This is a genomic window from Paenibacillus sp. cl123, from assembly GCF_900101595.1.
GTDB lineage: Bacteria > Bacillota > Bacilli > Paenibacillales > NBRC-103111 > Paenibacillus_G.
Genome location: NZ_FMYY01000004.1, coordinates 230,686 through 346,028, shown reverse-complemented (window position 1 = coordinate 346,028; position 115,343 = coordinate 230,686). Strand labels below are relative to the sequence as shown.

Annotated in this window: 84 protein-coding genes and 1 pseudogene (2 of these 85 only partly in view); 21 read left to right on the top strand and 64 right to left on the bottom strand. The window is 55.8% G+C overall.

Features of this window, described 5'->3' with window-relative positions; all coding sequences use genetic code 11:
- Positions 1-13: 13 nt before the first annotated feature.
- The 6 genes from BLR08_RS10630 to BLR08_RS10605 form a co-directional block, all read right to left on the bottom strand.
- On the bottom strand, positions 14-2,272 hold the full coding sequence (locus tag BLR08_RS10630) for an ATP-binding cassette domain-containing protein (protein ID WP_072329160.1): 2,259 nt from the start codon (positions 2,270-2,272) through the stop codon (positions 14-16).
- A 468-nt stretch (positions 2,273-2,740) separates the two neighbouring features.
- The gene (locus BLR08_RS10625; RefSeq protein ID WP_143014357.1) at positions 2,741-6,421 is read right to left on the bottom strand and encodes a cohesin domain-containing protein; all 3,681 of its coding nucleotides are present in this window, start codon (positions 6,419-6,421) and stop codon (positions 2,741-2,743) included.
- 75 nt (positions 6,422-6,496) lie between these two features.
- Positions 6,497-7,627, bottom strand: coding sequence for a glycoside hydrolase family 88 protein (locus BLR08_RS10620; RefSeq protein ID WP_072329158.1), 1,131 nt, complete (start codon positions 7,625-7,627; stop codon positions 6,497-6,499).
- 87 nt (positions 7,628-7,714) lie between these two features.
- On the bottom strand, positions 7,715-9,313 hold the full coding sequence (locus BLR08_RS10615) for an extracellular solute-binding protein (RefSeq protein ID WP_176835476.1): 1,599 nt from the start codon (positions 9,311-9,313) through the stop codon (positions 7,715-7,717).
- An 80-nt stretch (positions 9,314-9,393) separates the two neighbouring features.
- Positions 9,394-10,305: a carbohydrate ABC transporter permease gene (locus BLR08_RS10610; protein ID WP_072329156.1), complete on the bottom strand. Its 912-nt coding sequence runs from the start codon at positions 10,303-10,305 to the stop codon at positions 9,394-9,396.
- A gap of 14 nt (positions 10,306-10,319) precedes the next feature.
- Positions 10,320-11,258, bottom strand: coding sequence for an ABC transporter permease (locus tag BLR08_RS10605; protein ID WP_072329155.1), 939 nt, complete (start codon positions 11,256-11,258; stop codon positions 10,320-10,322).
- 266 nt (positions 11,259-11,524) lie between these two features.
- On the opposite strand from BLR08_RS10605, the gene BLR08_RS10600 reads away from it, so the two are divergent.
- Positions 11,525-13,063 carry a response regulator transcription factor gene (locus BLR08_RS10600; protein WP_072329154.1) on the top strand — a complete coding sequence of 513 codons (1,539 nt, stop codon included), beginning with the start codon at positions 11,525-11,527 and terminating at the stop codon, positions 13,061-13,063.
- Positions 13,056-14,849: a sensor histidine kinase gene (locus tag BLR08_RS10595; RefSeq protein ID WP_072329153.1), complete on the top strand. Its 1,794-nt coding sequence runs from the start codon at positions 13,056-13,058 to the stop codon at positions 14,847-14,849. Before BLR08_RS10600 ends, BLR08_RS10595 begins: the two co-directional genes overlap by 8 nt.
- 89 nt (positions 14,850-14,938) lie before the next feature.
- Here BLR08_RS10595 and ptsP read toward each other — a convergent pair whose 3' ends face one another.
- The 10 genes from ptsP to BLR08_RS10545 are packed head-to-tail and all read right to left on the bottom strand — an operon-like array spanning position 14,939 to position 24,273.
- On the bottom strand, positions 14,939-16,690 hold the full coding sequence (gene ptsP, locus BLR08_RS10590) for a phosphoenolpyruvate--protein phosphotransferase (protein WP_072329152.1): 1,752 nt from the start codon (positions 16,688-16,690) through the stop codon (positions 14,939-14,941).
- Positions 16,691-16,718: 28 nt separating this feature from the next.
- Positions 16,719-16,982: an HPr family phosphocarrier protein gene (locus BLR08_RS10585; protein WP_072329151.1), complete on the bottom strand. Its 264-nt coding sequence runs from the start codon at positions 16,980-16,982 to the stop codon at positions 16,719-16,721.
- Positions 16,983-17,000: 18 nt separating this feature from the next.
- Positions 17,001-18,434, bottom strand: a complete 1,434-nt coding sequence (locus tag BLR08_RS10580) for an NADP-dependent glyceraldehyde-3-phosphate dehydrogenase (protein WP_072329245.1) — start codon at positions 18,432-18,434, stop codon at positions 17,001-17,003.
- Between the two features lie 48 nt (positions 18,435-18,482).
- Positions 18,483-19,523, bottom strand: coding sequence for a zinc-dependent alcohol dehydrogenase (locus BLR08_RS10575; RefSeq protein ID WP_072329150.1), 1,041 nt, complete (start codon positions 19,521-19,523; stop codon positions 18,483-18,485).
- Positions 19,524-19,554: 31 nt separating this feature from the next.
- Complete coding sequence (locus BLR08_RS10570; RefSeq protein WP_072329149.1) at positions 19,555-20,721, bottom strand: iron-containing alcohol dehydrogenase; 1,167 nt, start codon at positions 20,719-20,721, stop codon at positions 19,555-19,557.
- Positions 20,722-20,743: 22 nt separating this feature from the next.
- Positions 20,744-21,643 carry a class II fructose-bisphosphate aldolase gene (locus tag BLR08_RS10565; protein ID WP_083536855.1) on the bottom strand — a complete coding sequence of 300 codons (900 nt, stop codon included), beginning with the start codon at positions 21,641-21,643 and terminating at the stop codon, positions 20,744-20,746.
- Positions 21,644-21,683: 40 nt separating this feature from the next.
- Positions 21,684-22,562: a PTS system mannose/fructose/sorbose family transporter subunit IID gene (locus BLR08_RS10560; protein ID WP_083536851.1), complete on the bottom strand. Its 879-nt coding sequence runs from the start codon at positions 22,560-22,562 to the stop codon at positions 21,684-21,686.
- Entirely contained in the window at positions 22,559-23,305 is a 747-nt protein-coding gene (locus tag BLR08_RS10555) for a PTS mannose/fructose/sorbose/N-acetylgalactosamine transporter subunit IIC (protein WP_090586015.1), read from the bottom strand. Before BLR08_RS10555 ends, BLR08_RS10560 begins: the two co-directional genes overlap by 4 nt.
- A 15-nt stretch (positions 23,306-23,320) precedes the next feature.
- A complete protein-coding gene (locus tag BLR08_RS10550; protein ID WP_072329147.1) occupies positions 23,321-23,806 on the bottom strand; it encodes a PTS sugar transporter subunit IIB in 486 nt (161 codons plus the stop codon).
- Between the two features lie 44 nt (positions 23,807-23,850).
- A complete protein-coding gene (locus tag BLR08_RS10545) occupies positions 23,851-24,273 on the bottom strand; it encodes a PTS sugar transporter subunit IIA (RefSeq protein ID WP_256257495.1) in 423 nt (140 codons plus the stop codon).
- Between the two features lie 276 nt (positions 24,274-24,549).
- On the opposite strand from BLR08_RS10545, the gene BLR08_RS31990 reads away from it, so the two are divergent.
- From BLR08_RS31990 to BLR08_RS10515, 6 genes are all read left to right on the top strand, one after another.
- Positions 24,550-25,362 (top strand): GntR family transcriptional regulator, encoded by an 813-nt coding sequence (locus BLR08_RS31990; RefSeq protein WP_072329146.1) that lies wholly within the window; start codon positions 24,550-24,552, stop codon positions 25,360-25,362.
- 28 nt (positions 25,363-25,390) lie between these two features.
- Entirely contained in the window at positions 25,391-25,936 is a 546-nt protein-coding gene (locus tag BLR08_RS10535; protein WP_072329145.1) for a 5' nucleotidase, NT5C type, read from the top strand.
- 602 nt (positions 25,937-26,538) lie between these two features.
- Complete coding sequence (locus BLR08_RS10530; protein ID WP_072329144.1) at positions 26,539-27,108, top strand: sigma-70 family RNA polymerase sigma factor; 570 nt, start codon at positions 26,539-26,541, stop codon at positions 27,106-27,108.
- The gene (locus BLR08_RS10525) at positions 27,065-28,237 is read left to right on the top strand and encodes a hypothetical protein (protein WP_072329143.1); all 1,173 of its coding nucleotides are present in this window, start codon (positions 27,065-27,067) and stop codon (positions 28,235-28,237) included. The genes BLR08_RS10530 and BLR08_RS10525 overlap by 44 nt, the downstream gene beginning before the upstream one ends.
- Positions 28,234-29,226 carry an ABC transporter ATP-binding protein gene (locus BLR08_RS10520; protein ID WP_072329142.1) on the top strand — a complete coding sequence of 331 codons (993 nt, stop codon included), beginning with the start codon at positions 28,234-28,236 and terminating at the stop codon, positions 29,224-29,226. The genes BLR08_RS10525 and BLR08_RS10520 overlap by 4 nt, the downstream gene beginning before the upstream one ends.
- Positions 29,223-30,068 (top strand): ABC transporter permease subunit, encoded by an 846-nt coding sequence (locus BLR08_RS10515; RefSeq protein ID WP_072329141.1) that lies wholly within the window; start codon positions 29,223-29,225, stop codon positions 30,066-30,068. Before BLR08_RS10520 ends, BLR08_RS10515 begins: the two co-directional genes overlap by 4 nt.
- Positions 30,069-30,249: 181 nt before the next feature.
- Here the strand turns inward: BLR08_RS10515 and BLR08_RS10510 are convergent, their stop codons facing one another.
- The 4 genes and pseudogenes from BLR08_RS10510 to BLR08_RS10490 all read right to left on the bottom strand — a co-directional run bounded on the left by BLR08_RS10510 (position 30,250) and on the right by BLR08_RS10490 (position 34,470).
- Positions 30,250-31,962 carry a proline--tRNA ligase gene (locus tag BLR08_RS10510; RefSeq protein ID WP_072329140.1) on the bottom strand — a complete coding sequence of 571 codons (1,713 nt, stop codon included), beginning with the start codon at positions 31,960-31,962 and terminating at the stop codon, positions 30,250-30,252.
- A 482-nt stretch (positions 31,963-32,444) separates the two neighbouring features.
- Positions 32,445-33,061: pseudogene (locus BLR08_RS10505) on the bottom strand (Tn3 family transposase).
- 50 nt (positions 33,062-33,111) lie between these two features.
- Positions 33,112-33,651: a hypothetical protein gene (locus BLR08_RS10495; protein WP_072329137.1), complete on the bottom strand. Its 540-nt coding sequence runs from the start codon at positions 33,649-33,651 to the stop codon at positions 33,112-33,114.
- A gap of 189 nt (positions 33,652-33,840) precedes the next feature.
- Positions 33,841-34,470 (bottom strand): hypothetical protein, encoded by a 630-nt coding sequence (locus BLR08_RS10490; protein WP_072329136.1) that lies wholly within the window; start codon positions 34,468-34,470, stop codon positions 33,841-33,843.
- 599 nt (positions 34,471-35,069) lie between these two features.
- On the opposite strand from BLR08_RS10490, the gene BLR08_RS10485 reads away from it, so the two are divergent.
- Positions 35,070-35,639, top strand: coding sequence for an RNA polymerase sigma factor (locus BLR08_RS10485; RefSeq protein ID WP_072329135.1), 570 nt, complete (start codon positions 35,070-35,072; stop codon positions 35,637-35,639).
- Complete coding sequence (locus BLR08_RS10480) at positions 35,617-36,978, top strand: DUF4179 domain-containing protein (protein WP_072329134.1); 1,362 nt, start codon at positions 35,617-35,619, stop codon at positions 36,976-36,978. The genes BLR08_RS10485 and BLR08_RS10480 overlap by 23 nt, the downstream gene beginning before the upstream one ends.
- A 518-nt stretch (positions 36,979-37,496) precedes the next feature.
- Here the strand turns inward: BLR08_RS10480 and spoIIP are convergent.
- From spoIIP to cyoE, 4 genes are all read right to left on the bottom strand, one after another.
- On the bottom strand, positions 37,497-38,762 hold the full coding sequence (gene spoIIP / locus BLR08_RS10475) for a stage II sporulation protein P (RefSeq protein ID WP_072329133.1): 1,266 nt from the start codon (positions 38,760-38,762) through the stop codon (positions 37,497-37,499).
- A gap of 146 nt (positions 38,763-38,908) precedes the next feature.
- On the bottom strand, positions 38,909-39,985 hold the full coding sequence (locus BLR08_RS10470; RefSeq protein WP_083536846.1) for a glycosyltransferase family 4 protein: 1,077 nt from the start codon (positions 39,983-39,985) through the stop codon (positions 38,909-38,911).
- Between the two features lie 14 nt (positions 39,986-39,999).
- The gene (locus tag BLR08_RS10465) at positions 40,000-41,202 is read right to left on the bottom strand and encodes a glycosyltransferase family 2 protein (protein WP_072329132.1); all 1,203 of its coding nucleotides are present in this window, start codon (positions 41,200-41,202) and stop codon (positions 40,000-40,002) included.
- A 212-nt stretch (positions 41,203-41,414) separates the two neighbouring features.
- The gene (gene cyoE, locus BLR08_RS10460) at positions 41,415-42,338 is read right to left on the bottom strand and encodes a heme o synthase (protein WP_072329131.1); all 924 of its coding nucleotides are present in this window, start codon (positions 42,336-42,338) and stop codon (positions 41,415-41,417) included.
- 298 nt (positions 42,339-42,636) lie between these two features.
- Between cyoE and BLR08_RS10455 the strand changes: the two genes are divergently transcribed.
- Entirely contained in the window at positions 42,637-43,107 is a 471-nt protein-coding gene (locus BLR08_RS10455) for a CBO0543 family protein (RefSeq protein ID WP_072329130.1), read from the top strand.
- A 97-nt stretch (positions 43,108-43,204) separates the two neighbouring features.
- On the opposite strand, the gene BLR08_RS10450 is transcribed toward BLR08_RS10455, so the two are convergent.
- Positions 43,205-43,858, bottom strand: coding sequence for a TetR/AcrR family transcriptional regulator (locus BLR08_RS10450; protein ID WP_072329129.1), 654 nt, complete (start codon positions 43,856-43,858; stop codon positions 43,205-43,207).
- Positions 43,859-44,194: 336 nt separating this feature from the next.
- Here BLR08_RS10450 and BLR08_RS10445 point away from each other — a divergent pair, with 336 nt between their 5' ends.
- Both BLR08_RS10445 and BLR08_RS10440 read left to right on the top strand, forming a co-directional pair.
- Positions 44,195-44,959 carry a phytanoyl-CoA dioxygenase family protein gene (locus BLR08_RS10445; protein WP_072329128.1) on the top strand — a complete coding sequence of 255 codons (765 nt, stop codon included), beginning with the start codon at positions 44,195-44,197 and terminating at the stop codon, positions 44,957-44,959.
- 48 nt (positions 44,960-45,007) lie between these two features.
- Entirely contained in the window at positions 45,008-45,838 is an 831-nt protein-coding gene (locus BLR08_RS10440) for a helix-turn-helix domain-containing protein (protein WP_072329127.1), read from the top strand.
- A 673-nt stretch (positions 45,839-46,511) separates the two neighbouring features.
- Here BLR08_RS10440 and BLR08_RS31640 read toward each other — a convergent pair.
- The 3 genes from BLR08_RS31640 to BLR08_RS10405 form a co-directional block, all read right to left on the bottom strand.
- Positions 46,512-53,237: an S-layer homology domain-containing protein gene (locus BLR08_RS31640; protein WP_256257493.1), complete on the bottom strand. Its 6,726-nt coding sequence runs from the start codon at positions 53,235-53,237 to the stop codon at positions 46,512-46,514.
- A 522-nt stretch (positions 53,238-53,759) separates the two neighbouring features.
- A complete protein-coding gene (locus BLR08_RS10410) occupies positions 53,760-54,542 on the bottom strand; it encodes an SDR family NAD(P)-dependent oxidoreductase (protein ID WP_072329240.1) in 783 nt (260 codons plus the stop codon).
- A 136-nt stretch (positions 54,543-54,678) separates the two neighbouring features.
- Positions 54,679-56,424: a hypothetical protein gene (locus tag BLR08_RS10405; protein ID WP_072329125.1), complete on the bottom strand. Its 1,746-nt coding sequence runs from the start codon at positions 56,422-56,424 to the stop codon at positions 54,679-54,681.
- 144 nt (positions 56,425-56,568) lie between these two features.
- Between BLR08_RS10405 and BLR08_RS10400 the strand changes: the two genes are divergently transcribed.
- A complete protein-coding gene (locus tag BLR08_RS10400) occupies positions 56,569-58,011 on the top strand; it encodes a DUF5050 domain-containing protein (RefSeq protein ID WP_072329124.1) in 1,443 nt (480 codons plus the stop codon).
- A 149-nt stretch (positions 58,012-58,160) separates the two neighbouring features.
- Here the strand turns inward: BLR08_RS10400 and thpR are convergent, their stop codons facing one another.
- Positions 58,161-58,715: an RNA 2',3'-cyclic phosphodiesterase gene (gene thpR / locus BLR08_RS10395; RefSeq protein ID WP_176835474.1), complete on the bottom strand. Its 555-nt coding sequence runs from the start codon at positions 58,713-58,715 to the stop codon at positions 58,161-58,163.
- Between the two features lie 256 nt (positions 58,716-58,971).
- On the opposite strand from thpR, the gene BLR08_RS10390 reads away from it, so the two are divergent.
- From BLR08_RS10390 to BLR08_RS10380, 3 genes are all read left to right on the top strand, one after another.
- Positions 58,972-59,541 (top strand): CBO0543 family protein, encoded by a 570-nt coding sequence (locus BLR08_RS10390; protein ID WP_072329122.1) that lies wholly within the window; start codon positions 58,972-58,974, stop codon positions 59,539-59,541.
- A gap of 121 nt (positions 59,542-59,662) precedes the next feature.
- On the top strand, positions 59,663-60,460 hold the full coding sequence (locus BLR08_RS10385) for a hypothetical protein (RefSeq protein ID WP_072329239.1): 798 nt from the start codon (positions 59,663-59,665) through the stop codon (positions 60,458-60,460).
- On the top strand, positions 60,457-60,954 hold the full coding sequence (locus BLR08_RS10380; RefSeq protein WP_083536884.1) for a hypothetical protein: 498 nt from the start codon (positions 60,457-60,459) through the stop codon (positions 60,952-60,954). The genes BLR08_RS10385 and BLR08_RS10380 overlap by 4 nt, the downstream gene beginning before the upstream one ends.
- Positions 60,955-61,016: 62 nt before the next feature.
- Here BLR08_RS10380 and BLR08_RS10375 read toward each other — a convergent pair whose 3' ends face one another.
- Complete coding sequence (locus BLR08_RS10375) at positions 61,017-64,556, bottom strand: cohesin domain-containing protein (RefSeq protein WP_083536844.1); 3,540 nt, start codon at positions 64,554-64,556, stop codon at positions 61,017-61,019.
- A 36-nt stretch (positions 64,557-64,592) separates the two neighbouring features.
- Entirely contained in the window at positions 64,593-66,443 is a 1,851-nt protein-coding gene (locus BLR08_RS10370; RefSeq protein ID WP_072329120.1) for an S-layer homology domain-containing protein, read from the bottom strand.
- Between the two features lie 322 nt (positions 66,444-66,765).
- Between BLR08_RS10370 and BLR08_RS10365 the strand changes: the two genes are divergently transcribed.
- Positions 66,766-68,154, top strand: a complete 1,389-nt coding sequence (locus tag BLR08_RS10365; RefSeq protein ID WP_072329119.1) for an extracellular solute-binding protein — start codon at positions 66,766-66,768, stop codon at positions 68,152-68,154.
- A gap of 367 nt (positions 68,155-68,521) precedes the next feature.
- Here BLR08_RS10365 and BLR08_RS10360 read toward each other — a convergent pair whose 3' ends face one another.
- The 19 genes from BLR08_RS10360 to BLR08_RS10270 all read right to left on the bottom strand — a co-directional run bounded on the left by BLR08_RS10360 (position 68,522) and on the right by BLR08_RS10270 (position 98,819).
- Positions 68,522-70,030 carry an ABC transporter substrate-binding protein gene (locus BLR08_RS10360; protein ID WP_083536842.1) on the bottom strand — a complete coding sequence of 503 codons (1,509 nt, stop codon included), beginning with the start codon at positions 70,028-70,030 and terminating at the stop codon, positions 68,522-68,524.
- 117 nt (positions 70,031-70,147) lie between these two features.
- Positions 70,148-71,041 (bottom strand): carbohydrate ABC transporter permease, encoded by an 894-nt coding sequence (locus BLR08_RS10355; protein WP_072329118.1) that lies wholly within the window; start codon positions 71,039-71,041, stop codon positions 70,148-70,150.
- 15 nt (positions 71,042-71,056) lie between these two features.
- A complete protein-coding gene (locus BLR08_RS10350; RefSeq protein ID WP_072329117.1) occupies positions 71,057-72,028 on the bottom strand; it encodes an ABC transporter permease subunit in 972 nt (323 codons plus the stop codon).
- Positions 72,029-72,230: 202 nt separating this feature from the next.
- Positions 72,231-74,189 carry a right-handed parallel beta-helix repeat-containing protein gene (locus tag BLR08_RS10345; RefSeq protein WP_176835473.1) on the bottom strand — a complete coding sequence of 653 codons (1,959 nt, stop codon included), beginning with the start codon at positions 74,187-74,189 and terminating at the stop codon, positions 72,231-72,233.
- Positions 74,190-74,456: 267 nt separating this feature from the next.
- Positions 74,457-76,796, bottom strand: coding sequence for a helix-turn-helix domain-containing protein (locus BLR08_RS10340; protein ID WP_072329115.1), 2,340 nt, complete (start codon positions 76,794-76,796; stop codon positions 74,457-74,459).
- 32 nt (positions 76,797-76,828) lie between these two features.
- Positions 76,829-79,315 (bottom strand): beta-galactosidase, encoded by a 2,487-nt coding sequence (locus BLR08_RS10335; protein WP_072329114.1) that lies wholly within the window; start codon positions 79,313-79,315, stop codon positions 76,829-76,831.
- Between the two features lie 258 nt (positions 79,316-79,573).
- Positions 79,574-84,436 (bottom strand): DNRLRE domain-containing protein, encoded by a 4,863-nt coding sequence (locus BLR08_RS10330; RefSeq protein WP_083536839.1) that lies wholly within the window; start codon positions 84,434-84,436, stop codon positions 79,574-79,576.
- A 237-nt stretch (positions 84,437-84,673) separates the two neighbouring features.
- Positions 84,674-85,492: a phytanoyl-CoA dioxygenase family protein gene (locus BLR08_RS10325; protein ID WP_072329236.1), complete on the bottom strand. Its 819-nt coding sequence runs from the start codon at positions 85,490-85,492 to the stop codon at positions 84,674-84,676.
- 143 nt (positions 85,493-85,635) lie between these two features.
- Positions 85,636-87,189 (bottom strand): extracellular solute-binding protein, encoded by a 1,554-nt coding sequence (locus tag BLR08_RS10320; protein WP_072329112.1) that lies wholly within the window; start codon positions 87,187-87,189, stop codon positions 85,636-85,638.
- Between the two features lie 233 nt (positions 87,190-87,422).
- Positions 87,423-88,283: a carbohydrate ABC transporter permease gene (locus BLR08_RS10315; RefSeq protein WP_072329111.1), complete on the bottom strand. Its 861-nt coding sequence runs from the start codon at positions 88,281-88,283 to the stop codon at positions 87,423-87,425.
- Positions 88,277-89,137: an ABC transporter permease gene (locus BLR08_RS10310; protein WP_256257511.1), complete on the bottom strand. Its 861-nt coding sequence runs from the start codon at positions 89,135-89,137 to the stop codon at positions 88,277-88,279. The genes BLR08_RS10315 and BLR08_RS10310 overlap by 7 nt, the downstream gene beginning before the upstream one ends.
- Positions 89,138-89,340: 203 nt before the next feature.
- On the bottom strand, positions 89,341-91,131 hold the full coding sequence (locus BLR08_RS10305; protein ID WP_072329109.1) for a cache domain-containing sensor histidine kinase: 1,791 nt from the start codon (positions 91,129-91,131) through the stop codon (positions 89,341-89,343).
- A complete protein-coding gene (locus BLR08_RS10300) occupies positions 91,128-92,714 on the bottom strand; it encodes a response regulator (RefSeq protein ID WP_072329108.1) in 1,587 nt (528 codons plus the stop codon). Before BLR08_RS10300 ends, BLR08_RS10305 begins: the two co-directional genes overlap by 4 nt.
- Positions 92,715-93,378: 664 nt before the next feature.
- Positions 93,379-93,963 carry a redoxin domain-containing protein gene (locus BLR08_RS10295; protein WP_256257491.1) on the bottom strand — a complete coding sequence of 195 codons (585 nt, stop codon included), beginning with the start codon at positions 93,961-93,963 and terminating at the stop codon, positions 93,379-93,381.
- Positions 93,964-93,999: 36 nt separating this feature from the next.
- Positions 94,000-94,743: an ABC transporter ATP-binding protein gene (locus BLR08_RS10290; RefSeq protein ID WP_072329107.1), complete on the bottom strand. Its 744-nt coding sequence runs from the start codon at positions 94,741-94,743 to the stop codon at positions 94,000-94,002.
- A complete protein-coding gene (locus BLR08_RS10285) occupies positions 94,736-95,554 on the bottom strand; it encodes an ABC transporter permease (protein WP_072329106.1) in 819 nt (272 codons plus the stop codon). Before BLR08_RS10285 ends, BLR08_RS10290 begins: the two co-directional genes overlap by 8 nt.
- The gene (locus tag BLR08_RS10280; RefSeq protein WP_072329105.1) at positions 95,551-96,147 is read right to left on the bottom strand and encodes a nitrous oxide reductase accessory protein NosL; all 597 of its coding nucleotides are present in this window, start codon (positions 96,145-96,147) and stop codon (positions 95,551-95,553) included. The genes BLR08_RS10285 and BLR08_RS10280 overlap by 4 nt, the downstream gene beginning before the upstream one ends.
- On the bottom strand, positions 96,144-97,520 hold the full coding sequence (locus BLR08_RS10275) for a right-handed parallel beta-helix repeat-containing protein (protein ID WP_090586008.1): 1,377 nt from the start codon (positions 97,518-97,520) through the stop codon (positions 96,144-96,146). The genes BLR08_RS10280 and BLR08_RS10275 overlap by 4 nt, the downstream gene beginning before the upstream one ends.
- 129 nt (positions 97,521-97,649) lie before the next feature.
- Positions 97,650-98,819: a benzoate/H(+) symporter BenE family transporter gene (locus BLR08_RS10270; RefSeq protein ID WP_072329104.1), complete on the bottom strand. Its 1,170-nt coding sequence runs from the start codon at positions 98,817-98,819 to the stop codon at positions 97,650-97,652.
- 148 nt (positions 98,820-98,967) lie between these two features.
- Between BLR08_RS10270 and BLR08_RS10265 the strand changes: the two genes are divergently transcribed.
- Entirely contained in the window at positions 98,968-100,407 is a 1,440-nt protein-coding gene (locus BLR08_RS10265) for a MocR-like pyridoxine biosynthesis transcription factor PdxR (RefSeq protein WP_072329103.1), read from the top strand.
- A 378-nt stretch (positions 100,408-100,785) separates the two neighbouring features.
- Here the strand turns inward: BLR08_RS10265 and BLR08_RS10260 are convergent, their stop codons facing one another.
- From BLR08_RS10260 to BLR08_RS10235, 5 genes are all read right to left on the bottom strand, one after another.
- Positions 100,786-101,205, bottom strand: coding sequence for a winged helix-turn-helix transcriptional regulator (locus BLR08_RS10260; RefSeq protein WP_072329102.1), 420 nt, complete (start codon positions 101,203-101,205; stop codon positions 100,786-100,788).
- Positions 101,206-101,386: 181 nt separating this feature from the next.
- On the bottom strand, positions 101,387-101,944 hold the full coding sequence (hxlB, locus tag BLR08_RS10255) for a 6-phospho-3-hexuloisomerase (protein WP_072329101.1): 558 nt from the start codon (positions 101,942-101,944) through the stop codon (positions 101,387-101,389).
- Positions 101,945-101,948: 4 nt separating this feature from the next.
- Positions 101,949-102,581 (bottom strand): 3-hexulose-6-phosphate synthase, encoded by a 633-nt coding sequence (hxlA, locus tag BLR08_RS10250; protein WP_072329100.1) that lies wholly within the window; start codon positions 102,579-102,581, stop codon positions 101,949-101,951.
- 388 nt (positions 102,582-102,969) lie between these two features.
- Positions 102,970-104,028: an adenosine deaminase gene (add, locus tag BLR08_RS10245; protein ID WP_072329099.1), complete on the bottom strand. Its 1,059-nt coding sequence runs from the start codon at positions 104,026-104,028 to the stop codon at positions 102,970-102,972.
- Positions 104,029-104,339: 311 nt separating this feature from the next.
- Positions 104,340-104,594: a hypothetical protein gene (locus BLR08_RS10235; RefSeq protein ID WP_072329097.1), complete on the bottom strand. Its 255-nt coding sequence runs from the start codon at positions 104,592-104,594 to the stop codon at positions 104,340-104,342.
- A gap of 234 nt (positions 104,595-104,828) precedes the next feature.
- Between BLR08_RS10235 and BLR08_RS10230 the strand changes: the two genes are divergently transcribed.
- Positions 104,829-106,121: an arsenic transporter gene (locus BLR08_RS10230; RefSeq protein ID WP_072329096.1), complete on the top strand. Its 1,293-nt coding sequence runs from the start codon at positions 104,829-104,831 to the stop codon at positions 106,119-106,121.
- Positions 106,122-106,285: 164 nt separating this feature from the next.
- Here BLR08_RS10230 and BLR08_RS10225 read toward each other — a convergent pair whose 3' ends face one another.
- The 3 genes from BLR08_RS10225 to glyQ all read right to left on the bottom strand — a co-directional run bounded on the left by BLR08_RS10225 (position 106,286) and on the right by glyQ (position 110,703).
- Positions 106,286-107,518 (bottom strand): aminopeptidase, encoded by a 1,233-nt coding sequence (locus tag BLR08_RS10225; protein ID WP_072329095.1) that lies wholly within the window; start codon positions 107,516-107,518, stop codon positions 106,286-106,288.
- Between the two features lie 220 nt (positions 107,519-107,738).
- Entirely contained in the window at positions 107,739-109,823 is a 2,085-nt protein-coding gene (gene glyS, locus BLR08_RS10215; protein ID WP_072329093.1) for a glycine--tRNA ligase subunit beta, read from the bottom strand.
- Entirely contained in the window at positions 109,816-110,703 is an 888-nt protein-coding gene (glyQ, locus tag BLR08_RS10210; protein ID WP_072329092.1) for a glycine--tRNA ligase subunit alpha, read from the bottom strand. The genes glyS and glyQ overlap by 8 nt, the downstream gene beginning before the upstream one ends.
- A 443-nt stretch (positions 110,704-111,146) precedes the next feature.
- On the opposite strand from glyQ, the gene BLR08_RS10205 reads away from it, so the two are divergent.
- Positions 111,147-111,464 carry a hypothetical protein gene (locus BLR08_RS10205; protein WP_072329091.1) on the top strand — a complete coding sequence of 106 codons (318 nt, stop codon included), beginning with the start codon at positions 111,147-111,149 and terminating at the stop codon, positions 111,462-111,464.
- A gap of 94 nt (positions 111,465-111,558) precedes the next feature.
- Here BLR08_RS10205 and BLR08_RS10200 read toward each other — a convergent pair whose 3' ends face one another.
- Positions 111,559-112,509 carry an MBL fold metallo-hydrolase gene (locus BLR08_RS10200; RefSeq protein ID WP_072329090.1) on the bottom strand — a complete coding sequence of 317 codons (951 nt, stop codon included), beginning with the start codon at positions 112,507-112,509 and terminating at the stop codon, positions 111,559-111,561.
- 41 nt (positions 112,510-112,550) lie between these two features.
- A complete protein-coding gene (locus BLR08_RS10195) occupies positions 112,551-112,766 on the bottom strand; it encodes a hypothetical protein (protein ID WP_072329089.1) in 216 nt (71 codons plus the stop codon).
- A 46-nt stretch (positions 112,767-112,812) separates the two neighbouring features.
- Complete coding sequence (cls, locus tag BLR08_RS10190; protein ID WP_072329088.1) at positions 112,813-114,318, bottom strand: cardiolipin synthase; 1,506 nt, start codon at positions 114,316-114,318, stop codon at positions 112,813-112,815.
- Between the two features lie 96 nt (positions 114,319-114,414).
- A complete protein-coding gene (locus BLR08_RS10185) occupies positions 114,415-114,666 on the bottom strand; it encodes a GlsB/YeaQ/YmgE family stress response membrane protein (protein ID WP_072329087.1) in 252 nt (83 codons plus the stop codon).
- A 90-nt stretch (positions 114,667-114,756) separates the two neighbouring features.
- A protein-coding gene (locus BLR08_RS10180) for a TraR/DksA C4-type zinc finger protein (protein ID WP_072329086.1) crosses the window boundary here: on the bottom strand, positions 114,757-115,343 show its 3' portion. It continues 19 nt past the right edge of the window; only the last 587 of its 606 coding nucleotides appear in the window; the start codon falls outside the window, past its right edge; its stop codon occupies positions 114,757-114,759.
- Positions 115,307-115,343, bottom strand: the 3' end of a protein-coding gene (locus BLR08_RS10175) for a hypothetical protein (RefSeq protein WP_143151536.1). 284 nt of this gene lie beyond the right edge of the window; the window shows 37 of its 321 coding nt (coding positions 285-321); its start codon lies off the right edge, out of view; the stop codon is at positions 115,307-115,309. Before BLR08_RS10175 ends, BLR08_RS10180 begins: the two co-directional genes overlap by 56 nt.

Sequence of the window (115,343 nt, the reverse complement as noted above, 5' to 3'; positions counted from 1 at the left end):
TCATCTTCTTTCCTTATCCCGCCAAGTATTTCCCCGTAATCGACTGCTCCGCATGGACGATCTGCGAAGGCTGGCCCTCGAACACGACCTGGCCGCCCTTGCTGCCTCCGTCCGGTCCCATATCGATGATCCAATCCGCTTGGCTGATCACATCCAGGTTATGCTCGATAACGATGACCGTATTGCCGGCATCGACCAGGCGGTTCATAATCTCCAGGAGGTGACCGATGTCGGACATATGCAGACCCGTCGTCGGCTCGTCCATCACGTAGATGCTGCCCTTCTTATGCAGCTCGCTTGCGAGCTTGATGCGCTGGCACTCCCCGCCCGAGAGCGTGCTGAGCGGCTGGCCGAGCGTAATATAGTTCAGCCCCACATCGCTCATCGCCTGGAGCTTGCGCACGACTTCCTTGATCTGAAAAAACTCCAAAGCCTGCTCTACCGTCATCGCCAGCACTTCGGCGATCGACTTGCCGTTCAGCTTGTACGCAAGCACTTCTTCCTTGAACCGTTTGCCTTCGCATACTTCGCAAGGGAGCTTCACGCTGTCCAGGAACGCAACATCCGCATACACGACACCCAATCCTTGGCAGTTCTCGCAAGCTCCCTTGGAGTTGAAGCTGAATAAGCCCTGGTTCACCTTGTTCGCCGAAGCAAACGCTTTGCGCACATCGTCCATAATGCCCGTATAGGTCGCGGGGTTCGAGCGGGTCGACACGCCTATCGCCGATTGGTCGATGACGATCGCGTCCGGATGCTGGCTGAGGAATATTTCATTGATCAGCGTACTTTTGCCAGAGCCGGCGACACCTGTAACGACGGTCAGCACGCCGGTCGGAATATCTACGCTTACATGCTGCAAGTTATGGAGCGTGGCGTCCTTGACGGACAGCCGGCCGGCCGGCTGACGGCAGTCCTGCTTCAGCTGAAGCGGCCGGCTCATATGATCGCCTGTCAGCGTACCCGATTCCAGCAAGCCCTGGAAGCTTCCTTCATACATAATCGTGCCGCCGCGGCCGCCGGCGTGAGGACCGACATCGACGATATGATCCGCCACCTTGATCACATCGGGATCATGCTCGACGACGATGACCGTATTGCCTTTGTCGCGCAGCTTCTGAAGCAATCCATTGAGCCGGTGTACATCGCGGGGATGCAGGCCAACGCTGGGCTCGTCGAAGATGTAGGTGACATCCACCAGGCTGCCGCTCAGATGCTTCACCATCTTGACGCGCTGCGACTCGCCGCCGGATAACGTATCCGTCTCGCGGTCCAGCGTCAAATAGTCGAGCCCGATATCGACCAGATGCTGCAGCCGTTCCGCCAGCGCCTTCACGATCGGCGCCGCGGCAGGATCGTTGATCTCCCGGACGACGCGGATAAGCTGTCCAACCTCCATCGAGGACAGCTCGGCAATATTGCGTCCGTTGATCCTGCAGCTGAGCGCGGCTTGACTAAGTCTCGCGCCGCGGCAGCTTGTGCAGGGGCCTTCGGAGATGAACGGCGCTACAGCCCGTTGTGTGCGCTCGGACTTTGTCTTCACATCCTGCTTGATGTACTTGTTGGTGAACTTCTCCAGCACGCCTTCTACGGTAATGTTCATGGCTTTCCCGCCGAACTGCACCTGCAGTTTACTTGCCTTGGCATACAGCAGCTTATCAAGCTCTTCTTCGGAATAATCGCTCAGCTTCTTGTCGAGATCGAAATTCCCGGACTCCACGATCATATTAAATTCCCAGCTGCCCACCCCATAGTCAGGCAGCAGGAGCGCCCCTTCGTTCAGTGATTTGGACATATCAAGCGCCTTGTTCATATCAACGCCAAGCCTGCGGCCGAGCCCGTTGCACTCAGGACACATGCCTTGCGGATCATTGAATGAGAACATATGGGCTTGTCCTACATAGGGCTGACCCACCCGCGAAAAGAGGAGCCGGAGAATAGGAGAAATGTCGGTAATGGTGCCCATCGTCGAATGAGATCCGCCGCCCAGCCGCTTCTGATCCACGATAACGGCCATGCTCAGGTTTTCGATCGCGTCTGCTTCCGGCTGCGGAAACCGCGGCAGAAAATTGCGGACAAACATGCTGAAGTTTTCGTTCAGCAGACGCTGGGATTCGGCGGCGATCGTATCGAAGACGATCGATGACTTGCCCGAGCCCGATACGCCGGTGAAGATGGTAATTTTCCGTTTCGGAATGCGCAAGGATATGTTCTTCAGATTGTTTTCCCTGGCTCCCGTAATAACGATATACTCTTGATTCGTTCCGCTCATGCTTGGCTCCTTCCGATCCTGTTAAATTCGGCTTGCATCATGACATACTTACATTGTACCACTAATCCGGCGCAGACAGACTTGCTTGCAGCGATTAAAGCGGGCCGAGCGTGCACGATGGGTGTCGGGTGCGGAAAAACGAAGGGTGAGGTCAACGTCATTTTCTTCCTCTAAATGACGGCTTGAAAGGGGACTTTCAATAAGACACCGTAAAGTGTCATATAGATTATAGGTTACCGTTTCAAGCGATGTCAACAACTCGTTTCATGGCATCAGATGACAAATTGCGAGGCTATAATTCGTTTGATTAATATTTAATCTCATTTAATATTTGTGACGCTAATGAATCAGCTGCACATGCGCATATCCGCAACCAATGTCTGTCAAATAAAAGAAGGGATATCCTTCCATCATCTTTAGATGACCGAAAGACATCCCTTTTTTCCTTCTCTCAAAATCTCACAAAGTCTAAGCTCCCTGACCCAAAATTCGCCTAGCGATAGCGACCAGATCGGCAATATCCAGCCTGCCGTCCTGATTCAAGTCAAAGATGCGCAGCGTCTCCCAGTGAGGCGACCCGTTTGTTGCCCCATAGTTTGCCGCCAGGATGGCCAGGTCCCCTACCCCTGCCTGTTGGCTGGCAGCCGCGTAGAAGGCTGTCAATGCCAAACGCAGCGTGTGAGCCGCTTGGTCCAGCTGAGCCTGGCTAGCTCCTGTCTGATTCAGCACGCTCTCCGCCGTCAGGATCGCCTCGTTCAGAGCCGCAATCGCCGATTGCGGGTAATAGCCCCAGCGCGGAGATGCAGGATTCAGTACTTTGGCAGCAGCAGCAGCCGCACGTGCTTCTGCGATTGCCGCTGCCAATTCCGATGAATCTACATCGGCGATGCTGACCTGCAGCCCCGAGCCGCCGTTCAACGAAAGCTCATTTCCGAATTGATCGGCTGCGACAATGTCGCTCACATAAACATTCGTCGTCACCGTCCCGCCGATTGCCCGGAAATGAAGCTGCAGCAGGTTCAATGAACCGGTAACAGGAGCAGCCGGATTGGTGCTGGCTTGCAAAATACGGACCTTGCCCGGGGCATACGTACTGCCCACGACGGTAAAGTCAGGCTGCAGCGAATCGGCGCCCATAAACGCCAGCGTATTGGCATCGAAATGAACCGTCATCGATTTCGCATAGACGCTTGAGCTCACGTTCGACAGCCCGTAGATCAGATCGAAGGATTGCCCCGATTGGATTTCGGAAGGGCCGGTCAGCTTCACGTCTCCTTGCTCCTGCGGTTGTTCGCTCGGATCATCCAGCTCATACGCTTTCATGCGGAATTCCAATGTCTGGCTGCCCGCGGACAGCGGCAGGCGCAAATTGTACACGTTGCCATAGCCGTTCGTGGCTACAACGGCGGTTTGAGCCTCTACCTGCTCCGGCCAAGTGACTTCCATCACCGAATTGCCGATTTTGTAAATGAATTTTCCGTCGGCAGGCTGCTCGATTTGCGCGAGCGGGTCCGATGTTTGCACGGCATCCTTCAGATATAAGGAAAACGGCAGATTGACATAGGCGTTAGTCACGGGATGATTGGTATCCAGCTCCGCTTTGATTTTCACCTCGTCCTCGAGCAGCTCATATTGCCACTTCAGCTGACCGGGGACCTTGGCCAGATTCGACACAATCTCAAACGACTCATCCTGCTCGAGCCATTGGAAGGTCGAGCTGTCGTTGCCGGTATAGAAAAATGCGCCGTTGTGATCCTGTCCGTATACCGCAGAGAACGTAATATCAGCCGGCGACTGGATATTCGCCACCTTGTTGCTTCTCATGGAAGACAGCGCCAGGCCGGTGCCCGGACTCCACAGCGCCATCGGCGCGCCGCCGAATTTGCTTTGTGAGGCCGCCGGATTAATGCCATAATGGACAACGCCGTACATAGCCCCCTTTTTCCAGGCGAATAATCCCGGCAGCTCCCATATCCCTTCCTCCTGCTGAGCGGGAAGCAGCTCCGGAGCCGCGATCTTCGGCAAGCTGTACGCATGAAGAATCTGATCGGTCATATAACCGGCGAGGCGTCTGCCCGAGCCCGGAAATCCTTCGTCCTTCGTGTCCAGTCCCCAGGTCAGCAGTCTTTGCCGCCAGGCATCCGTGTTCGCGACGTACGGCATGATCATCGCCTTGCCCAGCACGCCAGGGTCGCTTGTCATCGCATAACGCGCAGCCGCTATCGGAAACTCGGGGTAAGCAGCGAATTCACCGGGATACCCTTCATTCATCATGTGGAGCTGATTCCGGGAATTCATGGCTGTCGGAGAGATAAATGTTCCGTCGTTCGGCTGATACGGCGCTCCTTCCGGAAGCGGGAAATAGTAGAAGCTTTGGAACTTCAAGCTTTTCTCGATCGACGCTTTCATCTTGGCGACGAGATCGACCCGGGCGCCGGGCAGCTCGCGATAGCGGTAATAAGCGTCCGTCACATTGACGAGATTCAGCTCCTCATAGTTGCCGTCCGGACCGAACTCCTCGAGGAAGTACCCGGTCGAACTTTGGCCATGCTTGCCCCGGTCGGGATAGTCGTTCAGATAAGAATCCATCATCCGCTCGAAATACCCGAGGAACCGCTCTTCTCCTGTCGCCATGTACGTATACAGATGGCCGAGAATAATATGCGCCCATTGATTCGATTGGTAAGACATGAAGTCGGCGAGCTTGTCGCCGGTGGCAAGCAGACCTTGCCGCCATACCTCGCGCGTAGCGGGGTCCACCTTATCCTTCAGCTGCATATAAGGCAGCGCAATCGACAACGGATAGATGAAAAACGTATGGGAGATCGGGTAATCATCCGCTTCCAGCGTATTTTCGCGCAGCAGATCGTCGCCTTGCATCTGGGCGATATGAAATAACGAGCCGATGACGGCGCGATTGATTAACGCCTCGTTGTTATAAGCCGGATTCAGCGGCAAATCGGCGAAGGCGGCGGTGGACAGCGTCGACGGCTCGTGAATGCTCAGCCTAGGTCCATACAGAAAGCTCTCCCAGGATAGGCGAGCGTCAAGGTCTGTCAGCGTCTGCGGAGGATTGGGGAAAGCTCCGAAATAGGGACTGGCCGCGTTCAGATTTTGAAAGGCCAAGCCGTCCTTCAGCGTGGAAAGCACGCCGTAGGCCCCATACAGCAGAGTATCCAGCTGAGAGTTGACGGAGTCCGAAGGCTCCAGACCGTCCCAATCCAGCTCGACATTGAAGTTGGCGTTTCTCATCGCATACATCGTGGCCCGGGCTTTGGCCTGAACGGGACCTTGCACGAGCAAACCTCCGTCGGCTTCCATTGTCCCTCCTCTCAAGGCGAGCGCCGCTTCCGGCGTAGGCGTCAGAAGACCCGGAACCCCGTCGAAGGCGATGCTTTGCCCGGCAACGCCGGAATGCACGACCTTCCATACGTTGCCGGCATGGTTCTGAATCTGATTCAGAATCAGCTGGTTTCGCCTTTTTGAGCTGACCCACTGCGTAGTGCCGAGCGGAGCGTTATTGGCATCGTACAGCGAAACGGAAGACGGCAGCGATGGATTCGACGGATTATAGTTGATCACGATAGCCTTCTGCACCGTTCTGGGCAAGTACAGATAGGAAGTCACCGGCGTCGTCTCCGTAACGCCCAGATTTTGCTCCCCTCTCACTCCCCAAATATCGGTTGCCGGAATGCCAATTTCCAAGCGGTCGTCCTGCCTGCCCCCGTAATAGGAAATCCGCCAAATGCCGGCCCCGCCATTCGGTATGGTCAGCACCGCTTTATGATCGGCCGTGTTTTGATCCGTTAAATCATAATAAGCGGCCGTATTCCCGTCGGGATCGATTACTTTCACATACGTAATCGGGTTGTAATGGAATGTTCCGTTTTGCCCCGGCTGAGTGACGCGGCGCACATAAATCTCTTGAGGGCCGGGGGAGTCATACTGAGCGAGCATTCCGAAGCCCCGCACGTTGCCGCCCATCAGCCGGCTGTTGACATGAGCTTGAAGCACGGGAAAGCGGTCGTTCATTTCCTCAGGCGTTGCAGGAACGGAAGTCGTGGCCGATTCAGTCAAGCTGCTTGCTGCAGATACCGTCCCATCCACCGGAGGCAGCAAAATGCCCAGCAGCATTGTAAGCGTTATCACAATAGGGAGCCATACACGAAGCTTTTTTATGATTGATCCCTCATTTCATCTCGGATTGATTACCAGTACCAGCGATCACCAGCAGCTGTCAATCACCGACAGCCGCTTGCCGATGGCCTCCATAAAATAAAAATCGCCATAGACCGTGTACACATCTTTCCCGTTCGACTGCTTCAGCAGCCCGGGAACAGACGGGTCATCATTCAAATAATCCGGTTCGGACAAACGCGCGATCAAGCGGTCCGCCCATAGCGCATACGTCGAGTCATGCTCGAGGTATTTGTCCAGCTCCAGAAAAGCCGACGCGGCAATAGCAGCAGCCGAGCTGTCCCTGTGGGGCTCCGCCCCTTCCGGCAGCCTGAAATCCCATACCGGAACAAGCTGTTCATCCAGCTCCCGGATAAATGCAGAAGCGAGTCGGCACGACAGTTCCAGATAGGCCGGTTTTTTCGTATAGCCGTATGCGACGGCATACCCGTAAATCGCCCATGTCGTGCCTCTGGCCCAATAGCTCTCCTTGCCGAAGCCGCAATAATTTTCGCCGCCTATCGGCTCTCCGCTTCCGAAGTCAAAGCGGTAGGCATGGTATACTGAGCAGTCGTCGCGAATCATAAGCTTTGCAACCGTATCGCAATGCTTGACGGCGATATCATAATAAAAATAATTGCCTGTTTCCTGCCAAGCCCAGAACAGCAAGGGCATATTCATCAGCGAATCGATAATCGTCAATCCGTAGCCCCAGGAGCCCGGCTCGTTATCGCTCATCCTCCCCCATGCTTTGATGTATCCGCCGCGTACGACGAAGCGCTGGGCCAGCACCTCCGCTGCCCGCAAGGCGGTCTGACGATGCTCCTCGCTCCCGGTCAGCCGATACAGCTTGATCGAATACGGGCTGTACAGGAACCCGAGGTCATGCATCGTTTCATGCGCATAGTCATTCACCTTGGACCGGTATTGCCCTGCAAAGCTGTTGCACCACTTCAGAAATGGCCGCTCGCCGGTCACCTCATAAGCCATCACCCCCATGCCGGATATAAAGGAAGGAACCCAACAACCAATCTGATGAAACGGCGTCCATCTCTCCCTTCTTCTGAAATAATCGCCATCCGAATCTTCGGGAAAATCCCATAGCTCCGAATTCAGCCTTGTCATATGTCCTTTAGCTTTGGCCAGACATAAGTCGAATGCGTCCTGCAATGCCAGCATAGCTTCATACCTCCTATTTGCAGGAGGGCCGTCGTAGCGGCCCTCTCTGGCTTCTATCTTTAGATATAGATGACGTGCTGCGAGTCGTTACCGGTTTTCCGCCAGGTAAGCATCGACCTGCTTCTGGATTTCTTCCATTATTTTCGGCAGCCCGGCCTTCTTCATCTTGTCCAGCATCGCCGTGTGCGTGTTCTCCCAGTTGTCGGAAGCGCCGCTGTACAACGCTAGCTCATATTCGTTGCGGACCGCGTCGTATTGCGCCAGCTCGTTTTTGATCGGAGTGATATTCAGCTTGAAGTTTTTCAGCGGGATCGGCAGCGCCTCCGGATTTTGAAACTCCCTGACATAGTCCGAATACGGGTCCTTGTTCAGGTCGGTCGGCGCCAGCATGGAACCTGCAAATCCGCTTGGCCAGGAATAACGCGCCTGCTCCTTGCTTTTGTGAATCGGCATCGGCTTTCCGATGGAGTCTCTTGTAAAATGCTCGCCTTCTATACCATATGTCAGCAGCTCGACCAGCTCATAATTCGTATTGACCGCCTCCAAATACTTCATCGCCCGTTCAGGATGCTTGCTTGTCACGGGAATAACGAAGCCTACCGGAATGGACGGGCTTTCAAAATAGTTTTTGGCCCATGCGACCGTTTTGACCGGGAAGCCGTACGAGGCCGTGTCCAGCAAATCCGAGTCGATCTCCGGGAATTTCGGGCTCGTTATATATTGCGTTGTCATGGAAAGCACGTTGCCGTCCAGCTTCTTTTCGTATTGTCTCCGATTTTGCATGCTTAGAATATCCTTCTCCACATAACCGGCCTTATACCAGTCGGCATGCGTCTTATACATCATCTTCACGTCCGGCTGCTCGAAGTAATGCAGCACCTTGACATTCTTATCTTCTTTCTCGGCCACAAACGCATAGTTGTAGAAGGAGTAATACGCCCTTTCAGGCAGCCACTTCATCGTCTCGACGCTGACGCCGCGCCGGATCTCGCCTTTTTCCTTCAGCGTCTGCAGGTAGCTTGTCAGGTGATCGTACGTTTTCTGGGTCAAGCGGCCGTTGTCCTTGACCAGCGTCCCCTCCAGCTCGGCAATATTCGGGAAGTATTTGTCCGTCAGCTCCTTCTGGAACTTCAAGCCGATAAACTTGTCGCTGATCGGACCGTAGGAGGCGACCATATACGTTTGCCCGCCCACTTTGGATTTGTCCCACACCGATTGCGGGATAAACGCTTTCAATTTCGGCGTTTGCTCCAAATAGTTGTCCAGCGCCAGCAAGGTGCCCTTCTTCGCTTCAACGGCCAGATCGTTTTTGGAATTGCCGGACCCGCTGCCGAGGTTGGCCACATCGACTTGCTCCCCCGCCGACAGCATCAGGCGGAGCCGTTCCTCGAACTGCTCCGAGTTGACAACCGTGATGTCAACCGTCGTATTCGGCAAATATTTGCCAAGCCGTTTGTTAAACTCGTCGAATACTTTCTGGGTATCCGCTTGCGGGCCATGTCCCGAATATAAAATTTTCAGCGTGACCTGCTCGGTGCCGTCGTCCTTCGCCGCCGATGCAGGCGTGTTCGCCGCACCTCCGGCTTCGCCCCCCGGATTCGAATTGCCGTTCGTGCAGGCCGTCATCGTAAGCGCCGCAGCCATCAGCGGCGCAAGCGCAGCGCCAAGCCATCTTCTGCTTGCCAAGTTACATCCCCCCGTATGTGAATGATAGGTTTTATTTGAAGAAAGCCGCATGTGCCGCCCTCCTAAATAACAAGTGACAGCTACCCCTTAACCGCGCCTACCGTCAGCCCTTTCGTAAAGTACTTTTGGAAAAAAGGAAAAACGAACAGCATTGGACCCGCAGCTACGATACACATGGCATACCGCAGGCTCTCCGTCGGGATCTTGGGCGCTACGATGCCGGGCGGCGCGTTTTCCATCATAGCCTGGAACGTTTGGGCATCGAGCAAAATCTTTTGCAGCAAAAACTGCAGCGTATAAAGCTTCATATCCGAAATAAACAGAAAGGTAGTAAACCAGTTGTTCCACCGATCCAGCAACGTCAGCAGCGCTACGGTAGCCAGCACGGGCTTGGAGATGGGCAAGACGATCTGGAAAAATATCCGGATCTCGCCGGCGCCGTCCACCTTGGCCGATTCGGCCAACGAGGGCGGAAGCCCCTGAAAAAAGGTGCGGATTATAATGACATAAAAGGCGTAGACGAGCCAAGGGTGGAAAATATACACCCAGAAGGAATTGCCCAAATTCAAATACTGCGTCATCAGGATGTAAGTGGGAATTAAGCCTCCGCTGAAAATCAGGGTGAAAAAGAGATAAAAGGAAACAGCTTTGCGCGCTTTGAAATTGGGTCTGGAAAGGCTGTAGGCGCACATGGACATAAACAGCAAACCGAGCAGCGTACCCGCAAACGCCTGCAGCGCTGTCACCGTATAAGCGTCAATCAGCGAGCCGGGATTCGAGAAGATGTATTCGTATGCCGTAAAGTCCAGCTTCTCGGGAATCAGCTTGAAGCCGTCCAGGATCAGACTGTCCTCGTTCGTGAACGAAACCGAGACAATAAACAACAGCGGGATCACAAAACCAAACACGCAAAACGTGATGAAAAATGCATATATGATCAAGTCGGCGAAAGAGAATCTGTCCGCCCCCCTGGCCTTTTGAGTCCGGATCATCGTCTACCCTCCATTTAATAGAGCGAATTTTGCGGGGAAATTTTTTTCACAGCCGCATTGGCGATGACGACCGTAATCAGTCCGACCACAGACTGGAAGAAGCCTACCGCCGCCGCCGGTCCGATATCTCCCCCCCGCAGCCCGCGGAATACATACGTATCGATTATATCGGTCGCCGGATACAGCAGCCCCACGTCACGCGGGATTTGGAAGAAAAGCCCGAAGTCGCCCCGGAAAATGTTTGCCAGCTGCAAGATGCCGAGTATGATCATCAGCGGCATCAGCGCAGGCAAGGAAATATGAAGCGCTTGCTGAAAACGGTTGGCGCCGTCGATTTTCGCGGCTTCAAACTGCTCGGAATCGATGCCCATCAGCAGGGCGTAATACATGATGCAATCCAGCCCGATATGCTTCCACAGATTGACAAGCACGATTATAAACGGCCAGGCCTTCACCTCGTTGAACCACATCACCGGCGCAAGTCCCATACCTGTCAGTATATCATTGAGCACCCCTTGCGTCGGGCTTAAAAACAAATAGGTGATGTAGGAAACGATAACCCAGGACAGAAACCGCGGAATCGTCATCGTCGTCTGAAAAAACTTGAGCGCCAGCTTGTTCTTTACTTCATACAGCAGCAGCGCAATCAATACGGCGAAAAAAATGCCGACAATAATAAAGGTGATGCCGTACAGCAGCGTATTGCGGGTAATGCGCCATGCGTCCAGCGAGTTGAGGAAAAATGCGAAGTTTTGAAATCCGATCCATTCGCTCCCCAAGATTCCCAAGTTATAGCGGTAATCCTTGAACGCAACGATCAAGCCTCCCATGGGTATATAGTTGAAAATAAACAGGAGAACCACTGTGGGCAGCGCGAGCAGCCAAAGCGCCGCATTTTCGTAAACGACATTTTTTCTGAACTTCCATTTTGCCAGTTCCCGGCCCTCATTCATTTCTCTTCTTTCCTTTCTGCAGCGTCCGTTCATGGCGTGACTGCCTGTAATTGATTACGCTTCCATTGTAAACCGCTCTTCTGCCCTGCGGGTACCCTACGTTTTCTACTTTTACGCCTTATCCTTAATCTGTTGCGCTGCGGAAAAGGTGCCTATATTCAACTTTCGTATTCATTGTTAACCATTTGGCGATGCGGCGCGCATTTTCATGGTATAGTGATACAATAAAGCGTTATTACCGCACGCGTCGGGAGGGTTTTGGTCCTGTGTATAAATTGGTCATTGCCGAGGATGAAGAAAGATTAAGAAGAGGATTATGCAACTTTATTGACTGGGCGGAGCTGGGGTTTGAGGTGGTGTCCGCTTTCGGCGACGGCAAGGAAGTGATCGACTATTTATCCCGCCATAATGTCGATGCCGTATTTACCGACATTCAGATGGCCGAAGTATCGGGGCTTGAGATTGCCAAATTCGTATATGAGCGGCAGCAATCGTGCAAAGTGATTGTCATCAGCGGGTTCAAGGAATTTGGTTATGCCAGGCAAGCGATCGAATATAAGGTGGAGCATTACTTGATCAAACCGATCGATATCGATGAGATCGCCCGCGTGTTTACCGAGCTAAAACGCAAGCTTGACCGGCAGCAGCAGCTTGCGTCTACGACGCAGAAGGACCGGGAGCTGACGGAGGAAATTTTTCCCTTTCTGCAAGAGCAGCTGTTTGTCGACTTGGCCATCGGCGCGATTTTCTCCGACCAGGAGCTGGAGCGCCGGTTGCGCCTGGCCGGTCTAAGCATCTCCCCCGCCGCTTCCAGCGCACTTGTCAGCATTCGTGTAAGCGGTTACGGCACGGAGTCTTCCGGTCCGGATACCGATCAGCTGCAAGTCGCGTTGGCCAAGCTGCTTCGGGAGCAAACCGGTCCGATTTTGCATCACATCATATTTACTCAACGCCATCTGTTCAAGGTGCTGTCCCTTGAGCTGGAGATGCAAGACATAACCGAATTCGAGCGGCAATTGAACCGGCAGATGGAGCTGATACGGGACACCCTGCGCGATTTTTTCGGCCTATCCGTATCCGTTCACTACGAGGGGGTTTGTCAGCATCTGTTCGATATCAGCGCGCTGTTTCAGAAATCGATCAGCAACGATAACCGGCAGCAGCCATTTGGACATGCCTTTCTGATCGAGAAGTTCAAGCTGGTATTATCCAAGCTCAACGACGGCTCCGATGAAACGGCCCCGTCGATATGGGCCAGCTACATGCGGGAGATCAGCCAGCTGCCGATGGACAAGCAGCAAGAATTGTTTATCGGTTTGCTGCCCGCGCTCAGCGAATATGCCGGTTTAAACAGTGTCGCGGCCGGAGGCGGTTCACCGGTGCTGTCCGATTTGTCCGGTCACGACGGTCAGCTGCTGCTCGGCAAAATTTTCGACGGCGTGGCGGCCGATCCCGATAGATCATCCAACATTATGATCGACAAGGCCAAGCAATACATCGAATTGAACTATGCTCAGGACTTGTCGCTGGACGATGTCGCGGCCCAGGTGTTTTTGCATCCGATTTATTTCAGCCGGTTCTTCAAGCGGCAGACGGGTGAGAAATTCATCGACTATATCACCCGGCTGCGCATGAACAAAGCCATCGAGCTGCTGATTGAGAACAAATACAAAGTGTATGAAATCAGCAGTATGGTCGGGTACCGCAGCGACAAATATTTCGCCAAGCTGTTCAAGCAGCATACGGGGTATTCCCCCCGGGATTATTTGAAATATATTATGAAGGTGAGCGACGATCATGATTGACTCGTCGACCTTGCGGCAGGCAGTCCGGGACTACAGCTCCAGTCGCCTGTTCAAGAAGAATTTAGCCGTCACCCTGCTGCTCGTCACGCTGCCGCTTTGCATCATTTGCGTCGTCATTTACAAAACCTCGTCCAATATTATCGAAAAAAGCATTCAGGATCTGAATCAGGAATCGATATACCGCATGAAGGATGTTATCGATACGATCGTGTCCGAGTCGAAGCTGCTGGCGGCAAGCTTCAGCCTGAAGGATGAAACCAAAACCTACATGCAGTCAGGCATCCATGAGAATACGGCCAGCCGCATCCCGTATGAGCTGGCCGATGAGATTAAAACCTATGCCGGCATCCACCGCTACATCCATTCCGTCTATTTGTATTCCGAAAATCAGAACTATATCGTCTCCAACATCTACAACGGTATGCTGGAGAACGCGCCGGATAAAAATTGGCTTTCCCGGTACGGAACGCTGGATACGGACAACGTCAGCATCTATATCCGTAAAAACGACAGCGGCTACCCGTATTTCATTACGATTGTGAAACCCGTCTACTTTTTCAATCAGGATAAGCTGGGCGCGGTAGTCGTCAATATCGACATTGAGACGCTGGGCAAGCTGTTTCAAAAAACGGGCAATATTCAGCCGCAAAACAGCTATCTGGTCGATAATGCCTCGGACAGCGTAGTCGTATACAACCGCAGCCTCCCCGCCATGTGGACGCAAGGCGACGACTTGGCCCAGTTAGGCCCTTTCATCCGGGAGGAAGGGCGAATCTCCGTTACGGATGAATTCGGCGGCGAAAAATATATCCTGTCCGCCGTCCCGTCGACGAGCGGGCCCTGGACCTATGTCGGCGCCTATCCGCTCAGCTACTATGATGAAAAGCTGAATATTGCCAAGCATATTTTGGTCTATTTCATAGCGGGCGTCACCTTGATCGGCATCGGGATTTCCTTCATCCTTTCCGTTCGCTCCTTCCAGCCGGTGAAAAACATCGTATCGGTGCTGAAGGACCCGTCCAAGCTGCAGCCGCAGGCAGAGCCCGATCGCCAACTCTCCAAATCCAGAAATGAGCTGGATTATATCCAGGCCGCCATCTGGCAGTCCGTCCAGAGCCACAAAGAAATGGAGGATGCGTTGAAGCAGCGGCTGGAGCTGTTGAAGCATGCGCAGGCTGCGGCCCTGCAATCGCAAATTAATCCGCATTTTCTCGGGAATACGCTGGATAGCATCAAGTGGGAGGCTATGGAGCTGACCGGGGGCAAAAATCCTGTCTCCTCCATGGTGACCAAGCTGGCGCATTTATTCCATCTCGGCCTGAATATGAAGGAAAGGCTGGTGCCCATCTCCACTGAAATGGATCACGCCAAGCTCTATGTCGAGATTATGAAGTATCGTTATAATGATTTGTTTGAGGTGGAATGGATGATCGAACCGGCTTTGTACAACCATAAGATCGTCAAGCTGTCCTTTCAGCCGTTGATCGAAAACGCCATCCAGCACGGCCTGAAGCCCAAAAAGAAAGACGGCCGCCTTCTTATTCAAGGGGAGACCGTCAAAGATCAAATTCATATCCGCTTTATCGACAACGGCGTCGGCATGGCCGCCTCGCTCGCCGATGAGCTGAACGGCAGGATGAACGGCGAAACGGCGGAAGTCGGCGAGCATATCGGCATTCAAAACGTCAACCAGCGCATCAAGCTTATTTTCGGCAGCCCGTATGGCGTCACCATTGCCGACAGCTCGGACGCGGGGACGACGATCGTTGTGCGGATTCCGTTGTGACAAGCGCCTTATTCTAGGCGGACTGCCTGCTGCTGGGCCAGCAAGCACAGCTCGGCTGCTTTGAACGCATGCTCTCGGGTCAGATCGGGTCATTCGGATTCAGCGAATGATTTCTGCGCCGTCTCCCAAAAATCGTCGAGCATCCTCTCCACCGCCTCAGCGCTTTCCAGTTCCAAAGCTCGTTTGGCAAGCTTTTCGGAATCCTTTACATTTAGCTGTCTGAGGAGCATACGGCAGTTCAGGACAGAAGACGGGCTCATGCTCAGTTCGGAAAGTCCCATGCCAAGCAGCAAGGGCAGCGCCTTGGGCTGGCCGGCCATTTCTCCACACATGCCGACCCATATGCCTTTCCGCCTGGCGGCTTCGACGGTCATGTAGATCAGCCGCAGAACCGCCGGATGAAATGGCTGGTACAGATGCGATATTTTCCCGTTCATCCGATCCACAGCCAGCGCATACTGAACCAAATCATTTGTGCCGATGCTAAAAAAATCCGCTTCCTGCGCCAGTTTGTCTGCGATGAGCGCAGCCGATGGCACCTCGACCATCACCCCTACCTCCATTTGCGGATTGTAGAGGATGCCCTGCCCGGACAATTCCTGCCGTGCCTCATTGAGCAGCATGTTTGCCTCTCTGAGCTCCGATAAGGATGAGATCATCGGATACATCAGCTTAACGTTTCCGAAAGCGCTTGCCCGGGCGATTGCCCGCAGTTGAGTCTTGAACAGGTTCTGTCGGTCTAGACACATCCGGATGGCGCGATACCCTAGGAACGGGTTACTTTCCCGATCAAGGCCAAGCGCAGGAAGCTCCTTGTCGCCCCCGATATCAAGCGACCGGATGATCAACGGCTTGTCGGGGCCAATCACGCGGATGACGGACCGATATGCCTCGACCTGTTCCTCCTCGCTTGGCAGCCCTGAATGTCCCATGTACAGAAACTCGGTTCGATAAAGACCTATCCCATCAGCGTTTTGGTCTGCCGCGCTTCTCGCTTCCGGCAAACTCCCGATATTAGCCATGAGCTCTATGGGTACACCGTCCGCACTTTGAGAAGGCATTTCACGAAACCGAGCCGTTGCTTCCCGCGCTTTCCGGTAGGCTTCGTCCAGTCGGCGGTATTCATCCAGAACTTCCGTTTCGGGATTGATGATGACTACCCCTTTAACTCCGTCTACAATAATGTAATCGCCCGCTTGAATTTCGCTTGTGGCCGATTTCAGACCCGCCACCGCCGGAATATCTAAGGATCTGGCCACAATTGCCGTATGGGATGCCCTGCCGCCCTCGTCGGTAGCGAAGCCCATTACCAGCTCTTTGCGAAGCCGAATCGTATCTGTTGGGGCTAGATCGCGCGCAATCAGCACAGCCGGTTCCAATATCCCCTGCAGCACATCTTTGCTTTCGCCACGAAGGTGGCGAAGCAGCCGGTCGCGAACGTCGCGCAGATCGTCGGCTCGTTGTTTGATATAGCCGCTCTCAAGGGCTTGCAGCGCGCCGATCAGCGCTTGGGACACCTCCAAGACCGCATGCTCTGCATTCAATAGCTCGGACTGGATTTTTTCGCGCACAGGATCGATAAGGTCGGGGTCGTCGAGCATGAGCAGGTGCGAGCCGATAATCTCAGCTTCCGCTTCGCCCACCGTCTCACGGACGGTTTGCTCGATCTGCTCAAGTTCAGCCATCGCCTCCCGCAGTCCGACCTCCAATCGCTCAAGCTCCGCATCCGTTTGTTCGGCCGTTATAGGACAATAATCGATCTCGGCCACCTGCTGGCCTAGCAGGTGCGCAGGCCCCATCGCATAGCCGGGAGCGGCGGCCACGCCATGCAGCTGTCTCATTTTTGATTTTATTCCCACTGCCCGCACCTCATCCCTCGGAAACGCCTGTCAAATATGAAGCGATCTCGTCGAGTGCGGCGTTCTCGTCCTCTCCTTCGACCGTCAGGGTCACCGACTGGCCTTCGTCGGCGCCAAGCGCGATAATCCCGAGCAAACTTTTGCCGTTCGCTTCACTATTTTTGAATTGCAGCGTGATCCGACTTTTGAATTTTTTACCCAGCTTGACGACATGGGATGCCGGCCTGGCATGCAGACCACCCTCGACTTGTAGGCGAATTGTTCTCTGCACCATCTCTTTTCCTCCCTGATGCTATTCGTGGAACACAGTCACTTTATCACGCACCATCGTTTCGATGCTTTTACGTATGCCTTGAACGCCGAGGCCCGAGCTTTTAACCCCCAAAAATGGAAAATGGTCCGGTCCCCGTTCCGTCTTCCCGTTTAGTTGGACGCTGCCGACATCGAGCTTGCCGGCAATACTAAGCGCCGCTTGCATGTCACGCGTGAATACACTGGCCTGCAGGCCATATTCGGAATCGTTCGCCCACCGAACCGCTTCCTCCGCGTCACGAACACGGATGACAGGAAGGACTGGACCGAAGGGTTCCTCCCAAGCGATCCTCATCCGCTCCGTGACGCCGTCGAGCAAGGTCGGGTATACAAGATTCCCTTCACGCCGATTGCCGTTCACAAGCAAGGCTCCTTCGTCTAACGCTTCGCTGATTAACGCGCTTACCTTGTCTGCCGCTTGCGTATCGATCAATGGGGTAATGTCCGCTTGCTCCTCCGGCGACCCCACGCGGAGTTGTTCGATCCTGTACCGGAGGAGCTCTACAAGCTGATCAGCCGCGGGCTCGGAGACGAGCACTCGCTTGATCGCGGTACAGCGCTGCCCGGAGTAGGCAAAAGCTCCGCTAACGATTTCTCTGGCAGCCAAGTCCAGGTCGGCGTCCTCTAGCACGATCGCCGGATCTTTCCCTCCCAGCTCGAGGATGACGGGAATCATATTCGCTTTTCGGCAAATCTCCCGTCCGGTTGCCGTCCCTCCGGTAAAACTGATGCAGTTCACCGACTTGTGAGACGTGAGTGCATCTCCGATCTCCGCCCCTCTGCCGGTCACTACATTCAGTACGCCCGGGGGACACCCTGCGCGCTGTAGCGCGCTAGCAGCGAGTAGCGCACTGATCGCGCCCTGCGTTGGCGGTTTGAGAACAACAGTATTACCGGCGATTAGTGCCGGGGCGATTTTGCTGACGGACAGATTCACTGGGTAGTTGAACGGCGAGATGGCCAGTACGACCCCCAGTGGTACTTTGTCGACGCGTGCCGTCTTGCCCGGCTTCACCCCGGGATAAGCGTCGCCGCTGATCAGCTCCCCGCCGATCCGCCGTCCTTCCTCAGCGGTATGCCGAATCAGATCTGCGCTGCGCTCGACTTCTGCCAAGGCGGCAGATCCGCTCTTCCCGACCTCAAGCATAATAAACTCAGCAATCTCGCCAGACACCCGCAGCATTTCGTCGGCCCATGCATGCAGCAAGCCGGCTCTCTTATGCATAGGCATGGTCGCCCACTGCTTCTGGGCCCGTTCAGCAGCTAGGACCGCGCTTGCCGCTTCCTCTGTCGTCATCGACGGCACGCGTCCGACAACGAGAGGCTTGTATGGGCAACGGATGTCGATATATCGGGAAGACTCGCTCACCCTCCACTCGCCGTCCAACAGAAACGGAAACGTTTGAATGTTCATGGACTTCACTAGCGACTTCCACTCCTTCCGAACTCCGTTTGCGATTGATTACAGTTTCACGCTGATCCGGTAGCTTCCCGATGTGCTGGCGGCTGCATATGCGGCTTGAATATCGTCAAGGGCATAGCTTTTCTCGATCAGAAGGGAGACATCCACTAGTTTATCGTTCAGCAGTCGGGCGGCGTCCATAAAGTCGGCCATGTCAGCTCCATATGTGCCGATCAGCTCCATTTTTCGATAATGGATGCTATTGGAATCCACATGAAGCTCGGGAGCCGGGTAGCCGGCTGCAAATAGCAGCACTTTTCCGTTCCACTTTTTGACCATCTCAAGGGCCTGACTGTTGGCGATAGTGGCCCCGACCGCGATGATAACCGCATCAGTTCCCTGACCGCCCGCCCAATTCCTGACCGCCTGAACGGGATCTTCCTCGTCGGCGCGAATAACGTCGAAGCCCATCGCTCGTGCCGTTTTGATTTTTTTGTCCATCACTTCTGTAATGACTACTCGGGCACCGTAAGCTCTGGCCGCCTGCGCGTTAACCAAACCCATCGTGCCTGCTCCGATTATGGCGACTGTTTCCATTGGCATTAGCCGCAGTTTACGAAGCCCTTTCACTACAGTCGCTAGCGGCTCTAGAAACGCAGCTTCACCGGGAGACAGTTCAGGGCTCATCTTGACGAGCGATTTGGCATCTCTGACAAAATAATTGGAAAAGCCGAAGTCGCCATAATAGCCGTCTTCTGTCGGCGCTCCCGACATCTGCTTACATTCCCCAGTCAAACCGACCTTGCAAGCGTCACAAATGCCGCAATAGCCATAGGCGACTCCCACTCTGTCGCCCTGCTTCAAATCGTCGCTGACTGCGCTGCCTTTGGTAACGATAATCCCGGAGCATTCGTGACCGCCGGCCATTGGGTAAGGCTGATGCTCCCTCAAGCCCATCCATTGACCGTAATCGGTTGTACAAATGTTGCAGGCCTCGTGCTTGACCAGTACCTGATGCTCCTTCAGCTCGGGCAGCTTGCGTTCCCGCACTTCGGCCACACCCGCCTTAACCAGCACCGCAAATCTCATCTTATCATTCATCTTATCCACTCCCTTGATCTCATTTGGGAAACTACCGTGCAGACTCCAGAATAGCGGCAATATCTTTCTCCGCAAGCTTTGCATATTTTCCAATCGTCCCGGCAGTCGACTGACAACAGCGCTGAGCTATCTCCAGGATCCGGCTGCCGTCGATGCCCGCCTCAGACAAACGGACAGGTAGACCGGCCATACGGAAAAAACGCTCCGTCTGCTCGATCCCTTTCCATGCGATGCGTTCCAGGTCTTCGTCCGGTGCAACATCCCATACCTCCATCGCATACTGGCGGAAGCGGTTCAGATCGGAGCGGTACACATATTTCATCCAGGCTGGAAAAACAATGGATAGCGCCGCTCCGTGAGTAATATCGTAGAGCGCGCCTAGCTCATGCGCGATCAGATGGGATGCCCAGTCCTCCTCTCGGCCGGTGCCAAGCAGCCCGTTGTGGGCGATCGTGCCCGCCCACATGATTTCAGCGCGCGCATTGTAATGGCGAGGCTCCTCTAACACGACCGGGAGCAGCCGAATGATAGTACGCAGCGTCGCCTCGCACAGCCGGTCCGTGAATAACACATGCTCCGTGCGAGTAAAATAGCGTTCGAACACGTGCGACATCATATCCGCGCATCCGGCGGCCGTCTGAGCCGGCGACAAGGTGAAGGTGAATTCCGGGTTAAGTATAGAGAATGCCGGAGCGAGCGCGGGATGAGTTACGGACAGCTTATAACCTCCGAGCTCGCTCGTAATAACGGACGTGCCGTTGCTCTCGCTTCCTGCAGCGGGTAGGGTCAGCACCGTTCCGATCGGCAGCGTATCGCCTATTGGAGTATTTTTTTCGAAGAAATCCCACACGTCGCCGTCATAAGCGGCTCCTGCCGCAATCGCCTTGGCTGAATCGATTACGCTGCCGCCTCCAACGGCTAGGATGATATCGATACGTTCATCACGGCATAGCCTGACACCTTCCCTCACGAGGCCGAGCCGCGGATTTGGCTGCACGCCGGGCAACTCGACGACAGTCAATCCAGCTTCGCCGAGAGACTGGATAACGCTTTCATAAGCTCCGTTTCTCCGTACACTGTCACCGCCGTAATGAAGCAGCACGCGCCTGCCGAAACGGCTAGCCTCCGCGCCGGACAGATGAGCAGTCCCTTGCCCGAAGATCAGTTTGGTCGGATTGTGGAAAACGAAATTTTCCATGAAACCACTCCCGTCGATCGTTTTACGCTTTGTTGGCCGAACCAAACAACACCATATAGTGCTTAAGCGCTTCCTTGTAACCTTTAGCGCCTGCGGCGAAGGCGTCGCACAGATTGATTGTCCGATTGTCCCCGTCAAATTCACCTGCCGGTCCGTCGTCCTCCGTTAACGTCTTGTCCATCTCCGGCCGCTCTCCCCCCAGATACGCCCTCAGGAAGCCGATGCCCTTGCTGCTCAGATCTGTGAACAAGTTCACCTTCTGGATGCCGGTCTCGACCGCCCTGCGCAGATTTTCATCTCCTGTCCCTGAGCCTCCGTGAAGCACAAGCGGAATATCAATTCTGCGACGCATGACGGCGAGCCGATCGAATTCGATACGGGGCTCCCCTTGGTAGGAGCCGTGGGACGTGCCGACGGCGACGGCCAGACAATCGATGTTCGTTTCCCGCACAAAATGCACGGCTTCGTCCGGGTCCGTCAAGCCGCCGTCTCGTGTCTTATTGTACTCGAAGCCCATCCCGACGTGACCAAGCTCAGCTTCTACCGACACGCCAACGGCGTGAGCCGCCTGAACAATCTCCTTGACCTGGGCGACGTTTTCCTCATAGGGCAGTGTCGAGCGGTCGGCCATGACGGACGTAAATCCGGCCTTGATCGCCAGGATCGCCTCCTCATAGGTGGAGCCGTGGTCCAGATTCAGAGCCACCGGCACCTCGGGATATCGCCTGTCGTAGAACCTGGTCAGTTCGGCGATCAGTTCGATGCCATGAACGCCTGCGCAGTCGATAATGATGGGAGCCCGCAGCTCGCTTGCCGCTTGGAAGGCAGCTTCCACCGTCTCTACGTTGAATGTATTGGGAGCGGCTACCGCATACTTTTCCGCTTTGGCCCGATCGAGCATTTGTCTCATAGAAATCAGCATGCCGATTCACTCCTATCCTTAATTTAAAAATCTTGTCTCATCAGAACAACCCAATCAGTGAGCCGATCAAGCTTCCCGCAACCAGAATCAGCAGCATGTAATTGATTTTGTGGCCTTTGTTTTTCAGATACCAATAGATCCCAAATATAACGGCCAACGGCAGTAGACCTGGCGCGATGCTATCAAGAAGCTCCTGCACAGCCAGCGACTCTCCTCCCCCAGTCGAAAACTCGAACGGAATCGTCAGCTTGACGAAATTGGCGGAAAGCGCGCCCATCATGAACAACCCCAAGATGCTGGCGCCCATGATCAGCTCTTTGACCCATCCGCTTTGCAAAATCGACTTGACCGATTCCCGGCCGAGCCTGTAGCCGAGGTTCCATAGAAAGTACCCTTCCGCCAGTGTAACGACGGTGAATAGAAACGGAATGACAGCCCCGAGCGGACTGCCGCTCATCGCAAACGATACGCCAAGCGCATAAATAATCGCTTTGAGCGTTCCCCAGTCGATGGTATCTCCAATGCCGGCCATCGGCCCCATCAAGCCCGTTTTAACGCCGGTAATCGCACTGTCCGGCACGTCTTTCTCCTTCGCCTTCCGCTCCTCCATTGCGATCGTTATACCATGGATGAGCGTCCCCCATATCGCCTGGGTATTGAAAAAATTCAGATGTCGCTTGAGGGCCTCACTCAAATCTTCTTTCGTCCGGTACAACTTCTTCAGGATGGGCGTCATCGCAGCGCAGAACGAAAGCGATTGCATCCGTTCGTAGGAATTGGACACCTCGCAAATAAGATACCAAAGCAAAAACGATCTGTTGATGTCACGCTTGCTGAGCAGCGGTTTGTTCGTCTCCGGCCGGATGTCGGAAGGTCCCGGGGATGCCTGCTGTACATGAACGTTCGCTTCTGTTCTCATACTGCATTCCCCTCTTTCTCCCGTCGCATGAACACCATGAGCAGAGCGATGCAGGTACCGAAGATAGCCGCAGCCATAATATTAATCTGCAAGTACTTCACAGCGAAAAAGCCAAGGATGAAAAAAGGAATCAGCTTATTTTTGCCGATAATGAAAATCGTGATCGCGAACCCGAGTGCCGGCAGTATCCCTCCGGCCACGCTCATTCCGTGCATGATCCACTCAGGCACCTTGTTGATAAAAGATTCGACCACGGCCGAGCCGTATAAAGTGGCCGCAAAGACTGGCGGAAAGCGGAGAACGAAACCAAGAAGCAGCGGATACAGAAGGGCGCAGAACCAGATTCCCTTGATGTTGCACGCCTCCGCATATTTATCTGCCCAGTGCACGAAGATAGCGTTGACGGTTCGTCGAATCTGATCCAGGAATACGCCGAGTACGCCGAAAGGCACGGCAAGAACGACCGCCATCTCCGGCGTCATTCCCGTCTGCATCGCAATGGGAATCGCGATCACACCAGCCAGCGCTTCATCGGCAGGTATATTAGCCCCAGCAGCCACCATACCCAGATAGACCAGCTCGATTGCCGCTCCGATCATCATCGCTTTGGCCACATCTCCCATAATCAGCCCGATCGGAAGAGCCATCACAACAGGCTGACATAATACAGCGTGAAAGGTGTAACCGAAGGCGCTACGGCAAAACCAATACCACAAGCCGGTAAACAAAGCTAACCCCAGCATCACGGACATCACCGCCTAAAAGTTTTTGACTGCCTTGTCGAATTCAATCTTTGATTCTTCCGGTATGATATGAATATAAATATCAACATGCTGAGATCGTAGCTCCTTAAGCTTCTTCACATCCTCGGCGTCGAAGGAAACCGCTTTCGAAACTGTTGTTCGACCCGGCGCGCTAGCCAGCCCCCCGATCTGCAACGTTCGGATTGGGAAGCCGCCGATGAATGCACGGTAGCAGGCATCGACGCCCTTGAACAACAGGAGGACATCCCCCTTGCCCAGTTCATCATCCTTCCATCTCTGCAAGACGCTTTCGACACTGAAAACTTCGACGGTAATTCCCTGCGGTGCGGCCATGACGAAAATGTCGGACATGAACGGGTCGGCCTCCAGCTCATCGTCGATAATGATGATACGAGAAGCACCTGACAGCTTCAGCCATTTCGTAATGACCTGACCGTGAATCAAGCGGCTGTCTATACGGATCAATTTCAAGTTGGCCATCCATCTCACTCCTGTCTGCTTGAGATGCTCTTAACGTAGATTGTCTACGCTTTCATCCTTTTCGCTTCAAAAGCCTCGCGAAGATCGCGTATTCCTTCTCTCCCCGCTTCCCGACAGCGCTGCGCAAGTTCCAGCAGACCGCATTCTTCCCGGAATTCAAGCGCTTCTACCAGCATCGCCATATTGACGCCAGTCAAGCACTGGAAATCCGACTCGCGCATGTTGGCGGCCGTAATGTTGCTCGGGCTCCCGCCAAACAAATCGACCAATACCAGGGAACCCTCGCCTTGATCAAGTGCGCGGATGCGCTCGGACACCCGCTGCCGCAGTTCTTGCACATCGTCGCCATGATGCAGAGTCAATGCCTCTGCTTGCTCGAAAGGTCCGACGATAAGCTCCGCACTCTTCAATAACTCCTCTCCAAAGCTGCCGTGCGTTATCACCAATACCCCAATCACCTCGGTCACCACCTTCCTCTTTTCATTGTACTTTGAGTTAGCCACACATTCTTAGAATATTTGTCTGTTTGTGTGTACAAACAAACTTTACATCCATTTTTTTACGCTGTCAACTAAAAATATCAATGTATTATTGGAGAATTTCTAGCATAAATTATCAAAAACACTTCTTCTTCTATTCTCTATCAGCTGTTTTGCAAACCAAATTTTTTCACATTGTCTATTTGTACATACATGAAATTAGTGGTATAATCTAAACAAATCTTGATGATCTCAGGAGGCGCTATGATAAACCGTATTACCGAACCTGCCCATAAAGAGCTAAAATCGAGCGATAAGCTCCCGATGCCTGTCGAGCGAGCGCTGAAAAAAGTGACGAAGCATAGCCCGCTTCCCCTGTACCACCAGCTTCTTCAAGCGATGCAATCGGTTTTGGAGGAAAAACTGCTTGAATCCGGAAGTTTTTTTGCCACCGAACTCTTGATTCAGGAATTAACTGGAGTCAGTCGTGCGACGATTCGCAAAGCGCTGGAGGAGCTGGTACGCCAAGGGCTGCTGATTCGAATCACCGGCAGAGGCACATTCGTCAGCGTTAAAATTCCTGAGGATCATATCCTTTTGCCGCGTCTCAAGAGCTTAACCCAGGACTTGATCGACAGAGGAATGCGACCTGGAACTATTGTTGTCCACGCTTCCGTAATCGATCCACCGCCACATGTCCGTGGCAAATTGCAGACCGACGGACAAGTGCTGATGACCCACCGCATCCGAACGGGCAACGACGTGCCGATCCTCTACCTGGTTAGCTACATCCCGGTCAGTATCGGGCTTGCTCCTGACGAAAAGCTGCCTGATTCACTGTACACCTTGCTGGAGCAGCATAATCGAACCGTCGTTTCTGCTGTGCATACGATACGCGCAGTTCTGATCGACGAGAAGGTCGCCGAGCATTTGGGCGTCGAGCCGAAATCCGCCGGCTTCTCGATGGACCGCACGAATTATGATGCGTCGGAAGCTCCGGTACTTTACGAGGAAGGTATTTTCCGCGGGGACTTGTTCAGCTATACGATTCGGATGCATAACGGATCGGCCATCTGAGTCGGAATCCGTTGAGAGGAGGGGCGGAATGAAACCTATCATTTGTCTGGACATGGATGCAGTCATCGCTGATTTGTTCACAGAGTGGTTTGCGAGGTACAACCGCGATTACGGGGACGATCTGACCGTAGACCGGGCGCATACATGGGATGCGCCTAGCTATGTGAAGAAGGAATGCGGACACAAAATTTTAGATTACCTTCACGAGCCGGGCCTATTTTTGAGCCTGAACCCGCTTCCCGACGCCATTGATGTCATCGGTCGCCTCACGGAGAACTATAATGTTTTTCTCGTTACTGCTCCACCATCGCTGCCGTCGCTGGCGGAGAAGGTGCAGTGGGTCGAGATTCATCTGCCTTTCCTGAGTTTGGACAGGCTGATTTTCACCCACCGTAAAGACATGGTCCGAGGTGATCTGCTTTTCGACGACGCCCCTAACAACCTGCTTGGGTTTCTTGAAACAGGAAGAAAAGCGATTGCCATGGATTATCCGTATAACCGACACATCGATTGCCACCGGGTAGGCTCTTGGCGCGAGTTCGAAAACCGGCTTCCGGAATGGCTGGAACGGTAACGGGATTAGATGTGGCAGACCTACTATGCAGGCCGGCTCGGCCTTCATGGAATCGCATCGTTCTGACCGCCGCGAGTTGAATCCGTCCGAACGGCGGATTTCGACTCCTTTCTCGTGCCCCCTTCGTAGAAGAGCTTAACAGCAGATGCCCGCACGAAAAACTGAAGTCATGATTAAAAGCTCCTAATCGGAGCTTATTTGGGGAAGTTACATTCATGTTTTAGCGGCAGCTTTTCTTGCGAGCAGAAAGTTCCGCCACGCTTTATCGCTTTAGTGAAGTTAAACTCTCTTTACTCTTGAAAAAGCCGAAAGAACAGTAACGCGTTACTGTTCTTTCGGCTTTTATGAGGATCGCGCCTTATTCTACTCGGACCGCCTGCTAAGCTCATTTCAAAGTAGCCCCGGCTGCTTCAGTCTGATCCAGTTGGCGGAACAAGAGACAGGTGAGGCTTGATGAGCTTCAAACCCTGGAGGCCAAACGTTATTTTTTGATACACTTCGGGGAGAAAGCCTTGAATATATGTTGAAGAACAATTTTCTTGTTCCCTGCTATAAAAATAATCCGGCATCCGTCTTATAAGGGAAAGGGGGACGGCGGCAACATGGTGGAAGGCTCACAAATGCCCGAGCTGTTCCAGCGTCTATTCCGGGAGCATTACCCCGGGGTGGCGCGGAAGCTCTATGCGCTGACCGGCGATTATGCGGCGGCGGAAGATTTGGCCCAAGAAGTATTTCTGCGGCTCTACCGGAGCCCTCCGGAACGGCTGGATGCCGTCGGCGCTTGGCTGCACCGGGTATTAACCCGTATCGGCTACGATTATTTGCGGCAGCGGCAGTCCGGCCAGGCGCTATGGGAGAAGGAAGCCGCCCGTGTAGCGGCCTGGGCGGAGGACGCCGCTCCTTCGGGCGAGACGGAGGTTATCCGCGCCTGGGAGAAGGAAGTAGTCCGCAAGGTGCTGCGGAAGCTCTCGGACCGGGACCGGACCGCCCTGCTGCTTCGGGAAGAAGGATACAGCTATGAGGAGATTGCCCTCCGGCTGGAGGTCAATCCGAAGATTGTCGGCACGCTGCTGGCCCGGGCGGAGGAACGGCTCAAGAAGAAATACGGGCAGGAGGAGGAACGGAGCGATGGAGAAAAAAACGATGCGGATCGGCGAGGAGCCGGTTTTTGATACGGACCGGGCTTGGGAGCGATTCGAGAAGCTGACGGCCAAGGAGCCGGTTCCGGCGGCTTGGAGACGTGTTGACACAAATTGGAATGCAAATACGGCAAAGGCTCATGAGCGTTTGCCGAAAAGTCTGGATGATCAAGAAAAGGACGGTGACATGGAGATGATGCAAAAAAATAAATTCGCGGTACCGCAGGAAGCCTCCGTGATCGGAGCGATGACATCTCAAGGATCGGCAAGGACGGACCGGGCAAACGGAGCATGGCGAACCGAAAGACCGGTCCGGCGCAAGCTTCGGAGACTGACGTCCGGGCTTGCGGCAGCCGTCGTGACGATCAGCTTGTTCACCACTCCGTTAGGAGACCGGGCGCTGGCCGCCATGATGCAAACGTTCCGCATCCAGCATCTGGTCGGCGTCGGGATGTCGGCGGATGACATGACGAGTATCTCCCAGCTGCTGGAACTCGGCTCGCCCGAAGGGGAACGAAGCTTCGATCTGGCCCAATACGGTGCCATCACCCAATCCGGCGGCGGCGAATCCCGCGCGATGACTTGGGACGAAGCGGAGAAGCAGACGGGCTCCCCCCTGCTCCGTCTGGAGGGCTCCGGCTCTCCTGTTTACCAGCCGGAAACTACGCTGACCTTCCATCTCAACGTGTCTGCCGTCAACCGGCTGCTCACGCGTCTCGGAAGCGCCACCACCCTGCCTGCCGAAGCGGACGGCCAGGCCATCCGGCTGCATGTCCCGGACGGCGTCACCGCAGAGGGGAGCTTGTCGGGCAAGCCGGTGCGCCTGCTTCAGTACGGCAAGCCGGAGCTGACCGTGGAGGAAGGCATCGATGCGGCCCTCGTCCGGGAGGCGGTGCTGGGACTGCCTGTGCTGCCGGACAGCCTGCGGACCAAGCTGGCCGCCATCGGCGACTGGCGGAGCACCTTGCCGGTGCCGGCTCGCGATGGCATGGTCAGCAATCTGAAGCTGGGCGGACGTGACGCGATTATGACCATAAGCGGCAAGAATCGCTTTCTGTTCTGGCTGGATGGAGACAGAATGGGTCTGCTGAAAGGCGAGGTCAAGGATTTCCCGACGGAAGCCGCCTTCCGACAGGCTGCGGAGGAGCTTATTCGGCCATGATGATGATTGACACCGATGAATTGACTAAAACTTACAGTGGCCGCGGCGGCTGTCGCGGCATCAGCCTGCAGGTGCCCGAGGGCTGCATATTCGGCCTGCTTGGCCCCAATGGCGCGGGCAAAAGCACCTTTGTCAAAATGCTGGCCGGCCTCCATCGCCCGGACTCCGGGCGGGCCGCCGTGCTGGGGTTGCCGCTGGGCCAGCCCGCAGCGCGGCGCAGGCTCGGCTATTTGCCTGAGCTGTTCCGCTTTCAGGATTGGCTGACTCCCAACGAGGTGCTGCGCTTCCATGGCCGGCTGGGGGGACTGCGTCCCCAGGAGACGAGGGCTCCGGCCTTCCGCAGCCGGGTACGGGACTGCCTGGAGCTGGTCGGCCTCGCGGAAGCCGCGGACCGGCGGGTCGGCGGCTTCTCCAAGGGGATGCAGCAGCGCCTCGGCCTCGCGGCCGCCCTGCTCCTGGAGCCGGAGCTCATCATCCTCGATGAGCCCTCCTCCGCGCTGGACCCGGTCGGCCGCTATGAGATCCGCAGCCTGCTGAAGCGGCTCCGGGGTAAAGGCGTGACGATTTTCCTGAATACCCATCTGCTGGAGGATGTGGAGGAGCTCTGCGATGAAGCCGCCTTCCTGTACGGAGGCGAGCTGCTGGCGTCCGGCCCGCTGCATGAACTGCTGCTCAGCGGCGCCGGCGGAGGAGCCGGCGGCGAAGCCAACTGGCGCTTCCGGGTCGGCGGCTGGCTGCCGGAGACATGGGCGGAGTTAAATGACGCCGTTGCCTCCGCCCTCTCCTCTGCGCTGCAGCTAGTGGAAGCCGATGAGCAAGGCAACGCTCTGCTGACAGCCCGCGTAGCGGACCGGGAGCAGGCTGGCTATCTGTGCTCCCTATTTATTCGGAGCGGACTTACGCTCTACGAATCCGCTCCGCAGACGCATAGCCTGGAGACCTGGTTCCTCCGCATGGCCGGGTCCCGTCACGGAGGTGTCGCGCCATGACCATGTACATCTCGGCCACCTTCAAGGAGTTGACCCGCAAGCGCGTATTTCTGGTCACGATTATTTTAACGTTTGTTTTTCTGCTCCTGTTCGCGGTCGGCGTCCATGAGCTGGCAGGGATCACCGAGGGCTACGAGGATTCGCCCGCTCAGCGCTTGCTGAACGGCATGGTGCTGTTGGTGCTCGGATTGTTTTTCGCGCAGTTTCTGGCCGCTTTCTTCGTCCTGTTCTCAGCCATGGGCATCGTCACCGGCGAGCAGGAGAACGGTCTTCTGCTCGCCGTGGCCGCCCGCCCCATTTCCCGCTGGAAGCTGTATGTGGCCAAGTGGCTGGGCCACGCCGTATGGATCACCGTGTACAGCACGATTTTATTTGTGTCTTTGGTCTGGACCATCCACAGCTTTGCCGGACTGCCCTTGACACTTGGGGATCTGCTGCGCGGCTTCGTCTTATTTATCTGGATGCCGCTCCTTCTCCTGTCGCTGACGATGCTCGGCTCCGTCTACCTGCCGATGCTGGGCAACGGGATTTGCGCCGCCCTGCTGTACGGCTTTGCCCTGTTCACCGGCCTGCTCGAAGGCGTATCGATCTATGAAGGCACTCATCCCGCCCTGCAAAAATTCGCCCTCTTAATCGGGCTGCTTCTGCCAACGGACTCCGTTTACCGGAGAAGCCTCTATGAAGTGCTCGGTGGAGCGGACTGGGCCGGATTGGCCACATCGGATATGGGACCTTTCTCCATGCCAAGCATCCCGTCGAACGCTTATCTCTTATATACGGTGGCGTATGCGGCGGTTCTGCTTTGGCTCGGGTGCCGCGCGTTCAGCCGGAAGGATCTGTAGCGCTTGGATCCCCGCCATCGCCACAGCTATACTCATGCACCGGTCAGCCCCCTGGACCGCGTCCTTCTCTTGGAAGGCGCGCGGCCCGGGGGCTGTTTGCCGATCGCTCGTATCTGGCAGCATACCGCCGTCAAGTCATCATTATGCCGGATTAGGAGCAGAAGGAGGAGGCGCGCTTCATTCAACCATGCCTATCCCTTGCTAGCTTCGCTACAGCCTCGTCCAACGACAAGATTTCTTTGTTCCCCGTGCTGCGCTCCACCACCTCCACCTTGCCCTGGGCCGCCTCTCTGCCGACAACAATCCGCACAGGGAGGCCGATAAGGTCGGCATCCGCAAATTTGACGCCGGCCCGTTCTTCTCTGTCATCGTACAACACGTCTATGCCATGCTGCCGTAAAGTCTCGTACAGCTTGCCGGCCAGCTCAAGCTGCGCCGCATCCTTGCCGGATACCGGAATAAGATGCGCGTGGTAAGGCGCTAAATCCGGGGACCACACGAGCCCGCGTTCATCATGCTGCTGTTCCGCAATCGCGGATAACAGACGCGAGACGCCGATCCCGTAGCAGCCCATGATCATATCCTGCTCTTTCCCCGCCGCATCGAGGTATCTCGCTTGCAGCGCGTTACTGTACCTGGTGCCCAGCTTGAATACATGCCCGATCTCAATCCCTCTGGAAAACTGCAGCGTTCCTTCCTCGCAGTGCGGGCACCGGTCGCCTTCATTCACTTGGCGAAGGTCTGCCTGCCGTGCCGCGGAGAAGTCGCGTTCCGGCATTACGTCCGTCAAGTGATAGTCCGCTTCATTGGCCCCGGCCACGCCGAATGTCATTTGCAGTACCGCCGTGTCCGCGATAATCGGAATATTCAGACCGACTGGGCCGATGTACCCGTGTGGAGCCCCTGTCGCTTCCCGAACGGTTGAGGCGTCGGCCAATTGCACGGTTGTCGCTTGCAAACAGCGTTTGAGCTTCAGCTCGCTCACTTCATGATCGCCGCGCACAACCACCGCGTAAGGCTGGCCGTCCGCCAGGTAAACCAAGGTTTTGATGACCTCCTCGGCGCCGAGCTGAAGATACCGGGTCAGCTCTTCCACCGTGCGTATCTCTGGCGTATGCACCCGTTCGCAGGCAGGCTTCGCTGCGGGCCCGCTCCCTGCCTCACGGGGCGTCAGCCTGGACGTGGCCGTCTCCATGTTCGCGGCGTAGCTGCAAGATGTGCAGGCTACAATCGTATCCTCCCCCACGTCGGAGAGCGCCATGAACTCATGCGTCTCCCCTTCCCCGCCGATAGCTCCCGCGTCCGCTTCGACGATGGCGAATGTAAGCCCGCAGCGCTCGAAAATCCGGGTATACGCCTCGTACATCTTTCTGTACGACTCGTTCAGCCCCTCCCATCCGGTGTCAAACGAATAGGCGTCCTTCATCATAAATTCTCTTCCCCGCAGCAAACCGTAACGGGGACGGCGTTCATCGCGGAATTTCGTCTGGATCTGGTACAAAATAACCGGCAATTTGCGGTAGGAGCCGATTTCCGTTTTAACCAAGGCTGTGATGATTTCCTCGTGGGTAGGGCCTAGCGCAAATTCACGATGATGCCGGTCCTGTAGACGAAACAGCTCCGGCCCATAGTCATCGTATCTTCCCGATTCCTTCCAAAGCCCGGTCGGCTGCAAAGCCGGCATAAGCAGCTCCTGGGCACCGGCCCGCTCAAGCTCCTGGCGAATAAGCCGTTCAATCTTCCTCAGCACCCGCAAGCCCAGCGGCATATAGGTGTATACTCCCGCCGCGAGCTGTCTGATATAACCCGCTCTCACAAGCAGCTTATGACTGTGGACCTCCGCATCCGACGGCGCTTCCCGCAACGTATTCACAAATAACATGGATTGTCTCATGACTGTTCCTCCCCTAAAAAAAAATAAAGACACATTCGTCAGGGACGAATGTGTCGTGGTACCACCCTTTTTCTACCGCCAGCAAATAAACGGTTCTCCAGCCGATTAACGGTCGGTCCCGGCATCGGCTACTCGAATTTCGCCGCTGCTGCTCGCAAGGCGGGAGCATCTATTCCTGACGGGAGACCTTGCAGCCGGGGGACTCCTCTCTTAACGTCGAGCTGATAGATACTATGTCCTTGGTGATCGCATTTAACCTATATATGGTACATGATATTAGCGAAATACTTACGCGGTGTCAAGCGGCAAGCCGCAAAAAAATCCCGTTATGCTTCAGATCAGCTTATAACCCGCTTCCGCTATTTTCCATTGACCGTCTGCCCATACCAGCCGGCAAGTCAGCGCAGCATCCTGTGTGCCGCACGCTGCCTGTAAACACAACCGTAAACGAATTCACGCCATGGGAACCGGCCGGGATCTCCTCACCTGCATGCCCGCATAACGGTCGCCGGCTTTGAGGCGTTGCGCATCGTAGAAGCGCGGTCCCGGCTGCTCGGGGTAGTACCAGCGTCGCTGTCACCAAGCGCAAACACATGGGTTGAATTGGAAATTTTTTTGATTACCTCATTGTATTCGTTTTGCGCATCGGTCATGCCGGGTTCGGGCCGGTACAATCTTTGCGAGTGGATTGCCTTGAGCCGTGGCATAAGTCGGTAGTCCAGTAAATAGCAGAATGCAAACGCAATTTCGCTTTGACCGTGGGAATCTCCATAGTTCTTTTCGACTTCCATATCCGTGCAGTGTCTCAGCAATCCTTCCATCATGGCGGCAACTTCCGATGACGAACATGATTTGAGCTGCGAGTAGATGCACGTTGAATTTTTCTCAACATGCCAGTAAATCATCACGCCACGGCCTCGGTACCGGATGTGCCATTCCGTCATGAGGTTTTGATTCCAGGCTCCGAATTTTTAGAGTCTGACGCACATGACGTGGTTCCCTCGCCCCAGACCTCCTGCATCCGCACCTTAAAAATGTGGTTGACCACATCAGCGATCGCGTTTCGTAAATTGTCCTTATGAATGAACTTACGCCGCACATAGAGCAAGTCTTTATACGATTCGCCATGATCACCGGCGCTCACACGCTTCAAGCTCCGTACAGGGAAAGAATCAGCCTCTTTTGAAGCGTATCCCGATCAAGCATTTCCCGATTGGCCACCGACTTAAATTGCTCCGTGAAACCGACTCGAAGATCCGCCTCTTTCAAAATATCCAACAAGCTTGTCATCGGCCAGCGCCGAATCATTTCGCCTTTCAACCTCGAGAGATTCATCGGCTCCGCTTGTGGTTCTAATGGAGAAACGACAATCCAGCCGCCGGCCTTTTCCGTAAAACGAACCTTCAGGTTCTTCGGCATCCCCGCGTTGAGCTTTTCCAGCCCCTCGCTCATGGCTTGTTTGAGCGTAGCGATAAAGGTTTCTGCATCGAGCGGTTGCTTCAGTGCCTTGTAGTTTTCAACGCGCCGTTCTTCAAAGTCGGCAGGCAGATCTTCATCCGGATTGCGATATCGGTTCGCGCCAACCACCCATATTTCTTTGCACCGCAACTTATCACGGAGGGCTTGAAGGGCGCTAATCTCATAGTTCATCCGATTGACGCGATCCTGCCCTTTTTCATCTTTCTTCACCACGATCTCTCCATTTACGATGCGAAAACACCTTCAATCGGGATTTCTTCGGTAACCGGGAAGTAATGCATTCCGGAATCGGAATACTTTCTTATTAGCTCAAGGGCACGGATCACTGGTCGAGGAACTTCGTTGTTGGAGCGAAACTGGAGGATGCTTAAAATTTCTGGCACCATACGACGGTAGCGGTTACCGTAAGAGAACGGCATGGATTTTCTGCCGATAAGCCGGTCCGGTATGTTTGAACTCTTTAATTAGATCCTTCAATGTCTGCTCACTTACCACGGGGAAGATTACATCGCGAATAATGCCTTCCGGGTTATCAATGGCTTTCTGCGCCATATTGAACAGAATGCCGTATTTGTTGCTAACCCGTCGAAGGGCATTCAAGATTTCTTTCTCCACCTTCCGTTCAGCGCGAACGCTGATCCGGTGAATGATTTGTACCAGCAAGTCCACAAGGTTATCTGTAATCTCCTGATTTCGGAGCCAGAAACAAGCACACAAAAGCGCATAGCGGATTGGATGGGGGGGCGGCAGGGTACGCAGTTTATGAACTTCTTTCATAAAGCTTTCTAAACCTGGCCGACCAGGATCGGCCTTCAGTTCATGGAACGTAACTTGGCTGCTATCCTCCCGAGGCAAATCTTCACTGGTATCGTCGAGCATGGCTATGCTCTCAATCAAGGCATCCAATTTTGTGGGCGTTGATGGGGGCAGTTTCTGGAACGTAGTCTGAAAGAACTGTTCTTCATGTGTATGTATAGCAGAACGGATAAGGCGCTTAATACGGTCGGGTGTCGGCGGCTCCACTTTCATTTCGCGGAACCGACCGTATACCGAATCCTTAACCCCCTCCCACTCCATTCGTACTGCGTATATAGCTCGGATTCGCAGAAAATCTGCTTAGCGATATAGACAATGACCGGTTTCGAAACCTCAAACTTATGAATGGGGAAACGCGCCTCATTTGGTTTCACATTATCCCCTCCGAGCGAAGTTCCTAAAATAGTTAGTATCGGAACTATATAGTTGAAAACAGTATAGCTAAGCTGTATATTTTAGACAATAAGAATCTCAAATAGCTTGATGTTCCATTTTCAAGAGTAAAAACGGAACTTTACATTTCCTAATTCCTAAGCTCCGTCGGTACGATTTAGTTTTCTCACGAATGCTCGCTTATTCGCGAGGCACCTCCAATATGCGCTAGAATCAGTTGTTTTTTTAGAGCAGAAGCCGGCGTGGCAACTGCTCTATTTTTCATTACTGCATACGAACGCAATCTCCATAATCTCCTAGGAACGACTTTTGAAGATGCCTTTTTTCACCGATTGCCTTTATTTTTGCAATCCAATGTCCCAAAATTGCTTGCCTAGTTGTTATATAAGTTAAAGAGTCAATGCTGAGGAGGGAAGGACGTGAAACCGTCAGAATTAGACCAAATAGTACGGTCTGTAAAAAAAGGGGAGAGTGGCCTTTATGGACAACTCGTCTTTAATTTTCAACAACAAATATTTAAGTACTGCTTTCATATGCTTGGGCAGTTGCAGGAAGCTGAGGATGTGACACAAGATATATTTTTGAAAGGACTTGAACGGCTAGATCAGTATCAAGAAGGAACATCGTTTAGTGCATGGCTGTATAAAATTGCTTACCATGAGTGTCTGAATAGAATTAATCGAGCTAAGACATATAAAAGGCTATTACGAATACTCAGTTGGTCAACTACCGCGGTGCAAGCTGAATCGATTATTCCGAAATTTCAATTTAATCAAGAGTTGCATGGAGCAATGTTGCAACTGAACCTAAAGGACCGCCACATCATTTGGCTGCGTATTGTTGAGGAGAACCGTTTCGAAGACATAGCAATTCAAATGAATATGAGTTATGCAGCGGTAAGAAAAAGATATGAGCGAGCAAAGGACAGATTAAGACGTACCATCACCATTAAGGAGGATGATAAAGATGGACGAAGCTTTTCATACTGATGAACTTGAACTAAAAGATATGTTTAATGAAACAAAATTACCACCAATCCATTTGGAAGCAAAATTTCAGATAATCGAGCATACACACAAAACTGCTAAATTAAGAAAGATGGTTCCTCACAAATGGGTGTTAGCAGGAATTAGCTTTTTAGTTATTGTCCTGCTTGCAGGGGCTGTATCCTACCTCCCGGTTTCAGCGGAGCAACTCCAAAGGATACCACTCATTGGAAAACTGTTCTCTGGGAATATCTTCACAATTGCTGGGGATAGCGGCATTCATATTGGCCAGAACGCTGGCCTGTCTACTGAGGTTCCTTTAATAGATAGCGATCAAGGCGTGACTATTAAGCTGCAAGATGCATTGTTTGATGGAGCCAGACTTTCTATTAGCTATGAAATTAATTCTGCAAAGCCTGATAACCTAATGTTTATCCAGAACATTACTGTAGCAGTTAATGGAGGCCCGCTAAAAGCAGCTACATTTGAGACAAAGCCTCGTCAAATAAATGCAAATCAGTCCATAGGCATCTTAACTGTCGATATGGATCAGATGGAATGGATAGAAAAATTTATATTGGAGCTAAACATAAACCAAATAAGAGCCGCAGACCTAGGTGAAACAAGTAAAATCGCTGGAAAGTGGAGTTTTAAGCTACCCATTGAAAATCATGCCTTAGAGAATAGCAAATATAAAAAGCTAGTAAAGGGGCCTTCAGCAAAATCTGAAGACGGAGAGTTTCAATTGACGGATTATTTGATTACACCAATAACGACAAAATTGGGATATCGTTTTGAAGGAAATACAGAATGGCTGAGATTTCAAGTCAAAGACGGACAAGGAATGATTATTGACTGGCTAAATAGTCGTTCTGACACAACAGCGAATGGAGTTATCGGTACTTCTAGGTATGTTCCTCTTCCCGAAGGAACGAAGGAGATTTTTGTAACGCCGTATTACTTGCTCCCCGATATTGTTGATGAGGAACTAAAGAAAGTCAAAGTCAACCTGACGGACAATTACCCCATTACTTTATCTCAAGGAAACGTTGGAGAGATCCGGGTAAACAACGTAGAATTTCAATCTGAAAAGACACTGATTTATTATGAGGTGATAGGAAAAAACCCTCATATCCAATCCGCTTCATTATGGATGGAGACATCAGACGGTCAGATGGTTATTTCCGGGCCTGGCAACCGTAAGCGAATCAGTGATTCCACCTATAGTTACGTATTAGAATACCCTGCTCTTAACCCCAATGAGTCATATGTGTTAGGTACGATGATACAGACGGATCTTAAGCTTCTAGAGGAGTTAACGCTTAAACTCATTGTAGAGTAAGCAAAAAACTATACCCTAGCAGCTATAATAGTACAGTCAGTTTAGAAAAAACCCTCCGGATTGGAGGGTTTTTACATTTATATCCATATGTTTGCACCTGGTGTCAGCAACGCTGGTACTACCCCTGCTCCCCCTGCTGCCGGTCCGCCGCGGCCCAAGCTGCAGCGCCTACGCATAGGACAACCAGCAGCAGCCATCCCTTTGAGCTTCGTTTCATGTGCATCCTCTCCCCGCTCCATGAGCTTCGCTTAACGCCTAATCTCCCTACCCAAGACGTTGGAGGCTGCGCAAAAGTTTCATCCCCTACGATAATTAGACATCCTCCGGCGCCTCATAAGCTCCTCGTCGCAAAAGCCGCCGGCATCCTCCGCGCTTTCAGGCGATACAAAAACAGACGGACGCCCCATGCGGAGCATCCGTCTGTTTTCGTGCCTTTGTTTGTTTAATTCCCAGCAAGTATATGCTCCAGGGATCGTTCGATTTCTAAGGTGAAAGACGGCCTGCGTCGTCCCCGGCAGTTATTTGTTGTTCGCCTCATAATAATCGGCGAACACTTCGGCGAAAGCTTCCGCCGTTCTCAAGCTTTCCTGCAGCGTATTGTTCGCGCTCCCGAATTCCAGCAGGAGGCTTCCCGGAGAGAGGGACTGATTGTACTCGCCGTCTCCATGCTCGGCGTCCTTCAACAGCACGCCGCGCGACAAGCCCGGGTATTTCTTCTCCAGACGGCTGTTCAACGCTTCGGCGAGCTTTTTGTTTTGCTTATAGTTGGCATGTCCCGTCCCTATGACGAACAGGAGGCGAGCATAGGTTTTGCCGTTCAGCGTAACGGTGGTCTGCGCTTTCGGAACTTCGCCATCCCGGTGAATATCGAAAAAATACCCCAGGGACGGGTTCGCTTTCGCCGCCGCTTGTACCGCTTTGCGCGATTCGGCATAGGAATGGGCGTAGCCAAGCTTTTTCTCCGCCAGCCTCTCGGCAAAATCATCTTGAGCCGCCAGGGCGGAAATGCCCCTGCGCTGAAGCTCCGCGCCTACTTGCTTGCCGACCAGCGTAATGTTGACGTTCCGATCGTCTACGGAGGCGCCCTTCGTTTGACTGGCTACATTTTTCCAGGATTCACGGTTATGCGTATGATATATGTATACTTGCTTGTTGGCGCTTGAATCCTCGTTAGCCGAGCGGCCCGCGATATCGGTTTCTACGACCCAGGAGGCGACATAAGCGGTCGCTTTAGCCCCAAGCCGGATCTGATACCAGTCTCCCTCCTTGGCTACGATCGGGTAAGTCTCGCCCGGCATGCCCTTGCCTACAATCTCCTGATCGGTGCCCGGTCCCTTGCGCAGGTTGGTTCGATCGATAATCTTGACGACGGTTTGCTTGGCCGGCGTTGGCTCCGGCTGTTTGACAGCAGGCTTGGAGTCCGACTTGGCAGCAGCGGTCTTGGGCGCAGCTTTTGTCCTCTCGACGTATTCGTGGAACACCCAGCCGGCCGTCTGGTCCGTCAGCCGAATCTTCAGCCATTCCTTCTGCTCGGCCAAAATTTCGTAGCTCCCGCTCTTGCCGATCTGCTGGATGACCGCTGCCGTAAGCTTGGGCGATGTGCGGACGTTCAGCCGGTCTACCGTACTGTGGGCATAGGCTTTGTCCGTCTGAGCGGCGCTAATCTTGACTGTCGCTTTGCCGCCGCTCTCCTTGGGGGAGGCCGCTTGCCCGCTTGCAGCATCGGCCGTGCCTAGCAGGAGGCATACACTGACCACTGCGCTTCCGATTTTGTAACGAAACAAGAAGCTCCTCTCCTCTGCGTTTGAAAATAAGATCAACATCTTGAATTCGACACAGACAGACGAAATCCTTCCCGCACGCCGTGAAAAATGACTCGATCGCCATCAGAACAGGGCGAACATTGCCGGGTTATCCAAGCCACAGCCTCTTAGCTGCGTGAGATATCCAAGTCCCGAAGCATCGCCGTAAATTTGCGGACGAACCGCCTGGGGGTGAACCGGGTGCGAATGTACCGCTCCCCCCGGCTGCGAAGACGGCGCCTGAGGTCATGATTATACAGCAGCCGCGTAGCTTGGAAGACGGCGCGGTCCACATCCCCGCGCGGGTAAAACAAGCCGGTTTGCCCGTCCACGATAAAGCTCCGCACCCCATCCGAATCCGTGGTCAGGACCGGACACCGGCATAGCAGAGCCTCGGCAACCGCATATCCGAACCCTTCTGCCAAGGAAGTTGAGCAAAGAAACCCTCCCGAATCGCCAACGATGGACAAGTAGTCGGCCATATTGACGTGGGGCACGTTCGGATATAAAACAACCCGCTTCTGTATCCCCAGCTCAAAGAGCCTGACCTTGAATCGTTCCTGCTGATCGCCTTCCGTCAAGCTGTCGTCTCCGAACATCCACAGCGACAAACCGGGAACCGTCTGCAGCAGCCGCGCTCCGATCTCCAGAAGCTCCTCCCAATTTTTATTGGACTGAAGCCGTCCGACCCAGGCCAGGACAGGCGCGCTGCGCGCCGGATATGCTTCATATCCGAAGTTTTCCGTATCGAGCGGATTATCGAAGCAATAATGGCGCAGCTGAGGAAATCCGCCGGTCATCAGCTTAACCAAGTGCGAGGTCTTCGGATACAGCAAGCCAGACGCGCAGCGGGATACGATCGGAACTGCTTGATCGACTATCGCTGCAGCCGCCTCCGGGGTTCCAAGACCATGCACCTCATAAATAAGAGTCTTGTCATAACCGGATGCCCGGATGGTCTGAACGAGCATCACGTCGGTGCAGACGACGATAACATCGAAGCGTTCCGCACGGATAATCCTCGCTATTTCTTCGGGACAGTTCGTAATATGCGTTCGGGTTTTCCGGATATTTTTTATCCCTTCATCCGAATATCGGTACAGCAGCTGGCACTCGATCCCTTGGGATTGAAGAATTTCGCAGCGAATTCGATTCAGCGTCTCCATCCCCCCGCTTGGATTATAGAAGGTAAATAAAATTTTCACGGGGCTCCCCACCTTTACTCTTCATCCCACTTTCCGAGCAGCCTTACGAAAGCATCCGTACGAAACAGCTCATGGGCATGAGGCCGGCTGTCATCATAGGTCTGCCGATAGCTGACAAGCCTGTCTGCCGTGTAATAGCTCGCAACCGCAACCGCGTCCGCCCTGTCCATCTGCTGCACGAGCACAGACAGATCCAGCGTGCTGACAAATGTTTCAGGGCCGAGCAGCATCGTGTATGGCGAGCGGATATGACGCAAGGTGGCGAGCAGGGCAGCTTTCACCGGGACATGCGGGAACCAGCGCGCCTCGAAGGTCGGATGCTTAATCTCCGCCAGCTCTTTCCCATAACGGAAATCCTCAGTATGGTCAAGCGCGTATACCCGATAATTGCTGTATTGCTGGTCGTACACTTTTTCCAGACGGTTTGCCGGAGCTTCGCTTGCCTCTGTCAGAACAAACAGGAAAGCGACCTGGGCAGGGATCCCCCTTCTCGTTCTTGCTTCATGCCGCGCCAGATGAAAGGCGTACCGCCATCCCCGCCTCTTCTCTGCCGACCTCAGTGTTGAAGATATGCTGTGATCCGACAATGACCGGTAATCCGCCAGATCAACCGGGATAAACCGGGTTTCGCACAGCTCCGTCAACCGCAGCCAATAGTCATAGTCCTCCACCGGCTCCATGCGGTAACCGTCGAGCTGTCTCGCATAACAAGCTTTGTACATGAAAGAGGCGCCGATGGTGTTGCCCTGCAGCAAAGCTTCCTTCGGCTGGCCTTGAAACAGTCTCTGGCAGGCGAATTCCTGCTCCGTATGGGCGACTTCTCCCCGACCGTCGATAGATCGGTAGGAGCTGTACACAAGTCCAAGCGAATCCGGTCCTTTGACCAGCGCATGCCGCAGAACCCGGATAAAGTCCGGGGCATAGAAGTTATCGCTGGAAGCCCAGGTCACGTAGCGGATATCCGGGTCCTCCAAGAGCGGCTTGAAGCCTCGATTCAGCGTCTTCGCCACGCCCAGGTTCGACTCGTTTACAATAAATTCCACGCGCGGATCGTCCCCGGCAAGCTCCCGGCACAAACGCTCCATGTCCGGAGCTCCGTCGATGACGATGACCAAACGGTACTGTTCATAAGTTTGATTCCGTATCGACTGGACGGCTGCAGCCAGATAGTCCGCACGCTGAATATAGACAGGCATCACCACACCTACATCCGGCACACAGCTCCCTCCTGTCCTGCCTCTCCTCGAGATAAAGTATGTAAAGGGTTGCAAACTGGTTTGGACGTTTGCCCCCGTAGTAGATATTTGTCATAGCATGCTGGCGCAAACATGACAAACGAAAAGAGGCTGTCCCCATGCGGCGGACACCCTCTTTTTATGAAAGGCAGAATTATGAGGTTATGGCTCTGGCCTGTCGCTGTTCCCGAGCATCAAGGCTTCAAAAATAAAACGCCCATTAACGAATAAATGATAACAGTGGAAAACAGGACCGTCATATGGACGAGCGAGTAAATAAACATGGACTTGGCCCATTTCTCGGAGTCCATCGACCTGAAGCCGAACAAGCTGAGGAACAGCCAGGCGAGACTGAGCAGAAGCGATACCAGCACAAGGCCGAGACTCAAGGACCAGAACAAAAAGCTGATGGCCACTAACAGAACCAAATAAACATTCGTCTGAATGTAGGTTCTCCGCACGCCCTTGACGACCGGCAGCATAGGAACATTCGCAGCCTTGTACTCATCATGCTTCCGAATAGCTATCGCATAGAAATGCGGCATCTGCCAAATGACTGCAATGACGAAGAGACCAAGTATCGCAGGATGCGTAACGTCCGGATACATCGCGGCCCAGCCGATCAAGGGCGGCATAGCTCCCGAGATGCTGCCGACCTCGGTGTTGTATATCGTTCTTCTCTTGGTCCACATCGTATAAGGAACGACGTAGAAAAACAATCCGAGAAATCCGAGCAAGGCCGCGAGCGGAGTAGCCAGCGCAAGCACGGCAATCCCCGACACGGACATCAGCAAGCCAAGCCAAAATACCGCTTTCGGCGATATGTCGCCGGTCACCGTCGGCCTGTTTTTCGTTCTCTGCATGATGGCGTCGATGTCACGGTCATACAAGTTATTCCAGGCGCCCGCCGCGCCCATGACCAAGATGGAACCGATCAGGGCGTACAGCATATCGGGCAGCTTTTCCAGCAGACTGAGATCATACGTATATAAGGCCAAAGTCAAGCCGGCAAACATCGTAACCAAATTCGATTTGATAATCCCCGTCTTGACGGTTTGTGCCAAAATCTGGGATAAGGACAACTTTTTATTCGCTGTCAAGCCTGCTTCTTTCGGCATGGGAACCCCCTGACTTTTCTCTATGATGTGAGATGCACTATTCGGTATATTAGTTCCGCCGGATGCAATTGTCAAGCTCAGGAAACAGCTTGCGTTGTCCGGGGACAATACCGGCCTGCAGCTGTTCGGCGATAAGAGTATCCCCTGAAACCGGAAACCATATCGTCGCCGGACGCCGACATCGGGCGGGATTGAATTTAATGAATAAACTAGTTTACATAATATTTGTTATGTACACTTTTTTTCGCGAGGGCTATTCCTTCTAAAATATGGGAATACTGATGACGGAGGTGACATTATGATCGTCAATCTAATCATCGGTTTTCTGGTTCCTTGGATCGTCGGCTTATTCCTGTATAGAAAGTCACCCGCTATGGTATGGCTGATCTGCCCCTTCGCAGCAACGATTTCAGCACTTATCAACGATATCGGCTACCATCTCAATGTTTGGGATTTTACTCCCGAGATCGAAAACGATGAAACTTTATCGGCCCTCCCCTTCGATCTGGGCTTCTATCCGGTTATGGCCTACTGCCTGATCTTGTGGATCAGAAAAAACAACCGGCATGTCTCGATGAAAATCGGCGGCATAAGCTTGCTTACCACCGCACTGGAATATATCTGCTTTCTGGCAGGCAAGCTGGAGTACGGGAACGGCTGGAACCTGGGCTGGACATTCCTTTCCTATATTTTCGCTTACGGACTCGTCTACTTGTATTACCTGCGCTTGGTCAAATTCGACGTCATCCGGATTGCAGGAGACCACTAGCTCTAAGCAGGTACGTACCTGTATACGCGCCGGCGGAACCCGAACCTTGGGGTGGAACAGGCGCCTGCAGCTATTTCGCAGCGCAGGGCAAGCTTGGTCAAGATGTCTTCTTCTCCAATCCAATCAGCTGCGCATACAAAGCAACGTGGTTTTCCATCCGTTCTTCGATAGCCGCTGTACTCAGCCGATCGAGGCGATGCAGCAAAAACTCGGCAACCATGCCGAAGAGCGGGTATTGATACCCGGCGGCTAGCGTGCGCGGCGGCAGCGGACGAATGCTTCCTCGCTCCGCATATTTTGCAAATGCGGCTTCCATGAAGTCGATCGACCTCTTCATGACTTCGTTCATGTAAATATCGCGCGCGGCGGCGTTGCGGAACTGTTCAAGCAGCAAAATGCGCCAGATCTCCTCCATCTTGGGGCTCCGCAGATGATTGCGCAGATTCATATAGCTGTGACGCATAAGCGCTTCGGGCGTCATCGCCCCCACGATGCGGTCCAGTTGATGGAGGGGCGGCATCATATGTCCGATGCTGATCCGGAAGTTGGCGAAGATCGTGTCCTGAAGCTCCTCCTTGCTGCCGTAATGATTATAGAACGAGCTTTCCTTAATCCCCGCCTCCCGGGTCATATCCCGGATCGATACCCCGTTAAATCCATGACGGGAAAAAGCGTCAATCGCAATCTCCAGCAATTTGAGCTTATTCGCATTCACAATCGGTCTGTTCGACAAATCGATGTAATTGTCCATTTTTGTTGAAACTCCCTCCCCGATCCAACTAACTAACACCCGTTATCCCAATTTTAAGCGAACGACTGTTAGTTTGTCCATCTGTCTTATACAACCCGCTTGATTCGTCTTCCCGCTCCCTCATGCCGTATGGTATCCTACTATCAAGGAATACCGGGTATTTCCAGCGGTTCCGCAAGGCCTCTCAAGCGCTTCACAGGTTCAAAAAAGCGATTTGTGCTAGAAATGATCGGTTTCAACTCTGACTTCGGCAACGAGGCTCCGATACAATAGTCTTACCGGCGAATAAGCAAGCAAACGTTTCGCTGAGCATGACCATTGAGGGAGGTTCTAGGGATGATTACGAAAGGAAGCTTGTTTTCAGCCGCTCAATTTCAGGAGGAGGGTTACAGCGGGCCCGTACAGGGGCTGACGCTGGAGGAGGCGGACAACTATTACCGGTTATTCTTCGATACGCTCGGACAATCCAGGTTCGAGCCGGGGCCTGCCCGGATTAGCTTGTCCGCCTGGCATCACCGGCACCGCTGGGCCTATGAGCTGGCTACCCACCCGAGCATCGTCGGGGCGATGAGGCAGATTCTCGGCGAGGATCTGGTGCTGTGGGCGATGCAGTTCTGGTACAAGGAGCCGAACAACGACAAGTTTATCCCCTGGCATCAAGATATCAACTACTGGCCGATGGAGCCTGCGATCAATGCTTCGGCCTGGGTCAGCCTCGGATGGTCGATCCGGGAGAACGGCTGCTTGCGGGTGATTCCCGGCACCCACCGGTCCGTCGTCGAACATATTTCGACCGGAGACGCCCAGAGCATGTTCAGCGAGGGACTGCCGGGGGAACTGGTGGATGAATCGCAAGCCATCGACTTGGAAATGTCTCCCGGACAGATGGCTTTTTTTAATGAAGCCATCTTCCACGGGTCCGAGATCAACAGCTCCAATATACCGCGCGTTGCTTTCTCCGTTCGGTACACGACGCCGGAGGTCCGGTTTCTGATGGACGAGTGGGGAGGCGACACAAGCCGCATCCGTACATTTCTGGTTCACGGGGAGGATACGCTGAAGCGGAATGAATCGATTCGTGGCGTAGTTCCGGAAGAGTGAGCGGGACGAGGCGGGAAGTTTTTTTATACGAGAACAGGCGGTGGCGGCGTGAATCCTTATCAGTTGGTGCTGGATACGTTAGAAGTACGTTTCCTTCATATTACCGAGCATCTGCTGGACTATCGCTGGCATATACGGGACCGGGTGCTTCGCCATTCCGTGCTCTGGCTGGTGGAGCAAGGGGCCTTCTCCCTTGTCGTCAACGGGACCTCCTACTCCTGCCAGCCGGGAGATGTTTGCGTGCTTCCCGCCCAAGGAACAATCGGCTGCCGCGCCATTTCTTCGGATATCCGGCTGATCAGCATTAACTTTGACGCCAAAGTCACTTGGCTGGGCGACCGCTCCTGGGAGCAGGCCATCGACCTGCCGGTCGTTTTCTCCCAGGGAGGAGCCGACGTCCGATTGGCAGCAGCCGAAATGCTGGCGAACGCGGGAAATCCCTCACCCTTCCTCTTACTGCTGATGCAGTCCGGTCTGCTGCGCATCCTGTTCCATCTGGTCGAGCGGCTTCCCGCGGAGCAAGCGTTGGCGATCCAAGGGTTCAAGGACCCGCGTATCCATACGGTCGTCCGCCATTTGCTCGCCCATCCGGACAGGATGCCCGAAGTGGCGGAGCTCGCGGAACTGGCAGAGCTAAGCGAATCGCATCTGCGCAAATTATTCATCCAGCATACCGGGCTGGCTCCGCTGCCTTTCGTACATCAGCTGAAGATCGAGCAAGCCAAAAAGCTGCTGGCATCCACCGCCAAACCGATCTCGCTGATTGCCGATCAGCTTGGGGTAAATAACGCCAATTATTTCACCCGGCTGTTCAAGGGCAAAACCGGCTTGACTCCCCAGCAGTACAGACAACAGTTCGGCCTATGGATTCAGGAATAAACCGGCGATACGAGCATGACCGCCGGTTCTTATTCCGGAATAAGCGGCGCGTTCATCAGCTGAACCCAGCCTATGTAAAGAATGAACGGGATGACGCAGCCGATCACCAGCGCCAGCACGACAAGCTTGCTCATCCTCCGTGAGCTCATCTTAATCCCCTCCGCTTGTTTACAGATTTTCACTGAATAGACGGTCATTCAGCCCCGAAAGTTGCCGTGTTCAACCGGCCTCCTTTGGTACAGGAGGTACAGGCTGGTACAGACGGTACAACCGATCCCGAGCGAACCGTTCCGCGCACAGAACTTCCGTACCCCTGTTTTCGAACCCAATCCTGCTTTCCATAAACAAAAACGAGGCGGAAGACACTATCCACCCGGAAACCCTATAATGGTTCAAAAAACCTGGAGCCCTCCGCTTTCGGGAAGACTCCAGGTTCCATGGGCGTACGGCGGCTGACATACGGTCGAGTAACGGCCTTTTTAACATTTGCAGGCCCACCTTTTTCCGTTCCTTTTCCGCTCCTTCCGCCCCATTCCGTTCTTCTGTCATTCCTTTTTCGCTCTTCTTCCGATTCTTCTTCCGTCCTTCTTTCGCTTTTCACTCGCCATCACAAAGGAATGCTCACGACTCGCGCGGGCGGCGCTTCTTTAGTAGCAAGCCGCGGGCGGTCCGTTCAGCCGGCAAATGTCAGCTGGCCGCTCATTCGCAGCAGGATGGCCGCGCTCTGCGCGCGGGTCGCAGCCGCTTCGGGAGCGAACAGCCCGCCCTCTTCGCCTTGCACCAGCCCGGCGGCAGACAGACGGCTTACCGCCTCGCGCGCCCAGTCGGCCAGCCGATCCTCATCGGCAAACACCGCAGCGGAGGCAGGGGCCGAAGGGTCAACCGGATTGCGTCCGGCAAAGCCGAGCGCCCGGTCAAGCATAACCGCCATCTCTTGGCGGCTGATGATCTGCTGTGGGCGGAAGCTGCCGTCTCCATAGCCGCTGACAATCCCCGCGGCCGAGGCTGCTTGAACCGCTCCGGCGAACCAGTCGTCCTCCGCTACGTCGTTCGGCACGGCTCCGGCCTGCAGCCCGGGCGCAGATGCCGACAGACCGAGCGAGCGGACGATCAGGGCGGCGAATTCGGCCCGGGTGACGGGCGCATCCGGCTCGAATTGCCCCGATGCAGTGCCGAGCGCGATGCGTCTGGCCGCCATCTTCTCAATATCCGGCTGCGCCCAGTGGCCGCGAATATCGGAGAAGCTAAGCTTGCTGTCCACGACCAGGTAGGTGCTGTTCGTCCGGCTGTAGATCGTAACCTCGTTCCCGCTGACCGTGAACGGAACAGGCTCATAGATGGGCGCCCCATCGGCGGTCGTCCCGGCGCGAAGCGCCGCCAGACCGGTTCCCGCCGGAGCCGCTCCAAGGCTGATGGATCTTGGCACATATTGATTGAAGGCATCCAGCTTCATCGACTTGCCGCCGGGAGCCGTGACGAGCACTTCGAAGTCCGCGGCCCCGAGCACAGTCGTATCCGGCGCCGCAGCCTGTACGCGGGCCGCTTCGTTGCGGCGGATGATCACCTCCAGCTGAAGCTCGCCAGCCGGGACGCCAAGGCGGGCGGCCCACTGCTCCGCAGCCAGCTGGCCCGCCGGCAGCGTGTAGCTGCCGGCCTGACTCGTCACGCGGACGGATGTGACAGACGTATCGGCTGCGAGCTTCTGCAGCAGCTCGGCTGTCAGCTTCACTCCCGCCGCCGGAGCACCGGCCTCCGTTCCTCCGCCAGCCTGGAGCGTCACGACGCCGCCGGATGCTTCACGCATCGCCAGCTCCAGCTGCTCCGAGGTGACGGCGGCGAGATCGGCCCATCCCGGTGCTGTTCCGCCCGTGCCGCCCGCGGAGCCGGCCCCGCTAAGCCCGCCGCCTTGCCCGGGTGAGGCCGGACCGGTCTGCTCATCCTCCGGGGATGGGCTTGGATCGTCGTCCGGGTCTTCCGTGCCTGGCGAACCACCGCCCTGCTCCTCTTCGGCAAGCCGCCGGATAGACAAGGTATAGGTGTTGACGGCTTGATTCTCCGCAACCACCGTTACCTGCAGCGTATTATCCCCGACGTTCAGGCTCCATGGCCAAGCGTGTCCGCTGGCTGTCCACTCGCCGCCCATGTAGAGCTCCGCAAGGCTGTCGGCAGCAGTTGGAGTTATCTCTACGCTTTCCGTCTCATAAGGAACCTGAGCGCTGTAGCTCAGTCTGCCCGGCTCAAACGCCGGCTCCAGCGTACCTGCGCTTATCGCAAGAGCGCTCAGCTCATTGTTGCCCGACGCCTGCTCCTCCGTTACCGTAACGCCGGGCGCCTTCGCATAGTTAACGCCTGTATTGTCCAGTACATTCGCCCGCAGCACGATGTCCTTGCCTGCCCGCAGGTCGATGCCGTTCGTATTGCCGGTGATGATATTGCCGGCAATGCGCACTCGCTCCGGATCGCCCGCGCCGATATAGTTGGCATTCGTATCTCCGTTATCATGCTCCAGCACGATGCCCCAGAAGCCGGGTGCGGTATTGCCCCGTATCATGTTGCCGCGGATGACAGTGCCAGGACCGTTGAGCACCTTGATGCCCGATGCCTTCTCTACATCCGTCGTCAGCTCGATCACATTGTTTTCGATCAAGGTGTCCGGCGTCCCCATCGTGACTACGACGCCTTCCCGCGAATTGCGGATGATGTTGTCGTGAATATAGTTGCCGGGACCGGACTTGCTGTGATTGCTTGGCGCAGTCCCGCCCGTGTTGCCCAAGCCTACGGCACCACCCGTGAGAATATTGGTCACCAGATTGCCGTAAATTTCATTCAAATATTCCAGCTCGCCATGCAGATCGATCGCATCGAGCTTAAGCCGGTCGAACCGGTTGTTGCGCACCGTATTGTTATGCGCGACGAACTGGATCAGCGCGCCATGGCGCAAATACGGGCCTTCGAAGGAGGAGTCCTCCACCAGGTTCCACAGCGTATCGTTGGCGTAGCCTAACCGGTCCGTCTTGGCGATCCCTTGGATCGAGACGCCGTAGCCTGAGCCGCCCGGACCGACGTCCGTCGCATTGCGGAAGACACTGCCCCGGACAACGATGTCACGGCTGTTGTCGATGCGAACGGCCATCCGGCGGAATTTCTCGGCCGCAATGCCCTCGACGGTTATCCGGTACGATGGCTCGTCGCCATAGTTGCCGATGACGATCAGGCTGTCCGGACCGCCGGCATCCGGGTTATTGATCTTGTGCTCGGTTGTATAAGTTCCGTTCCACATGGACGTGAGCGTCATATGCGAGATGACGATATCATGCTGGCCGGCGGCTTTGAGCACCGTGCTGTTTTTCATCAAGTTCAGCGATGTTTTCAGTATCGTCTCGTCCTTGCCCGCGCCCCGGATATTGACGCCGCTTCTCAGCGACAGGTTGATCACCCCGTCCGGCGAGCTCAGCAGATTGTACGTGCCCGGCGGCAAATATACCTCATCGCCGGAAACGGCTGCGTCGATCGCCGCTTGAATGGCCGGCCGGTCGTCCTGGCCGTTATCGGCCGGATCGGCGCCATAGTCCAGCGCGTTAAGCGTTCGGCCGGTTACCGGATGCGGCGTATGCACGGGATGCAAGGAACCGTCCGGCTTCCGCAGTCCCGGCTTGGTGAACGGCACAGCGCCCGGAGGCGGTCCCGGCACCGTGTACGGGATCGCGGCCACCGGCGTATCTCCGTTCGCAAACGGCGGATAAATATGGACATCCGTCAAGCTCGTAAACGCCGTATTGTCAGAATTGCCGTGACCGACGATACGAACATATCTCGCCTCCGTATCGGGTATATCGAACGGCTGCATTTCCGTCGTCTTGCCGCTGCTGGAGCCGCTGAAGCGGTTCGTCCAGAGGACGCCGTCATCGGAGGTTTCGATATCGATAAGGGTCGAGCGGACATCGCCCTTGTAGAAGCCGATGCCGACATAACCGATTTGCACCTTCCCGCCCAGATCGTACATAATCCACTGACCGTCTCCGGCCGCCGACCATCGGGTATAGCTGTTATTGTCAATCGTATGAATCTCGATATTGCCGTCGCTGCTGCTCGCCACCACACCTTCAACCGGGATCGGGGCGATCGGAGCGCTAAGCGTCGTGCGGGTAAGCGTCAGCGGCGTCGCAGTCACATGGCCTGCTTCGTCCTCCGCTTCCACCTTGAACGTATAGGCTGTTCCGCGCTCCAGCGAGCCGGCCAAGTAATCGGCATGCCCCGGCACGACATCAAGCAGGACTCCGTCGCGGTAGATCCGGTACTGCTTCACCGCCGTATCGTCCGTAGCCGCCGGCCAGCGCAGCAGGACGAAGTCTTCGCCCAGATTCGCCGCCTTCAGCCCGGCTCCGGCCGGCCACTCGGGCGCTTGCGTATCCGCGGACAAATCCGTCACCTTCTTGACGATCAGCTCGGGACGCGGATTGCTGGTGCCATTGGCTTCCTTGGAATAAATGTTCAGCGAAACCCCTGTGCCGGCCGCATCGCCCAACAGGAAGGCGACCTTGCCCCCGGCAAGCTGTCCCCGGACATAATCGGTCACATCCACGCTGTAGACCTGGGGATTCGAGCCTTTGTCCGCCGTTACCGTAAATGTCCCGAGCGGCGTCAGCGGGCTCAGAACCGTCACAGGCGCATTGTTCCAGGTCAGGCTGTTCTCGGACCAGCCGTCGGCGGTCACCCCGTACAAGGACAGCTCGACATCGGTGTTGGTGGAGCCTTTTTTGGCCCCGACCTGGAATATATACTTATGGTTCGGGTCGCTGAAGGACGAGATATCGTATCCGAAATACACATACTTTTTGTTTGTGCTGCCCGAGGAGACGCTGAACAGGCCGTTGCTGGAGCCGGTAGCGGCATTGAAGTTCGTATCCGGCTTGCTGCTGTCAACGGCGGCGTCATCCGTTGGCGGCAGAGCGGCTATCTCCGTCTCGATGATCTCGCCCGGAGAAGTCGGCTGCTGCACGGTAATCCAGCTCTCCGCATAGACATGCGCGTATACCGCATCCGCCACCGTCGCCCGGATCTTCGTCATCCCCGCGCCGACTCCCGTCACTGCAGCGCTCAGCGGTCCCGTGGGGACGACCGTTGCGACAGCGCTGTCATACGTTATCCACGTGACTGTGGCCGGATCGGCGTCTGCCGGAGCGATGGTCGCCGTCAGCGCTTTCGTCTCGCCTGTCGTCATCACAGCGCTTGCGGGCTGCAGCGTCATAGACTCCGGACCGGGCTTCGGCTGTCCGCTTCCAGGCTCCGTGCCTGGGTTTCCTCCCGGATAACCCGGCTTGAACAGAATCGGCGTCGTAACGATCCTGTTTTTGACATGCTGGTCCAGGAAAGCCCAAGCCTCGGCATTCGCCTCCTCTGAGGCGGTTCCTGTAAACCCGTGTCCTTGACCCGGCACGGTTTTGAAATCAACGACAGGTACGCCTGCTGCCATCAGCTGATTGGCCAGCTTTACGCTATTCTCGTAGGGAATCGTCGAATCCGCCTCGCCGTGTCTGATCCAGATGGGCGCGTCATCCGGCGTCGCATAAGTGCCAGGCATCGCCAGTCTTGCTTCATCCGGCGCGGACAGCGCGCGCTTGCCTCCGAGCAGAGCGGTGACCGAGCTGTACTGATCGGCGAAAGCCGTCGTAAAATCGGCCGGACCGTACCAGTCCGCTACCGCCTGCACCCGGGTCGAATATTCGGGCCAGCCTCCGCTTCCCTCCAGATCGGGTACGTCAACCAGATGTCCGTTGTCCAGCATTACTTGCTCCTGTGCCGTTAAATCTCCGGTTGTGCCGAGCAAAGCCGCGAGATGCCCTCCGGCCGACGAGCCCCATACCCCGATCCGGCTCGGATCAATGCCATATTCGCCGGCATGCGCCCGCAGGAAGCGAATCGCCAGCTTTACATCCTGTATTTGCGCCGGGTAAGGCGCTTCCGGCGTCAGCCGGTAATCCAGCGATACGCCGATATAACCACGCTTGGCCACATAGTTGCTGATGCTGCCCAGCGCCTGCTTGCGGTCGCCGTGATTCCAGCCTCCGCCATGAATGTAGACGATAACCGGCATGGGCTCGGCCGGCGGCGTCTCCGGCACGGCGATCGACGTATAGATCGGCCGAGAGCCAGCTGTTCCGATCAGCACGTCCTCATGAAGCTTAACCCCGGCCGGCGGCGTGAATGGCGGCGTCTCCGGCTCTGTCGGAGGGTCGGGAAGCGGCGAGGCTGCCGGCGGTATGCCCGGAATCGCCTGCCCGGTTACGACCACGCTGTCAATATACATATTGGCTTGCATCGGATCGCCGACCCGGAAGCGGAGCTTCACCTGCTTGTTGCTGTTGGCCGAAGCGCCCAAGGTCCAGGATTTGAGCCGGTTGGGCTCGCTGTTTTTCTGCTCGGCCGTGCCCGGAGGCAGCTTGTATTCCTCCAGCGTCGTCCAGTCCGCCCCGCCGTTGTCCGACCACTCCGTTACGATGCTGCCGCTTATATAGGAGGACGCCCGCGTGTAGTAGCTCAGCTTGATATTGCCGTAGCCGGTCAAATTGAGCGATAGGGCAAGCGCATCGGTCGAATCGATCTTCACCAGGTTCGGCAGTGAAGGAGCTGTGCCCGACGCCGAGGTTTTGGCGACGCTGCGGCCTTCTCCTTCCTGACTCCAGGGATACGGAATCGTGACCGACCCGGTTGAGCCGTAGTTATCCGGATCATCGAAATAATCGGAGAAAATTTCCAGCTCCGGCCCTTCGGGATCAGGCAGCGGCGGGTCGGTCGGCGGAGCGGCGGACGCTCTTCCTCTGACCTCAACATCGTCGATGTAGATGTTACCGGCCAGCGTCTGCTCGCCGCCCACCCGAAAGCGAATCTGCAGCTCATCGAGATTGCCGGCCGGGACATGTCCGGAAGCCGCCAACTGATAGGAGCGCTGCTTGAACGTCCCTTGATTGGCCATGATCGGATCAAGCGCCGTCCAAGCGTTACCGCCGTCCACGGAATATTCCACACGGACGCCGCCGGCCGTGACGCTGCCCGCTTTATACCAATAGCTGAACTGAATATCCTCGTAGCCGGTCGTAGCCAGATGCAGCGTCAGCGCATCCGTCGCATCGAGCTTGACGCCGTACAAGCCGCTGTGCATGCCGCTCGTTATCGTTCTGACCAGACTTCCGTTCGCCCCGTCCTGCGTCCAGAGCGACGGAGCGGCTACGGGGACCGCCACATTGCTGCCGTACTCGAAGCTGTCATAAAATAGCCGCGTATCGCCGGCGGCTGCCGCATCACCGGCTGCAGCAGCCGGCGCAAACGTCGGCAGCAGCGAAGCGATGAGGAGCAGACACAGCAAAACGCTTACCGTTTTGGATCTTAGCAGAGTGATCACGAAACATCCCTCATTCCTCAAAATAAAATAAGATACGTTCTACAAGCCTTCAGCCAGCCCAACACCATCCTTCTTGCGGAGGAACATGCTCGCCTATAAATGATAGCGCTTACAAACGGATTGAACATAAATAAAGCAAACCGTCCTTCAACTCCGGGAAAAGCTGGTTTTATTTCGCCGTCGCATCCATCCCTTCTTGAAATGACTCATATCTAACTTGTAAATAATCATAATCGACGATAATAGTCCGGTCAACGCAGGTTTTTTTTGGATTTCGGCTGCTTGTGAGTCAGAAAATCCAAAAAAAACCGGGGTAGCTTATGAGAATAGGGGCCATCCTCCCCCTTCTCCCCGCTATTGACCGGACAACAACACAAAGCCTGACGGCGTCTACGGCCGTCAGGCTCAGGGGGGATGGATGAAGCCGGCGCGGCGCGTTGCCTTATTCAACCGCGCCGTTTCATCCAGAGGCGGAAAATCCCGCAAGTGCTTTGGTTCTGCATGGAAAGCGCTGCAGCCGGCTTACAGCACCGCGGCAATTCCGCCGTCAATATTGACAGAGGTGCCTGTTACGAAGGATGCGGCACCCGAGACAAGAAAGGCGATCACATTGGCCGCCTCCTGCGCCTCGCCGATTCTTCCGAGCGGTATGTTATGCTTCGGATCGCGGGAAAACTCCTCCCACGTCTGCTCCGGCGCCTTCGCCTTCCACATCCGCTCAATCTGATCGCTGCGGATAAGCCCGATGCAAACGGCATTCACCCGGATGCGGTCTGCCGCCAGATCCTTGCTCATCGCCTTCGTCAGCGCGAGCCCCGCCGCCCGGCTGACCGAGGTCGGAAGCGACGAGGCGCCCGGGGTTTTCCCGCCGATCGCCGTTACATTAACGATAGCCCCGCCTCCGGCCTGCTTCATATGCGGCAGCGCGGCGCGCGCGAAGTGAACGGCTCCGAACAGCTTCAAGTCCAGGTCTGCCGTCCAGGCGTCCTTCTCCACCTCTGCGAAGGGACGCGCCGCCGACGTGCCGGCGTTGTTGACGAGAATATCCAGACCGCCCAGCCGTTCGGCCGCTTCGGCTACTGCCCGGCGGGCCTCTTCCTCCACGGATACGTCCGCCGGGATCCAAATCGGCTCCTGCCCCGTTTGCTCCAGGATACGCGCCGCCGCCTCCCGCAGCGTCTCGCGGTTTCGGGCCACGATAGCCATCTTGGCCCCTTCCGCCGCCAGAGTCAACGCCGTCGCGAGTCCGATTCCTTTGCTTCCTCCGGTTACAAGCGCTCTTTTGCCGCTCAAGCCCAATTCCATTTTCGAATACCCTCCCCGTCTGATCGGCTCATCGCCCATGGATGACATCCCGCTCATTATACCATGTCCGGGACCTTCCGCGGCAAGCTCCCTTGCAGCTTGATGCCCCATACGCCAAGCCGATACAGCCCGCGGCTTACTTGGCCGGCTTTTCGATATAAAACCTGGCCGCATCGACTGCCGATGTTCCGCGAGGGAAGGACAGCGTGCTTTGCACGGTAATCTTTGTCAAATAGCGCGGGTCTTTCTGAGGCTCAACTTCGAACGAGAAGCGCTCCCCGTCGAACGGCACGTCGAACTGCTTTACCTTCTCATAGCCGCCGCCGTACACCTGATGCTCGACGATGATAGTCAAGGCGCTGCCGACCCGTTTCGACGCCTTGCCGCTGAAGCGAACCTTGGCATCCTCCGTGCGGATGTATCCGCCGGTCGGCTGGTCGAAGGAAATCCGGCTGATCTCTCCCCTTGAGAAAGGCTCGGGATAGCCGATCACCGGCTCCATGCTCTCGGGCGTGAGGAGATACTCCAGCTGGCGAACGAACAAAATCCGCTCTCCGACCGTCATCCGGATTTCATTGGCGGCCCAGCCGGTATCGTAGCTCAGATCGGTCTGGTAAGTATACTCGCTCAAGCCGCGGGCTTCTTTGTACGATTTGGTGCCGATCTCGCCGACGAGTGCGGAGGAAACCGCCCCGGTGCTTGGCATCCGGGTGCCGATGCTCAGAATGTTCAATCCTGGCATAACGGAAGTCTGACCGTTCATATATCCTTTGATCCGTATAGGGTGGACATAATTGTTCCAGGTTTTCGGGAAGCCGTATTCATCGGCGACATAGTCCGCATACCGGATATCCAGCATCTTGGTGTCGGGATTCCAGGTGGAGGCATAGCCGAACAGCTTCTTCAGGTCGCTCTCCTCGATCAGCACATCCTGCTTCGTATCGGCTGCAGAGGCTTTCACATCCACGCCTTGGTCATCCCCGCCCATCCAGACGAGCGTCGCTCTCAAGGGATACCCGGGACTCATCTCGAGCTGATCCGGATATACCCGGAAGCCGTACGTGCCGTTGGTCAAGCATACGGCCGCCTGGCCGCAGCCGAGAAGCTCCTTGTCTTCCAGCCGGTAACCCAATGCCTCTCCCATAAAAGCTAGCGAGATATGCGGCTGGCCTTCCACAACCTTGCCGACCGTTTTCCCTTCATAAGTCACCGTTTTATCTTGAACATGGATGCCTTGCACACGAATTTCCTTTCGCTCGTAGACGACAACCGGACTGTCTTCCGCCGCACTATCCTCCCCGGCCGTTTGCGCCGCCGCCTTGAAGGCGATCTTTTTGTTCACCGGGTCCCAATCCACCGTACCGAGCGCGTTCAGATCGTTCAGCCGGATCGCCGTCTGTCCCCCGATGTTGTACGAAGGAATCCGCGTATCGCCGTAATAAGCGGAGATATCCGTATACAGCACATCCCCGAGCCTGGCGCCCACCGGCTTGCCGGATTCCGCCGCTGCATCATGCGGTTGCACGGGCTTGGCCGTCTTGTTCAGTATCGTGACCTTCCGGTCGGCGGCCGTCCAGACGACGTCGAAGCCGTAGTCTCTGAGATCCTCCGCCACAACGGCCGTATAGCCGTCAATGTTCATCGATCGGATCAAATGCCCATTGACATAAGCGCGAATATCGGTTGCGAGCACATCGCCCACATCATCGCCAATTTGCCGCTTGACGGCAAGCGACGTATCGGAGACGGCGGCAGCCGAAACGAGCGCAGCTCCGCTCTGCAGCGGCCAAGCGGACGCCGACAGCAGGCAGGCTCCGGCAGCAACGATACGAAGAGTTTTCCAGACTTGCATCGTTTCATCATCCCCATCTTGTTTAATCATTGACATACTCCCTAAACGCTTGTAATCCGCATAAGTTGCGACATACCTAAATAAACAACAAATGGGAAGTATGCAACAATCCGGACACGCCCGTCGTCGAATTCATTTAGACAAAACCTATCCGGCTGCGAAGGAGCTGAATTCATGCTTCAACTAAACGCTACCATACCCGCTCTGGCTCGAACAGCCGCTCTCGCCTTATCATGCGCTGCCGCCCTTGCTTTGACCTGTCCGGCAGGACCGGCAACTGCAGCGCAATCGACGGAGCTGGCCGTCGCCCTGCCTCCTTTCCCTGTAACTGTGAGTACCGTAGCGACAGATCAGCTGAACAGCGAATATCCGCTGCTGCTATACCGGGATATTACGTATTTTCCGATGACTTGGAATTATGCCACAGCGCTCGGATTGTCCATCGCATGGAATGAGCGTGACGGTTTTTCTCTCCGCTCGGGAGCTGCCTGCGGGCCGCTCAAGCAAAATCTGGCACAGGCGGCTGGCGGCGTCGCATATCCGCTGTATGCGATTCCCGTTCCATTCCCGGTTCAGGTGAACGGGCAGCAGATCATCGCCCAGGAAGAAATGTACCCGCCCCTGCTGTATCGCAATATCGTTTATTTTCCGATGACCTGGAAATTTACGCATGACGCCTTCGGCTGGACCACCTCTTGGGACGCCGTTCGCGGCCTGGATATCCGGGCCTGCCCTTCTGCCGAGCAAGCGCCGAATGCAGCAAGCCGGCAGGACCGGCTCAATCTGGCCGGAGGCGGACAGGTGGCCGAGCGAGGCGGCTGGGTGTACAAAACTCCGCTGCTCAGCTCAGGCGGTCCCCAAACGCTGGTGAAGGCCAGAGCGGACGGTTCGGAGGAAAAACGGCTGTCGGAGGATGGGGCGACCTGGATCAATGTGGCCGGAGACTGGTTGTACTACATCGCTCCCGCCGCCGACCGGAAGGCCGCGATCTACAAGATGCGGACGGACGGGACCGGCAGAAACGTTATCGCCAGCCCGGAAGCCAAAGCGTTATGGGTTCAGGACGGCTGGCTTTATTATATCGCGGATGGTCTGTACCGGATGAAAACCGACGGCACAGGCGGGCAGAGACTGACGGATGCGGCGGATGTGAGGAGCATGTTCCTGCAGGATGACCGCATCTATTATGTGCGGGAAGAGGACGGCCGGCAAAGGCTGTATGCCGCCGGTCTGGACGGGTCGGCTCCGGCGAAGGTACGGGACGGCGTCCGCTCCTTCATCATCGTCGACGACTGGATTTACTATACGAACGGGGAAAACAGGCTGGGCAAGCTGAGTCTGGACGGCTCGGTTTCCATTGATTTGCATACATCCTCCAGATCCCCGCTATCCTCCTTCAATTACCGGGACGGCTGGCTGTATTATGTGAGCGGAGGCTTCGGCGTCCATGGCTCAGCAAGCGTAGAGCGGATTCGGATCGACGGCTCCGGGCGGGAACCATTGTTTGAAGCGCGGGCAACCGCGCTGTATTGGGCGGGCGAGGAGCTGTATTTTCCGAAGTGGGATATGGGCGATCGCCGGCTGGAGCATCTCAGCCTGAACGAGCTCGGGGATTGAGGAAGATTTGCCGGGGGCGCCCAGGCATGAGGCTGTATGCCGCAGCCTCGCCTGTGCGTTCCCCGGACCGGCCGGCGAGCATGCTGAACACGCGCGACCCAAGCTCGGCAGTCGGCTTGGCTCCTCGGCGGAGAAGCTTCACGGATGGATCAGACAGACGGAAGAGCAAACGGGTACTCCCCGATCGCTTTATACATCGGCGAGGCGCCCATATGCGTCTGCATCAGCACGCACCGGTCCGCTGTCCAGCCGGTTGCCGGCAAATCCTTTGACAAAACGTCCAGCCCCGGAGAACCTCCCTCTCCGGCGAAGGTGCGGGCAAGGGTAATATGCGGCGAGTACGGACGCTCCTCCGGAACAAAGCCGTGAGGCCGCATAGCGCGCACAACCTCGGCTTGCAGCGTCCGCAGCTTATCCGTCTGTCCGGATACAGCCGACCACAGCACCCGGGGAGCTTTCGGAGAGCCGAATGTGCCCGCTCCGTTCAGCGCCAGGGAGATAGGCTCGCTGCGGATGCTGCGCAAGCTGGCTTGCACGGCTTCGACCCGCTCCGGCGCAGCTTCGCCCAGAAACTGCAGCGTGATGTGATAATCCCGGGGGTGCACCCATTTGCGGAACGGCAGCTTGGACTTGTGCAGCCGGGTCCAGCGCTCCAGCTCAGCGGATATTTCGCCGGGCAATGGCAATGCAATAAAAACGCGCATTCTATCAGCCACCTCCATCTATCTTTTAGACTCACCTTCTACAATATCACATAGTATGGATGCCGGGCTGCCGGACTATTCCTGATCGAGCATAAGCTGTTGGAGGTTCTCCGGCGGCTTTTTTTTGTGTTTCTACTTCTACATTGCTTCTGAAGCAAACTTACCGGATTACATAAATATCCAGGGTTGGAAATTGGGTATTTTGCTTGCGAGGATGGGGAGAATAACCCCATTGATGTAAATAAGGGTGGGTCGCATGCCGGAGAAGGATGTATTAATTGAGGAGATAGAGCGGGTTCATAAAAATCTGACGGATTTAAGACAAGAATACTGGCTTCACTATGATTTATTTTCTTATCAGTGGTGGCTGCTTCTGACGGTGTTTGTTATTTCTTGGGTTGTATGGTGGAGGCTCGTTGATAAACATAGGCTTAAAGAGGTGGCCTCCTTTGGTGTTTCCATGAGTTATTTGATCTATATTTTAGACCATGTAGGGTATGAGCTGAATTTATGGTTGTATCCTCATAAATTCATGCGAATTTTACCGGAAGCCTTCATACTCGATTTGGGGATACTGCCTATTTTACATATGTTGGTTTTCCAATACTTTAGAGAATGGAAATCGTTTATAATAGCGAACACCTTGCTAGCCGCCGTCCTGGCCTTTATTTGTGAGCCGATCAGTGTCTGGCTTGGAATTTACAAAATGCTCAATTGGGCGCACATTTACTCATTTCCGATATACATACTCAAAGCGGTGATGATGAAGCGGCTATTCGAAATCATAATTAGGAAACAAAACGCTTCGACTAACGCGGAAAGATAAGCAAATGAAATTCAGAAGGCATCCGGCTACATGATCAGCCCGTTGTTGTTGCATGCAATTGGAATATCCCCTGTATAATCAGAAATACTATGCAGTGTCGCAGCGTTTATCCGGAGGGCCTATGAATAATTACCGAAACATCGATAATAAGTTCCGGCGTTATGGGGCCCATGTGAGCCTTGGCGGAACGACGCAGTTTCATATACGGAATCCTTATATCATCGCCTGGTGGTCAGCGGCCTTTCCGGGCTTCGGACATCTCCTGCTCAGCAAATATTTGCGCGGTCTCGTGCTGTTTATCTGGGAAGTTGTCGTTAACTACAATGCGAAAATTAACCTTGCCATGGTTCACAGCTTCTGCGGAGACATTCAACTGGCCAAAGAAACCCTTGATGTCAGGTGGACGTTGATGTATATCCCTGTATACTTATTCGGGATATGGGACAGCTATCGCACCAGTATGGATATGAACAAAGTCTATTTGCTCACTGTAAGGGAAAACGCCCCCTTTAGTTCATTCGCCATCGGCACACTCGAAATCAATTATTTGGACAAGCGGAACCCGGTTATGTCCGTCATATGGTCGCTCTTTATGCCGGGACTTGGCCAATTGCATATTCACCGGCTATTAACAGCTTTTTTCTGCGTAGTCTGGACGATCATTTTTTTATATTTCTCCAAGACGCTTGTCGCTGTCCACCATTTGTTTCTCGGAGATATGGTAAAAGCTACATCGGTGTTGGACAAGCAGTGGCTCTTGTATATGCCTTCCATGTGGGGGTTTGCCGCTTACGATTCTTACACGAACACGGTCGAGAATAACAAACTCTACGATTCGGAACAGAGAAACTTCCTTATGAAGCATTTTCAAAGCCCCGAATTTCGAATTAAGAAGGAAACGCGGTGGGACGAAACGTGATACAAATATTTTCGACCTTTGAGCATTCGATCCACTTAGAATTGGCGATCAGCTCGCTGGAGAAGAGCGGGATCAGTAAAAACGCCATGTTCGCCGTCCCCTTAACGAACCGTAAAACCGACCGAAGACTGTTCGATTCGATTCACAATGCGGATGGGATCTCGCTTATCAGCACGGGAGCGGCTCTGGGGACCGCCTTGGCCGTCATCGGCGCAAGCGTCGGATTCAAGCTTGCCTGGGGTCCGATCTATTGGGGGCTAATCGGAACGGCAACCGGCTTTCTTACGGGCTTCATGATCGACCTGTTCTATTACAAGGTCATTAAAAAGCAGCGTCGTCTATTACGAGGGGAAATTCCTCAGGTCATCTTCATCGTGGAATGCGATGAAGCGAAGGGCGACATTGTGGAAGAGATTTTATGGCATCACTTCACGCTTGGGACTGCCAGGATCGAAAATCGCCCCGAAAAGAGTAGCAATGAGTCTGCTCCCTAAAAACCGCTGCCCAAACGCTAAAGCCCTCTCCCGGAACCGGAAGAGGGCGCGTCTGCTTAAGGCTATTTATCCTCGTACATCTTCATGACGACCAAACCTACATCCTTCACATCCAGCAGGCCGTCTCCGTTAATATCCATCGCGCGGTTAGTGTCGTTCACCGCCGCTCCGACCAGCTTCGCCACCGTGACGACATCGATCAGATCGACCCGGCCGTCATCGTTGACATCCTCCGCCACACTTCGCTTAATCGTCACTGTACGGACCAGGTCATCGCCCAGCGGATACAATTTGCCTGTCTCATCGGCATCGGCGAATGCGGTCACCGATTCCCCGCTTAACCGAATCTCTGCCGTACCCAGGTTATCCAGCGCTTTGAAGCGGAGGAGCGCCCAATCGTGATCGCCCTGAACCTTGTTTGCGCCCAGCTGGGTCGCCGTAATCCGGACGCTGCCCGCGCCCTTCTTGTAGCCCAGATAACCGCTGCTGCCGGCGAACGGTCCGGCCGCCTCCACTCCGAGCAGCTCCAGCCTGGCTGCATCATAGCTGAGCGCGGCTTGGATGCTGTACAGATCCTTCGCTTCTGCCGCCTTCAGCGCGACAGTAAATTCCTCGCCCTTCCCTGCCTCGGCGGGGACGGATACATCCAGCCGGGCCGGAGCCGCGGTTTGCGCATCCGCATTGATCGTGATCCGGTACATCAATGTCCGGTTGGCGGAAGGCGCGTAGTAAATATGGCCGTCTTCCCCGACTGTGAACGATTCCGTCTCGACGAGCAGCTTGGATTCCAGCGTCTGCGGATCGACTGCATACAGCTTTTTGCCCAGATTGGCGAGCAGCAGCCCTTCCTTCGTAAACTTCAACTGGAAGCTTCCCCATCTGAAGCCGGTTCCGTTATCCTGCGGATTGAACTCCTGGTATTTGACCACTCGCAGGCTTTCCGGGTCCATAGCGAATACATACCCGTTCGCTCCGCCCCATAGCAGACCGTCCGGACCAAAAACCAGTCCACCGATCGCCGGCGGCTTCGATAAGCCCGGAATATCCAGGGATACTTCTGTCAGCTTCCGGGCTTCCGCGGTATCCCAGACGAACAGCTTCGCTTCATCCGCCTTCGGATCGGCGGCGACTCCGCCGTTGATGCTAGTGGAGCCGTACAGCTTGCCGTCCCGGTAAGCGAGCGAGATGACACTTTGATCCTGAACGATATTCCGGTACACCTGATAGGATGACTCGACATCCGGATTTGCAGGATCGAATACGGTGACGGCTCCGCCGAGCGCCCCGTACGTAGCTACGGAACCGAAGTAAATCTTGCCGTCGCCAACCGCTTTTGCCCCGATGCGATCCTGATCGTGATGCAGGTAAAACAGCCGCTTCGGATTGTTTGCTCCAACTGGCTCCGACAGATTGTACTCGAAAATATCTCCGCCGGGATATACCCCGAAATAAAGCTTGTTGCCGTACGGAACTACCGCGCCGGCCTGCCCCATCGGGAATGTCGTCGCCGTGTTCGTTGCGATATCGTAGGCCGACGCCTTCGACGCCTGCATCCCGGTGACATAGATTTTGCCGTCAGGTCCGCTTTCGAATTTATTCGTAATCGTCGCGTTCGGCGGCAGCAGGTTGTTGTATCTCTTCACGATATTCGTCTGCGGATTGAAAAATACGATAATGCCGGCAAAGTTCATCGTTACAAGACTTGTGCCTGGAAGATCCGGATCATCGACCTGCACCCAGTTGGCTCCGCGGAAAGCCGTCTCATAGACCATTCCGGAATCCTCGATCGCGTGCGTCTGAACGTCGAAGGTTTTAATTTTTTTGTCGGCCGGGAAATAAATTTTGCCGTTTAACGATTGTTTGGGCAATTGAAGTCCCGAAGAGCTGTTCTCGATCACCAGATCCAGCCACTTGCCCTGCTCGATATCGTAGATATAACGCTTCTGCGGCGTGTCGAACCGCACGATCACGAACTTGTCGTCCACTATGTTCAGATCGTACACATAGCCCTTCTCCTGAAGGGACGCGGCGATTTCCTCCTTCTCGCCGGTCACCACATTCAGCTTATACACTTTGCTGTGAGAAGTACCTGCGTAAATGTATCCGTTGCTGTAATCGATGGAACGCACGTACACTTGATTGACGTCCGTGATCAGACGGCCGTAATCCCGGCTTTGCTTGGTGACGGGATCATACCTCAGCACTTTGCCCCCGGGGCCGGTGCCGACGTAGACCATCCCCTGCTCATCGATGGCGAGACACCAGAACGTGCTTTCGCCGCCAAACGTAAATACTTTCTCCGCCTGCTTGGTGACGGGCGAATACGCCCACAATTGTCCGGCCGAGGTCAGATAGACGGTGCCGTCCGGAGCGATAGCATGGTTCCAGGCTTCGCCTCCGCCCTCAAGCGGAAGGCTCCGCACGAGCTGGTAATCGTCCAGATCGACGACGTGAAGCATCGGCGGTATGCCCTTGACGGTCGTATACATGACATTTTTGCCGTCCTCGATCCCCGCTTCGCCATCCATAACGCCAACGGCGTCAGCGATAGGCGCGAGCTTGTATTCAGGTTCGCCGAACTTGATCTCGGACAGGTTTACGCCTGGAATTTCGTTCCCGTTCCCGATCCGGATCAGCACAACCTGATCCGATTTGAGCGCTTCGCTGCCGTTCAGCGCCGCTCCCTTGCCGAGCATCGCCCAAGCGCCGCCGCTTTCGCCGAGCACCTTGAAGGTAATGACGGCGATATCCGTCGCGTCATTCAAGGCTGCGCCATTCTGACGGGCGTTCAGCTTCACGCCCCCTTCCTCCTGCACGGCGGAGAAGGTCGCATCCGCTCCGGCGAAAGCGCCTGCCGCCGTCACCTGCATGACCTGCAGCCTGGTCTTATCGTAATAGACGCTGGCGGCTACCGTCGATAAGTCCTTTACGTCCGACACCCGGACCGTCGCGGTGATTTCCTGTCCCTTGACGGCGGAGGAAGGCGCAGTCAGCTCCAGCGATCCGGCGTGGACTTCGGGCTTCTCATAGCGGAAGGCAATGTCGTCATAATAAGCCGTAGACGTGCTGTAGGCAGTCGTATAGGCAATAATCCGGGCATATGCGGCATCGGCCGGCGCTTTCATCGTGGTGACGACCGGATTCCATTGCCCGCGTGTGAACCCTTTATTGGGATCGGCATGGTAAGGAAGCTCCCCGACCGACTTATCGCTGGCGTTGAAGTACCGCAGATTCAGACTGGCCGTGCCTCCGCTCTCGATGAAAAGCTTCGCTTCGGCCGTGTAGGAGATGCCCGGCGTGACAGGCAGCTTGTCGCTCATCAGCGCAACGGATTGGTTGGTCAGCGTATCTACGAGTTTAAGGCTGCCTGCGCCGCTGCTGCTCCGGACGAGCGAGTGTTCGTAATAGACTGCGTCGGTAACGGCAAACATGCTGGTCCAGCCCGGGATCGATTTGCCCTGGACCGGCTCCTCGAAGCCGGGGTTCGTTACCGGAAGTTCCTCGACAGCCGCTGACGCGCCTGCCGGAACGAGCAGCAGCGACGTCAGCATCGCGGCGGATAACAGGGCTGCCATACTCTTACGCAAACGGGGGTTGAACATGGATTTCCCTCCTCATGTCATACGTATCCATATGTGTCATTTGGCGAGTCTGAGCAGAAAGACAGCGGCATCGGCTCTTGTCGTCTCCGCAAGCGGCGCGAATCGGCTTTGCTCCATCCCGACGAGAAGACCGCTCGCCTGCGCTTCATATACGGCAGACCGAGCCCAGCCGCTGATCTGCGCGTCGTCGGCGTATGGCGTGTAAGCCGCTTCCGGCGAGCGGGACTGCTCTGGCATCAGGCTCCTGGCGCGAGCGGCCATGACGGCCAGTTGTTCCCTTGTGATCGGGGCCTCGGGATTCATGCGTCCTTCGGCGTCTCCTTCGATCAATCCGGCTTCAAAGGCGGAGCGGATATAACGGGTGTACCACTTATCCGGCTCTGCATCGGCGAAGCCCGCAGCCGCCATTTCGGGAAGCGGCAGCTGCAGCGAACGGACCAGCAGCGCGGTGAATTCCGCTCTCGTCACAGCTTGGCGGGGAGCGAACCGCTCGGCGTCCACGCCTTCGATCACATGCCTCGCCGTCAGAACCTCAATAGCCTTCCGCGCTTCGGCATATACATCCGCCGTGTCCGAGTAGCGCTTCGCATACTCGATGACGGCATATTCGCTGAAATGCTCCAGCTCGGCCGTGAAGCTGCCGCTGCCGGTATCCTGCTTGCCCGCCGGTATGTAGGTCCAGTTGTCTGCGCGATCCTCCCGCGTATACAGGCCAAGCAGCTCTTCCCTTCCAGCGCCCGGCTTATAGCGAAGCTCAAGGCCGACAGGCTTGTCAAAGCCCGCAATCTTCTTGCGGTTGCCGTCGGCGCCAATGGCCTCCGCTTCCAGCCGATAAGCCGTCAGCGGCATATAGTCCGCGCTTGCATCGCCGGAACCGGCCGCTGCTGCTGCGGATATCGGCTCTGCCGTCCATGCGATCTCCTCGCCCTCCCGGGCGCGGAAGGAGCCGGCAGGCACGCGCAAGTCCATCTGACCGGCAGCCAGCAGCAGATCGACGCCCGCGTCGGAGAGCAGCTGCCAGTCGGCTGCTGTCAGCCTTACCTCCGCGAAGGAGCCTTGCTCCATCGGAACCGTCACCGACAGCGGCACCGTCAAGCCGTTCTGACGCAGCAGCCTCTGCAGCTGCTGCAGCTGCCGCAGGCGATCGGCCAGTTCGCCGGAGTCCAATGTGCCGATTCGGCGGCCGTTCTCTTCGCCCGCAGCGGCCGCAAGCTCGGTACGGCGGATCAATTGCCTGGCCAGCGCCAGCGCTTGCTCCCGGTCGCTTAGCAGCCCGGTCAACCGCTGCAGCTCGGAGTCGAATCGGGAAGGCCCGATTGGGGACGGGGCGGCGGAGCCCGGCGCAGGAGAGGGCGGTTCGACGTCGCCCGCTGCGCTAACCTCTATCTTGACGGACTGAGAGACGCTGAGAGGAAGAACGGATAAATCCTTTTTGCCGTGTTCGTTTATATAAGTTTCGGAGCTTACCGCCAGCACGTCGTGAAGACGAATCTCCGAAACGCCCGGTATGCGGGCTCTGTAGGTTATGCTGGCGATCTCCGCAGACGCTTGCTCGGAGATGTCGCCGATATTTCTGCGGATCAGCGCAAATGCGCGATCTCCCGTCTCCCCGCTCTGCTGCGGAGAGGCAAACTCCGTGTAGCGGCCGGATATGGCGTGTTTTTCATACCGCCAAATATCCGGATCGGCCTGCAGACGGAACTGGATGCCGTACAAATCCCGAACCTGTTCCGCGGTGATGCGGATCGTGACTTCTGTGCCGTTAGCGATGCGGCCGGCCTCCGGGATTAGACGGATCGACCCTTCAGCGGCTGAGCTGGAAGACGGAATAAGCAGCCCCCCTAGCAATGCGGCGACAACAACGAGGGAGCACCTCTCTTTGCCCAATACCGCTAACCTCCTTTCCTAACTTGGAGAATATACGGAGCCTAGAAATTCGAACAACTACCACCTCCTGTTTATGCATTACTGATTTCCATTTTGTAGGTTACATGTAGTATCCTAATTCATCATATGCGATCTCATTTTCGACTGTCAACGTTTTTTTGTAAGCGCATTATTTCTATCTTTTTTCGTCTGAATCCACCATTTTCACTCATTATTCGCCATTTTTCGTTCCTCTGGTTCCTTTGTAGTTCCCTTGTGTAGTAAAAAAGAAATTTATGGTATACTACCTTTAATCGACCGTCTACAGACAAGGAGTTTTCACATGAGTAATAGACCAGATCGGATTACGTTCCAGTCCCGGCTGGACGACATGATCACCTCCCTGCGCCGCGAAATCAAGAATGCGCAGCGACCTGCCGGGGAATACCTGCCCTCCGAGATGGCTCTCGCGGATCAGTACAAGCTGAGCAAAAAATCCGTGCGCAAGGGACTCGACGTGCTGGTTGCCGAGGGCTTGATCGTCAAGGAGCACCGCGTCGGCAATAAAATCATAGGACCCAAAACCGCCGCTCCTCAGCTCACCCTAAGACTCGGCTACTACCCTTCCCTGGAAGGAGAAACCGATCTTCGCGAGCTGCTCAAGCAATTCGGACGGCTGTATCCGCACGTCAAGGTGGATACGCTGCCGCTGCCTTACACCCAATATCCGGAATCGATCCGCGAATATTTGGACAATGGCTGGCTGGACGTCATTTCCCTCAACAATTGGAACTTTCTCGAGACTGCCCAAAGCGGAGCGCTTGATTTGTTCGAGCCTGTGAAAACCGACCCTCAGCATTATTCGTTTCTGTCGTCCGTATTCGCCCATGAAGGCATGTCCTACGCTCGGCCGTTCATCTTCTCGCCCGTCGTGCTTTGCTATAACAAAAGCTTGTTCCGCGAGCTGAGCATACCGGAGCCAGACAGCAGCTGGTCCTGGTCGGATCTGGCCGATCTATCGGTCCGGCTGAAGCAGGAGCATGATACGATCGGCTTCTACGCTCACATCGCTTCGACCAACCGGTTTCCGATCGTGCTGCTGCAGAACAGCTTCCGGTTCGAACGCCAGGACAGCGGGTACAAGTATGACGATCCGAGGATGTGGGAGAGCCTGCGAAGCTTTCGCGATCTGATCTACGGACAAGATTTGTTCCCGTCCTTCCTCTCGGAATCGGATGCCGATGCGGAGAAGCTGTTCGTGTCGCGCAAGGCGGCGATGCTGATGACGACCTATTACAGCTTGAGATTTCTGCAGGACGCGACGTTTGAGTATGACTTGGCCCCGCTGCCCTACCAGCAAAACGCCAAAACGCTGCTGCTGGTTACCGGGCTGGCCATCAGCCGCCAATCTCCGCACAAGCAGGCTGCCCGGCAGCTGGTTGAGTTCCTGACCCAAGAAGCCGCCCAGCTGCATATCCGGCAGCATACGCTCAGCATCCCGGCGCATAAGCCTTCCGCCGAATGGACGGGGCCGGAGAAGGGCTACCGTCCGGCGAGATATCATGTATACCGGGAGATCGTACCTACGTACGGACGCTATGAGGATCTGAACTTGCCTATCCGGGAGCTGGATCATCTGAGGCATGAGCTGAAGCTGTTCTGGTCCAATCTGGAGCAGGCTGAGGATGTCGCCGCCCGCTTGGCCTCGGGGGCGCGCATCTCTGTGTATTAGCAGGCCGCTTCCTAAGAAAACACCTAATCGGAGCACTTCCTGTCGTCATCCAGGTTCCGGAAGTCCGGTCAATAATGCGCGGCCTGCGGCCGATCGGGGTTTCCACTCGCTGCTTCAACTCCCCATCGGCTCTCCGGCCTCTTATTCACCGGACTTCCAGCTAGTATTTGTCTCCATGAATCCTACATTTTTCTGGCATGCCAAAAAACCTGGAGCCTCCCGTTTACCGGGGAGATTCCAGGTTCTATGGTCACTGCAGCGGATGGCATACGGCCGAAGGACGGATTTCTTGCTCACTTGCAGGCCGATCTTTTTTCGACCCTTCTCCGTTCTTCTTTCGCCCTTCCTTCCGTTCTATCTCCGCCTTTTATTGGGCCTTGGTCTTCAAGAATGCTTCGATTTGCGTCCGATATTCCGCCAGCACCTTTTCGGAACCGGCTTTGAGGCGTTTGTCCAGGAATTGGGGCAAATATTTCTCCGGATCGACAGTTCCGGTTTCGATCACCTTGCGGAACTCATTTTCCACAGCCTTCAGATTGGCCATCTCCGCCTTAACCGGCTCACTGTTGAATTTGAAGCCGTACAGATAAGGCTTTTTCGCTGTGTCGTTGGCCTTCTTGGTCCGCTCCCAGGTGTCTGGCGCCTGTCCGTCCATCAGATAACCGATGGTCACATTGCCCATCACCCAATTCATGTTGGGCGCGTAGCCGCCGCCGGCAATATCCTTGATGGTGTTGGCGCCGGTTTTGGTATAATGCTTGTTCTCAATGCCGAAGGACAGCAGGTTGTACAGGGCCGGATCGGTGTTTACCAGCTCCAGGAGCATCATAGCCCGTTCCGGATTTTTGGAGGTGCGGCTAATGGCCGAGATGGTAGCTGTCACGCCGGTAAATTCCGGTTCCATAAGCGGCACAAAAATCACATCGTTGCCTCCGTTGCCTGCCTTGGCGGCAGCTTCGCCGCCCGGCTTCTGGGTGAAGTCGAAGGTGGTGGCGTAAACGCCCTTTTTCTCCACATCAGCCTTGTTCTTCAAAGTGGAGGCATCCTCGTTGATGTAGCCCTTCGTATACCATTCATGGGCCATAGTTACATGCTTCTTGTACGCCGCCGTGGCGAAATAATCTTCCACCTCCACTTTGCCGCCGTTTACTTGGTAGGAGATGACATTGCCATGGCTGCTTAATCCGTACACAGACGGCGAGTAGAAATCATTATTAAGCCCGAAAGGAATGATGCCCGGCTCATTTTTCTTGATTTCTTCAAAGAACGGTTCGATATCCTTATACGTTTTGATCTTGGCGGTGTCCAGCTTGTATTTGTCGGCAAAGCGCTTCTGGATGACAAAGCCGGCGGATTTGGCCGCAATCTGGTAGTTGGGCACGCCGTAGATTTTGCCGCCGATCTTGACATCGTCCCACGCAGAGGAAGGCAGACTTGCCTTTAGCTTGGCCCCGTTTTTATCCAGCAGGGCGTCCAGCTCCAGGAAAGCCCCCTTCTGGGCATTGGAGCTGAAGTTGAATCTCCAGTCCGAGGTCCAGACGATGTCAAAGGCTTCTCCCGCTGCCAGAATCGTATTCATCTTCTGTTCGTAATCCGAGCCGGCGATGGGCTTCAGCTTCACGGTGGCGTTGAGCTTGGGCTTGATGTAATTGTTAACCTCCGTTTCCACCGAGGCCAGATCAGGCTGCGCCGTCCCGTCCAGATAATACCATACCAGATCAGCCGGAGGCAGGGTGCTGGCCGAAGAAGCTGCCGCAGACGGCGCGGCCGATTCATTTGTTGCAGCTGGACTTTCGCTGTTGTTGCCGCCGCAACCCGTCAAAGCCAAACTGGCCGCGATCATACCGAAATATATTCGTTTTTTAATCACATTCATGGAAAACAACCTCCCCTTTTCATGTATTTTACTTGTTCATGACTTCATGGATCCAGCAAAACTCTCGAAGCCAATCCCCCTTTCAAGCGCATGCCTCGCTTGCGACCTGCCGCAGTGTCACCCCTTTAACGACCCTACCGTCAATCCTTGCACAAAATACCGCTGGAAGAACGGAAAGACAAGAAGCATGGGGCCTGCAGCCAAAATCACCATCGCCATCCGGGCGGACAACGCCGGGAAATCCTGAGGCGCTGCGCCCATTTGCGCAAGCATCTGCTCGTTCTGGGTCATAAACTCGATGTTGTCCATAATGCGGACCAGCATCAGCTGCAGAGGCACCAGGTTAGGATTGTCAATGTAGAGCATGGCGGGAAACCAGGCGTTCCAGAATCCGAAGGAGATGAACAAGCCGATGGTAGCCAAAGCCGGCGTCGCCAAGGGCAAAATAATCCGGAAGAAAAGCGTCAGCTCCCGGGCTCCGTCCACCTTGGCGGATTCCACAATCTCCCCGGGTATTTTGCCCAGGAAGCCCTTCATAACCATAATATTGAACGGAGTCAGCATCCCCGGCAAAATCAGCGCCCATAAGGTGTCCTTCAGATGAAGCACCTGCGTCATCAGAATATAGGAGGGTACCAGACCGCCGTTGAACAGCATCGTGAAAAAAATGATGAAGGTGCCGATCCGGTTGTACCGGAAATCCTGCCTGGAAATGACGTAAGCGGTCATCGCGGTCAGCAGCAGCCCTAAGCAGGTTCCGGCGACAGTCACCGTACCCGTTACCCCGTAGGCCCGAAGGATAGCCTTGGGGGCTTGCAGCACGAGGCGGTATGCTTCCATGCTGAATACCTTGGGCAAAAGCGAGTAGCCGCTGCTGATAAGCTCCGCTTCCGCGCTGAAGGAAATGGATACCACCAGCAGAAAGGGCAGAACCATGGACAAGGTGACCAGAGTGAAAAGAACATGAATGACCGCCTGCGAAATGCGATGTGGTTGCATGGCGTTGCGCATAGGGTTCTCCCCTTTCTACCAAAGTGAATTTTCCTTATCCAGCTTTCGTACTGCCGCATTGGCGGCCACCACCAGGATCAGCCCGACGATGGATTGATACAGTCCCACGGCCGCTGACATGCCCACGTCGCCTACGCTCCGCAGCGCCCTGTACACATACGTGTCGATAATATCCGTAGTCGGATAAGTCATGCCGGCGTTGTTGGGAATAAAGTAGTGCAGCCCGAAATCCCCGTTGAAGATGCCTCCTATCGACAGGATCAGGAGAATCGTAATGAGCGGCGCAAGCAACGGCACTGTAATTTTGACCGCCATCTGGAAGCGGCTGGCCCCGTCCATCCGCGCAGCCTCATAATACTCCTGGTTGAGGCCCATGATCCCGGCGTAGTACACCAGCGCGGAGAAGCCTACCTTTTTCCACAAGCTGACCACATTCAGAATGATCGGCCACGGTTCTTTTTCCAGAAACCACTTATGCGGCTCCGCGCCAAACCAGCCCAGAATGGTGTTCAGATACCCGGTCTGATGATCCAAAAAAGCATAGGTGATATAGCTGACCACCACCCAGGACAGGAAATAAGGGAAAAACAGTGCCGTCTGGTAAATCTTTGTGCTTTTCCTGCTGATTTCATTCAGCAAAATGGCGAACAGCAGCGCAAACAATGTGGTCAGAAAAATATAGCCCAGCTCGTAGGCCACCGTGTTGCGTGTAATCCGCCAGGCATCCTCGGATACGAAAAAAAATGTGAAGTTTTGGAGTCCCACCCATTCGCTGCCCCAGATACCCTTGTCAAACCGATACTGCTTAAACGCCAGCACGATCCCGAACATAGGCAGGTAGGAGAAAATGATGATGTACAAAAGCCCCGGAGAGATCAGTCCGATCATCTCGATGTTTTTTTTCAGATGCCTCCACTCACGGACCAGCCGCGAAGCTTTCTTCGGGACCTCCGCCCTTCCCGCCGCCGGTTTCAAAATGCGTTCCATGTTGTCCCCCCTTCCCTTTGCTCCTTGCCCCCTTATCATGCCAAACCGGCTCCCTCCGGAAAAGTCCGAAAAATCAGCCTTTGTATGAAATTAAGGTTTGGAGCATGTATCAATCAGGAGAAGCTGTATGCGCCCTCAGGAGGATGTGTGCAGGAACCGGTCAAGTGTATGAAAATAGGATCGTTAAAAGTTCTTCTCCTCCTCAAGGCTGGATGCCGGCCAAGGAATGCACGGTGCTCCATTCGGTCCAAGGCAGCTCCACGAAGCCCTGAGCGAAGGCCGGAGACCCAGCCTGCAGCTTGTAGTTGTTGGAGGAGGGGCTTACGAACAGCGGGTTCGCCACTATGGAATTGGCATCCTTGCCGCTGATCTTGGGTACCTGATAGAGCACATTCCAGTCGCTGGTATAGGTTCCGCCGGTGAAGAAATCCAGATATTTGGGCCAAGCGGAGGTTTTGGAATAAATGATGTTCTTCTCGATAACCGTATTGGAAGGAACATGCTGGGTAGTTCCCCATTCCAGGCGGACGAATTTGTCCTTGCCGTCCTCATGGCCCAGCCCCTTCCAGATGGTCCGGCCGATGATGCCTACATTATTGCGGATGACGTTGTTGTCCCCGCCATGAACGAACACAGCCGCCCGGCTGTGATCCTTGATAAAGTTTCCGATCACCTCCACGCCGCTGGTTTCATCGTCCAGATAGATGCCGTCGGCCCCGTAAGGATATTGAAAATACGGATTGGTCCAGTCGCTCATGCGTCCGCCGGTATCCTCAATATAGTTGTAGCGGATGATCGTGTCCGTATCGTTGCCCCCCCGGCCCAGCATTTCGATGGCGCCGGTATCCTGGGTTTCCCGGTTGGTGAAGCGGATTTTGTTGTATTCCACCGTATTGCCGGTATGGATGGTCGCTGCGTCCCAGCGCTTGATGGAAATTCCGTAACGGGCTGTATATTCGATCCGGTTATGGTCAATCCGGTTGTTCTTGACGCCGTAAGCCATCACGGCGCCGCCATTTTTTTTGACCAAGCCGATATGATGCATGTAATTCCAGTTGACAGCGTTGGCGTCCGCCCCGTAAGCCAGCTCCACGCCGGTAGTGCCGATTTGGGCCATTTCGTTATGGTTTACATTATTGCTTGCGGAGCCGGTGAGGATAAGGCCCTTGCCCACATTCAGAAACCTGTTATTGTAAAAGCCGTTGCCGTTGGAGCCATTTTTCAGCTCAATGGCAGGCAGAGCGTAAGGCGTATCGGAGAAGGTAAGCCGCTCCACCACCACCTGGCCGGCTCCGTCCAGAGACAGGATCGTTCTGCGGGGGACCACTGCCCCTTGGCTTAGCAGTTTGGCGCTGTCGGAGGGCTTGAACAGCAGCTTGCCGTCGGAGGCCCGGTAGGCGAATTCGCCGATTTCATCCAGATAGGCGGGATTGTTCAGAAGGCGATAGGTGCCATTGGTGGAAATAACGTAGCGGACGTTGCCGGAGAGATTCAGCAAGTTATTGGCGACATCGATGGAGGTGACGTTCAGGAGATCATTTTCCCAGCGGCGGACGGCGAAGGTCTCCACCTTCAGATGGGGCGCATAATCGGCCGCCGTAACTTCCGCCGCCTTGAATTTGACCTTGTTCATGTCCGTATTGGCGGCGGCAAAGGAATGACCGTAGGTGTAGGGGCTTGCGGCGTCATAAGCTTTTTTCTCGGCGATCCGCTGGCGGGCGCCGTCGAAAATCAGCTCCATGTCGGTGGGAGTGGGCAAGGAAGCGGCATAAATGCCGTTTGCCTCCGCTGCGAAGCCGGTCACCCTTTCCCCTCCGCTCAGAATGACGGTTTCCCCGTCATAAGCCCGGTACTTCGTACCGCTGTCCGCTGCCGTCAGCACCAGCGTGGAGGTCATGTAGTAGGTGCCGGCACGGATGAGGGTGGTTTTGGTCGTCCCCGTCCGCATCGCATCGCGGGCTTTGGCGAGGGTGCGGAAGGGACCGTCCGTCCCGCCGCTGTTCGGGGCTGCCAGCGTGCCTGACCAGCTGTCGTTTCCATTGAGAGCCACGTAATAGGCTCCCGCTGCCTGCGCCGCAGGCGGAATGCCGAATGCCGCCGCAGACCATAAGAATACAATCGCCATACCTAACCAACCCGCCTGTCTCCAAACCTTTTCCATCCTTTCATCACTCCCTTTGCCTGTATCGCGGACATGGGGATGTAAGCGCTCCATTTTCCGCGTACAGCCATCATGCCTGATTCCGCAGCCACGGGAACAGTGTGAAAAATCCGGTTTTGTCTTGGTTGGCATATGATTCCTGCATATTTGTCCTCTGAGCCAGGCATATACGCAGCCCGGTCGGCGGCATGGACAGGCCGGCACGGAAGCCGGCGAAGCTTTTTGGAGGAGCCAAGCTTCGCCGGGATGTCATGCCGGCCTATTTGTCTAATAAATCACCTTTTTCAAGCGGTATTCATTAGGCGTCACGCCGAACTTGCTTTTGAACAGCTTATAGAAATTGCTGCGGTTGATAAAGCCTACCCGCTCCATCACCTCGGACACGCTCCGGTCCGTCGTTTCCAGCAAACGCACCGTATGAGCCAGCCGGATTTCAGTAATATATTCGGCCACCGACATGCCCTCGCTTTGCTTGAACAGCTTGCCCACATGAGCGGAGGACATCTTCAGCATGGAGGCGATTCCCTGGAGGCTCAGATTGGGATCCTCGTAGCGATCCTCGATATATTCCTTAATGGTATCAAAGAGAATCCGGTTTTTACCGGCGTCTCCATCCTCCTGCTGCTGCTGAAGCTCCCGGAACAAGACCGTCAGCTCCTCCGCCATGCTGTCCAGGGTTTCTTTCTCCAGAAGCTGCTTCTGCAGGTGGTTCCAGTCCACGGACACGGGCTTCAGCTTGTTGACATTCATCTCGCCCACCGCCTGCTTGACGGCCGTGAGTACCAGCAGCACCGCATGATAGATGTTGTCCGGATGCAGACGCCCCATAAACTGGAACAGCTTCTGGATCGTTTCCCCGAAAGCGGAGGCATTGCCGGATTTGATGGCTTCCGCCAGCTTCTTCTCCAGCTCCGGAGGCAGAGTGAAATCCCGGTTGTCCAAACGGGCCTTCACCATTTCGTAAGAAATGATGGAGCGGGGGCCGTACACCATCCGGTATTCCAGCACCTGCTGGGCCAACTCGTAGCTCTTGGACATGTCCTCATGGCTTTTGAAAATTGGACCCAGCGCAACGGAGAGGCTGACGCGGTAATACGCCTCCACGATTCCGATGATCTCCCGCATGGATTCCCCGATTTTCTCCCCGAAGCCTTCAGGCTGGAAGCCGCTGATGATCATCACAAAATGACCGCTCCGCATGTCCACGCTTTCGCAGCGGTAACGCCGGGAAATCACTTCCCCGGCAATATTCATGACTGCAAAGGCATACAGCCGCTTCTCCGCTTTGGACGCCGTCTGCTCGAACTGCCGATAATGGTCGATGGACAGTATCGCCACGAGCATGGAAGAGTCCGGGTCCAGCTCCAGACCGTGCTCTCTGATCTGCTCCAGCAGCTCTGCCCGGGAAACCGAGCTGCTGTCGGCCAATAGGCCGCGCAGGTTGTAGTTGCGGATGAGCCGCAAATCGGTCTCTGGCATTTTGGAGTCCGCCGCAGCTTCTTTGATCTCCAGCATCCGGGTATAGGTTTCGGACAGAATGTCCAGATCGTCCTTGGGCGCGGTTGCGTCTTCGCCCGGCACCCCGCCGCTTACCTTAATCTGCCGGACCAGATTGCGGATAGGACCGTACAGCCGGTGAGATACCAGGACGGACAGCACCAGGGACAGCAGAAAAAAACCGGCCGTCAGCGCGAGAGTCGTCGTTTTCCACCTGGTGAGGGCACCGAAAATCGTGTCATACGGCTGCAGGCTGACGATAGTCCACCGGAACGCATCCGTGGGCATGTAGGTCACGAGCTGCCTCTCGCCCTCCAGGTCCAGGGAAAAGAGCCCCGGTCTGCCCCCTTCCTGCCCGCGGTTTTCCTTAATAGCCCGAGCCAAGGCCGGATCAAGCTCTTGAGGCTTCAGATCCCCGCTAAAAGCGCTGCCATCCTTGCCGATAACAAGCAGCTTGCCTGCTTGCTCCGTACCGATGTTATTCAGTCTCCGGATATTGTCAAATACCCAGTCCGGCTTCACATTGATGACGAGCGCGCTGCTGCCGGGCTTGTAAGCCGTGTTGGACTCATACAAAATATAGCTGAACACCCGGTGCTCCGGATTGGCCGCTGTCTTCAGGATCATCGGCACCAGCTCCGCCTTGGACACCGCCCCCGAATCCGACAAGTACTGGCGGATCTGGGCCATCAGCGCCGTTTCATATTGGATATCCAGGCTGCCCCCGGCATAAAAGCCGTCCGTTCTGGCATTGTATAAAATAACCGAGTCTATGTAGGTATTGCTGTTCACCCATTTATCCAGCTTATACTGCTTGTTGGCCTGCTCGAAGGAATCCAGCTGCGCCCCGTACAGCATCGAGATGATGTCATGGTCCACAAACAGGTTAAAAGCCTGGGTATCGATCATCTTGCCCAGGAGTCCGATATTGGAGTTGACCTGGGAGAGCACCTTCATGTTGGCGTCATATTGTGTCTCCCTGACGATTTTCTCCGAGTACTGATACAGCGTCAGTGCGGTGAGGGAGAGCGAGAGCGTGATCAGAAGCGAAATGGACAGCAGAATCCGCTGCAGGTACTTTCTCGAACGGTAGACAGACAAAAAACTCATCCGACTCCCTCCATCCGGTTAATGTGAACCGATTATATCATGCGGTCCCGATCCGTACCAGCCGCCTCCACCTTTAAGGACACCGGCTCCAGGCCGTGGGAGTATACCCCGATATACAATCCCTCATGCAGGGAAACGGGGATACAGCATCCGTCAGCCAATAGACGGACAGGCCGGTCGAACGCGATCTCGCCGCTGCTTCCCGGCGTCCCGATCGCCTCCCATAAGGCATAGCCGTCATCCAGCGGCACCAGCTCGCTGGTGCAGTAAACCAGCTCGCCATAGGGCAAGCGAACCTTGACGGGCATCATGCGCGCCGTAAGCGGCGCGATATAAAGACGCGACCGTTTGGGGAACTGCAAGTGCCCGTCCTCCAGTTGGAGCCGAATGCGGTCGTGGCGCTCAACGCCTGTCATGTTAACGGCTGTAACCAGACGGAAGCCGTCCTTGCCCCGGACTACCGTGTGGTAGCAGTCCTCCTCTGCGTAGACCGCTCTCCCTCCCGGCAGCATGAGAAGGAGAAGCAGCTTCAGCGACTCCACATTGTCCATGCCAGTAAACTGCGGGGCAAATCCCAGCACCAGCGCCTCGCCGCTTCCGAAGGGATGCCGGTACCCCGAAGTTTCCCCCTCGTAGGCGATAACGGAGCGGCCTTCCCGGGGAAGCTCCAGCGTAACCAGCTGATCCGCCGGAATGCCGTCCAGCTCCCTCATCCGCAGGAAGCGGCGGCCGATATCCCCCGCGGAGAGTCCGAACCGCGGAATTTCCCGCCGGAGGCGGAAGCCCGTTGCTTCTGCCAACAGCGAGATGGCCCGCCCATCCGGCGTCCGTACCGGAACCTCCGGATAAAAGACCACCCGCCCTCCCTTTTCCCCGTGACGCATGATATACGCCATGGCTTCTTCGGACAATGTGCCATCGTTGGGTACAATCAGCAGCTCTTGAAAGCCATGCTCCCGGTTCGGAGCGTCCAGATCCATCAGCGCGAACTGGATATTGCTCATAGCCAGCATTTTGGTCAAAGCCTCGATGCTGTCCGCCACCTGCTTGGAGCGGTTGACCGACAGCGTAGACGCCCCGGAGGAATGGTCTTCGAATACGGCAAGCTCGCCGCCTGCATATTGGGCCAGCAGGTACAAATCCGATGACAGGCCGATAACAACGTCATAAGCTTTGGCTGTGCCCGCCAGCTCCCGCTCCCACCGGGCAGCAAAACGGTTGAATTCCCCCGTCATCCGGTAAACGGTATGCTCCTCGCCGGATGCCGATACCGGGTCGGCGAACAGATCATAGGCATCCGTCACATAAGTCCGGCTGAAGCCCTTCTCCCCCGATGCGAAAATAAAGTAGTTGTACCCGTCCATGCCGTGGCCCAGCAGCGTGCGGAGATGAACCGGGTAGTTGACGTGGTTCGGCACCTGGTCCAATGTCATCCACCCCGCTCCCACCTCGATGGCGATCGCGGGCCGGGCCGGCGCCTGCATCTTCAGCGCCTCCAGCCGGAAAACGGTCTTGGGCAGCCCGTTGGCATCCATATGGTAGCCGTACTTCAGATAGGAGTGGCAGGTGGTGAGAACCTCCTCCCCCTGCTCCTTCATATAGGAAGCAAACGCCGCGTGATTGCCCGGGCCGCGGAAAAAACCGTTAATCGGCTCGTTATAGGTATTGGGAATCCGGAGTCCGTACTTCCGGGTCCAGCCGGCCAATAGCGCCGCATACCGGTAAACATATTCCATACGGAATCGCATCCAGTCCAGATAAAGCCTCCTTCTCCCCTCGGCATCCGCCTCCTGCAGCTTCGGATGAACGGCTGCCAGACTGGCGCAATTCGTTCCGTAACGCCGGTTAAGCGCCTCTAGGCTGCCAAACCTCTCCAGAAGACGCTGCTGGAACATGCCTGCCGTCTCCCCGTTGCCCAGCACCTTGGCGTCATACAACGACCCGTCCGGATCAAGTCCGGTAAACAGCAAATTCATTTCATTATCCGGCTGATGCAGAATAACCGGCCCGCCGTTATCGATGGAAAACTGCGCCAACAGCGGAATGACTTGGGCATACCAGCGCTCCGCCCGCTCCAGGAACCGGTCCCCCAGCTGCTGGGGGACATGATTGCCTTGCCCTACCCAAAAGGCGGGACTGCCGTCCGGCTTGGCGCTGACGGTCTCCGGATAATCCCGGTACATCCAGCGGGGATGCCCTCCGTCCACATATTCCGCATTGATAAAAGGCCCGGGTTTGGCGATGACATACAGCCCCATCGACGACGCCAAATTCATAAAGGAGATCAGGTCCCGTTCCGGGGACGTTTCCCCGGTAAAATCAAACATCCCTTCCTGCGGCTCGTGAAAATCCCAGGGAATATAGGTAGCGATTGTATTCAGATGATTGGTCCTGGCTTTGTCTAACATATTTTTCCAATGCTTGCGGTAAATGCGGAAGTAGTGAATTTCTCCGGAACGCAAAATCACCTCTCTGCCGTCAATCCGGATGCTTCGTCCTTCAATGCGAATAGTTCCCATCGTTGTTCCCCCTGTTTTTGTCGTTAGTCGCCGGCTTATCGCCGGCTGTGCAGCTTTGTCTATATTGTCCACTTCAACCCGGCAGCACAGAAAGTCCTCATGTTCGACAATTGTGCGCACAGGCTGTGTGATTTTTAAACTTTTGTCCGCCTGGAGACAAAAATAGCAGTTCCCGGCCAGCTTTCAAACACGCTCCCGGAGCCGCCGAAAATCCAAAAGCCGCCGGCGCAATGCCGGCAGCTCTGGATAACCCGCTTTCTAATGCTTCGTTTGCTTGAAGCTGAGACGGTACTCTCTGGTAGTAGTCCCATCCTCGGCTGTCACTTTTATAACCGCTTTGCCCGGCACTCCCTTGGGCTGCTCGATCACTGCCGAGGCTCCGGCCCGGGAGGGGACTGCTGTAATCACAGGCCCCTCCTTGGCTTTGGGCAGCACGGCCTCCAGCTCATACCACTTGCGGTTGGCGTGCAGCTTAAAGGCGCTGCCCGGAACCGTTTGCCCGGCAAAGCTGACGCTGGCAAGGGAAGCATCGGATGAGGGAGCTTCCCAACGGAAGGCAATCCGGTATTCGGCGGATTGTGTCAGGTCCCCGGATACGACAGAAATTATCGCCGTCCCCGGAGCATATACGGCCTGAGTCACCGTTACCGCCGAGACAGGATCAAATGCCTCCGCGGTCACTTCCGGCGCCGCCGTCGTACCGTAAGGCAGCATCACCGTATAGTCGCCCGCCTCGTATACGAAGCCCGTGACCGTCGTGCCTCCCGCCCGCAAATCCTTCAGGGTGACGGCCGGGTAATAATCCTTGTAAATTTCCATGCCCTGCAGCAGCGGGTCGCCCTTCACATTCAGCAGCTCCACCGTCAGTTTGCCGTCTTGCACCACAGCGTCATACGGTCCGTACCGCACCGTATGGTTCCGCAGCTCGCTGCCCGCCATGGTGGCCGCGCGACCGCCCTCTACATCGATGTGGAAGGAACGGCTCCGGTCGGCGGATGGCTCCATAAACCACAAATATACCCGGTAAAAGCCATTGGACGCCGTCTGCTCCAGCTTGAGCGATTGCTTGGATGCGCTCAGGTTGGTGTTCATCATATGCGTCAGATCGTAATCATCCAGGAAAGGCAGCGGGAAGCTGGCGGTTTTCCCTGTTGTCGGCGCAGCGCCGGCTCCGGTCGCCGCCGCAAAGCCTTCCCCCCTGGCCGCATTGTAGGACAGCCAGCTCCGGCCCCCTATCGTCACGGCTTCCCCGTTGAGATTGATGCCTTTCCAGAATACGGATCGGTCTGCCCGGGGCCAGACCTGCACCGTCACGCCGGGAGACTCATTGCCGGAGCCGTCCACGTTGACCAGCCTAAGCGCAACCGGCTGGCCGTTTGCCAGTCCGGTTACCTCCGCCTTCTGCACCCCGCGCTCCGCCTCCGCAACCACTTGCTCCCCGTTGTAAATCCGCACCTTCATTATGTCGGAATCTCCCGCGTCCTTCCAGGTAAGGACGGCTCCCCTATCCCCGTTGGATACGGCTGGATCCGAAACATCTCCCGGAGGAATCGAGTCCGGCGGCAATGCGATAGGATCGCCGGAGTAGAAGACGGTAATCTTGGGACGGAGCGTCACGCTGGAATACTGGGAGGACGCAAAGGTTCTGGTCCCGTTAGCCGTGGACGGAACATCCTCCAGCAGCACAACTCCGAAGTTCAGCTCCGGCTGTGCGATCCAGTCCCGGGCCGCCGCCGTCACATCAAAGTGATACCATCTGCCTGGCACATAAGAGGTAACCACATGGTCCAGCGCTGTTTCCGGCCCGGTCTCCCAGCTGGGCTTCGTGTTCAAGCTGACGCCGGTGATCAGCTCTCCGTCCACCACCGTCCCAACCGGATTTCCGTCAATGGAGGTGCCGCCGCCGTATCCGTTCCCCTCCTCCCAGGGACTGGTAACCCGATGTACATCCACCGTTTTGAAATTTTCCGACGAGGCCCTGGTTTGGGTATGATACAGCTCGATGAAGGCTCCCGTTATGGTCCGGTCTGCCGGAATTCCCGACAGGTCAAAGCGGATCAGGGCATATTTGTCGTCCGTACCCGTGCCGTTGTACCTGGCCATCTCAAACTCCCCGTAGGCGCCGTTATTGTTGCCGACGCCCTGCCAGTGGGACATGAGGCTGGCATCTGCCGCTCCGTTATACCCGTTCACTCCCGCTTGCAGCACCATTTTGTTGCCGGGCGGGTTCGGCATGGGACCGTCCCCCGGAATTTCCGGCGGCGCAGGCGGCGTTGGCCGCTGGACCGCAAGGCGGTTGCCGTTTTCGATGATGATCGTGCCTGTGCCGAAGTCATAATACCGTTTCTCCCCCGTATCCCCGGGCACCTGATTTTCCCTCAAGACCGTATGGGCCGCCACGGGACTGTCGAGCTTCAGTTGGGTCTCGGCGGTATTATGCTCGAATACGTTATACCGGATGTTTCCCTTGGGAGCCGGGAAGAAATTGTAACCGCCCGATTCCATATAAAGGGACCGGACGCTATTGTCCGCAATCACATTGCCCATGGCCGCCACGGAGCGGGGCGAGTCAATGCGCAGCCCGCCTCCGAAGGCTATGTACGCCCGGGAGCCGGTAGAATGCTTGATCACATTGTAATAAGAAGGGTGAAAAGTCGTCAGGTTCCGGTCAAAGCTGTTGATGACCGTCCCCCCGTTGCCCGCCGTAGGAGAGCCCCCGCTGCCCAGCTCCGAGCGGTTGTTGTCGAAAATGTTGCCCAATGCCTGCCCGTACATTCGCATGTCATTGCCTTTGTTGTTGGAAGCGGTGTTATCCGTCACAATATTTTTGTAGAAAAAACGGCTTACCGATACCCGGGACGTGGCGTCCGGCACGATAGTCCAGTCCCGGTCCACAGCAATGGCATCCGACGTGTTGCCGGTAATCCGGCGGTACTGGCCCAGCCCCTTGCCTTCCACAATCAGCACATATTCATCCTTCAGCACATTGGCGTCCCACTTCATGCCCTTGATGCTGGCGGAGGAAGCCCCTGCCGCATAGACATTGCCGTAATGAAGAATTTTATTGCCGTCGCCGGTAAAATCCGCATCCACATCCACCAGCGCGTCGAACAGCAAAATTTCTCCATCGTTCGTGGGAGAGGTTTCATTGCCGATATACTGGGTATCGTTGCGGGCGATATAATTCATAGCCGTAGGCTTGAAGCCGCCCCAGCGGGGATGCAGGTTGAAATTAAAGCCCCGGGAGCCTCCGCGTTTGCCATTGTCGTCCCGGCCGTCTATCCGGTTGTCGGTGAACAGGTTCTGGTACGAATTGCCGAAGTTGGCCGGGGTCCAGCTTTTGCCCAGGAAGGTATTGCCGGATATCCGGCTGTTGGACATCTTGTTCAATGTAATAGTCCCGCCCGATTCAATCGTGCTGTCCAGAACGGCGATCCGGCTGAAGCCCGCATTGCCGCCGTCGCCCCAGATGCCGCCGAACATTCCCTTTTTCGCCGGGCCCGGATACCAGGTCCGCAGCTCAATGTTCCGGATAGTCACATCATGGAGGGCTTCCTTCAATACGATGCCCCTGTCCACACTGGCGCTGCCTACAATCCGGATTCCCTCAATGCCCGAATCTGAGCCGGCGATCGTTATCATCTCGGGACCTTCTCCGCTATCCCTGCCTCCAATAGGGCCTGTATCCAGATACTTCAGGACCGTGGTTTCCGGCCCCTCTCCCTTCAGGGTAACACCGGCCTTGATAGTCAGCTTCTGCAGGCCGGCTTCGGGCTTTGCTCCTGCCGTCAGGACTCCGGAAGCCGTGCCGGTGAAAAATTCCAGCTCTGCGATATATCCTTTTTTGCCTTCGGCGGGGACATATCGCAGGTAGCGGAATGCGGCAGGGTTGCTGACTGCCGCCACATTTCCGTTAAAAGAAGGCTTCGCCGGGATCGTATAAAGATCGGTATAAGCAACGCCGTCATTGGAGCCCTGGAATTTGCCGCCGATCATATCCGCGTCGATGGTCGCATTAGTGGCCGGGCGCGGGAAATACCGGATAGCCGTCACCGGCTGCGCTCCGCCTTCTCCCAGATCGATGCCTACATGGCCGGAGCCCGTGCCGTTATAGTCGTAGAAGGTGGTGCTGTTGGAATCGAAGGCCCGGAAATATTCCCGGTCCGTGCCGTAAGAAGGCGCACCCCCGAAGGTGCTGGCCGGAACCAGCTTAACGAGACCAGCAGCAGGAGGAGCCTGCTCCTTGTCCAGGTGGAAGACGCCTGCGGACAACAAAACCGTCCCCCCGCCCGCAGCAGCCGCTGCATCGATGGCCGCCTGGATGGCCTGCGTATCGTCCTCCTCGTCATCCGCCACAGCCCCATAAGCTGTGACATCAAACACAGCGGCGGGCCCAGGCATATTCACCAGGCTGATCTCGGCTTTGCTCCAGCCGTATTCGCCTCCGTGGCGGTTATGCACCCATACCTCGTCAAACTGGCCCGCCTCCGCCGTTGCCGGCACCTGAAAGACCACCTCATAAGGGGAGGCGGAGGTTACCGACGCTTCGGCGATAGCGGACGTGGCCTTGTTTCGGAGCACAACCCGGCTGTCCCCGGCAAGGCTGCCATTGTTCCGGGTCAGGTTGGCGCCAATGACTGTCGCCTCCCGGGATTTGGCCAGGTTCAACACATTCGGATATACATAGAAAACATCGGTTTTGTTGACGAATACCGGCTCACTGGCCGCACCGTCCGCTTTCTGTGCATAAAGGGCGTACTGGCCAAAATCCAGGCTGGCCGGAACGACCGCCGAAGCGGCATTCGCATCCGTAAACAAAGGCGTAATCAGCATTTCCGGTCCTGCGGACAAATGTTGCTCCGTCTTGGGCGAGGCAAGCTGTTCGGCCGTATGGGCTCCGGGGTCTCCGTCTTCCAGACGCCGGATGCCGACAACGACGTCCTCCAAGCCATCTCCGATCAACTGAACCGTGCTATCCGGCTGCACATTCCCCGGAGCTGCTTGCACAATGACAGGAGCCGCTGCAGAGGCCGCAGCTTGGGGAACCGGACAATTGTAAACGCTTGCCAAAATTAAAAAACTGAGTGCTGCCGCCAACCGCCTGTGGACTGGTTTTCGCATTATGAATTCGACCTTCCTTTCTTTTCATTGGATATAGCGTCACGCTCTCACTTGCCGCCTATCTCCTCCTCTCTCCCTCTATATTGGCAGATGTTTGTTTATTCCCGCCAGTTTGCTTCCGGCATTTTTGTACCATCCGGCTGTATGATTTTCCCGAAAATGTCCCTTTGGCAGCAGCCGACAAGAAAAAGACTCCCCATCGTTTGCACGACAGAGAGTCTGAGTTTGCGCCTGGGGTTAGGTGTATACGCTATGCGAGCCGCCGCCGAAGTACAAGCTCTTCAATGGAGTCATCGACTCCTGCGGCACATAATATTTGAACGGATTATCATCGATCACGCCCAGCAGCTGCCTGCGGAACGGCGACGCTTCGTCCAGCAAGCGATCGGAAGCGACGCGGTAGTCGATCGGCCGCATCCAGATCGGGCTGTACCCGAAGAACAGCTGACGCCTGGTGAAGCTTGAGTGATTCGGCGCGCCGGAATGCCACAGATTTTGCGGAAAGACGAACACGTCTCCGGGCTTGCCGCATACTTGAACCTCGTTTTCCAGCATCCCTTCAACATCCGTATGCTCCGGCTTGAACGGACGGTTATGGCTGCCCGGAATCACCTTGGTGTTCCCGCGGTTCGGCTCCGACATGTCGCTGAGAATGTAGCAAGCCTTGATGTAATACGTCGAGGTTACGCCGCCGATACTCGGGAACTGGGGATGAGGACCGTCTTGATGCCAGTTGATGAAGCTGTTGGTCTCCGTCTTCACCTTGTCCGGATTCGGCTTCCTGATCGTCAGATGCGAGATGTGCAGCTGAATATTATACCCCAGCAGGTTGACAATCAGCGGCAAAATCGTCGGCTCGTCGATCAGGGAAGCGATCTCGGGGTGGCGCTCCACCGAATTATAGATGTTATGGGCCAGGCTGTCCGGCTCCTCCCCAAGAATATCGTCAATGGCCGCATTAAGCCTTGCCACCTTCTCGGGCGTCAAGACGCCGGGCAAGATCAGATAGCCGTCCTTGTGAAACTGTGTCATCCACCCTTGGAGCTGTTCTTTCATCTCTTCCGTCAATTGGATTGCCTGCTGTGTGGTCATTGCCTTATCCTCCTAACATGGTCTTCCGAAGTCCTCTGCTTTATGAGTCTCTTGCTCTATGATTCTTCTGCCGTATTGCTCTCCTGCCTGCGGTTCCCCGCAAGCCGCTACTTCTTTCCGAAGCCGAGGTCCGCCAGCTGCTTCATCCCGGCGTCCACATAAACCTTATAGTTCATCGACGTCTCCAGCGTCTTGAGGAAAGCGTCGTACTCGGTCAGCGGACGTTTGCCGTAGACGAACTTCGCCAGCTCCTCGTCGATATACCGGAGCGCATCTGCGCTGTTGTAGCCGTTCGGATTATCCACGAAGCCGTTCAGCGCCTTGATCCGGGGCTGCTTGTTGGCGAACTCGATAAATGGCGCCTGCTTGGCGAACTTGACGAACAAATATTCCATCTCGGGACGGCCGGTGAACTGGTACAGCCAGGAGTAGTTCATTTCCTTCGCCATCAGCTCCGTCGGCACGACCTTGCCGTTCTCCACATTGTAATGCTTGCCCTTGATGCCGAACTGCACGAGCGCGGAGCCGGTATCCTTCGTGGAGACATAGTTCAGCAGCTCGATAACCTTGTTCAGCTTCTCGGGCGTTTTCTCCAGGCTTTTCGGAATCGCGTAGAGGCCGGAGTTGCCGCCGATATCGTAGGAAGCCTCGAACTGGCCGCCCGGTCCCTGCAGAGCGGGGAGCTGGATCCATTCGGCATTCGGATTCACCGCCTTGATCTGTGCGGCGAATTCATCCTTGGTCACATTCGGCCAGTCGATCCACATGATCCCCGCCTGGCCCTTGATGCCCTTCTGCTGATATTGCGGCGTGCTGTTGTTGGACAGCAGCTCGGGGTCGACGGAGCCGGTGTCAATTATTTTCTTGATAAAGGCAAGCGCGTCCTTGAAGGCCGGATCATAGAACGCATTGACGACCTTGCCGTCCTTCTCGTAGAAATTGTTCGGAGACCCGACGCCAAACGAGCCGAAGATCGGATTGAAGGCGCCTAGCTTGCCCCCGGTTATCCCGAACGTGTCCTTCTTGCCGTTGCCGTCCGGGTCCTTCTCCGCAAACGCCTTGGACACCTCCAACAGCTCATCGATCGTAGTCGGAGGCTTCATCCCCACCTTGTCGAGCCAATCCTTGCGGACCCAGAAGGTGTTGTAGGGAATATTCGGCGCCTTCGCCACCGCGTAGAATTTGTTGTTCAGACTTCCTTTCTTGATGCTGTCCTCTCCGATAAAATCAATCGTTGTTTTCAGCTTATCCTTGTACGGAGTAAGGTCCAGCAGCAAGCCCTGCTCGGCATACTGCTTGAGCTGAGCGCGGTCAACTGCGAACATGTCCGGGAAGTTGCCTGACGCCATCCGCACGTTCAACTGATTTTTATAGTCGTCGCCCGATGCGTATACCGTCAAATTCATCTCGATGCCAAGCGCCTTATCCAGCTCCTGCTTGATCTGATCCTGATCCGGAGCCGGCAGTCCGCTGCCCGTCTCGATAACCTCCAGCTTGACAGGCTTGGCGGGTGCGGGCGCTTCCTGCTTGGAGCTGTCTCCTGGCGCGGCGCCGCCTGCCGGAGCCTCCGGCTTCTGGCCGCTGCAGCCTGCCAGCACCGCTCCGCCGAGCAGTATCGTCGAAAGCGCCACCGAAATGCTTGCTTTACCGTTTTTATTCATGCTTACCCCTTCTTTCTCCTTGTAATTTTCTATTGAAGACCGGTTGAGGTTTTATGTTCCGTGAGTCGCATGCGGAGGTATCAATTGAATCTGCAGAAGCACCAGCGTTCGCCTTTGAAAACGGATTCCCACCTCATCCTTCATTCAAAAGAATCCGTTTTCAACAGCGATCGGAGGATCACATGATACCGCAGCTCCTGGACTCACCTGTTTACTCAAGCCGGTCGCTCAACCTACCCCTTGATGGACCCGAGCAGCATGCCCTTCGTAAAATGCTTTTGGATGAACGGATACACGATAATGATCGGCAGGCTCGCCAGGATGACGGACGCCATCTGCATCGTCTCCGTCGGGGTCATGTTCTCCACCGATTCCAGCGGCTGCTGGGTCAGCATCAGAATCTCACGCACCACGACCTGCAGCGGGAACAGCGTCCGGTCCGTCACATACATGATGGCCTGGAAAAACTCGTTCCAGTGGCCGACCATATAGAACAGTCCGACAGTCAGCATCGAGGGAACGGACAGCGGGATGACGATTTGCCACAGGATGCGGAATTCCCCTGCCCCGTCCATCCGGGCTGACTCGAACAATTCCTCCGGCAGCCCTTCGAAGAAGCTTTTCATGATGAGAATATTAAAGCTCCAGATCACATTCGGCACGATCATCGCCCATACGGAGTCAAGCAGCCCGACCGCCTTCACCACCAGATAAGTAGGGATCAGCCCTCCGCTGAACAGCATCGTGAACACGACCATCATCAGGAACACGCTCCGGCCAGGCAGCTTCTTGCGGCTTAGCGGATAGGCCATCAGCGTTGTAAGCAGCAGATTCGCGGCAGTGCCTACGATAGTGATAAAGATCGTCACCCAGAACGCCTGCGGAATATTGGACTCGGTCAGCAGCTTGGCATACGCGTCAAAAGTTATCTTTTTGGGCAGCAGGATGAAACCGCCGTTCTTCAGCACCTCGGCGAACGGCGTCAGCGAGACCGAGACGACGTACAGCAAGGGGAAGATAGCGGACACGGCCGCCAATGTCAGAATGGCGATAACGATGCTGTTGACGATGCGGTCCTCGAAGCCCTTTACCATATATTCTCCCCCCATCTCTTCGCAAGCTGATTCGACAGCACGACTAGGATCAATCCGATGGCTGATTTGAACAGACCGACGGCGGAGGCCAGACTGAAGTTCAGCTGCTGCAGACCGGTGCGGAATACCCAGGTATCAAGGATGTCGGCCACCGGATACACCTGAATATTGTACAGAATGTAGATCTGGTCGAAGCCGGCGTCCATGATATGGCCCAGATTCAGAATAAACAGCAGGACGATGACCGTCCGGATGCCCGGCAGCGTAATATGCCAGATCATTCTCAGCCTGCTAGCGCCATCCACCCGCGCCGCCTCGTACAGGGTCGGATCGATGCCGGCGATCGCTGCCAGATAGATGATCGCTCCCCAGCCGAGGTTCTGCCAGATTGAGGAGCCGACGAGCAGACTGCGGAAGTAATCGGTCGACGTCAGGAATGGAATCGACTGGCCGCCCGCCTCTACAATCCAGCGATTGAACAGACCGGAGCTTTGTCCGAACAGGGCCAGCATGATGCCGTAGATGATGACCCACGACAGAAAGTGCGGCATATAGGTCAAGGTCTGCACGAGAGACTTGAACCAGCGCACCCGGCATTCGTTCAGCAGCAGCGCCATGACGATCGGGGGAATCGTGCCGAATACGAGCTTGTAGATGCTGATCAGCAGCGTATTGGTCAGCAGCTGTCCGAAATACGGCGAGTTATAGAAGGTTTCGAAATGGCGGTACCACGGGTCGGCCCAGCTGCTGCCAAGCACCCCCTCCAGCATGTTGAAGTCCTTGAAAGCAATGACGACGCCATACATGGGGATGTACTTGAAGATCACATAATAAATGACACCGGGCAGCAGCATGAGATAAAATGCCTTATGCTGCCACACCGCCTGTCCGAAGGCCCGCGCCCTGGACAAGCGGGAAGATTCTGTTGCTGCGACGGCCGCAGCCGATGCTTGCTTCATGCTATCACCTCGTTTGTTTGCGCTTTCATTTCCTGGTCCCCAGTATAGCAACCCGGCGCTTTCGGTGGATATACATGAAAACGACAAAACTGTTCGAGTTACGGCTTTTCCTGGAAAATAGACACTTCTTCCCATTCCTCGTAAGGTATTCGAAGCCTGACCACCGTTCCTTCCCCCTCCCGCGACCTTATCTTGAGACCATAGGCGGACCCGAAGTGGATGCGCAGCCGTTCATGCACATTGATCACGCCCATCCCTGTGAACGAATACTTGGAATGCTCCGCTTTGCGCTGGACAAGCAGCTTGCTCACCACTTCGGGCGACATGCCCAATCCGTTATCGCAGACGAGCAGCTTGAGCACACCCTGTTCCAGCCGTCCGCGCACATGAATATGCCCCTTGGCTTTTTTCGGCACGATGCCGTGAAAAATCGCATTCTCCACGATCGGCTGCAGCGTCAGCTTGAGCAGCTTGGCCTGCAGGACGGCCGGGTCCACATCCGTTGTCAGCGTAAAAGCGTCTCCGTACCTGACCCGCTGAATCTGCACATACCGCTGCAGCCCCTCCAGCTCCTCCGCAAGCGTCACGAACTCGGTCGTCTTGTTGAAGCTGAACGACAGCAGAGCGACGAGCGACTTGATCGTCTCGCGCACATCGTCGATCCGGCCCTGTCTGGCGAGAGAGCTGATGCAGGCCAGCGTGTTGTACAGAAAATGCGGCGCTATCTGGCTCTGCAGCATCTTGAGCTCGAACTGCTTCTTCTTGGCCTCCATCTCTTTCGTTTCGCTCAGCAGCATATGAACCCGCTCCATCATCGCATTATAGCTCTTGGCGAGCGTCCCGATCTCGTCGGAGCGGTCTACCGAGATATAAGAAAGCACGCCAAGGTCGCGAACGCGGTCCATTTTGGCCGCCAGCCCGCGGACCGGCTTCGTGAAGTGGCGCGTCATGATCCAGGTGCTGAAAAACAATACGATCATCCAGATAATGCCGGCGTCCCGGTAGTTTTGGTACAGCTTCAGCACATTTTGATAGAAAAAATCTTCCTTGATGAAGCAGATCAGCGTCCAGCCCAGCCGGTTGCTTGAGGATTTGATCACCACCAGCGAATTTTCGTTACCCGTTATGGTGCGGACGCCGACCGGCAGTTCGCTGAGACTGTCGAGGAAGGCCGGTTGCAGCTGCGGAAGGAAGGTTCCTTCCACATAAGGCAGCAGCTTGTCGTTCGGATCGGTGTAGGTGATCACATTGTTATTTTTGGAGATAATCGTGAACGTCTGGTTCTCGTTCAGCAGCAGCGGAGCCACCAAGCCGGTCAATCGCTCCAGATCGATCTCAACCACGGCCACGCCCTTGGAATGAAGCTTGTCTTTGCCTGTTACCGGCAGCACATAAGCGATCGTTTTCCCGGACATCGGGGAGTCATAGGGCTCGCTGACATTCATCGCTCCGTAATTGGACATGGCCAGCTTGTACAGCGACGCCAGATGCGGATTGCCGATAATCTCGTAGTACACCTGATTGTTCGAGAATACCCTTCCGTCCTCGCTGATCAGGTATAGCGTCCGGGCGGCGGAGCTGTTGTAGTCGGCAAAGTTTTTGAGCGTCCGGCGCGCCTCTTCCTCATGGCCTTCAAGCAGCAGATCGTCCCGGGTGGAGAGCAGCAGCAGCATGTTCTGCACATTGTCGAGGTATGAGTCGATGTACTGGTTCGTCCGGCCGATCAGCTGCTGGGAGTCGCGCACCACCTGATCGCGGAACAAGGCTTCGGCATCCCGCAGATTATTCAGCGCGAGGGCGATGAACATGATGAAGGTGACGACGAACAGAAAGACGAACTGCTTCGTGGCTATGCCAACACTATGATATCTTTGAAGCAAACGGTTCACCGCGGTTCTCCTCCTTCCTCCCAGACTTGGCCGCCCTGCTGCCGCTTGTAATCGGTAGGCGATACGCCGGTCCGGCTGCGGAACATCGTGGTAAAGTAGCGGTAGCTCGGGATGCCGACGCGGTCCGCCACCTCGTACACCTTCAGATTCGTCTCCTGCAGCAATTGGACAGCGCGCTCCATCCGCAGGCGCGTCATATATTCATTGACCGACTCGCCCACCTCCTCGCGGAACAGCTTGCTTATATAATGCGGGCTTAAGCCCACCTGCTCGGCCAGCAGATGAAGGGTGATCGGATCGGCCAGATGCTCCGCGATATATTGCTTGGCCTCAAGCACCTCCTTACGCAGCCTGCCTCGGGCATCATGCTTCCGCCGGATAAAGCGGACAGCCGCGGCTGACAGCTGGCTCAAGGTCGCCGCATCGCGCACATCCTGCAGCTCATGGCCTCCCGCCGGTTCCCCTTTGGCGTACTCCTCCAGAAACGAACTTACGAGCTGCTTTAATTCCTCGGGTCGGTACCGGTGCTTCAGACAGTCCCGGACGAGTTCTGTCTGTATATAGAGGCTGAGCGCCTCGCTGTCTTCGCCCGCAGCACGATGCAGCTGGCTGTGCAGCTGCGCCGCCTGGCTTTTATCCAGCGCCGTCAGCGCAACGGGCTTGCCGACGAAGATCGACTGCGGCGCTTCGCTCTCATAGAACTTCGCCTCCTGCCAGAGCTTGATCTGACCGAAGGCGCGCCTGAATTCGCTGCCGCTGGCAAGCGACTCGCTGATGACCCCGTATACATCCACTTCATGCGCGAGAAACGGCAGATTATCGTCAAGCGCTTGCGTCAAGCTCCGGATAATCGCCTCCAGCCTGAGCTTCAGCTGCGGAACCGGCAGCTGCTCCCCCTGGAAGAAGACGGCATACTCCGCGCCGCTCACGGGAACCCAGCAGAAGCTCGGACCGGCGGTCGTCTCCAGCTCCTCCAGCACCGTTTGCAGCTCCTGCTCGACATAAACGCGGTCCTCCTCGCTGCTCTGCACCTTCAGCATGACAAGGCGTGCGGGCAGCTGCTGGAGCAGTCCGCAGCGGACCAGCTCCGCGACCATCGCAGGCTCTTCCCCGAGCTTATCCTTAAGCAATCGGCCGATTACCTTGGACTGCTCGCGCCTGCGCTGCTCCAGCGCGCTTTTGCGGTGAGCCCACTCGCGCTCGATCGCCTCCCGCGCCCGGGCTATCGCCCGCTCCAGCTCCTCCTCTTCCAGCGTCACCTTGACGAGATATTCGAGCGCCCCAAGCTTCAGCGCCTCGCGGGCATAATGAAAATCGCTGTGGCAGGTCAGCAGAATGACCTGGACAGCGGGAAATTCGCGCCGGATATGCTCCGTCAGCTCAAGTCCGTTCATCAGCGGCATCGTGATATCCGTGACCACCACATCGGGAACGCTGTCCCGGCATAACTGCAGCGCCTCCGTCCCGTTCTCGGCCTCGCCGGCGAGCACCGCTCCCCATTCGGCCCACGGAAAAGACCGCAGCTCCTGGCGCAAGGGCAGTTCATCGTCGACCACGATCACGTTCAGCCATCTTTTATACATAAGCGTCTCTCCTTTATATAAGCTGCGAGTTAGAAGGCTCGGATTACGAGCTACGAATTGGCAAGGTACGAAGCCAGAATTACAAGTTACAATTTTGTAAGCGTTGTCATTCTGACTAAACCATTACTATACCACGTCTTCTTTCCTTCCCACTATACATGAAAACGACAATTATGTTCAAAATTACAGCGTGTTGCTAGTGCATGTATGCAAACCTAAGGCCAGCCGGATCATGATCGAAGCTAGGACATGGAGCGAATACATTTAAAACCGAGGAACGCGTCGATGCTAGTGGCCGATTCGGACATCTGCGCCAAGTGACACTCAGCTGCTGTGCACTCGTCCAAGCGTTGTGCCGCTGAGCGCATAATCTGTAAGGACACTCGAATCGCTAAGGGGGAATCCTCATGTGGCTGCTGGGATTAGGCCTGCTGGCCGGGGCGCTCGCTCTGTTGGCTGTATTGGCGTACGGCTTGGAGGAACGAAAGGGGTCCAAGTAAAGAGGCAGCGCATATGGACACGGGCGGAGAATGTGGTTTGGCGATGCAAGACCGCGGGCCAGGCTTTACATAAGCCCGGCGGCTACCCGCCAAAGCAAAAAAGCTGTCTCCGCAGCAGATCATTCTGCTTCGAGAGACAGCCTTAGCCCAAGCGGTTAGCCTAGCTACGGCTTCACGCTTTCCATCAGCCCGCGAACCTGCTCCGCGCTTGCGAGCTCGCCCGTGACGATCCGGGCGATGCGCCCGCTGCCGTCGATCAGGAACGTCCGGGGCAGACCGACCAGGCCGTAACGCCCCGCCGCCTCTCCGCTCGGATCGAGCAGGACAGGAAAAGACAGGCCGTGATTCGCGGCAAATTCGGCGGCTGTGCCTCTGGATTCGCCGACATTGACGGCCAGCATCGCCACGCCGGGAACGCCTTCCCGGTAAGCGTCGTTCATCCGCGGCATTTCGCTTACACAAGGGCCGCACCAGGAAGCCCAGAAGTTGAGCAGCACGCCCTGACCCTGGTATTCAGCCAAGGAGACGGAACCCCCGTCCAAGGTCATTGCGTTAAATTCAGGCGCTTGATCGCCCGTTCGCAGCGCTCCGTCCTGCCCAGTCCGCGCTTGAAGCAGCGTGTACAGCAAGACGGCCGCTAGCGCAACGACGATGACGATATTTACATATGATCGCGGGCCCGTTCGGCGACTCAGCTCAAGGAGGCCCCGCTCCACGCTCTGATCTACACTTTGTCCTGCTTTCCGCACTCTCCCTGCCTCCTCTGAGTTCTCCGGCGCGCTCCCTCATCGCGTCCGCTCCTGCGCGGATGAGCCGCCGCCGAACAGCCGACTGAACACCGCCTGCAGACCATACGATCCGTAAGCTTCCAGAAACGCTGCCGTCGGTCCTTGTTCGGCGACGCCGCCGTCTTTCAGGAACACGACCCGATCGGCGGCCGCCTCCGCAATTTGCAGCTGATGAGTGGAGAACAGCACGGCATGCCCTTCCCGCTTCGCAAAGCGGACAAGCTCGGCGAATGACTCCATCCAATACGGATCAAGCCCGTTTGTCGGCTCATCCATCAGCAGCAGGGCCGGCTTCGCAAGCAGCGCCTGCGCGAACAGCAGCCGTTGACGCATTCCTTTGGAGAACGAGGTGACCGGATTGCGGCGGACTTCGCTCAGTCCGACCAGCTCCAGCGTTTCGCTGACGCGCGCCGGAGACACCTTGCGCAGAGACGCCCAGAAGGCCAGCGTCTCCTCGGCGGACAGCCCCTGCCCGAACAAATAATCGTCCGGCATATAGCCGAGCTGTTCCGCGTAGCGCTTCCGGTCGGCCGCCCACTGGATGCCGCCTATCGTAATAGACCCGCGCGTCGGCCTCAGGATCCCTGCGATCATACGCAGCAGCGTGCTTTTGCCGACTCCGTTGCCTCCGCAGAGCGCCAGCGACTCCCCACGGCCCAGCTGAAGGTCGACGGAGCCGAGTATCGTCCGCTTGCCGATATCTTTGCCAACTCCATGCAATTGAAGCACATGCTTATCCACGCGAACGCCCCCTTTCCCAGACCAGATGAGCCCAGCCGATCGCCGCAGCTGCCCATAGCGCGCAGATCAGCAGAAACAGCCAGCCTCCGGAAGGGCGCGAAACCCAGCCAACCCATTGATAATACTCGGGACCGAGCGCCGATCCCCCTCCCAGCTTGATGACTACGAACAAGCGAACCAGCTCGGCCGGGTTCAGAAACGTGAGGGCAACCAGAACCGGCTTGATCCACATATAAGGCATAAGTCCGAGCAGGGCAATGAGCAGAGTCGGCCAGCCGATAACGGCGAAAAACCAGACGGCGACGCCAATGGTCAACGCCTGCCAGCGGTTGCGGGCCAACGTGCCGATGACGAGGGCGATGGCCAGAAACAGCACAATCAGCCCAAACGAAAAGGCGAGAAACATGCCGAGCGTCCGGCTATCCAGCCCTCTGCCTGTCAAGGACCCGGCGACGCCCGTCAAGCCGTAGCCGAAAGCCACGATCGTGATCAGCAGAGCCGTCAGCCCCACGTATTTGCCCCCGATAAACGAGAAGGTGCTCAGCGGATACGTCGCCAGCAGCTGCCAGCTCCCCTCCTCCTTCTCCGCCGTCAGAGAAAACGACCCGAGCAGCAGCGTCATCAGCGGCAGCAGGTACAGAATCAAATTCAGCATCGATGACGTGGTGCTGGAGTAGCCCTCCGCGAACCGCTGAGTGTTGATGAGCAGCAGCGACAGGCTGAATAGTGCAAAAAGGGCCATAAACGAATAGGCCCAAGGATTGCGAAATCCGATCTTGATCTCTCTTAGCGCGATATGCAGCAGGTTCATTTGCCGTGCATTCCTTTAGCGCCAGTGTCCGTGGCCGTGTTCGCGCCCTTGCCCGCGTCCGCCTTGGCCATACCGCCGCTTTCCGAATGCGCCTCCTCGCCATGCGAGTGCATATTCATTGCGCCTTTGCTCCGTTCCCATGTATGGGAAGCCAGTTCGGAAGCGGTCATCAGCTTGCCCTTCTTCTGCGCATCGACAAACTTCTGCGCTTCGCCCTGGTCCTTGAAGGAATAGATGCCGTACGCCATCGGGGATTTAAAGGTGGCATCGTACACATAAGTGGCCTTGTCAAAAGCGATCCATTCCTTGCTGTTGTAATCCCGCACGTATTGAGCGCCGATCTCGGCCGCTGCGTTCTTCTGCTTCCATTCGTTCATGCAGCCCAGATCGTCGAACTTGTAATTTTTGCCGTCCGTCGTCGTCAACTGCGTAGCAAATGCGTCATCCTTCACCTGCATGTTGCAGATCGCACATTTATCGACGGCCTCATTGATCGCGAGTGCCGGGTACTTCTCCTTCGCGCCGCAGCCGGCAACCAAAACCACCAAGAACAGCGCTGCCATGAAAATCGCCATTTGTCTTTTCATTTTCATTTTCGTCTAACCCCCAAATAATAAGTTGTACCTGCCGAAGCTGCCAGCAAAAGCACACCGAGCGCCAGAGTACCGTTCCGGGCCGGCCCGCCGCTTCGATCTCCTTCTTGCAGAGCGGTCCCCGCCAGCGCCGGCTGCATCAGCGGCGCGTCGTCTACCGACCACCCTTCCCGTCCTTCCGTGAACATGCTTTCCAGAAACAGCATCCCCGGCGACTGGAAAAACAGCTGGTACGCAGGCGCAGCCGAGGTCAGCCGCTGGAAAAAGGGATTCATCGCATACGCCAGCTCGCTGCTGCCATCGCCGTTCGTATCCAGCCCGTTAAAAGCTTCCCAATAGTTGCCTGAGAAGGCGTTATTCGCGCTGTCGTCCGCCTGCGACTCAATCACATTGCCGATAAACCGGTTGCCTGTCAGCCGGTTGCCTTCCGACTCAAGAAACTGTACCCCGACAAAATTTCGCAGCACATCGTTGCCGCTGAATTCATTGCGGTTCGACTGCTCGACATACAGTCCTACCCGGTTGCCTTCCACCTTGTTGCCGGCGATGCGGGAGGTTTCCACGTCGAAGAACAGCAGACCCTGCGAATTTACGCTCTCGCTTTGCTTGGTGAACGTATTGCCCGTAACCTCCGCATCCTTCACGCCCATCACCATGGCCCCTGTAATGTTGAACGCGCCCCGGTTGCCCCGCACTACAGTTCCATCCGTATACATGCAGTGGATGCCGTAGCGGGAATGCTCGATGCGGTTGTTTTCCACCAGATTGCGGTGGCTGCTCTCCAGATAAATGCCGTCATTCATCGACGATACGTCGTTGTCATGAATCCGGTTGTCGTGGGAATTAAACAAATCGATGCCATTGCGCTTGTCCGGCAGCTCCCCGGGGCCGGCCGCCATCCCGTCCTCTCCGTCGCCAAGCCAGCGAATCTGTGTACGGCGAATCTCTGAGCGTTCATTGTCCCGCATGACAATGCCGAACGCTTGCGTGCGAATGTCGAGCTCCTCCAGCAGCGCCCCGCTGCCTGTGACCAGCACCGCCGCCGCTTCCTCGCTCTCTCCGCCCTGAACCAGCTCTACTCCGCGCACATGCACGCGATCTGCCTGAATATGCAGAGCCGGGGACGTTCCGTCGCCGACAATCCGCACCTGTCCCTGAGCCTCCAGGCGTATCCGCTTGCCGATGATTGCGCCTCCCGCATACACGCCCTCCTGAAGAACGAGCGTGCCGTTCTCCGGCGTAGCGTCGATTTGCCGCTGCAGATCAGCCCGCAAAACCGCCGACGCAGCGGCATGCACGCCCGCTCCGGCCGCCAGCCACAAGCATACAGCCAGACATCCCGTGAAGCCTAACCGGCGAAACTGCCTGTTCACGGCATCCCTCCTCTTCCATGTCCTTGTCTGATCTCTCTTTTATTCTAGCCAATGATTGGAGAATTCATATGACCCGATCGGGCTATTCCATCTACTATTGTGTGAACACTGCATAAACTTCTTGCTCGCTTACGATCCGGCGGACGGACTGGGAGCGGGACCTTCCCTCAGCAGCTTGGCCGTCACCGTGCCGATAAGAAGAGACCATACCGCCGCCGATATTCCGAAGACCTCCACATTCGAGATCGCGATGACAAATGCAAATAAAACGGAATACCGGTACGAAACCTCGGAGAACGCTGACTTCATGCTGTTCAGCAGCACACCGATTAGCGAGAAGCCGGTGATCACCGCGATAAACGATCGGGGGACAAGCTCGATGACCGCCGCCACTTTCCACGCGAACAGGCCGAAGATCATGACAAGCACGCCGGATACGACGGCAGCCCGAAACCGTCCCTCCCGCGGTCCCGCCTCCTCGCTGCTGCACAAAGCGGTCATCATCCCGCCCATCGTCACCGCATGCCCGCCGAAGAAGCTGACCAGCACCGTTCCGAGTCCGGCGCCTGCAACCAGCTTGTTGAACGGCGCTTGAAAGCCGTTTTTCTTCAACGCGGCGAGCGCGACCGCCAGATCATTGCTCAGAACGAGCACCGCGATCGGAATAGCAAGCGAAACGAAGCCGGCGCTCGTAAATTCCGGGACGATAAACCCGGGCAGCGTAAAGACTGCAGGCGGCAGAGCCGGAAACTCATGCTCCAGCAGCAGACCGGCGACGCCGAATACAAGCACGCCCAGCAAAGGCGGGATGACTGGCGAGATCCGCGGCGCCACGAAGAAGCCCAGAATCGCCAGCACGCCCGCGATTGGCGACTGTCCGAGAGCGGGGATCACATCCACAGCGTAATGCAGGATCATGCCTGCCAGCATCGCGTCGAGCAGAGGCCGCGGGATCCACTGGAATACCTTGGCCAGCAGGCCGGAGAAACCCAGTACGGCGATCAGGCCGCCGGCCATCAGGAAGCCGCCAGCCAGCTCCGGCAGCGAATAATGCGCGGCGGCCAAGCTCAGGAAAGCTGCGGATGTAATCGAATGCGCTCCGGCGATCGGAAGCTTGTAAATCAGCGACATCAGAAGGTTAATCAAGCCTCCGACGAAGTATACGACGAACAGCCAGGAGACCAGCTCGGGACGGGATAACCCGGCCGCCTGCGCCGAGCTGATGATCAAGACGGCTCCGCCCGTACACGCCATCAGGGCCGACAGCGTGCCGGCGGCTATAGGTTTAGCGTTCAGCATAAGTTCATTCCTTTATCTTAGAAAATTCGTATGACTGTTCATCTATGATAAAATAGTTACGAGATTTGAGAACCATCCATTTATTGCGAATTTGAGCCATCCATGCTTCACGGTGGCTTTCTCATTACAATCCGGAGGTATATGAACGATGTGGAAGCCCGATCGCGGGAGCAAGCTGCCGCTTTACCAGCAAATCGCTGACGACCTGGAAAAAAGAATCGCTTACGGCGAGTTCCCGCCCGGCAGCCAGCTCCCTTCCGAACGGAAGCTGGCGGAGCAGCTTGGCGTCAACCGCAGCACCGTCATTCTCGCCTATTCGGAGCTCCGCTCCCTGGGTATTATCGAGAGCCAGACGGGCAGCGGCACCCGGGTCAGCAAATTCAAATGGGGCGCGACCCCGAAGCATACCCCTAACTGGCGCCGGTATGCAGAAGGCGGCAGCTTCCTGCCGAACCTGGCGTTCCTGCGGCGCATCCGGGAAGCTCTGGAGCAGGACCGGACGCTGATCGACTTCGCCAGCGGCGAGCTGGGAGCGGATCTGTCCCCGGTGGAAGAGATCAACCGGCTGATGAGCGAGAACTTTTACACCGGATACTTGGGTTATGACAATCCGCAGGGATTTGTTCCGCTGAGGAAAGCGCTCGTCGGTTTTTTGCGCCATTATCGTAACATCCAGACGACGGATTCGTCCATCCTCATTACATCCGGGTCTCAGCAATCCTTATATTTAATTACTCAATGCCTGCTGACGCCGGGAGACGCGGTGGCGATCGAGGACCCGTCCTACTGCTACTCCTTGCCGATGTTTCAGTCGGCCGGACTCCGGCTGTTCCGTCTGCCTGTGGACGCCAAGGGAATGCGTCCGGAAGACATCCGAACACTGTACAAGAAACACCGGATCAAAATGGTATTTATCAATCCCAACTTTCAGAATCCGACTGGCGCCGTGCTCGATCTCGGACGCCGCAGGGAGCTGCTCGAGACAGCCGGCGAGCTGGGACTGCCGCTTGTCGAGGATGATCCGTTCAGTCTGACGGCCTACGACGGCACGCCTCCTCCCCCGCTGAAGTCGATCGATACGGCCTCGTCGGTGCTGTACGTCGGCTCCTTCTCCAAAATCGCCGCCTCCGGCCTGCGCGTAGGCTGGATGGTGGCGCCGCATTCCGTCATCAGCCGGCTGGCCGATGCGCGGCAGCAGATGGACTTCGGCCTCAGCGTCATTCCGCAGCGGGTGGCGGCGCAATTTCTGGAGTCAGCCTACATCCGGCCGCATCTGGACCGGCTCCGCATGCAGCTGCAGTTCAAGCGCGATCTGGTGATCGAGGCGCTGCGCCGCGAGCTGGCGGGACTCGTAACCTACACGGCTCCGCAAGGAGGTCTGCATCTGTGGTGCCGAATCCTCCCAAAGGTGCATGATCACAAACTGCTTGAGGAAGCGATCCGGCGCGGCGTCATCTTCGTCCCCGGCAGCGTTTACGGCTCGGATTCCGGCTATGTGCGCTTCACGTTCGCGCGGGCGCGGGCGGAGGACATCGGTCCGGGTATCGCTATGTTCGCCTCGGCGCTGCGCATTGCAATCGAATCCTGAACAGCAAATAACCTGATGGATAAACGTCCATCAGGTTATTTGCTGTTCCCTCCTGTGCTCTCCGCCTGTTGAGCCGGCCAACTGGATGGGGAAAAAAGACGCTCAATGGATGGTTACTAAATCCGGCCGATCGTTTAGATTACGGGTATAGGCCGATTCGAAGGCGGCGTGACATGTGATCTACATCACTTACATCCGTCCGAAAGTCAGCTACACTTGCCGTATAAAAATCCGCTATTTCATGAAAAGGGGAATGAACCGATGGAAGTCAAAAACAATCAAACCCAATACCAGCCGTATAAAGGCTTTCCGCTCCTCGTGCTGCTATTCGTCGTCGTTTTGTTTTCTCCGCTGTTTTATTTCGTCATTAACTTGATGCTAGGAAATGAAGCCATGTTCATCGCGCCGCTCCAATAGAGCGGCCTGATGTCCGCCCGGACGGCCTTCCTTCCAGATCACCTGCTCGCCGTAGCTTTTTCCCCAGCTGTACATCATCTTCAGCACCGGCATCAAGCTCTCGCCATACCCGGTCAGCGAGTATTCCACGCGCGGCGGAACCTCCGGATACACCTTCCGGTAGACGAGCTTATCCTCTTCCAGCTCCCGGAGCTGGTTGGTCAGCATTTTCTGCGTAATATGCGGTATCAGCTTCTTCAATTCACTGAACCGCTTCGTTCCTTCCAATCCGAGATGCCATAAAATGATCAGCTTCCACTTGCCTCCGATGACGGCCAGCGTCAGTTCCTTTTCACAATTGATTTCCGCTAAATTAATCCGTTCCTTGACCTCGCTAGCCATGTACCCTCACTCCTCTTTGTTATTATAGTATATAGGATGATCGTGCCGGGTACAAAGGCCATAACCTTCAGCAAGGAACCGGAAGCTCGCCGGCCCCCGACCTGCGCAAAAGCCCCACGGAAATCCGCGAGGCTGCTGAGAGCATGCTTGGTCTGTCCCATAGGCGGAACAGAATGCCTTTTTATTCGAGATTGGCGTGCCTGGCGTACATCATATCTGAGGACAAGCCCTTCAGCTCCATCATCCGCAGAATAACGGAGTCATAGAAGAGCAGCAGCGTCTGTTCGAATAAGGAAGCCATCGGCTGAACGGTAGTCACGCTGCCATCCAACCGGTCTTTGGGCAAGCCCGGCAGCTTGACCGAAGCGGATGCGAGCCGGCCGATTGCAGACTCCGGAGCGGTCGTCACCAGGGCGACTGCGGCGCCCAGCTCCTTCGCCTTGTGAACCATCGACACGAGGCTTTTCGTTTCCCCCGAGCCGGATCCGATCACAAGCACATCGTTTGCCGCAATGCCCGGCGTTACCGTTTCCCCTACCACATAAGCCTGCAAGCCCATATGCATCAGCCGCATCGCGAAAGCGCGTCCCATCAGTCCGGACCTGCCCGCTCCCGCGAGAAATACCCGATCGGCGGACAACAGCAGCCGGGCCAGCTTCTCGGCTTCTTCCGCTGCAATCTGCGCAGCCGAGAGCTGAAGCTCCTTGACAATTTCAACGGTATATTGATTGATTTGCATGGAGTTAGGCTTGACTAACCAATCGCTTCATTTCGGCCGCGGCTGTCTTCTTGTCCTCCAGGCCGGTAATGCCGCCTCCTACAATGACCAGATCCGGATTCGCCTTGATCACCTCAGGCAGCGTATTCAGCTTGATGCCTCCGGCTATGGCTGTCTTGGCTTGCTTCACGACGCGCTTGATCGCAGCCAGCTCTTCGAAGGAATTTTTGCCGTCGGCCTGATGATCGTAACCGGAATGCACGCAGATGTAGTCTACGCCGAGCGCATCGATTTCCGCCGCTCTTCCTTCAATATCCTTGACATTGATCATATCGACCATGATCTTCTTGCCCTGTTTGGCCGCTTCCTCAACCGCGCCCTTAATGGTGGAATCATCCGACACTCCTAGCACCGTGATGATATCGGCGCCCGCCTCGGAAGCCTTCATCACTTCATAGCCGCCGGCATCCATAATTTTCAAATCCGCCAATACGCGCAGCGAAGGGAACGCCTCCTTGATTTCTTTGACGGCCCGCAGCCCTTCGTTAATGACGACCGGCGTACCGATCTCCACAATATCCACATATTCGGCCACCTCGGCCACCACTTGCTTCGCTCCGGGAATGTCCACCAGATCGAGTGCCAGTTGAAGTTCCATCTTATGATCTCTCCCTATGAACCATATATTGTTTCTTTACACGGCTCATTGTACCCCCTACCTGCCGGATTAGGAAGTACGCACTTTCAAGTGGTGTAGTTACCTGGAGGATACCAAGCATGCCGCGGCAGTGCGGATCAGGCCGAAGCGCCTATCATCCATCGCTTGAAACATAAGCCTCTCCCTCCCATGAGACATAAAAAACCGCACGATCCGGCGTACATGATGTACCTGAATGTGCGGTGTGTGCTTCACAACCTATTTACTAATTTTAACATCATACCCAAATTGTCTACCTGGCGAACATTTATCCAATCTTCGTTTCAACTGAGTACGGAACCAATACTTCTCTATTCGGACTCTCGTCCAATCGTTCGTTCCCGTCCGCTCACCATGTATTCGGCAACAAAAGTCCTTCCCGCTTAAAATCGCGGAGAAATCGCTCCTTCAGACTGAGTTTCTCGTTTTCCTCCAAAAAAGCCGCATTGACGCCATTTAAAATAATGCGTGCGATTTCCTTCGTCGTCAATTTACATTGATCGGCCAAACGAAGATATTCCTTCGTAATATTCGTCCCGGACATGGTCGTATTATCCGTATTCACAGTCACAGGAATCCCCCAATCCAGCAGTTGCTTGATCGAATAAGCTTCTGGAAGAGGAGCAGTCTTCGTCTGCCTATCGCTGACCGGACACATCTCAAGCGGAATTTGCAGCTCTCTTACCAGTTCCAAGGTCCGCGCATCCTCCAAGAGCAGCCCCCCGTGTCCAATCCTTGCCGCCCCAAGCTCCTTCACCGCTTCGTAAATGTTAGCCGTGCCCGCGGTCCCGTCGACATGGATCGTAATCGGGGTGCCTTGACGTTTGGCGATCGTAAATAAAGTGCGAAATTGCACTGTCGGGCAAGCGGTCTCCTCTCCAGCCAAATCGACCGCGACGACACCTTGGTCCATAAACCGCTGGGCTGCTTCGACAACAGCGGCGTTCATCATATAAGAGTGGCCTCTTAGGCAGATCAGTATCGCCCTGGCCTTCACCCCGCATGCTGTCTCCCCTTGTCTTAATCCGCGGCAGACCGCTTGAATGATCTCATCGACAGATAGACCCTTATGGCGATGAAGCTGCGGAGCGAATCGAACCTCGATATACTGACAACGATGGAGTGAAGCCTGCTCCACCGCCTCATAAGCCGCCCGCTCCAGAGCGCCCGACGTTTGCAGAAATGGGAGCGCGAAATCCAGGCTCCCCCGGCCCTCGTGCCCGGCGGCGTCCGGCTCATCCAACTGCGACAAGTGTTCCATCTTCTCTATCTCCGTATCAGACAGTCCAATCCCTTGTTCCTTCGCAAGCTCCAGCACCGTTGCAGGCTTCACACTCCCATCCAAGTGCAGATGCAGATCCACCTTGGGCAGACGAGTCAGCAATTCATGTTGAATGCGAACTTTCATCCCTCACCCTACCTCCCCCTTGCCATTTACTCAAGTCAAATATATGTTATTTTTTATTACATAATAAAATAACAATACAAAATTATCAACGATAATTTTATATTCTCATCTCAATACATGTAATGTTTATGAAGGTTTTATAAAAAACTTCATAAAAACTTCCTGATTTTAAATAAAAAAACCTAGAATCAAAACATGAAATATAAAACATCCAGATAATAATGTCATTTTTTATAACACGTTTAATAACAAGCAGTTCCTCATCCCTTGCCATCATGCCGCTCTGCATCACCAACACCTTAGCACCATTTCTACGAAAGAAATACGCCTCCATACACGAACGCAGTCACTATAACCAGCGCCGGGTGAATTTTACGGATCTGAATAAGGTAAAAAGAAACGGCCGCAATGCCGATAAACTGCAAATAGCCGATCGTCGAAGTGGACTCGACGGAGCTGCTCCAGGTGATCAGCAGCATCATGACGGCGATAACCGGCTGCACGAGCAGCGTCATGCCTTTAATAACGGGGGATTGCTTATATTTCTGCAGCAGCTTCAGCAGCACAATCAGCGCGATGACGAAGGCACCACCGTCGCAGCCACCGGATTCAGTCCTCTCTGTGAGCTGCTAGCTTTCCCAGACAGCTATCATTTAAGATACCCCTCACGATCTGAGAAGCGCCATACATTATGATTTACTTATCCGATAATCGATGTATAATGTATCCTGTTTAGCATTTGCCCAGGCGGGTATATGGCAGGTCGCTTGGACAAAGCAAAGAGAAACAGGGGAGGATTTATGCTGGCAATCGCTATTGTTATTTTTCTGGTTACGCTTGTTTTAGTCATCTGGCAGCCGAGGGGGCTTTCCATCGGCTGGTCCGCCTCGGGGGGCGCGGTTCTGGCTCTGCTGCTGGGCGTGGTCTCCCTGCAAGACGTCGGGGAGGTAACCGGGATCGTTTGGAATGCCACGCTTACCTTCGTAGCGCTTATCATTATTTCACTTATCCTGGACGAGATCGGATTTTTTGAATGGGCGGCTTTGCATATGGTTCGTTTCGCCGGGGAAAACGGAAAGCTGCTGTTCGTCTACGTCATTTTGCTGGGGGCGGCCGTGGCAACCGTTTTCGCCAATGACGGGGCGGCGCTGATATTGACGCCGATCGTACTGGCCGTTGTAAGATCGCTGCGATTCGACGAGCGGATGGTTCTGCCCTTTGTCATGGCAAGCGGATTTATATCGGATACGGCCTCTCTTCCGCTTGTGATCAGCAACCTGGTGAACATCGTATCTGCCGACTTCTTCGCCATCGGATTCGTCGAATATGCCGGCAGGATGATCGTGCCCGCCATCATTTCGGTTGCCGCCAGCCTGCTGATGCTGTTCCTCTGCTTCCGCCGGACGATTCCTGCCCGCTATGAAGCCCTGCATACGAGAGCGCCTATCGAAGCTGTTAAGGATATGCGGTTATTCCGGTTATCCTGGGTCGTGCTGGCGGTGCTGCTCATCGCTTACTTGTCGAGCGAGCTGATTCAGGTCCCGGTCTCCCTGCTCACCGGAGCCGCAGCCCTGGTATTTCTGCTGCTCGCCAGACAAAGTCCCCATATTCGCACCGTTCAGATCTTGAAGGACGCGCCTTGGACAATCGTCGTCTTCTCCATCGGGATGTATGTGGTCGTGTACGGCTTGCGTAATGTCGGATTGACCGACCAGTTGGGTCAACTGTTCCAATGGACCGGCGATCGAGGGCTGTTCACCGCTGCCATCGGATCGGGCGTCATCGCGGCCGTGCTTTCCTCCGCGATGAATAACCTGCCTACCGTCATGATAGACGCCCTCGCTATCCAAGGGACCGCCACGGACGGACTGATCCGCGAAGCGCTTATTTATGCCAATGTGATCGGCTCCGACCTGGGACCCAAGATTACTCCGATCGGCTCGCTCGCCACCTTGATCTGGCTGCATGTCCTCTCCCGCAAGGGCGTACGTATCACCTGGGGCTATTATTTCAAGACCGGCATCGTCCTCACGGTGCCCGTGCTGCTCGTTACGCTCGCCAGTCTGTATCTGTGGCTGCTGCTGATTGGGTGAATGTAGCTCAGCCCCCAAGCTGCACCGACGGCTGCAGCAAAAACGTGCTTGACCAGGCATGACCATCCATACCACGCGCCAACAGGCTGCACGGTCCTAAGACCGGCAGCCTGTCGTTTATCCCCGCGAAGCTTAAGCTTGGGGGAACTTCCTCGTATGACTTCTCAAATTGCCCAATTGCCGTTCCGGAAAATAGCTTCCGTCTTCCCGTCTTGCGTCACGCCGTCGATATTCATATCCGGTGAGCCGATCATGAAGTCAACGTGGATCAAGCTTCTGTTTGCGCCATGAGCCAGCAGTTCCTCCGGGGTCATGTCCGTCCCTCCGCTCAGGTTCACCGGGTAAGCCTGGCCGAGCGCCAGATGGCAGGACGCATTTTCATCGAACAATGTGTTGTAGAAAATAACGTTGGAGTTCGAAATCGGCGAGTCATGAGGCACCAGCGCAATTTCTCCGAGCGAAAGCGCCCCCTCATCCGTCTCCAGCATCTTGGCCAGCGCTTCCTTGCCCTGCTCGGCGGTGAAATCGACAACCTTGCCGTCCTTGAACGTCAGCGAAAATCCGTCGATCACCTGTCCGTTGTAGTTGAGCGGCTTGGTGCTGCGGACCGTTCCGTTCACGCTGTCCTTATGGGGCATCGTGAACACTTCTTCCGTCGGCATGTTCGGGTTGAACAGATGGCCTTTGCCGTTCCCCTTCGCTCCGCCCAGCCACACATGCTGATCCGGCAGCTCGACCGTCAGGCTTGTGCCCGTAGCTTCATAACGCAGCTGCTTGTAGCGCTTGCTGTTCAACTGGTCCACCTTCTGCAGCAGGGTCGCGTTATGCTCCTTCCACGCCTGAATCGGGTCCGCGGCTTCCAGACGGGTCGCATCGATAATCTTCTCCCACAGCTTGGTTACCGCTTCATCCTCAGGCAGGCCCGGGAACACCTTGGCCGCCCACTCCGGCGTAGCGTACGAGATCAAGGTCCACGAATTGGTGTGATTCATCAGGTAGGACCGGTATTTGCTCAGCGCAGTCGCCGCCGCCTTGGTCGCCGCACCGACACGAGCCGGATCGACGCCGCTAAGCAGATCGGGATTCGGGGAATAGATCTGGATAAAGGCGGCTCCGTTCTCCGCATATTCCTCCATCGACTTGGCCCGCCACATCGGATATTCGCCCAACGCTTCCTCGGGAGCAAGGCGGTATTTGATCAGCGCCACTTCCTCGTCGTTGTATTCGACATGAACATGACGCGCGCCAGCCTGATATGCGCTGGCGACAATTCGCCGAACCAGCTTGGCCGCCGAGATCGGCGCCATGACGACAACCGTCTGGCCCTCCTGCACATTAACGCCGACCTTGACGGCCAGCTCCGCATAATGGTCTAACTGAGTTTCGGTTGGGATCATGATCAGGTCTCCTTATGGCTAGCAGATTTATCCTCATTATATCGTTCGCCGCCGGCGAATTCAAAACCGCCGTTCTCACCGAGCAGGGGCTGCTCTGCCTCGGCCTGAAGCGCCCAAGTGCTCGCCGCCGGCCGCCGGCGCGCCAGAAGCCAAAAGAAAAACCGGAACCCGCCACAGAGGACGGTCCGGCCTTCCTTATTCAAGCTCCCGTACCCGCCGGTTACTTCGATACCAGCTTCGAGAAATCGGCGAACGCCTTGATATCTTCGGCAATATTTGCCAGCAGCGCCAGCCTGTTGCGGCGAACGGCTTCATCGTCAGCCATAACCATGACCGCATCGAAAAATGCCGTGATCGGCTCGCTGAGCGAACCCAGCAGGTCGAACGCTTCATCCAGCTTCGCAGCGGACACCGCCTGGACGAAACGTCCATGGACAAGCTCCCACGCCCGGTGCAAGTCAGCTTCCGCCGTCTCCGCGAACAAGGAGGCGTTCACCTCGCGCGAATCGGCCTTGGCCGCGAGGTTGCAGACGCGGTTAAACGACTCTACCGCCTTGCGCAGCGTGTCCTTGCCGTCTTCGCCGGCAGCGGCGGCCAGCACCTCTGCGCGAAGCAGCGTGCGACGCACGTCGGCCGCTCCTGCGCCGAGTACGGCGTCAACGATATCGTAGCGGACGCCTTTCTCCGACAGCACATTTTTCACGCGCAGCGTGAAAAACTCCAGCATATCCCGGCGAATCTCCGCAGCATCCCGCTTCAAGCCACGCGCGGCGTGAACGTCCAGCGCAGCGTCAAACAGCTCGGGAAGCGTCAGCTCCAGCCCGTGGGCCAGCAGCGTGCTGACGATGCCTGCGGCTTGACGGCGCAGCGCATACGGGTCCTGCGAGCCGGTCGGAATGATCCCGATCGAGAAGCAGCCTGCGATCGTATCGATCTTGTCGGCAATGCCGACGATCGCGCCCACCAGCGATGCGGGAGGCTGATCTCCGGCGTTGCGCGGCGAATAATGCTCGTTGATGGCCTTCGCCACCTCAAGATCCTCGCCAGCCATCCCCGCATAATCCTCGCCCATGATGCCCTGCAGCTCAGGAAATTCGTACACCATCTGGGAGACAAGATCGAACTTGCATATATCCGCGGCTCTGCTTGCCTTGGCCGCAACCGCTGTGTCTGCATGCAGCAGTCCGGCGAGCTTATCCGAGATGGCGCGGATACGGCGCACCTTATCCGCCACTGTGCCCAGCTCTTCGTGATACACGATATTTTCCAGCTTCGCGAGCGCATCCGCGATCACGAGCTTTTTATCTTCCTCGTAGAAAAATTTGGCGTCGGACAGACGGGCGCGCAGCACCTTTTCATTACCCTTGGCCACCACATCGAGCGCAAGGCTGTCTCCATTGCGGACGGTGACGAAATGCGGCTGCAGACGTCCTTCGCCATCCAGCACCGGGAAGTAACGCTGATGCTCTCGCATCGAGGTAATCAGCACTTCCTGCGGGATAGCCAGGAAGTCCGGATCGAACGAGCCGGTCAATACCGTTGGCGTCTCGACGAGGAACAGCACTTCCTCCAGCAGGTCGTCCTTGACCGCGATATGCCAGCCCCGCTCGGCCGCAAGCGCCTCGATGCCCGCCTCAATCGCCTGCCGGCGTTCCTCGACGTCCGCGATGACATGCTGCTCCTTCAGCTTCGCCGTATAGTCGGCAGGCGTGCCGATAACGGCGTCTTGCCCGAGGAAGCGGTGGCCGCGCGTCACATTGCCGCTGGCTACGCCCGTGATCTCGAACGGAACGATGTCCTCGCCATGCAGCGCCACCAGCCAGCGGATCGGACGCACATACCGCAGCTCGTAGCTGCCCCATCTCATATTTTTCGGAAATGTCAGCGAGGTGACAAGCGCAGGGAGCGCTTCAGGCAGCAAAGAGGACGTCTCCACGCCTTGGCTGCTTTTGACCCCGTATACATATTCGACGCCGCCAAGCTCGCGGAAGAACAGCTCCTCCGGCGCCAAGCCCTGGCTGCGCGCGAAGCCCAGCGCGGCTTTGCTCCAGTTGCCCGCCTCATCGAGCGCTACCTTGCGGGCAGGCCCCTTCACCTCTTCGCTGACATCCTCCTGCTTGTCGGCCAAGCCGCTGACCAGCACCGCCAGCCGTCTCGGCGTCGCATAAGCTTGAACGCCCGCATGGGAGAGCCGGCTCGACTCCAGCCACTTCTCCGTCTTCTCCTTCAGCTGCTCCATTGCAGCGCGTACGAAGCGGGCAGGCACTTCCTCCAGCCCGATCTCCAAGAGCATATCCTTAGCCATGCTGCTCCACCCCTTTCTTCAGCAGCGGGAAGCCCAGCCGTTCCCGTTCTTGCAAGTAAGTCGCCGCCACGGAACGGGCCAGGTTCCGGACTCTTCCGATGTAGCCGGTGCGCTCGGTCACGCTGATCGCGCCGCGCGCATCCAGTAAGTTGAACGTGTGGGAACACTTAAGAACATAATCATAAGCCGGGAACACCAGGTTCAGCTCCATCGCCCGCTTCGCCTCCGCCTCATAAGTCGAGAACAGCTGGAACAGCATGGAGACATCCGACACCTCGAACGTATATTTGGAATGCTCGAACTCCGGCTGCTTGAACACATCGCCATAGGAGACGCCTTCCACCCATTCCAGATCGAACACGTTTTCCTTCGCCTGAATATACGAAGCCAGCCGCTCCATCCCGTACGTAATTTCCACGGCAACCGGATGGCAATCGATACCGCCCACCTGTTGGAAATACGTGAACTGGGTAATTTCCATGCCGTCCAGCCATACTTCCCAGCCAAGACCCCAGGCGCCCAATGTTGGGGACTCCCAGTTGTCCTCGACAAACCGGATATCGTGCTGACGGGGGTCGATGCCGAGTCTGCTCAGGCTCTCCAGGTACAGCTCCTGGATGTTGTCCGGCGACGGCTTCATGATCACTTGAAACTGATGATGCTGGTAAAGCCGGTTCGGATTTTCTCCATAACGTCCATCGGCCGGGCGGCGGGACGGCTCGACATAAGCGACGTTCCACGGCTCCGGTCCGATCGTGCGGAGGAACGTCATCGGGTTCATCGTGCCCGCGCCTTTCTCGGTGTCGTACGGCTGTACGACGATGCAATTTTGCTCCGCCCAGAACTGCTGCAGCGTCAGCGTCATTTGCTGAAAATTCATGATCCAACTCGCTCCTTTGCCAAATGTATGTGCGGCGCGCGGCCGGCTGCTTCGGGGAAGGCCGTATCAACTAAAAAAGCTCCCGTCCCTACGTCAGCCGCTGGCCGACGTAGGGACGGGAGCTTGAGGCTCTCGCGGTTCCACCCTACTTGGTCCTCCATCCGGAGAACCCGCTTTTTTCCGAGGCATGTCTCTCAGGAGCGCCTAGTCCTCCGGTCCGTCACTCCAGGCTTCCACTATCCCCGGCTCGCTGCTTATGCCGACGGTAACCGGCAACCTTCTCCATCATCGAGAACGATTCATTTCTGTTGCTATTTTATGCGAAGCATCTGCATTTGTCAAACCGGTTTGCGGATGCGCGCATAAATTCGTCCCGCCCCAACCATAATACGTGAGTACTTCATGAAACACACTACAACTCACCAACAGGAGGCCACAACCCTATGACGCACACGGCGCAAACTCAGCAAATCTCCCAGTTGATCCAACAGCTGATCCATCAAACCCAGCAAGCTTCCGGCTTGTACGAGCAGCTGCTTAAGCAGGAGCAAAGCAACGCGATGCAGCTCGAGCAGCTCGCCCAGCGTGAGCAGCAAGCCGCTCAGATCATCCAGCATGCGCTCCAAGGCCATCAAACGGCCATTCAGCAGCTGCAGCAAATCTCCCAGCTGTCCCAACAGATCGACTCGTCCATTTCCTACACGCAAGGTTATGCGGCTCCATCCGCTTATTCGAACGGCTACATGCAGCAAAGACACTAGGTTCTACCGACGCGGCGCTCAGCCGATGCACCAACGCAAGCAGCCGCCCGGGCCATTCGCCGGACGGCTGCTTGCGTTGGTTCCCTTCCGCGTGCTATGCGCGGCCTGCTCCGAGATCAATCTCCATCAAGTCGCGTCCGACTGTGATCGGCCCGTCATACCTTTCGCTCATGCCTGCGATATAGGCGGCTTCCGCCTCCTCCGTCTTAGCCGGCGCGGGGATATGATGGGTAAGCAGCAGATGCTTCGCCCCGGCGCGCTGGGCAATATCTGCGGCCTCCAGCGTGGTCGTATGGTATTTGGCGGGGTTGTTAAGGCCCACGCGCTCCTCCGGATACATCTCGATCAGCGCATCCAGCCAAGCTTTGTTGTAGGCTTCATGGACGAGCAGATCCGTGTCCTTGGCATACTTGACCATATTGTCCACCGGCAGCGTATCCCCCGAGATGACGACGGATTGGCCGTTGTAATCGAACCGGTACGCGATGGCCGGGTACACGGGACGATGATCGACCTCGAACGCGGTAATCTTGATGCCGTCCTGATCGTACACAACTCCTTCGTTGCAGGCATGCACCACGATGCGGGAGCCTTCGAAGGCCGACTTGTTATAATTGATGCGCAGATTGACGTCGAAGGCAAAGGACTGCTCCATGCGCCCGATAATCTCCTCCGTCGTTTCCGGACCGTAGACTTGCATCGGCACTTCGCGGTTTTTATAGACGCCTCCCGGCACCACATGCGTACGCCAGCTGCTGATGAACACATCGAAGAAACCGGAGTTATGGTCGCTGTGATGATGGGTAAACAACACATCGGATATACGCTGCGGCATGATGCCGGCGAGCAGCAGCTGGTTCACCGTACCAGCCCCGCAATCGACCAGAAATACTTTATGGCCGGCCAATACGGCAACTCCCGGCTTGGATACTCCGTAGACGGCGCGCGGCGACCCCGTCCCCAGCAAAATAACTTTCAGATGCTCATGAAACTGCGGCTGCAGCTTCTCCTGTCCTTGAATAAGCTTGTCCAAATGCTCGATCATTTGCGGACTCCTTTCGAATGTAGGCAACTTGCCAGAAATACTCAGGACGTGCGGATAATACTAAAAATCATCAGCAGCAGCGAAAGCATCCATCCGATCATAAACCACATGGACAAGCTGCGGGTGAATTTGATCTTGCTTACGTCAGGGTCCTTCTCATACATAACCATCCGCTTGGCTTGCGTAGACAAGACGAGATGGAGGATCAGGAACACGACGAACAGCACTTGAAAAACGATCCAGGCGTACATGGCCATGCTAAGTTTCGAACTCCTCCCAGAGGCGATGTTAGATCCATAGCGATTATAGCACGCCGGAGAACAACCGGGCGAACGATTCTTTTCCTCTGGCCTTGAGGCCGCGCTTGTAGAACTGTACAGGCATCACCCGAAGCGAATCCTCCAGATCCTCTTCATACTGCCGGACCAGATCGGCGATCGAATCCGTTCCAAGCAGAAACACATTGACCTCAAAGTTCAGGTGGAAGCTGCGCATATCCATATTGGCGGTGCCGACGGAAGCCAGATCCCCGTCGACGATAACGATTTTCTGGTGCAGGAATCCCTTCTGATACATATAGATCTCTACCCCTGACCGGAGCAGCTCGGGAAAATACGACTTGGTCGCGTATTCGGTCAAAAAGCTGTCGCTGATCTCCGGCACGATAATCCGCACCTGGACCCCCCGGTTCGCCGCCACCCGCAAAGCGGTTCGAATCGCTTCATTGGGCACAAAATACGGCGTTGCGATCCAGACGGAGGTTGACGCGGAGGCAATCATCGTGTAGTAAAGGTCGCTCATAATGCCTTGCTGGGTGTCCGGTCCGCTCGCCACGACATGCACGGCTCCCCGCTCGCCAAGAACAGGCTCGGCCTGCAGGTACCGCTTCTCCTTCAGCAGCGACTCTTGGCAAACATAGTTCCAATCCAGCAGAAATACCGCATGAAGCGTCCTCACCGCGCTGCCCTCCAGCATCATATGCGTATCCCGCCAGAAACCGATGGACTCGTTCTGTCCGAGATACTCCACCCCGACATTCAGCCCGCCGACAAAGCCGATATGGCCGTCGATGACGATAATTTTACGGTGATTGCGGAAATTGAACTTCTGATTGAAGAACCCCAGCTTGATCGGCAGGAACGCATGCACGGAGATGCCCGCCTCCTTCATTGCCGCGATATCTTTTCCCTGCAGCGACATTCCCCCCAGCGCGTCATACATAAATCGCACCTCTACGCCTTCCCTGGCCTTGTCGATCAGCAGTCCGATAATCCGCTGGCCGAGCCTGTCCGAACGAAAAATATAATATTCGATATGGATGAACTGCCGCGCCTCGCCCAGCCGTCGCATAATCTCGGCGAATGTTTCCTCGCCGTTCTTCAGAATATGCGTCCGGGTTCCTGTGTCCATGCTGGAGAAGCTGACCCGCTGAGCGTATTGGGCGAACGCTTTATGGGACGGCTTCAGGTCGGGCGCTTCCTCCGGCTCTCCGCTGCGAAGCAGCAGCTGCCACTCGTCCCGGTCATGGGCCCGCTTGCTGCGGAATAAATAACCTTTTATGTATAGCTGTCCCGAATACAGATAGAAAGCATAGCCGATCACCGGGAAGAAAAGCAGCGCGTACATCCAGACCAGCGTGATCTGGGCTGTGCGATTTTCCAGCATCAGCGATACCATGCTAGTACCGATAATGAGCAAATAGACAGCCGCGGCCACAGCCTTCACCCACAGCCAGCAGTCCGTCAGCAGCACGATATAAAGGGATGCCATCAGAACGAACAGGAAAAGAAATTCGAATCTGCGCTTCATTCTCCTCCGCCTCCCTTGAGTTATCGCCTATCAACCATAAAAGACGTGCTCACCGCCGAAGCGGATGAACACGTCTTCTCTTCCGCCCAAAGCTCATTAGGCTTTACGCGTGGAGCGCAGGATAGCGCTGAGAATGAGCACGACGACGATTGCCCCGAGAATAGCCGGGATAATAACGAAGCCGCCTACGACAGGGCCGAAGTTCGGCATCAGCCAGGACCCCAGCCAAGCGCCTACAAACCCTGCGATAATGTTCCCGATTATTCCCCCAGGAACGTCGCGGCCGACAAGCAGTCCGCCGAGCCAGCCGATTACTCCACCTACGATTAAGGACCATATAAATGCCATTGTCTGTTCCTCCTTCTTGAGCTTGGTAGCTTGTTTGGTGTGTCATGACAATTAGTACCCGCATTCTCGCCGGACTAATCAGAATGCCGCTTAACGGCTCCGATCCGCCTCATGCTCGACCTCACGAATCAACTGCTCGTCCGTCTCACGCCGGTCCGGCCCTACGACCGGATTATCCGAGCTGCCATAAGTCTCCAGGGCCTGCCAAGCCCCCGCTTCGTCGAAATGGCCGGCATTCGCCTGCCTGGCGGCTCCCGCTCCGGAAGGCGGCGGGGTCATCACCTGCTCTTCCACCGGACGGAAGTCCTCGGTCGAAGCACCGACGTCGTCCTCCGCATGCTCCACGCAACGCGTAGCATAAGGGACGGCCATCAGCCTCTCGAAGCCGATAGGCTCCCCGCTAACCTCGCAAATGCCGAATTCCTCCGTATCAAGCCGGGCCAGCGCCTGGTCGATTCGCTCCAGCTGAAGCTCCAGCGAGCGGTCGACCGCCTGATCGCGGCCTTTCTCGAACGTTTCGGTGCCCATCTCCGCAGGGTGATTATCATAGGCGGACAGCTCTCCCGTTTGATCCCTCAGCGTGTCCGCCTCGTCATCGGCTTGCCGGTCGAAATGGGCCTGCAGCTCTTCGCGCTCCTGCCTAAGCAAAGCTTCGATCTGCTTTTTCTGGTCGGCCG

Excerpts from the sequence above, each read along its gene's own strand:
- BLR08_RS10535 (WP_072329145.1), top strand. The coding sequence starts at position 25,391 with ATGAAACCTATCATTTGTCTGGACATGGATGCAGTCATCGCTGATTTG.
- BLR08_RS10550 (WP_072329147.1), bottom strand. The coding sequence starts at position 23,806 with ATGGCCAACTTGAAATTGATCCGTATAGACAGCCGCTTGATTCACGGT.
- BLR08_RS10330 (WP_083536839.1), bottom strand. The coding sequence starts at position 84,436 with ATGCGAAAACCAGTCCACAGGCGGTTGGCGGCAGCACTCAGTTTTTTA.
- BLR08_RS10605 (WP_072329155.1), bottom strand. The coding sequence starts at position 11,258 with ATGAATGAGGGCCGGGAACTGGCAAAATGGAAGTTCAGAAAAAATGTC.
- BLR08_RS10265 (WP_072329103.1), top strand. The coding sequence starts at position 98,968 with ATGTGGAAGCCCGATCGCGGGAGCAAGCTGCCGCTTTACCAGCAAATC.
- BLR08_RS10200 (WP_072329090.1), bottom strand. The coding sequence starts at position 112,509 with ATGATCGAGCATTTGGACAAGCTTATTCAAGGACAGGAGAAGCTGCAG.
- BLR08_RS10450 (WP_072329129.1), bottom strand. The coding sequence starts at position 43,858 with ATGGACAATTACATCGATTTGTCGAACAGACCGATTGTGAATGCGAAT.
- BLR08_RS10570 (WP_072329149.1), bottom strand. The coding sequence starts at position 20,721 with ATGGAAAATTTCGTTTTCCACAATCCGACCAAACTGATCTTCGGGCAA.
- BLR08_RS10620 (WP_072329158.1), bottom strand. The coding sequence starts at position 7,627 with ATGCTGGCATTGCAGGACGCATTCGACTTATGTCTGGCCAAAGCTAAA.
- BLR08_RS10185 (WP_072329087.1), bottom strand. The coding sequence starts at position 114,666 with ATGGCATTTATATGGTCCTTAATCGTAGGTGGAGTAATCGGCTGGCTC.
- BLR08_RS10345 (WP_176835473.1), bottom strand. The coding sequence starts at position 74,189 with ATGGAAAAGGTTTGGAGACAGGCGGGTTGGTTAGGTATGGCGATTGTA.
- cls (WP_072329088.1), bottom strand. The coding sequence starts at position 114,318 with ATGAAGCGCAGATTCGAATTTCTTTTCCTGTTCGTTCTGATGGCATCC.
- BLR08_RS10340 (WP_072329115.1), bottom strand. The coding sequence starts at position 76,796 with ATGAGTTTTTTGTCTGTCTACCGTTCGAGAAAGTACCTGCAGCGGATT.
- glyQ (WP_072329092.1), bottom strand. The coding sequence starts at position 110,703 with ATGAATTTTCAGCAAATGACGCTGACGCTGCAGCAGTTCTGGGCGGAG.
- BLR08_RS10285 (WP_072329106.1), bottom strand. The coding sequence starts at position 95,554 with ATGAACCTGCTGCATATCGCGCTAAGAGAGATCAAGATCGGATTTCGC.
- BLR08_RS10320 (WP_072329112.1), bottom strand. The coding sequence starts at position 87,189 with ATGAATAAAAACGGTAAAGCAAGCATTTCGGTGGCGCTTTCGACGATA.
- BLR08_RS10280 (WP_072329105.1), bottom strand. The coding sequence starts at position 96,147 with ATGAAAATGAAAAGACAAATGGCGATTTTCATGGCAGCGCTGTTCTTG.
- BLR08_RS10360 (WP_083536842.1), bottom strand. The coding sequence starts at position 70,030 with ATGAATGTGATTAAAAAACGAATATATTTCGGTATGATCGCGGCCAGT.
- BLR08_RS10520 (WP_072329142.1), top strand. The coding sequence starts at position 28,234 with ATGATGATGATTGACACCGATGAATTGACTAAAACTTACAGTGGCCGC.
- BLR08_RS10355 (WP_072329118.1), bottom strand. The coding sequence starts at position 71,041 with ATGCGCAACGCCATGCAACCACATCGCATTTCGCAGGCGGTCATTCAT.
- BLR08_RS10560 (WP_083536851.1), bottom strand. The coding sequence starts at position 22,562 with ATGAGAACAGAAGCGAACGTTCATGTACAGCAGGCATCCCCGGGACCT.
- cyoE (WP_072329131.1), bottom strand. The coding sequence starts at position 42,338 with ATGCCGAAAGAAGCAGGCTTGACAGCGAATAAAAAGTTGTCCTTATCC.
- BLR08_RS10405 (WP_072329125.1), bottom strand. The coding sequence starts at position 56,424 with ATGATTAAACAAGATGGGGATGATGAAACGATGCAAGTCTGGAAAACT.
- BLR08_RS10445 (WP_072329128.1), top strand. The coding sequence starts at position 44,195 with ATGATTACGAAAGGAAGCTTGTTTTCAGCCGCTCAATTTCAGGAGGAG.
- BLR08_RS10575 (WP_072329150.1), bottom strand. The coding sequence starts at position 19,523 with ATGAATGATAAGATGAGATTTGCGGTGCTGGTTAAGGCGGGTGTGGCC.
- glyS (WP_072329093.1), bottom strand. The coding sequence starts at position 109,823 with ATGGCTAAGGATATGCTCTTGGAGATCGGGCTGGAGGAAGTGCCTGCC.
- BLR08_RS10610 (WP_072329156.1), bottom strand. The coding sequence starts at position 10,305 with ATGATCCGGACTCAAAAGGCCAGGGGGGCGGACAGATTCTCTTTCGCC.
- BLR08_RS10515 (WP_072329141.1), top strand. The coding sequence starts at position 29,223 with ATGACCATGTACATCTCGGCCACCTTCAAGGAGTTGACCCGCAAGCGC.
- BLR08_RS10410 (WP_072329240.1), bottom strand. The coding sequence starts at position 54,542 with ATGGAATTGGGCTTGAGCGGCAAAAGAGCGCTTGTAACCGGAGGAAGC.
- ptsP (WP_072329152.1), bottom strand. The coding sequence starts at position 16,690 with ATGAGACAGCTGCATGGCGTGGCCGCCGCTCCCGGCTATGCGATGGGG.
- BLR08_RS10310 (WP_256257511.1), bottom strand. The coding sequence starts at position 89,137 with ATGCTGCTGCCCGGTGTCATTTATTATGTGATCTTCAAGTACATCCCC.
- BLR08_RS10490 (WP_072329136.1), bottom strand. The coding sequence starts at position 34,470 with ATGAAAGTGGAGCCGCCGACACCCGACCGTATTAAGCGCCTTATCCGT.
- BLR08_RS10350 (WP_072329117.1), bottom strand. The coding sequence starts at position 72,028 with ATGGAACGCATTTTGAAACCGGCGGCGGGAAGGGCGGAGGTCCCGAAG.
- BLR08_RS10230 (WP_072329096.1), top strand. The coding sequence starts at position 104,829 with ATGCTGGCAATCGCTATTGTTATTTTTCTGGTTACGCTTGTTTTAGTC.
- BLR08_RS10385 (WP_072329239.1), top strand. The coding sequence starts at position 59,663 with ATGAATAATTACCGAAACATCGATAATAAGTTCCGGCGTTATGGGGCC.
- BLR08_RS10335 (WP_072329114.1), bottom strand. The coding sequence starts at position 79,315 with ATGGGAACTATTCGCATTGAAGGACGAAGCATCCGGATTGACGGCAGA.
- BLR08_RS10480 (WP_072329134.1), top strand. The coding sequence starts at position 35,617 with ATGGACGAAGCTTTTCATACTGATGAACTTGAACTAAAAGATATGTTT.
- hxlA (WP_072329100.1), bottom strand. The coding sequence starts at position 102,581 with ATGGAACTTCAACTGGCACTCGATCTGGTGGACATTCCCGGAGCGAAG.
- BLR08_RS10375 (WP_083536844.1), bottom strand. The coding sequence starts at position 64,556 with ATGTTCAACCCCCGTTTGCGTAAGAGTATGGCAGCCCTGTTATCCGCC.
- BLR08_RS10400 (WP_072329124.1), top strand. The coding sequence starts at position 56,569 with ATGCTTCAACTAAACGCTACCATACCCGCTCTGGCTCGAACAGCCGCT.
- BLR08_RS10580 (WP_072329245.1), bottom strand. The coding sequence starts at position 18,434 with ATGAACATTCAAACGTTTCCGTTTCTGTTGGACGGCGAGTGGAGGGTG.
- BLR08_RS10510 (WP_072329140.1), bottom strand. The coding sequence starts at position 31,962 with ATGAGACAATCCATGTTATTTGTGAATACGTTGCGGGAAGCGCCGTCG.
- BLR08_RS10300 (WP_072329108.1), bottom strand. The coding sequence starts at position 92,714 with ATGTATAAAAGATGGCTGAACGTGATCGTGGTCGACGATGAACTGCCC.
- add (WP_072329099.1), bottom strand. The coding sequence starts at position 104,028 with ATGAAAGTTCGCATTCAACATGAATTGCTGACTCGTCTGCCCAAGGTG.
- BLR08_RS10525 (WP_072329143.1), top strand. The coding sequence starts at position 27,065 with ATGGAGAAAAAAACGATGCGGATCGGCGAGGAGCCGGTTTTTGATACG.
- BLR08_RS10595 (WP_072329153.1), top strand. The coding sequence starts at position 13,056 with ATGATTGACTCGTCGACCTTGCGGCAGGCAGTCCGGGACTACAGCTCC.
- BLR08_RS10315 (WP_072329111.1), bottom strand. The coding sequence starts at position 88,283 with ATGGTAAAGGGCTTCGAGGACCGCATCGTCAACAGCATCGTTATCGCC.
- BLR08_RS10270 (WP_072329104.1), bottom strand. The coding sequence starts at position 98,819 with ATGCTGAACGCTAAACCTATAGCCGCCGGCACGCTGTCGGCCCTGATG.
- BLR08_RS31990 (WP_072329146.1), top strand. The coding sequence starts at position 24,550 with ATGATAAACCGTATTACCGAACCTGCCCATAAAGAGCTAAAATCGAGC.
- BLR08_RS10260 (WP_072329102.1), bottom strand. The coding sequence starts at position 101,205 with ATGGCTAGCGAGGTCAAGGAACGGATTAATTTAGCGGAAATCAATTGT.
- BLR08_RS10325 (WP_072329236.1), bottom strand. The coding sequence starts at position 85,492 with ATGAAAGAACAGCTCCAAGGGTGGATGACACAGTTTCACAAGGACGGC.
- BLR08_RS10195 (WP_072329089.1), bottom strand. The coding sequence starts at position 112,766 with ATGGCCATGTACGCCTGGATCGTTTTTCAAGTGCTGTTCGTCGTGTTC.
- BLR08_RS10455 (WP_072329130.1), top strand. The coding sequence starts at position 42,637 with ATGATCGTCAATCTAATCATCGGTTTTCTGGTTCCTTGGATCGTCGGC.
- thpR (WP_176835474.1), bottom strand. The coding sequence starts at position 58,715 with ATGCGCGTTTTTATTGCATTGCCATTGCCCGGCGAAATATCCGCTGAG.
- BLR08_RS10630 (WP_072329160.1), bottom strand. The coding sequence starts at position 2,272 with ATGAGCGGAACGAATCAAGAGTATATCGTTATTACGGGAGCCAGGGAA.
- BLR08_RS10585 (WP_072329151.1), bottom strand. The coding sequence starts at position 16,982 with ATGGTGCAGAGAACAATTCGCCTACAAGTCGAGGGTGGTCTGCATGCC.
- BLR08_RS10555 (WP_090586015.1), bottom strand. The coding sequence starts at position 23,305 with ATGCTGGGGTTAGCTTTGTTTACCGGCTTGTGGTATTGGTTTTGCCGT.
- BLR08_RS10390 (WP_072329122.1), top strand. The coding sequence starts at position 58,972 with ATGCCGGAGAAGGATGTATTAATTGAGGAGATAGAGCGGGTTCATAAA.
- BLR08_RS10205 (WP_072329091.1), top strand. The coding sequence starts at position 111,147 with ATGACGCACACGGCGCAAACTCAGCAAATCTCCCAGTTGATCCAACAG.
- BLR08_RS10225 (WP_072329095.1), bottom strand. The coding sequence starts at position 107,518 with ATGATCCCAACCGAAACTCAGTTAGACCATTATGCGGAGCTGGCCGTC.
- BLR08_RS10530 (WP_072329144.1), top strand. The coding sequence starts at position 26,539 with ATGGTGGAAGGCTCACAAATGCCCGAGCTGTTCCAGCGTCTATTCCGG.
- BLR08_RS10565 (WP_083536855.1), bottom strand. The coding sequence starts at position 21,643 with ATGCTGATTTCTATGAGACAAATGCTCGATCGGGCCAAAGCGGAAAAG.
- hxlB (WP_072329101.1), bottom strand. The coding sequence starts at position 101,944 with ATGCAAATCAATCAATATACCGTTGAAATTGTCAAGGAGCTTCAGCTC.
- BLR08_RS10365 (WP_072329119.1), top strand. The coding sequence starts at position 66,766 with ATGAGTAATAGACCAGATCGGATTACGTTCCAGTCCCGGCTGGACGAC.